We start from the raw sequence: 111083 nt of genomic DNA, 5'->3' as shown, positions 1-111083 counted from the left end.
GATCTCGCCCGCGAGACTGAGCTCGCCCACCGCCGCGACGGTGCGCGGCACCGATATCTGTTGGATGGAACCGGCCACGGCGATGGCGATCGCAAGGTCGGCTGCCGGTTCGGTGAAGCGCACGCCGCCGACCGTCGACACGTACACGTCGAGGCTGCCGGTGGGCACGCCTGCGCGCCGTTCGAGGATCGCCAGCACCATCGCCACCCGTGAGGAGTCGAGGCCGTGCACGATGCGGCGAGGATTCGGTGCGTTGCTGGGAACCGTCAGCGCCTGCACCTCGACAGGGAGCGCACGTCGTCCTTCGAGCGAGATCGCGACGCAGGTACCCGGCTCGGTGGCCCCTTGCGAGAGGAACAGCCCCGAGGGGTCGGGCACCTCGGCGATGCCGTCTCCGGTCATCTCGAAGCAGCCGACCTCGTCGGTGGGGCCGAAGCGGTTCTTGAGCGCGCGGATGAAGCGCAGCGAGGTCTGTCGGTCGCCCTCGAAGTGGCAGACGACGTCGACCAGGTGCTCGAGCACGCGGGGACCGGCGACCTGACCGTCTTTCGTGACGTGGCCGACGATGATGATCGGCAGATCGCGGTCCTTGGCGATGCGGATCAGGGTGGCCGCGACCTCGCGCACCTGGCTCGGCTGCCCGGCGGCACCGTCGATCAGCGACGACGAGACGGTCTGCACCGAGTCGACGATCACCAGCTGGGGCTTGACCTCGTCGATGTGGCCGAGGATCGTCGCCAGATCGGTCTCGCTGGCGAGGTAGAGCTCGTCGTGCAGGGCGCCGGTGCGTTCGGCGCGCAGGCGCACCTGGCCAGGGGACTCCTCGGCGCTCGCGTAGAGCACGCGCCGCCCGCCGCGCGCGGCCTGGGCGGCGACCTCGAGCAGCAGCGTCGACTTGCCGACGCCCGGCTCTCCGCTGAGCAGGATGGCGGCGCCGGGCACGATGCCGCCACCGAGCACACGGTCGAACTCGCCGACGCCGCTCGAGCGCCGCGGAGCATCCTGCGTCGTGATCTGCGTGATGGGCCGAGCGGCACGGTCGGCCGTCGGGGCGACGGGGCCGACGCGACGGAGGATGCCGGTCTGCGCCGCCTGTTCCTGCACCGTTCCCCACTGCTGACACTCGCCGCAGCGGCCGACCCACTTCGCGGTCGTCCACCCGCATTCCGTGCACACGTACGCGGGAGGAGCGGGTTTCCGGGTGGCCATGCCCCCAGGCTATCGCCGGCATCAGACATCCCTATCGGCCAGGTGTTTATTCACGGCCATACCTCTCGGCAAACTCGCAGCGTCGCGGGATACTGGGTTCATGGCCAACGGCGGGCCCGTGTGCGGGCCGATCTCGAGCTACTCCCGGGTGCAGATCCTGCACTTGCTCTTCGAAGCGGGAAGTTCGCAGACCCGAGGAGAGCTCTCGATCACCGAACTGTGCGACGCCACGGGGCTCCACGCCAACACGGTTCGCGAGCACCTGCAGCGCCTGATCGAGGGCGGCTACGTGATCCCCACGATCGAGCACCGCACCACGAGAGGGCGGCCGCGCACGCTGTACAGCGCCGCCACCGGGGCGCCCGGAGCTTCCAGTCCGGTGGCGCGGGACAAGGCCAAGGCCGCCGCCCGCCGTGGGGACCTGATGCGGAGCATGCTCCCGGATGCCGTGGCTTCCGGACTCGGCCGAGAAGCCACCTATCAGCTCGACGCGCTCGTGGAGCACCTCGAGGAGAGCGGATTCGAGCCCGTCCTCGACGACCGTCGGCTCACCGTCGACCTCAGCCCGTGCCCGCATGCCGCCGGACGATCGGAAGACCGCCCGATGCTGTGCCGCGTGCACCTCGAACTCATGCAAGGCGTCCTGAACGAGGCAGGCGGACCACTCGAAGCCGAGTGCGTACGCGATGCTGTCCTCCCGTCGGACTGCACCGTGCAGCTGCGCGACACCACCGCGCCGCTGGTCGAGGGAACGGAGCCGCCGCGTCACCGCACGACGCAGCGGCACCACAGAACAGGAGTCGTGCATGGAATGGCTTGATCCGCTCGCTCTGGCCCGATGGCAATTCGGGCTGACGACCGTCTACCACTACCTCTTCGTGCCGCTGACGATCGGCATGGCGCTGGTCGCCGCGATCTTCCAGACGGCGTGGGTGCGCACCGCGAAGGTGCAGTACCTGCACCTGACCCGCTTCTTCGGCAAGATCTTCCTGATCAACTTCGCCATGGGCGTGGTCACCGGCATCGTGCAGGAGTTCCAGTTCGGCATGAACTGGTCGGACTACTCCCGCTTCGTCGGCGACGTCTTCGGTGCTCCGCTCGCATTCGAGGGACTGCTGGCCTTCTTCTTCGAGGCGACCTTCATCGGGTTGTGGATCTTCGGCTGGGACAAGCTCCCGCAGAAACTGCACCTCGCCACGATCTGGTGCGTCTCGATCGGCAGCATCCTTTCGGCGTACTTCATCATCGCCGCCAACGCCTTCATGCAGAACCCGGTGGGCTACACGTTCAACGAGGCGACCAACCGCGCGGAGCTGACCGACTTCTGGGCGCTGCTGACCAACCCGGTCGCGCTCGCCGCGTTCCCGCACACGATCTTCGGCGCGTTCATGTTCGCCGCCGGTGTCGTCATCTCGGTCTCGGCCTGGCACCTGTCCCGCGGTCAGCACTTCGACACCATGCGCATCTCGCTGAAGTTCGGGCTGTGGGCCATGATCGTCTCCACCGCGGGCGTCGTGCTCACGGGCGACCAGCTCGGCCTCGCGATGTACGCCGCGCAGCCGATGAAGATGGCCGCCGCCGAGGCGACCTTCAACACCGTGTGCGGCCCGGACGCCTCCTTCAGCATCTTCACGCTCGGCACACCGGACGGCAGCTCCGAGCTGTTCTCGATCCGCGTGCCGTATCTGCTCTCGCTGCTGTCGACGCACACGCTCGACGCGTGCGTGCACGGCATCAACGACCTCAACGCCGAGTACGCACAGACGTACGCCTCCACCGGTCTGACCGACTTCGCCCCGATCCTGTGGATCACGTACTGGGCCTTCCGCTGGATGATCGGCCTGGGCATCGCCGCAGCGCTCGTCGCCGTCGCGGGCCTCTGGGTCACCCGCAAGGGCGCCAAGAAGCCGGTCGCACCGTGGATGTGGAAGGTCGCGATCTGGTCGTTCCCGCTCGCGCTGGCCGCCAACATCATGGGCTGGGTCTTCACCGAGATGGGAAGGCAACCCTGGATCGTGTTCGGGCTGATGACGACGCAGGACGGCGTCTCGCCGGGCGTCAGCGGCCTCGAGGTGCTGATATCGCTCATCGCGTTCACGGCGATCTACGCGGCGCTCGCCGTCGTCGAGATCCGCCTCATCATCCGGGCTGCCCAGAAGGGGCCCGACACCGAAGAGAAGCCGCATGACGAGACGGCCCAGCTGCCGTCGGTCGTCTACTGAGAGGGAGGAGCATCATGGATCTCGCAACACTCTGGTTCTTCATCGTCGCCTTCTTCTTCGTGGGCTACTTCGTGCTCGACGGCTTCGACTTCGGCGTCGGCATGTCCCTGCCATTCCTCGGCAAGAACGACGTCTCGCGCCGACAGGTCATCAACACGATCGGCCCGGTCTGGGATCTCAACGAGACCTGGGTCATCGTGGCCGGCGCCGTGCTGTTCGCGTCGTTCCCCGAGTGGTACGCCACGCTGTTCAGCGGCTTCTACCTGCCGCTGCTGCTGATCCTGCTTGCGCTGATCCTGCGCGGTGTCTCGTTCGAGTACCGACACCAGCGTGACAGCGCGAAGTGGAAGGCCGGCTTCGACCGGATGATCGTCATCGGCTCGGTCGTTCCCGCACTGCTGTGGGGCGTCGCGTTCGGCAACATCGTGCAGGGCGTGGCCATCGATGAGAACCACATCTACGTCGGCGGGTTCTTCGCCCTGCTGAACCCGTACGCACTGCTGGTCGGCGTCACCACGCTGCTGCTCTTCTTCCTGCACGGCGTGCTGTTCGTGGCGCTCAAGACCGACGGCCAGGTGCATGAAGACGCGCAGAAGCTGGCGAAGAAGGCCGCCATCCCGACGATCCTCGTCGCTGCCGCGACCGTGATCTGGACGGTCGCGATCGCGATGGGCCGTGAGGCTCCGCTGCTCTGGCTGGTCATCGGCGCCGGCGCGCTCGCGGCGGTCAGTCTGATCGCGGCTGTCGGGCTCTCCATGATCCGTCGCGACGGGTGGGCGTTCTTCTCCGGGATGCTCACGGTGCTGTTCGCCGTGGTCATGCTCTTCTCCGCGCTGTTCCCGTACGTGATGCCGTCGACGATCGACCCGGCGTACAGCCTCACGATCGCCAACGCGTCGAGCACCCCGTACACACTGCAGATCATGAGCTGGACGGCCTTGATCGCGATGCCGCTCGTGCTGGCGTACCAGGCGTGGACCTACTGGGTCTTCCGCAAGCGGGTCACCCGGAAGTCGATCGAGGGGGCTCCGGCACACGCGTGAAACCCGTCGATCCGAGACTGCTGAGATACGCGGGTGCCGCGAGGGGTTTCCTCGCGGCATCCGCGTTGATCGGCGTCGTCCAGACCGCGGTCACGATCGCCTTCGCGTGGCTGTTGACCGATGCGATCACGGGGGCGCTCGCGGGTCGGGACGTCACTTCGTCGCTGCTCTGGCTGCTGCTCACGGCTCTGCTGCGAGGCCTGCTCATCGCGGCCTCTGATGCGGCGGGGACACGGGCGGCCGCCAAGACGGGGATGCAGCTGCGCACGGCGCTCGTGGCTGCGGTCGGGAGACTCGGGCCAGGGTGGCTCGCGCAACGCAACCAGACCGCGCTCGCGGTGACCGCGGGCCACGGACTCGAAGCGCTCGACGCCTACTTCGCGCGTTACATCCCGCAGCTCGTGCTGACCGTGATCGCGACGCCGGTGCTCGTCGCGGTCATGTGGTGGCAGGACTGGCCGAGCGGACTCACCGCGGTGATCACGCTGCCGTTGATCCCGCTGTTCCTCATCCTGATCGGCATGGCGACCCGCACCGTCCAGACGCGGCAGTGGCAGACGCTGCAGCGCCTCGCGGCACGCTTCGCCGACACGGTGCAGGGGCTGTCGACGCTGCGACTGTTCGGGCGTGATCGTCGCGCTGCCGACCGCATCGAGGTCACCGCGGACGAGTACCGCCGCGAGACCATGAAGGTGCTGCGGTTCTCGTTCCTGTCCGGCTTCGCGATGGAGCTGCTGGCCTCGATCGCGGTGGCCCTGATCGCGGTGTCGGTCGGGTTCCGGCTGCTGTCGGGTGATCTGACTCTCGAGGTCGGGCTGTTCGTGCTGCTGCTCGCTCCCGAGGCGTTCCTGCCCATCCGGCAGGTGGGGGTGCAGTTCCACGCTGCTGCCGAAGGGGTTGCGGCGACGGAGGACGTGTTCGAGGTGCTGGATGCGGCAGGGGAGCGCGCGCGGATGCAGGAGCTTTCGACGGATGCCGGAGGAATCGCCGTCGAAGCCCCCGGCATCCGGGAATCGGTCATGCAGGTGGAACCGGCGAAGGGCGGAAACCTCGTGGTCGAGGGTCTGCGGGTGCGCGACCTGCCGTCGGTGTCGTTCGCAGCCGGGCCGGGGACCATCACGGTCATCGAAGGGCCGAGCGGGTCGGGGAAGTCATCGCTGCTGGCCGCGCTCCGGGGCGCGGTCGAGTTCGAGGGGACGGCGTCCTACGGCGGCGCGGACGTGAGGGGGATCGCGCCGTCGGTGTGGCTCGCCTGGGCGGGACAGGCACCAGGCCTCACGCGCGGGACCGTGGCGGCGAACGTCACCCTCGGTGATCCTGAGCCGGATGCCGACCGGGTGCGCGATGCGCTCGACGATGCCTGCGCCGAGGGGATCGACCCCGCGCTGGAACTCGGCGTGCAGGGAGCGGGGCTGTCGGGTGGGCAGGCGCAGCGGGTGGCTGTCGCTCGAGCCCTGTATCGCCAGGCATCGGCGTCCGGACGCGTGCTCGCACTCGATGAGCCGTCGAGTGCACTCGACCCCGAGACCGAGGACCGGCTGTGGCGATCGCTGCGCGAGAAGGCGGATGCCGGTGCGACGATCCTCCTCGTCTCCCACCGTCGGACCGCACGGGAGATCGCGGATCAGATCGTGGAGCTGGGGGTGAACGCATGACTGCACCCCGCACAACCGACACAGTGCATTCCCGCGGTCACCGGGTCGGCGCCATCCTGCGACTCGCGCAACCGCCGCTCGGCCGCTTCGTGCCGGGTCTGATCTGGGGTCTGCTCTCGGCCGCCGCCGCCGTGAGCCTGCTCGCCGTCAGCGGGTGGCTGATCGTGAGCGCATCGATCGTCGACTCGCTGGTGCCGCTGTCGATCGCCGTCGTCGGTGTGCGCTTCTTCGCCGTCTCGCGCGCGGTCACCCGCTATCTGGAGCGCCTGAGCGGACACGATGCCGCGCTGCGTCAACTCGCCTCGACCCGCGCCGACATGGTGCGCCGACTCATCCCGCTGTCGCCAGCGGGACTCGGCGCGACGGATCGCGGTCGGGTTCTCGCAGCTCTCGTCGACGACGTCGAGAACCTGCAGAACCTGCCGCTGCGGGTGGTGCAGCCGCTCGGGGTCGCCGCTCTGGTCGCTATCGGGGCCGTCGGGTTCATCGCGTTCGTATCGCCCGCCGCCGCGCTCACGCTGGCCGTGTGCCTGCTCGTCGCTGCGGCAGCCGCGATCGGTTTGGGGTGGGTGTTCGGCTCACGCGCCGAAGCGCAGGTCTCGGAACGTCGGGCCGAGCTCTCGGCGGCCCTCGTCGACTACTTCGGCAGCCTCGACGTGCTCATCGCCTATAGCGCGGAGGAGCAGGCCCGTGCACGGATCACCGCAGCGGATGCCGCGCTGCGACGCGTTGTCGACCGTGCCTCGCTCGCGCAGGCCGTAGCCGCCGGCGTGGTCTCCGCGGTCGCCGGAGTCGCTTCGGTCTGGGCGCTCGCCGCGGCGGCTCCCGGCCTCTCGGACGGCTCGATCGACGGGCCGTGGCTGGCCGTGGCCGTGCTCGTGCCGATGGTGGTGTTCGAGATCTTCGGCGCGGTGCCGATCGCCGCCGCATCGTGGCGGAGCGTGCGTTCCAGCGCGGAGCGCATCGTCGACGTGCTGCCCGAGCGGATGCCGGACGAGCTGCGCGTCGACGCGGGTGATGACGTCGAGTTCGAAGGCACCCCGGCTGTAAGCCTGCGCGACGCGCGTGCGACCTGGCCTGGCGGGACGCCCGCTCTGAGAGGCGTGGATCTCGACCTCCGACCCGGCGAACGGGTGCTGGTCGCGGGGCCGAGCGGGGCGGGCAAGAGTTCGCTCGCGGCGACCCTGGTCGGCTTCCTGCGCGTGGAGGGCGAGTATCTGGTCGGTGGTCGCGATGCCGCGGAGCTCTCGGGTCCGGCGCTGCGACGCGTGATCGGGCTGTGCGAGCAGAGTCCTCAGCTGTTCGACGAGGACATCCGCCAGAACCTGCTCTTCGCGCGGGACTCCGCCTCGGACGAAGACCTGCAGGCGGTGCTCGAGCGGGTCGGCCTCGGTGACTGGGTGCGGGAGCGTGGGGGCCTCGATGCGCGGGTCGGCGACCGCGGCGCGCTGGTGTCCGGTGGCCAGGCGCAGCGGATCGCGCTCGCCAGGGCGCTGCTGCGCGGCTTCCCCGTGCTGGTCCTCGACGAGCCGACGGCGGGGGTCGATCCGGAAGCATCGAATGCCCTGCTGCGTGATCTGCTGCAGGCCGCGGGGGAGCAGTCGGTGCTGCTGATCTCGCACGTGGCGCCTCCCGAGGGGACGGTCGACCGCGTGGTGCGGATCCACGACGGCCGCACGATCTGAGGGGCAGCGAGAAGGAGCCTGTGGGGAGACCCGCGGGCCGTCGCCTCAGACGTTCATGTCGACGGGCGGTTCCATCACGATGCCTTGAGCCTCGAACGCGCGACGGCGCTCCTCGATGCGGCGGTGCAGCTCGACCTGCGCATCGTCGACGAACTGCGGGTCGAGGTCGACGGTCTTCGGGTGCGGGTCGCCGTGGTTGGCGGCGATGTAGGCGTCGAGCTCGGGGCCGCTGGTCCATGACGTGATGAGCGCGTACCGCGGGGCGGTGCCGCGGTGCCAGACCGCGTGCCAGAAGCGCTGGGTGTCGACGATGATGCGCGAGCCGGCGCGCAGCGGCAGGCGGATCTCGGTCGCCGGATCGAAACGGTCGGCGCGCAGGATCAGCATCGACTCGGTGTCGTCGGAGAGGTTGAAGAACCCGCGGACGACCCAGCCGGTGCCCTCTTCGTTGAGGCGGTTGTTGTCGTCCTGGTGCAGGTTGTAGATCGCGTCGGCGTACTCGTTCGGCTGCAGCTCGATCACGCGGCAGCGGCCGATGCCGGCGCCCGGCTCCTGTGCCCGGCGTTGGAGCGTCGGGGCGACCGCGACCTGCGAGGCGACCCAGACGCCATCCTTGTCGGTGCGCGGCGGGGTGTGGTTCCAGAAGCCGTTGCAGTCGACGTCGCCGGCATAGCTGGTGAGCGGGGCGAAGCGCGTGATGCCGGAGGAGCGCCAGCCGACATACTCCAGGCCCAACCATTCGGCGGGATCCGTGGCGGAGGTGTGGTCGTCGAGGACCACGTAGCCGGTCTCGGACAGCGCCTCGGACGTGATGAAGCCCATGATGAATACCTTCCCGTCATCGCTGCCCCCACAGGCGGCGGGTTCTTAGGCCATCCTAACTCGAATGCCCACCGCAGCGTGGGGGTCTCGCCGGGGAAAAGGCCCGACGGGAGCGTCGATATCCTGAGGGGTATGACTCAGCCGCAGGGTGCCCTCCTCGTGGGCAGCGTGAATTACGACGATGCCGAGACCACGATCCGCACCGCTGCGAAACTACTCGGCACCCGGCTCCGTCGCATTCCGGACGGCGAGGTCGGCAAGCGGTTCCACTGGATCATGTTCCAGCCCGACGTGATCGGTGAGGCCGAGGGCATCGAGCGCACAGGCGACGAACCCATCCCGTTCCCCGCCGGCATCGACGCCCGCGGCCTGCGCATCGCCGAGGGAGTGGATGCTGCGAGCATCAAGATGCCGCCGCTGGGGTATGCCGCCGCCGCGATCGAGTCGTATGCGGTGTTCGAGCGACTACGGGCCGAGGGCGCGGTGCCCGCCGGCGTGCGGTTCCAGGTGTCGCTGCCGACGCCCCTCGCCGTGATCTCCTCGTTCTTCCACGGCGATGACCGCGCGGCCATCGAGCCCGTCTACACCGCCGCGATCCTGCGCGAGCTCGACGAGATCCTCGAGGCCATCCCGCACGAGGACCTCGCGGTGCAGTGGGACGTCGCGAGCGAGATGGGCATCATCGAGCGCGCCGCGGGCTACGGAGCGGTCATGGAGGCGTGGTGGCCTGGCGACCCGTTCGACGGTCTGGTCTCGCGCCTGGCCGCACTGGTCGACGCGGTGCCCGCCGACGTCGAGGTGGGTGTGCACCTCTGCTACGGCGACGCGGGGGAGAAGCACTTCTTCGAGCCGCGCGACGCCGCGAACCTGGTCCGGTACGCGAACGCCGTGGTGGCGGCATCCGCCCGTCCGCTCACGTGGCTGCACCTGCCGGTGCCGATCGACCACGACGACGAGGCCTACTTCGCCCCGCTCACAGGCCTCGCCCCGGTCGGCGAGCTCTACCTGGGCCTCGTGCACCGCGAGGACGGGGTGGAGGGCGCCGCCCGTCGCGTCGCCGCCGCGACTCCGTTCGCCACCGAGTTCGGGGTCGCGACCGAGTGCGGCATCGGGCGCGCGCCCGCGGGATCGACCGAGGGCATCCTGCGCACGCACGCCGAGGTCGCCGCCGCCTGGTGACGTGCGCGGCGGCGTGCGGGTCTCGATTCGCGTGCGGGCCCCGCGTCGCGTAAGCTATTCCGCGGTGACGTGTCCGAGCGGCCGAAGGTGCAACTCTCGAAAAGTTGTGTAGGGTAACCCCCTACCGTGGGTTCAAATCCCACCGTCACCGCCATGGAAGCCCCCTCCGAGTGAGGGGGTTTTTCCGTATCATCACGGGGCTCTCCGAGAGCGAGCGCTCTTGCCTGGAAGTTCGATGGCGCCGCACGCTCACATGTGTCTGACCTCAGGCCGCGACGTACTCCTGGCGGACTCGTCCCTCAGTCGCCATCTCTATGTACCCGAAATCCTGGTCCGAGTTCAGGATCACTGCGTCGTTGGCGACCGCGTATGCGGCGATGAGGCAGTCGAAGGCTGCGGCTGCTCTCATGAGCCCTGTGTCCCACAGCGCCTGCTGAAGGTCGAGGGCGTCACGCTCGTCGGGGTGTTCCCACGCGGGGAGCAGCCCCTCCATGTCCGCACGCAACTCTGCGTACTCCTTTGCATTGCGCGCGGAGTGGCAGTACTCGAGGACCTGCGGCGGGCACGTGATGATCAGGTGATTCGGCGACAGGGCCCGGAGCCTGTCGCCGATCGCCGTGCTCCTGCCTGCCTTCTGCCAGATGCTGTTGTCGACGAGGTAAGTGGTCACCGAACGGTGCTCTTCTCCCGGGGAGCGCCCGTGTCGGGATCCGGACTCGTGTCCGGAGCGATCGTCGGCGCGTCGATCTGGTCAGTGTCGAAGTGGCGAGCGATGATGCGCTCCACGGCGGCGGGCTGGCGGCGCACCGCGATGAGCGTGCGCAGCGCGAGATCCACCGTCTCGCGGTTGGAGGTCGTGCCGGCAAGCTTCTTGGCCTGCTGAAGCTCGTCGGGGTCGATGTCAATCGATGTGACGGCCATGGCTCCTCCTTCGCGGAAGTTCTGTATAAGCCATTGTATAAGAATCTTTGGCGGGGTGCACGATCTCTCGGTGCCCTGTGGAGGCGGAGCTCCTCTCCCCCCGGAGGCGTACCCCTCAGCCGAGCAACTCCACCCCGAACTCGGAGACCACCGTGCGCAGTTCGGCGAGGTAGCGCTGTGCCTGCTCGGTGAGGGGGATCGCCGCATGCCCGATCCAGCCGATCTCGATGTTCTCGTCGACGTCGAGCGGGATGGCGACGATCTCGGGGTCGAGGTCGTCGCTGATGATGCCCGTCGAGATGGTGTAGCCGTCGAGGCCGATCATCAGGTTGAAGATGGTCGCGCGGTCGGAGACGCGGATGTCCTGGGGGCTGGAGAGGGTGGAGAGGATCTCCTCGGCGAAGTAGAAGGAGTTGTTCGCCCCCTGGTCGAAGGTGAGCCTCGGCACGTCGGCGAGATCGTCGAGGGTCACGCGATCTCGGGTGGCAAGGGGGTTCTTGCGGGAGATGAAGATGTGCGGCTGTGCGACGAAGAGCGGGTGGAAGGCGAGCCCGGAGTCGCGGAGCAGCTTGTCGATCACGTTGCGGTTGAAGTCGTTCCGGTAGAGGATCCCCAGCTCGCTGCGGAGCGTGCGGACGTCTTCGATGATGTCCCACGTCCGCGTCTCCCGCAGCGAGAACTCGTACTCGGCAGCCGAGGTCGCCTTCACCATCCGCACCAACGCGTCGACGGCGAACGAGTAGTGCTGGGTCGACACTCCGAGCAGGCGTCGCGACGGCGGACGACCGAGGTAGCGCTGTTCGAGGAGCGCGACCTGCTCGACGACCTGCCGGGCGTATCCGAGGAACTCCACACCGTCGGTCGTGAGCGTCACGCCGCGGGCGGAGCGGAGGAGGAGCACGCGCCCCACCCTGCTCTCCAGATCCTTCATCGCCGCCGACATGGTGGGCTGGGCGACGTAGAGCAGGTCGGCGGCGGCGCTGATCGATCCTTCCGCAGCGACCTCGATGTAGTAGGTGAGCTGTTGCAGGGTGATGCCGCTCGAACGCTTGGCCATAGATTCAGCCTATGTCACGGCATAGTTCGCGCGCATTACCCGATGGGCGCCCGCACTCGTCATCATGGAGAAACCCCCGATCGAGGCCGAGCCCGGCCGATCATCCCACCGATTGGCCGCTCATGGCATCCGAATTCACGTTCCGCATCACGACGACCCGTTTCGACGAGGACTACTCGCCCTCCGACGACTCCCGCATCACCACGAACTTCGCCAATCTGGCGCGCGGCGAGCACCGTCAGCAGAACCTCCGCAATGCCCTGACGATGATCGACCGGCGGTTCAACGATCTGGCGCACTGGGACAACCCGAGCCGTGACCGCTACACCCTCGAACTCGAGATCGTCTCGGTCGCGATCCAGTTCGCCACGGAGGGGGAGGATCGGGAGTTCCCTCTTCTCGAGGTGCTGGAGGTGACCATCGTCGACCGGTCGACGGGCACGCGCACCCAGGGGATCGTGGGCAACAACTTCTCGTCGTACATCCGCGACTTCGACTTCAGTGTGCGGTTGCCGGCGGCCAGCGAGGCCGCGGGGGGTTTCACCGTCCCCGACGACTTCGGCGATCTGCACGGCAAGCTCTTCCAGCACTTCCTCGATTCCGAGGCCTACCGGGAGCGCTTCTCGCTGTCGCCCGTCATCTGCATCAGCGTCTCGACGAGCAAGACGTACCGCCGCACCGAGAACCACCACCCCATCCTCGGTGTCGAGTACGAGCAGAAGGACGGCTCGCTGACCGACGAGTACTTCGGCAAGATGGGCCTCTCGGTCCGGTACTTCATGCCGCGAGGCAGCGTGGCCCCGCTGGCCTTCTACTTCCGCGGGGACCTGCTGAGCGACTACACCAACCTCCAGCTCATCGGCACGATCAGCACGATGGAGACGTTCCAGAAGATCTACCGTCCGGAGATCTACAACGCGAACTCCGAGGCCGCGAGCATCTACCGGCCGACTCTGGAACAGCAGGACTACTCGGTGACCAAGATCGCCTACGACCGGGAGGAGCGCAGCCGGCTCGCGGCCGAGCAGGGGCAGTACGCCGATGCGCACCTCATGACCCCGCACGGTGAGCTGCTCGAGCAGTGGGCCGCCGGCACCTCCGCCGCATCCCTGGTGGCCGTCGGATGACGAACCAGAGATCGCCGATCGTGCGCGGGCTGCTCCCCACCTCGATCGTCGGCAGTCTGCCGAAGCCCTCCTGGCTGGCCGAGCCGGAGACGCTCTGGTCTCCGTGGAAACTGCAGGGCGACGCCTTGATCGAGGGTACGCAGGATGCTCTGCGCATCGCCGTCCAAGAGCAGCGCGAGGCCGGCATCGACATCATCAGCGACGGGGAGCAGACCCGACAGCACTTCGTCACCACGTTCATCGAGCACCTCTCCGGCGTCGACTTCGACCAGCGCGAGACCGTGCGGATCCGCGACCGATACGACGCCAGCGTGCCGACGGTGGTCGGGGCCGTGAGCCGCGAGAAGTCCGTGTTCGTGGAGGATGCGAAGTTCCTGCGTCAGCAGACGGATCAGCCGATCAAGTGGGCGCTGCCCGGCCCGATGACGATGATCGACACTCTCTACGATCGTCACTACAAGAGCCGCGAGAAGCTGGCGTGGGAGTTCGCGACCATCCTCAACCAGGAGGCGAAGGAGCTCGAAGCAGCCGGGGTCGACATCATCCAGTTCGACGAGCCGGCGTTCAACGTCTTCTTCGACGATGTGCAGGACTGGGGCGTGGCGGTGCTCGAGCGAGCGGCGGAAGGACTGCGCGCGGAGACCGTGGTGCACATCTGCTACGGATACGGGATCAAGGCGAACACCGACTGGAAGGCGACCCTCGGCGCGGAATGGCGGCAGTACGAGAAGTCCTTCCCGCTTCTGCAGCGCTCGATCATCGACACCGTCTCACTGGAGAGCCACCACTCGCACGTTCCTCTGGACCTCATCGAGCTCATTCGCGGAAAGAACGTCATGCTCGGGGCCATCGACGTGGCCAGCCCGACCATCGAGACCCCGGACGAGGTCGCCGACACCCTCCGCAACGCCCTCCGATTCGTCGACGCCGACAAGCTCATCCCGAGCACGAACTGCGGCATGGCTCCGGTGTCGCGTGACGTCGCGCGTGGCAAGCTCCGAGCACTCAGCGCGGGAGCCGCCATCCTTCGCGACGAGCTCGTGCCCGCAAGGGTCTGAGGCTCCGGCGAGGAGGCGGCTCCGGCCTGATCGGTCACCCCCCGGACGGGTTCTCGAGCGGCTTCCCGTTCTCGTCGGTCGTCTCCGCCTCGAGCACCTCTTCGGTGTCGGGCCCGTCGCCGGGAGCGCCGCCCGATGCGGTGTCAGCTTCTTCGTCGGGGCCCGGTGTGCCCTGCGTGTTCTTCGGGTCGCTCATCTCCGTCTCCTTCGTTCGGTCTCGCGAAGCTACTCCTGACGGAGGGGGAGCGTCAGGGGGTTGACCGCGGCGATGAATCGCTCTCGGATCGGTGAATCGTGATGGCGGACTCACCGTGTGAGTGCGATCGAGTTCCGGGATGAGGCGCGGTCGAACGCGTAGGGACGTCCACGAGCCCGTGGCACCGACGAGCGGGCGGTAAGCGTCGCCCCGTCAGAAGCTCGACGCGACCGCTTCTTCGCGGATGATGTCGACGCCGCGACGGTAGCTCGTGACCTCGAACTCCGGGAATCGCCCGACGAACTTCGATGAGTCGAACCTGTTGTCGTGCTCGTACCGCGGCAGGAGCTCTCTGATCTCACGCGCCTGGCGAGACGCGAGACCGGCCGCGCTCAGCGCCCACTTCGGGACGACGGTGTACCCGGACCCGGCTGGTCGACCGAAGGCGGACTCTGCCATGGCGACGAACTGCCGATAGGTGGGACGGTCGGAGTCTGTGGGGAGGTGCCACGTCTGGTGAAAGGTATCGGCGGCGTTGCCCAGCGTCGCGAGGGCACGACTCGCGTCCGGCGTCCAGATCAGAGTGCGCTGCCGGTCGTCGCGCACCGGTAGGAGCGGACGTTTGCCGCTCTTGATCCTGTCGATGACGAGCGCGTTCGTGAAGCTCTGCGTCCGCCCGGGGCCGTAGAACTCCGGCGCGCGGGCGATCAGCACGGGGATGTCGCCGCGCGCCATCTCGTCGAGCACCATCGACGCCATCGCTGCACGCACCCTGCCCTTCGGGCCGACCGGTTCGAAGGGCGTGTCCTCGGTCTGCAGCCGGTCATCCTGCGGGTACATGTAGGTGTTGTCGAAGTAGGCGAAACTCGCGCCGGCGGCGCGGGCCGCGTCGAGGGCGTTCCTCACCATCGTCGGGAACTGCCGTTCCCACAGCTCGGTGTCTGCGGGCAGGCCGGCGGTGAAGTAGACGACGTCGCTGCCGTCGACCGCGGCGGCGGTCTGTACGGCGTCGAGAAGATCGGCTCGTACGAGGGTGTCGGTGGCGTTGACCTTGCGGGGGTTGCGGCTGACGAGTCTGAGGTCGGACGTGTGGTTCCGGTTCAGCTCGCGTGCGAGTTCCACGGCGATCTGTCCGTTCGCGCCCAGTATGGTCTGCATTCCTCGACTCGACTTTCGATTGCGATATCCGACACGGTATGTTTACACTGCTTACATGATCGTACGAGGGGATGTTATCGGTGTCAACTTCTGAGAAGACCTACCATCACGGCGATCTCCGTGCAGCTCTTCTGGATGCGGCGATACAGGCTCTCGAGGCCGGGGAGCCGTTTTCGCTTCGCGCCGTCGCGCGTCGGGCGGGGGTCTCGCCGGCCGCCCCGTATCGGCACTTCGCCGACCGGGAGGCCTTGGACTCCGCCGTCGCGGTCGAAGGTTTCAAGGACCTGCAGGCCGACCTCGCCTCCGCTCTGGACCGAGTCCCCGCCGCCTCGCCGGCGCCCGCCGTCATCACGCAGCTCGGAATCGCCTATGTGACCTTCGCCTTGCGTCGTCCCGCGGTCTTCCGGCTGATGTTCGGCAACGAATGCGACGAATCCGACAGCGACCGTGTGCGGGCGTCCCACGGGTTGCACGCCGTGTTGAATGACGTGATCGAAGCGCTGTTCCCCGGGGCTGACGCACCGAGCCTGTCCACGGCTCTGTGGAGCATGGCCCACGGCCTCGCCTTCCTGCACCTCGACGGCAAGTTCCGTCCCGAACCCTCCGAAGCGGTGGCTGAGCGGGTGCGGTCGTCCGTTGCCGCGATCTTCGCGATCGCCACCCGTGCGGCACCGCCATCGGCGGTCGATTCGATCCCCGGGAGACTCGCATGACCAGACGCATTCTGCACGTCGTCACCAACGTCGGACACTACGACGACCCCGACCACGCCACCGGGCTCTGGTTGTCGGAGCTCAGCCATGCATGGGAGGTTTTCGAGGAGCGAGGTTTCGAGCAGCGGATCGTCAGTCCGGCTGGCGGGCCCTCGCCGCTGGAGCCCCGGTCGCTGAAGTTCCCCAACTACGACAAGACCGCGAAGGCATGGCGTGCCGACCCCGCACGCATGGCGTTGCTGGCGACCACTCTACGGCCCGCCCAAGTCGATTCCGCCGACTACGACGCGATCTTCTTCACCGGGGGTCACGCGGTGATGTACGACTTCCCGGAGAGTGAAGGCCTGCAGCGGATCACACGGGAGATCTGGGAGCGGGGAGGGATCGTGTCCTCGGTCTGCCATGGCTACTGCGGTCTGCTCAACACGCGACTCTCGGACGGCTCTCTCCTTGTCGACGGTCGCAAGGTCACCGGCTTCGCCTGGCAGGAGGAGGTGCTGGCCCGTGTGGACAAGCTCGTGCCGTACAACGCGGAGGAGGAGATGAAGAAGCGCGGCGCCCTGTACGAGAAGGCGCTGCTGCCGTTCGTCTCCTATGCCGTCGTCGATGGGAATCTCGTCACGGGCCAGAACCCCGGCTCCGCGAAGGAGACGGCAGAGAAGGTCGCGGCACTGCTCTGAACGCGTCGGCGAGCGAGAGGGCGGCGAGAGGGAAGACCGTACCGACGTCTCGCTAGTGTGACGGCATGACCGACGAAAACGGCCCCGCAGTGATCGCCGATCTCTGCCGCCTCCCGAATCCCGAAGCGATCGATCGCACGACCTTCGTCGAGCTCGGCGGCGTCGAGCAGTTCGTCGCGATTCGAGGGCGCGATACCCACAACCCTGTGCTCATCGTCTGCCATGGCGGCCCGGCCCTCCCTTCGCTGCCGTCATCGTGGATCTGGCAACGCGCGGTCGAGGACTACTTCACCGTCGTGAACTACGACCAGCGCGCCAGTGGGAGGTCTGCGGCGGGGGCGCACGACGGGATGGATCTGAGCGTCGAGCGGTACGTCGAAGACCTCGAGGAATTGATCGCCTGGCTCCGGCATGAACTTGGGGTGAGTACGGTCGGCGTGCTCGGGCACAGCTGGGGAACGATCATCGGCCTCGCCCTGGCGGAGCGGCGGCCGGACCTTCTCTGGGCCTACATCGGGGTCGGGCAGGTGATCTCCGGTCCGGAGAACGAGGCCGAGAGCTTCGGTTTCGCGATGCGCAGCGCACTCACGGACGGGAATGAGCAGGCCATCGCCGAACTGCAGTCGCTCGGCGAGTATCCCGGCACGCAGCCTCTCACGATCGAGCGCATCGTGACGTGCCGGAGATGGGCGCAGCACTACGGCGGACTCTCCGCCTACCGCTCAGACTTCGCCTACTTCACGGACGCGGCCGGGCTGTCGCCGTATTACACGGCTGATGAGCGGGCATTGATCGGCGTCGGACAACAGGTGACCATGCCCCACGTGCTTCCGGCGCTGCTGTCCTTCGACGCTCGTGCGAAGACCTCGTTCGCGGTGCCGATGCTGCAGTTCCTCGGACGCCATGACTGGACCACGCCGACGGCTCCGGTGGAACGCTGGATCGACGAAGTGTCGGCGCCGTCGGTGGACGTCGTCTGGTTCGAGAACTCCGCACACCTGTGCATGTTCGAGGAGCCTGGGAAGTTCGTCGTGAGCCTCGTGGATCTGGCACTGCCCCATGCGCCTTCCGCCTGAACGGGCGGCGGGGTTCACGCGTGACGTCGACTCACAGGTCGGGCGTCTGCACCTCGGGGCTGTCGATGCCGTCGAACGTCGGAAGCAGGTAGCGCTCCGCGTCCTCCCGGCTCATCGGGTGCAGCGACGGGATCAGAGCGGCGATGTCCTCCGCGGTCGCAGCGTTCGATCCGCCGACACGTTCGGCGTCGTACCCGCCGAACGCCATGATCCACATCGTGGTGCCGGTGCCCGCGTCGTAGCTGTAGACGGCAGTACCGTCTGACCGCGACCACTGGTCGCCTGTGCGCACGCACCACGAAGGCAGCTGGTCGGGACCCCGATCCCACTCCCGCCCGGGTCCGCCGATGAAGTTGCACGGCGCGAGGGGGTCGGGTTCGACCGCGTTCCACTGGATGATGATGCGTGCGACGGAGCCGGTGTCACTGCGCACCCAGGTGGCGGCATCGGTCCCGGTCGCTCTGACTTCGACGTTCGACCACCCGGCGAGGTCGGTCACGAGCGGGAACTTCCCCGACCTGATCCAGCTCGCCTTCACCTCGGCCGAACGGTCGGCCTCGGCATTCGCGCGATCGACGGCCGCGGTCTCGGTCGGTGTCGGGACGAGGGCCAGCACGGCCACCAGCGCCGCGGCGGACACCGCGCCCGCGACCTGCAGCGGCATCGGCCCGAGGAAGATTCCCAACGTGAGAGCCGCGAGAGCACACACCGCGACATGCAGCAGGGCATCGGTCTGAAGAGCCAGAGGACCGAGGATGCCGTGCACGAGGCCGAACGCCCCCGCGCACGTGAGCACCCCGGCAGCGACCACTCCACCGAGGATCGCCGGCCGTCCCGTGAACGCCGTGCTCAGGAGCGCGATACCGCCTGCGAGCACGGCGAACGCGATGAGGATCGCCGCGATCAGCACGAACGGCAGACCGCCGAAGAGGGCGACGACCGTTGCGTAGGACACCGCGTAGTCGATCAGAAGCATGAGCGGGATCGTCAGCCCGATCACCGCCAGCGAACGTCCGGCCGTGGTCCGCGGAGCAGACCGGGCTTCGACGACCGCGCTGTCGCTGGGGCTCACCATGCGTCGAGGCTACGACATCCGACATGGGCCCGCGGGGGATGGCTGATAATCTGCGGCGCATGCAGTTTTCCGACGACGGGCGCACCCACGACGAGGAGGTGGGGGTGGACACCGCGTCGATCAAGGAGCGGGTCTATGCCACGTTCACGGGGCTCGCCATCGTGCTCGTCCAGAACTCGAACGTCGCCCACACCGACGCCGGTCGCGCGACCATCACGCTCCTCGTCGGAATCGTCGCGATCGCCATCGCTGGATTCGTCGCGGAGCTGCTGGCGCACCTGGCCGTGCATGCGACCTTCCCTGACCGCCGCGAGTTCGGCCGACTCCTTCGTCTGACCGGGACGGCGATGGCTTCAGCGGCGGTGCCTCTCCTCGTCCTTCTCCTCGCTGTACTGGGGTGGATCGATCTGGGAACCGCTCTCACGATCGCATCGATCACCTACGTCGCGATCCTCGGACTGATCGGCTACGTGGCCGTACGCCGGACCGACGCTCCATGGTGGAAACAGGCCATCGCGCTCGGAATCCTCGTTGCGCTCGGCAGCGTTGTCGTTCTGATCCAACAGCTTGCGCACGGACACTGAGAGGCGGCTGCCTGGTGGTGGCCGTCCGGCCTCGATCACGCATCGACATCGGGCTCGGAGACGCGCAGAGGCGCGTATTCTCGGAGCATGGGAACTCTCGAGTACAACAGTTCACGCCCTCCGATCGTGATCGACGATGCGACGTTGGCGCACCTGAAGATCGTGATCGGCACGAAGCTCCGTCGACACGAGAGCTTCATGATGACGTGGCTGCCGGAGGAGAAGAACCCTGCCGGTCGGCTCACCATCTGGATGCACCCCGCGATTCCGCTGGCGCTCGCTTTCGACGGCTCCAAGATGCCCGAGATCGACACCAAGCGCATCGAGCGGATGATGGAGAACCTCAACGCCCGCGGAGAACTCGTCCTCGATCAGCTCGGCTAAAAGTGATCGGCGAACAGTCGGAGATCGTTCCCGTCCCCGCCGTCCGCCATTCACTTCTCCGAGCCCGGCACCCGTTTCTCTGAGCCCGAAGCCCGCGTCACCGTCCCTGGAGCGGGAGCATGCAACGGCGCTCCACTCCGGTCAGTCGCGTCGAGCATCCTCGGCGTGAACGCCCTCGGAGCCACCGCCCGTGGGCGGCACCGTGGGCGGAGTGCCCTTGCCCTTCTCCGCACCGAGGTTGTCGTTCTCGTCCTCGTTCTCGTCGTCGTCCTCGTCTGTCTCGGGGCCGTCGTCGGTCGAGGGCATGTCGGGATCGATGCCTTGGGCTTCGACTGCGGGTGTGTCGTCCGTGTGGTCCTGCGGGTCTGACATCATGTTCTCCGTTCGCCGAGGTGGATTGATCGCCCAGTCTTGCCTCTGTGAGGCGTGCACGTCTGCCCGTTGACAGGCGTGCGCGAGCGAGCGGAGAATCCCGCCTGCGTGAGCGTGATCGCCCGGTCAGGCGGTCGCGAGGGGCGGATGATGCGGGATCGGGATCGGTCGGCCGGCGCGGCGCGGCGCGGCGCATGGAACCGCTGGACGTCTTCCCACACGTCGGCGGCAGTCATGTACGAACTCGCGAGCGGGAGGTCTCGTAGCCAGACGACCTCCACCTCCGCGGCATCGACCTCATAGATGCACGCGACCGTGCGTCGCGAGTCATTCTGGGCATAGCGGTGATCGAGGATCAGCCACTCGGTATCGGTGATCTTCCTCAGCTCGAATCGGGGATCGGGCATTGTGAACAACTCAACACTCCCATCGGTGGACCGGTATCGGCTGCCGAGGAGCGCACCACCCCGCGCGGCGCGGGGCATGCGTCCGCGCGGTCAACGGGCGCTCTTCAGCCCGCCAGAATTCACTGGAATTGTAATCCGAACCGATATATTGCTCAACCCGCGGTGCTCGCGGTTCACCGAGTGCACGGCGTGCGCGCGAGTGCACGGTCTGTCGACGCGAACCCCCCGTGCATTCGGCGAGATCCCGTGCACTCGACGAGCAGCTAACACCGTGGGCGCCGATCAGCGGCGGACGCGGGCCCGCGTCTTCGCCACGCTCGCGAGCGTGGCACGCACCGGGGTGCCGAGATAGAGGCCGAGCGAGGCGCCGGAGGCCAGGCCGATGCCGATGACCGCCGCATCGATGAGCGATCCCCCCGCGAGCAGCATGCCCGTGGAGGTGCCGGCGGCGTGGACCATCTCGAGCAGCCCCTGGAACACCGCGACTCCGGGGACGAGCGGCACGATCGCGGCGGTGGTCACCGCGACCGAGGGCACGTGCAGGTTGCGTGCGATCAGCATCCCGAGGAAGCTCGCCAGCAGGGCACCGACCGCGCTCGCCGCCGCGGGGTGCAGGTTCAGCGCCACCGATGTCGAGTAGCCGGCGAGGGTGACAGCGCTGAGCAGCGCGCTGACGAGGATGATCCGTATGCCGGCACCGTTGAACACGGCTACGGCGACCGCGATGATGATCGCTCCGGCGAACTGGTTCACGAGCGGTCCGAACGGCGCGGGGTCGTCGGGGAGGTCCATGGTGAAGCCCAGGACGCCGCCGAGTTCCAGGCCGACGAGGATGCCGATCACCACGCCGAGGGTCTGCATGGTGAGATCGAGGATGCGTCCGCCGGCCGTGAGGGCGAAGCCGTCGATCGCGTCCTGCGCGGCGCCGACCACGGTCAGGCCGGCGAGCATCAGCACGATGCCGGAGGCGACGATGATCGACGGGCGGATGCCGACGAACGGTTCGATCCCGGCGGTACCGAGCGCGGAGACCACGACAGCCACGACCGTGGTCACGAATCCTCCGGCGATCTGGCTGAAGAACAGCGGCACCCGGAGTCGCGCGAGCCCCGCCTGTGTCAGTGCCGCGCACAGCGCCGCGACGAACGTGAGACCGACGATGATCGGGGCGGCGCCGAGCATGATGCTGACGCCGACGGCGAGCAGGGCGCGCGCGACGATCACGACCGGCTGCTGGTAGCGGAACGGCACCCGCCGGATGGCGCGGAACGTGGTGCGCGCGGATTCGAGGTCGAGGCCGCCGTCGATGTCGGCGACCAGGGCCTGCACGCGCTGCAGCTTCGCGTGATCGGGAGCGGTGACACGCACGACGCGCACGAGGGTCTCGGGCCAGACCTCGCCGCTCAGATGGAACGACACCGTGATCGAGTTGTAGGTGACGTCGACCTGCACGCCCCGCATCCCGTAGGCATCACACACACGGGTGATCGCGAGCGTGACCTCGTGTGCTGAGGCGCCGACGGCGAACATCGATTCACCGATGCGGGTCGCGAGATCGAGCACCCGGGGGACCGTGCGCTCGTCGATGACGGGCATCGCCTCGGTGTGCGCGACGGCCGAGGGATCGGTGTGCAGCAGACGGCGCACGGAGGAGAACAGCGGCCGGCGGGATCTCGCGGACATATGCTCCATTCTCCCGCCCGGGCGCGTGATCGGGGGAAGGCTGTCCGGTCGTGGGCGCACTCGCTCGCGGTTAGCGCGTCGGACGTGGTCCGCACAACCCCCTTGGGGCCTGCCCCGCGTGATGGCACCGTCGAAGACATGAAACTCGTATCGTACGCAGGCCAACAGGTGGTCACGACGGACGACGTCGCCGAGGCGCTCGTCGCTCTCGCCGCCGCCCTCGCGAGTGAAGGGGAGTCGGCGGCTCTGCGGCTTCCCATCGTGGTGGACGGGAAGAAGGACTCCGCTGACCTGATCGTCGGCGTCGGCAACGATCTGCTCGTCGGTCCGCAGACCTCCGACGGCGATGACCCCGACTTCTCCGAAGACGCCGCCCAGATCCGCATGCACCCCCTGTTCCCGCAGCGGACCCCCGGCGACGACGAGGACGACGGCGGATTCGGGATTCCCGCGGTCGACATCGACATCGAGCACGGTACCCGCGCTTAGCGCACCCGCGGGGCCGCTGTAAAGGGGAGCGCGGTGAGCGCGCCGCACGCATATTCTGCTGGGGTGCCGCACTCTGCCCCACCTGATCATGACGTCCTCTGGGCGTGCGTCGAGGAGGGCTTCCACGTCGGGAGCCGCCGCGGCGACTTCCTCGGATATGTCGACAGGCAGGCGGGCGGCGCGTATCGCGCGTTCGACGCCCGGTCCCGTATGCTCGGCGACTTCGCGACGCTGGCAGCAGCCACGAACGCGGTGGAGCAGCTGACGGGGGAGCCCTCGCCGACGGTCCACGACGGTGAGCAGGGGGTGGCGCTGTGAACGGCGGCACGGCACCCGGGTTGATCTCCTTGGTGTACACGAGCACCGCGTCTCAGCCGCTTCGCGCGACGGCTCTCGAGCATCTGCTGACCGTGTGTCGACGTCTCAATCTTCGACGGGGCATCACCGGGATGCTCCTTCACCGGGAGGGGCGGTTCATTCAGGTGCTGGAAGGGAATCCGGACACCGTGGCGCGCGTGCTCGAGAGCATCCGAGGGGATTCCCGACACCATGGTCTGCGGGTGCTCCTGGAGGAACCGATCCGCGAGCGTCGGTTCGCGGACTGGACCATGGGGTATCGGCCACTGCAGCGCCGCGCGAGTGCTCCCACCGGGTACCGGGACTCCTTCGCAGATCTGGATACGGGATCGGATGTCGGCACAGCGGTGAGAGCGTTGACCGAGCTCACGCTCTGGTTCCGTGTGCGCGCGGATGATCGGTCCTCATCGTCGGTGGAGACGGACCCGGATGAGGTCCTGGATGAGGACGGGGTGCCGCGGCACGACGACGCGATCGTCTGAGCGGTCACGCGTCCGGGTCGGGCGGGCCGGGAACAGTCCCTCGGCCCTGCTCCAGAGCCCCGCACTGCGCGCAGATCTCGGTGTCGCAGATCTCGGTGTCGCAGCTCTCGGTGTGGGACGCAGGGTTCAGTCCTGCGCGAAGACCTCGGGGTGCGCGGCGATGAGCTCGGCCTGCTCGGTCCATGAGAGGCCCACGATGCTCAGCACCACGCGGACGACGGTCGAATCGGCGTCGGTCGTGGTGAGCCGCAGTTCGCGCAGCGTTGCTCTGGCGGTCTCCTCGATGAGGAAGGCGAGCAGATCGGCCGGCATGTCTCCCCGGAACGCCCCCGAGTCCACTCCGACGCTGGTCAGATCGCGGATGCGGCGACGCAGCGGCGCCAGGGCGAGCACCGTATCGGCCAGATGCGCATCGTCGAGGGCGATGTTGGCCGAGGCGCGCACGGCGGAGGCCTCCCGCCACAGCCGCGTCGCCATCCGTGCCAGGGTCACCCGGGGGTCGGACTCGTCGGTCGTCTCGGCGATCGCGTTGAACCGCTGCGCACCGACCGCGATCACCTCGCGGAGCAGGCTGTCGCGGTCGGCGAAGTGTCCGTAGACGGCGCGGCGGGTGAGGCCTGCCGCCTGCGCGATGACATCGAGCGACGCCGTGGGGTTGGTCGCGAGCACCGACTGCGCCGCGCGCAGCAGGGCTTCCCGGTTGGCCAGGGCGTCGCGTCGACGCGGCGGGTTCGGTGCGGTCACTTCGGGTCCTTCGGGGGCGCGGGGATCAGGACATCAGCTTGGTCGACGCGAGCGCCTCGACCAGTTTGCGGTTGTAGGTCATCAACGGACGCCGCAGCACGAGTCCGAGGAGCAGCGCCGGAACGATGAACAGCGCGAGTGCGCCGAGCGCCCACCAGAAGTCGGCCTGGTAGACGCCGGCGATCGCCGATCTCACCATGTTCACGGCATAGGTCGCGGGGAGGAAGGGACTGACGCTCTGGAACCAGTCCGGAAGCAGCTGCAGGGGGTACGCACCGCCCGACCCGGAGATCTGGATCACGAGCAGCAGCACGGCGAGCGCCTTGCCCGCGTTGCCGAACGCGACCACCGCCGTGTACACGATGAGCGTGAACACGGTCGAGATCGCCCACCCGGCCAGGATCAGCAGAAGCGGATGCGCGGGTTCGATCTGGACGAAGAGGATCAGGCCGAGCGTCAGCAACGTGCTCTGCGCGAGACCGACCAGACCGAAGATGCCGTAGCGGCCGAGGTACTTCTGCGTCGGCGTGAGTTCGGGGCGGTCGGGGAGCGTCTCGGCGTTCAGATCGACGCGGATCGTCACCGTCATCAGAAGGGCACCGACCCACAGGGCGAGGATCATGTACAGCGGGGCCATGGCCGCACCGAACCCGGCCACGGGGAAGACCGCGGTGCGATCGAGGCGCACGGGCTCGGCGAGCGACGTGGCCAGCACACCCGGATCGGCGCCGATCAGCGCGCTGAGATCGCCGGTGTCCGCGGCCTTCGCGATCGACTGCTGCACGGTGTCGAACCTGTCGGCCAGGGCGTTCAACGATGCGGACAGCTGCGTCGTGGCCTCCTGCGCTCGCGACAGCGTCGACAGCACGGAGTCGGATGCTCCGGACAGCCCGGAGGTGATGCCGGACAGGTCGGAGCGGATCGCCGACACATCGGACCCGATCTGCGTGAGCGTGGACGACAGGGCGTTCAGCTGCGCCTTCAGCCCGTCGTCGTAGGTGCTCCGGGCGTCGGCGATCGCCTTCTTGGCCTCGGCGATCGCCGCCGTGATCTCCTGGTGCGAGCTCTGTGCCGAGTCGTTGCCGGCCGCGATCTCGGTCGCCGCAGTCTGCAGGCGCTGCTGCAGCGCCTGCTGCCGCGCGATCGCCTCGTCGAGTCGGCTGATCACGGCGTCGAAGTCGGGCTGGGCGGATTCGGGAAGGTTCGGTCCGACCTGCGTCACCAGCGTGTTCTTCACCGCGGCATACTGATCGATCTGCTGCTGCACGCGCTCCGCGAGCGTGGTGATCGCCTGCACCTGGCTGCCGCTGAGCGAGGCGGCACCTGCGTAGAGCTCGTCGATGCGCTGGCCCACCGCGTCGTAGCTGTTCGATGTGGCCGCGAGGGCGTCCGCCAGCGACTGCGCCGCCGTCTGCAGGGTCGATTTCAGCGTGCTCGCCGCATCCACTCCGCTGCCGAGAGCGCCCGAGGTGTCCGAGAACGCGTCGCCGGCCTCGTCGACCAGGGCCGACGCGCTGTCCAGCAGCGGTCGGCTCGTCTCGAGCAGGGCCGTGAACGTGTCGGCCGTGCGCGCGCCCGAGCGCAGCTGAGCGCCCACGCTTCCCAGTCGAGTCTCGATGCGCGTGAGCGTCGCCTGCGTGTCTTCATCGGTGAGGTAGTCCGACATCGACGAGACGAGGCCGAGCGCCACGTCGCCGAGTGTCTCGGCGAACGTGTCGCTGATCGCGGACGACACCCCCTCCGCGCCCTGGCCGGTGATCTTCGGCGCCAGGGCGTTCTTCTTCTCGTTCGTGTAGAGCGCGATGTGCGTGCGGTCGCCGCCGTCGGCGTAGAACGTCAGCATGTCGGCGCTGAACGTCTCGGGCAGCACGATGGCGGCGTAGTACTCGCCCGACTTGGTCCCATCGATCGCGTCGTGCTCATCGGTGATCACCCAGTCGAGCTGCTCGTTCCCGCGGAGCTGGGAGAGGACCTGCTCGCCGACGTTCACCCGGATCGGGACCAGGTCGCTCTCGTACCCGGCGTCGGTGCTGGCGACGGCGATCTTCAGGTCCTTGGTGTTCGCGAACGGGTCCCAGCTGGCGATGACGTTGAACCAGGTGAACAGGGAGGGGATGACGACCAGGCCGAACAGGACGATGCACGCCATCACGTTCTGGGTCGCGTGACGCATGTCGCGGGCCGTCAGGTGCAGGATGTCCTTCACGCGCGGTCCTCCCCTTCTGTGGGCTCGTCGTCGGCGGGCTCGTCGTCTGCGGTGGGTGCCTCTTCCTCCGGGGGGAGCGGGTCGTCTGCCGCCTCGGTGGCGGTCGCTTCCTCCGTCGGCTCGGAAGCCGCGGGGTCGGCCTCCGGTTCCGCTTCCGTGTCGCCGGTGGTCTCCGACTGTGCTTCCGGATCGAACCACTCCGTGAGCAGTGCGTCGGCCTCGGCGCCGGCGAGCGGCGCCTCGGAGGTGTCCCGGTCATCCGCCTCAGCGGGTGCGACCGGTGCGACCGGGGCGACCGGTACGTACGGGACGGTGGCGGACGACTCATCAGCCGTGGGTCGCAGAACCGCTGCAGGGCCGGCGGGGCCGGCGAGAGCGAGCTGGCGCAGTTCGGCGTCGTCGAGAGCAGCGACCTCTGCGCCGTGCTCGAAGCTGTGCTTGATGTACTCGATGGCCACGAGGAACCCGATCACGAGCAGTATCCAGAGGGTCCACAGTCCCAGCAGCAGCGCTTTCGATCCGGGGAGCGCCCAGGTGAGGACGCCGAGAACGACGAGCCCCGCGACACCCGTGAGCACTGTCGCCTTCAGCAGCGTCGGGTAGCGGCGTGTGAACGGCTCGGCCCGCCGAGCGAGGTCGTCGCGGTACTCGGCGCGGTTCGACAGCGCCCGGATGACGTCGGTGAGCCGGTATCCGCTGCCGACGACCTGCACCTTCTCGCCGATGAGGAGGTCGGTCGAGAGCACCTGCCGGTTGAAGAGCAGGGTGAAGTTCGCGAGGCGGCGACGCAGGACGAGTCCGAGGAGGAAGGCGAGGGCGACGAACACGGCGAGGGCGCCGAGGAAGCGCCAGTAGTGGCCGTCGTAGAAGCCCCCGATCGTCTCCCGCATGGCGTCGATGCCGTAGGAGAAGGGGAGGAGGGGATAGATCGCACGGAAGAATCCGGGCATCAGCTCGATCGGGTACAGGCCGGACGCACCGGGGATCTGCATGATCACCAGCAGGATGCACAGACCGCGGCCGACGTGCCCGAACGCGACGCAGAGGGCGTAGATGATGCTCACGTACGCGAGGGCGATGAGCACACCGGTGCCAACGAACGCGGCGGCGCTCACGGTCTGCACGCCGATGATGAGGTTTCCGATGCACACGATCAGCGCCTGGCCCACGGCGAGCGTCGCGAAGAGGAAGAAGCGGCCGAAGTAGGCCTCGCGCACCGTGACGCCCTCGACGCCCTCCGTGTCGACCTCGACGCGGAAGATCACCATCAGCACGAAGGAGCCGATCCACAGCGAGAGGTTCGTGAAGAGCGCGGCCATCGCCGACCCGTAGGTGTCGACCGGGAACACCAGGTGCTCGTCGACCTCGACCGGAGAGGAGATGAACTGGGCGATCTGCTCGGGTTCCAGATCGGTCAGGGTACCGAGCAGGCCCCATTCGGATGCAGCGTTGAGCGCGACGACGTCGGTGCGCGACGTCTGCAGACCCTGCTCGATGCCCGCGAGGTCGTTGTCGAAGCTCTCCAGTGCCGACGAGGTGGCGACGAGTTGCGAGTCCAACCCTGCCAGCAGTTGATCGGCCTGTGCGAGGACGCCCTTCTGCGCGTCCAGCGCCCCTGAGAACGATCCGACGCTCGCCGACAGCTGCGACATGGCGCTGTTCAGTGAGGGGACGGTGCGGGTGAGGATGTCGCGCATCGCCGATGAGGCGTCGCGGGTGTCCTGCATCGCCTGGTCGACCGCGTCGGCTGTCGCCTGAACGGAGCGCACCGTGTCGGAGGCGGCGGTCTTGAGGTCCTTGAGGTCGGCGAGCAGCTGCTGGTCGGTGGCGTTGCGCTGCTGCAGCGAGGCGATGACCTCGGTCAGGCGCTGCTTCGTGTCCTCGCTGAGGTCGGTGTCGTCCAGGAGCGCCTGCAGCCGGGCGACCGCCGCCTCGTTCGCCTTCAGCACGTTCGAGACGTCGTCGATCCCGGCGTCGATGCGCACCCCCGCCTGCTCGAGGCTCTGGGTGAGACGGGTGATCGAGACGTTCGCCTTCGATGAGACGTCGGCGAGCAGCGTCGTGCCCCGCAGGAACGCGGTGGTGGCACTGTCGCTGAACGCGATCACCTCCTTCTGCGTCTCCGCGATGATCGACTGCGTCTGGGCGAGCGACTTCTGCACATCGCCGAGCGTCTTGTCGACGTCGCCGAGCGTGTTCCGTGCGGACGAGAGCGTGCCGCGCGAGGAGGCGAGCCCGTCCTGGGTCTCGGCGAGGTTCTCGCGGGCCGAGGCGAGTGTCTGTGTCGCCTGGTCGAACGCATCGAGGGTGTTGTCCCTCGCGTTCAGCAGCCGCAGCTCGGTGGAGTCGCCGACGTCCTTGAGTGCGTTCGTCGCCGCGAGTGCCACCTGCTCCTTGAACGCGCTCGTGACCTGCTTGTCGAGCTCGGAGGCGCCGACGTCGGTGATCTTCGGCGCGATCGCCCCGGCCTTCTCGTTGACGTAATACTGCAGCGACGGCTGCGTGAAGTCGCCGCTGGTGATGCTGAGCAGGTCTTCGCTGAATGCGGCGGGGATGACGATGGCCGCATAGACGTCGCCCTTCTTCACGGCCTCCTGGGCCTCGTCTTCGCCCATGAAGGTCCAGCCGAGCTGGTCGTTGTCCTCGAGCTGCTCCGTCACCTGCGCGCCGATGTCGATGTGGCCGGTGAGGTCGGAGGTGGCGCCCTCGTCGAGGTCGACGACCGCCACGCGGATGTTCGCTGTGTGGGCGTAGGGGTCCCAGAACGCGTTGATGTTGAACCATGCGTACAGGGCAGGGGTGATGAGCACCCCGATGATGATGATCCACGCTTTGGGGACGCGGGAGAGTCTCTTGACGTCGCGCTTGTAGACCCGCCAGCTCTGTTTCACAGGACGAGTTTACACATTACGTGCACATCAACGTGCAAGTTAGCTGGAAGCGGGTGCATGCGTCAGTCCAGGGTCGTGACCGTCAGGGGATTCCGGACCGCGGGTCGTAGAGTCGCCTGATGAACGACATCGCACTGATCACCGGCACCTCGTCCGGAATGGGACTCCACGCCGCCGTCGAACTGGCACGACGAGGCCTGCACGTCGTCGCGACCATGCGCGACACCGGGAAGGCCGGGGCGTTGCGGGACGCTGCGGCCGAGGCGGGCGTCGAGGTCGACGTGCGCGCCCTCGACGTCGTGGATCATGCGGCCGCGGCCCGGCTGGTGGCCGAGATCGAGGCGGAGCTCGGCGGCATCCGCGTCCTGGTGAACAACGCCGGACAGGGGAACGTCGCCACCGCCGAGCAGCTGACGATGGAGCAGATCCAGGCGCAGCTCGACATCAACTACCTGGCGCCGGTCAACCTCGCCAAGCTCGTGCTGCCGGGGATGCGCGAGCGTGGCAACGGCCGCATCCTCACGGTGACGAGTGTCGGCGGGGCGGTCGGCCAGCCGTTCGCCGACGCCTACTGCGGGGCGAAGTTCGCCGTGGAGGGCTTCATGCAGTCGCTCGCGGTGGTCGCCGAGCGCTTCGGTGTCGGGATCAGCGTGATCGAGCCAGCCGCGGTCGCCAGCGCCTTCGTCGAGAACGCGATCCGGCCGGAGAGCGGTGGTCCCTACGGTTCGCTCCTGGATGCGTACATCGCGCGCAGCACCGGGGCCTTCGCGAACGCGCAGTCCGCCGAATCCGCGGGGGCGGCGATCGCGGCGGCAGTCCTCTCCGACGAATACCGCTTTCGCTGGCAGAGCTCGGAGGGGGCGACGCGGTTCGTCGGCGTCTCGCTCGCCGACACCGACGGCAGCGGCGTGCTCGGCTTCACGCGATCGTGGATCGCGGCGGGCTGAGCACTCCGCCCGCACGCGCTCGTCGATCGCGCGCGGTCGCCGGTCGGGCCTCGTCTTGACCGCAGCCCGGCGCCGGCACCTCCGACCCGGCCCCGCCGGTACTTCCGAAGGACCCGCGTTGGAGCAGCGGCGATCAGCGGTCGCTCTCCAGGGCGAACGTGTTGCCATCGGGGTCTGCGAACCACACGATCCGCCCTCCGCCGGCCCTCGCCGTGATGCCCCGAGCGTCGTGGCTCAGTCCGTCGTAGCGCAGGAAATCGACGCCGTTCGCCGCGAGTGCGTCGACGACCTGATCCAGGTCGTCGACGTACCAGGTCGCGACGGTCGCGTGCGAGGTGCCTGCGGTCGTCGACTGATAGACGTGCAATGCCTCGTCGCCGCCTGAGCGATAGACGCGACTGCCGCCCGAGATCCGCGCGCTCGGGCCCGACCGTGCCAGGGGGAGCCGCAGAGTGCCCTCATAGAAGGTGACGGCGCGGTCGATGTCCGACACGGCGACGGACGCGTGCAACGGGAAGTCGCTCAGGGGCCGCGGAACCGCGGTTCTCTCGGGGCGATCCGCGATGTCAACGGCTTCGGGAGCGGCGGGCCGCTCGTCGGTGCTCAAGACCGACATGAGGATCGAGTCGACCCACTCGCCGTCCCAGAACAGCGTGTCGCGTTGGCGGCCCTCGTACCGGAACCCTGCCTTTTCGTAGGAGCGCTGCGCGCGGGGGTTGAACGAGAAGACGTCGAGACTCACGCGGTGAAGCCCGATGCGGTCGAACGCGTGATCGAGAACGGCGCGGGTCGCCTCGGTGCCGAAGCCGCGCCCGAGCCGGCCGGGATTCAGCGCGATGCGGAAGTTCATCGACGCATCGTCCGGCTCCAGCTCGTTGAGGACGATCTCGCCGACGTACTCCTCGGAGCCGAGCTCGATGATCGCCCAGTCGGCGCGGTCGTCGCGGTCGGCGAGGGAATCGAGGTGTCGCACCACCGCCTCGCGGGTGAACACCTGACGCGTGCCCGTGAGCCGCATGCTCTCGTCGTCGAGCAACCCTTCCCACACGCCGTCGAGGTGGGCGACGCCCAGGGGTTCGAGGCGAAGTCGCGGGGTCGACAGCGTGGCGACGTCCGTGAGCGCCGAGACGTCGACGGCCGGCGGGTTCATGCCTACACCCCCTCGAAGACCGGACTGAGGAAGCGGCGCTCATAGCGGCGGATGCACCGCGTCCTGCGCGCGAAGTCGAACGCCTCGACGCACTCCGGGTCGGTCTTCGAGGCCGTCCGGTAGACCTCGTACTCCGCGAGGGACGGGAAGGTGAACAGGGCGAAGGCCTCGTCGCTGTCGCCTTCGCTCGGCAGGAAGTAGCCGTGGTGGGTGCCGCCGTGCTTCTCCACGAGCCGGATCCAGGTGCGCCCGTACTCGGTGAAGTCGTCCAGCTTGTCGGGGTCGATCTCGTAGCGCAGATGAACGGTGATCATGCGGATGATCTTTCCAGATCGGTCCGGATGTCGCAGAGCCCGGACACTACGCTGAGCACGTGACGAACGCGCGCGATATGGTCCACATCCCGGGCGGGACCTTCCTGATGGGGTCAGACGACTTCTATCCCGACGAGCGCCCGGCGCACCGGCGTGAGGTCGCTTCGTTCTTCATCGACCGCTACCAGGTGACGAACGCACAGTACGCCGAGTTCGTCGACGCCACCGGGTACGTCACCGTCGCCGAGCGCGAGCTCGATCCTGCCGCGTTCCCCGGCGCCGATCCCGCCGATCTCGTGCCGGGCGCGATGGTGTTCACACCGACCTCCGGGCCGACGAACCTGGGCGATTGGCGCAATTGGTGGCGCTGGCAGCCCGGCGCGTACTGGCGTCGTCCGTTCGGACCCGACTCGACGATCGACGATCGCCTGCAGCATCCGGTCGTGCATGTCGCGTTCGAAGACGCGGTCGCCTACGCCGACTGGGTGGGGATGCGGCTGCCCACCGAAGCCGAGCACGAGTACGCGGCACGCGGGGGAGTGGACGGCGCCCCCTTCGCCTGGGGCGACGAGGCCTACCCGGGCGGCATCGCCCAGGCGAACTCGTGGCTCGGACGTTTCCCCTACGACAACCAGGGCGTGGGAGGTACGGCGCCGGTCGGCTCGTACCCCCCGAACGGCTACGGCCTCTACGACATGATCGCGAACGTCTGGGAGTGGACGACCGACTTCTACACCCCTCGGCACATCCGCCTCTCCGACACCCCCGTCGACGCCGGCAAGCGCACCAACCTGCTCGCCGTCGCCAGCGCGCAGGAGGGTTTCCCCGACATCCCGCGCCGCGTGCTCAAGGGTGGGTCGCACCTCTGCTCACCGGACTACTGCCTGCGCTTCCGCCCGGCTGCGCGCTCGCCGCAGGCCGAGGACACCGGTATGTCGCACATCGGATTCCGTCTCACCCGCTCCGAGTGAGGCGCCCTGGGCGCAGCCGCGAGAAGGTGCTTGGCTTCGAGCGAGGGCGATCGCCCCGTCTCACGCGTCGAAGCAAGGAGTCGTCATGGCTGACAAGCCCAACATCCTCATCATCTGGGGCGATGACATCGGCATCAGCAACCTGAGCACGTACTCAGACGGCCTCATGGGCTATCGGACGCCGAACATCGACCGTATTGCCGACGAGGGTGTGAAATTCACCGACTACTACGGCGAGCAGAGCTGCACCGCGGGGCGCGCGGCCTTCATCACCGGCCAGAACCCGTATCGCACCGGACTCACCAAGGTCGGGATGCCGGGGGCGAAGCTGGGTCTGCAGCCCGAAGACCCCACGATCGCCGACGCGCTCAAGCACCACGGCTACGCCACCGGTCAGTTCGGCAAGAACCACCTCGGTGACCGTGACGAGCATCTGCCGACCGCGCACGGCTTCGACGAGTTCTTCGGCAACCTGTACCACCTCAATGCCGAGGAGGAGCCGGAGCACCCCGACTATCCGACCGACGAGGAATTCCCGGGCTTCAGTGAGAAGTTCCGCCCGCGGGGTGTGCTCCACTCGTGGGCGAACGAGGACGGCACCCAGCGGATCGAGGACACCGGTCCGTTGACGAAGAAGCGCATGGAGACCGTCGACGAGGAGTTCCGCGATGCGGCCGCCGACTTCATCCGCGCCCAGGCCGAGGATGATACGCCCTTCTTCGTCTGGTTCAACTCGACGCACATGCACTTCCGCACCCACACCAAGGAGGAGAGCAAGGGGCGGGCCGGGCGTTGGCAGTCCAACTATCACGACACGATGCTCGACCATGATGACGTCGTGGGGAGTCTGCTCGACCTGCTCGACGAGCTCGGGCTCGCCGAGAACACGATCGTCATGTACTCCACCGACAACGGCCCGCACATGAACAGCTGGCCGGATGCGGGTATGACCCCGTTCCGCAATGAGAAGAACTCCAACTGGGAGGGCGCGTACCGCGTGCCCGCGATGGTCCGCTGGCCCGGACACATTCCCGCCGGTACGACGCTCAACGGCATCGTGAGCCACAACGATTGGTTCGTCACGCTGTTGGCCGCCGTCGGAGACACCGATATCGCCGAGCGGCTGAAGGCGGGAACCGAGCTGCACGGCACGGACTTCACGGTGCACCTGGACGGGAACAACCAGCTGGACTACATAACGGGTGCCGTCGAGCACAGCCCACGTCGACACTTCTTCTACGTCTCGGACGACGGCGACCTCACGGCGCTGCGCTTCGAGAACTGGAAGCTCGTGTTCCTCGAGCAGCGTGCCGTGGGGACGCTGCAGGTGTGGCAGGAGCCCTACATCGAACTGCGCTTCCCGAAGCTGTTCAACCTCCGCACCGATCCATACGAGCGTGCCGACATCACATCGAACACCTATTGGGATTGGGTGCTCGACCACGTCTTCCTGTTCGTCCCGGCACAGGCGTACGTCGCGCGGATGCTGCAGACGCTCGTCGAGTTCCCGGCACGGCAGGAATCGGCGTCGTTCACGATCAACCAGGTAATGGCGAAGCTGGAGTCGACGGCCGGCAACTCCTGACCGTCTTCCGCCCGCGTCCCCCCTCGATAGCATTGCCGTTTCCCCCTTTCGTACGGCAATGAGGATGGTTCCGCGTGGCGGCTCGGCAATCAGGAACCGCGGACCCATCGGGCAGCCCCGTTTCCGCCTCGCGCTACATCCTCCGCTCGAGGTTGTTGCGCGGCGTGTTCGTCAGCCTCGTCATCTCCGGAATCGGGATCTCGGTCACGATCCCGCAGATCACCCTGTTCCTCGTGGGGGAACTCCATCTCTCGACGGCGCAGGCCGGTCTCTACTTCCTGACCAACCTCACCGCTCCGATCGCCGGGTATCTCGTGGGCTCGCTGTCGGACCGCGCCGGCTCGCGACTGCTGGTCTTCCGCCTGTCCGCGCTCGCCGGCTTCCTCGGTTGGGTCCTCATGGCCGTCGCGATGCAGGCGTGGATGCCGTTCGCCATCAACATGCTCCTGTTGAGCACGGCGGGTGCCGGTGCGGCGCAACTGCAGGCCGCGGTGAGAGACGAACTGAATCGGAGATCGACTCCGGCGGACAACGAGGTCGTCGCGGTGATGCGGATGGCCATGGCGTTCGGGTGGATCGTCGGCCCGGTCATCGGCGCCGTGCTCGGCGCGGTCATCGGCTTGCGTCCCCTGCTGCTGGTCACAGGACTCTGCGTGCTGCTCTCGCTGGTGCCGCTGATCGGGGTGAAGACCGACTCGGCGGCCGCGCGCAGGGCGCCGTCGACGCCCATCCGCGAGCCCGGTGGCGCCGCTCCGGTCTCGGTCGCGCCGCCCGTGCCGCATCCGCGTTCGATGCTCCCGCTGCTCGTCTTCACCGCGATCTACGTGCTCATCATGTGCGGTGAGACGGTCAAGCTCGCCTACCTGCCGCTGTACATGGACGGTGAGCTCGCCGTCGATGCCGGGGTGCGCGGTGCGATCATCGGCTTCCAGCCCCTCGTCGAGCTGCTCCTGATGCCGTTCGCCGCGAGACTCGCGACTCGGTACGGGACCACACGCGTCCTCTTCGTCGGCGCCCTGATGGCGGTCGCCGCCCACATCTCCTACGCGTCCGCCGGTCTGATCGCGCCGCACATCGTCCCTCTCATCGTCGGACAGGTGCTCATGGCCGGTGTGATCGCGACGTTCGGCGTGCTGGGCATCACGGTGGCTCAGCGACTGGTTCCGGCACGTGTGGGCATGGCGACCAGCGTCTTCATGAGCTCCTATGCGATCAACGCCGCGGTCGGCGGCTTCGTGGGGAGCATCGGCTCGCTGTGGCTGGGCTTGCCGCAGCTGTTCTGGATCCCCGCAGCGATCTCCGCGATCGGGGGAGTGGCGCTGATCATCCTCAACATGCGGGTGCCGCTGGATCCGCCTGACCGCACCCGCTGAGCCGCAGTCGCGACGCTATCCGGAGTACGGGCGCACGCAGGTGTCCTGCGCCGCACTCTGCCCGTCGATGTTCCCGGGCAGGTTCTCGGGCTGCGTCTCGGTGTCCGGCGGGGTCGTCGGCTCGTCGGGATCAGCGGACGGCGGGGCGCTCGGAGCCGACAGCTCGCTGCCACGGCCGGTGTGGTCGGCGCTGATGTTCACCGTCTCGCCGGCCTTCACCCGTTCCATCAGCACAGCGGCGGCCTGCTCGTCGGGGACCACGCGGTCGCCCGCGGGAAGGTGCGGGTACGACACGAATGCGATGTTCTCGAGGGGGAGGTCGCTGAAGACCTTCGCCATCGACGCGAGCGTTCCCAGGTCGGCGAGCGGCGTGGAGAGGGTCATGTTCCGCGTCGCGGCATCGGCGATCCCGTACAGCTTCACCGGGTCCGTCAGGGTCGACTGATCGCGCAGCGTGCGCACGAGGGACGACAGGAACACCTGCTGGGTCGAGATGCGGGCGAGATCACTCCCGTCGCCGACGCCGTATCGGGAGCGCAGGAGCGCCAGGGCCTGTTCTCCGCTGAGGTCGTAGGTCCCCGCTGCGGGGATCTCCAGCCCGGAATGCCGATCATGGATCGGGCCGGCGAAGCAGATGGGCACGCCGCCGACGGCGTTGGAGGCGTCGATGACCCCGGTGAAGGTGATCTCCGCGGCATAGGCGAGGTCGATCCCGGTCAGCGCCGTGACCGTGGAGGCGACGCACCCCAGTCCGCCGCGGGCGAGGGACTCGTTGAACTGCACCCGGTGACCGGCATCCCAGGTCTTCCCGGAGTCGGGGTCGGTGCATGCGGGCATGTCGACGAGCAGATCGCGCGGGAAGGAGATCACGGTGGCCGCGTCGTGCGACTCGTTCACGTGCAGCAGCAGCGTCACGTCGTTCCTGCTGCCTTCGACGTCGCCGCCCTCACCGTACTGTGCCCCCTGCCCTGCGCGACCGTCGGAACCGACGAGCAGCACGTCGAACTCGCCGTCGAAATCCGCGACGACGGGTGGCTCGTCCGTGCGTGCGGGGTGCAGGTCGACCGTGGTGACGTTCTGCGACAACCGGATCGCCGCGACCGCGACCGTTCCTCCGCCGATGACCAGGACGGCGATTGCGGTCAGGGTGAGGAAGCGCCGCAGGCGTCTCCGGCGCTGTCCGCTCGGAGACGCCTGTCTGCGCGGAGAAGGGGACGGGGGAAGACTCATGGGCACGACCTCTCGACATCGGCGAACGGCCAGTGTCGAGGAGGAATGTCACACGAGTGTCACACGCGGGGCATGGTCACACGGAACGTCGCCCCGGGAGACCGGACCAGGAGTGTGAGGTCTCCGCCGAGGAGCCGTGCGTTGTCGCGGGCGATCGCGAGACCGAGCCCCGTTCCCACCCCGTCGGGGCGCGAACGGTCGGTGGTGACGAAGCGGTCGAACACCCGCTCCGCGTCGGCCTCGGCGATGCCGGGGCCCTGGTCGCCGACGTCGATGTGCACCGCGTTCCCGTCTTCGTGCACCCGGACGGTGAGGGGTGGTCGCCCGTGCCTGGAGGCGTTCGTGAGCAGGTTCGCCACCACGGTGTGCAGCCGGGCGGGGTCGGTGTGGATGCGGAGATCGGGGGAGACCGACACCTCGACGTGATCGACCCCTGTCGCGTCGATCACGTCGTCCAGCAGATCGGGGAGAGAGACGGTCGTGCGGTGCACGCGCGCGACCCCGGCGTCGAGGCGGGAGAGTTCGAGCAGGTGCTCGATCAGCGAATGCAGGCGGCGGGTTCCGGTGCGTACGACCGCGGCGGCGACCGCCCGCTCCTCCGCCGTCGTCTGCTCGTCGTCGTCGTCGAGGAGTTCGTCGACCGCCATCATCGACGTGAGGGGCGTGCGCAGCTCATGGGCGACATCGCTGACGAGCCGTCGGGACTCCGCTTCCCGGCGCTGCAGCTGCGCGATGGTGGACCCCAACTGTTCGGAGGAGAGGCGAAGAGCGTCGGCCACCCGGTCGACGTCGTCGAACGACGGTTTCCACGCCGGTGGCCCCTCGCCGGACCCGACCGCCTGCGCGGTGTCGACCAGACGGCGGAGCGGGCGTGTCAACGCTCCGCCGAGCAGGCGTTCGAGCAGCACGACGAGCACCACCACGCCGCCGCTCAGGAGCGCCCCGGAGATGACGAGCTCCCGCACCTGCTCCCGCTGCGGCTCCATCGAGTACGCCGTGACCACGGCGAGTCGGGCGTTCGGGTCCTGGGGGAGATCGTCCCGCACCACGGAGACGAAGAAGACATCGCGTCCTTCGAGCGTGGTCATCAGCGACGTCAGGTCTCCGGAGCGACGGGTGTCGTCGATGGCGAGCGCATCCGGCACCTGGTCCGGCCGGAGCTCGCCCGCGCTCCGGCCGCTGTCGAGGTCGATGATGACCGTCTCGCCGGGAAGGATCTCGGCGTAGTACTTCCAGGTGTCCTCGGGGGACCCGGTGGAGATGGACGTGAACAGGGCGTCCGCGGTGGTCGAGAACTCGTCGAGCAGCCCCTGTTGCCGGGATTCGTAGACGATCCGTCCCGCGGTGAGCACCACGACCCCGGTGACGAGGACCGACACCGCGATCGTGCTGCCCACGAGGGCGAGCGCGATCGCCGCACGGAGGGTGGGGCGACGACGACGTGCGGTCATCGCAGCCGGTATCCGATCCCGCGGATGGTCTCCAGCTGCGGCGTCGAGACCTTCGCTGCGGTCAGTTTGGCACGCAGCCGCTGGATGGCGGTGTCCACGACCCGCGGGGTGTCGGGCGGCGACTGCGCCCAGACCGCATCGATCAGTCGGGAGCGGCTCAGAGCGTGTCCGTCATTCAGGGCCAGCTCATGGAGGAGCCGGAACTCGGTGGCGCTCAGCGGGAGGGGCTCGCCGTCGGCCAGCGCCTCGGCGGAGTCCTCGTGCAGTTCGAGCGACCCGACACGCAGGGGCTCCACGGTGAGGCGGGAGCTGCGACGCAGAACCGTCCGCAGGCGTGCTTCGAGCACGGTCACGCTGACGGGCTTGGCGATGTAGTCGTCGGCTCCGGCGTCGAGGCCGACGACGACGTCTGCATCCTCGTCTCGCGCGGTGAGCATCACGGTCGGGAAGCCCCATCGGGTGCGGATCTCTCGGCACAGCGAGAACCCGTCGCCGTCCGGGAGCATGACGTCGATGATCGCGACATCCGGGACGATGAGTGCGGCGAGCCGGCGGGCCGAGGCGACATCCTCGGCTGTATCGACGGTGTGGCCCCGGCGTCGCAGGGCGGTCGTGAAACCGAGGCGGATCTCCGCATCATCGTCCACGAGCATGACCTTCATCAGGCGCCCACCTCCTCGGCCATCGCGCGCTTGCGATGATAGACGGGGGCGCCCGTGCACATGCTCCATGCCCGCGGTCGCACGCGCCGCAGGAGATCGCACGCGGCGCAGGAGGCCGTCAGGCGGACCGGCTACCCTCGTGGCATGCGCCGAATCGTGGTCCTCCCCGTCGTTCTCGCTGCCGGACTCGCCGCCGGGCTGCTCGCCGGGTGCTCGCAGGTGACGCAGATGGCCGGCGACGCCGTGGGCATCGACGTCCAGGCGACCTGCACCACGATCGACGACGCCTACGGGCAGTACCAGACGCTGCTCGATCAGGGCGAGGTATCGGCGGAGCAGGCCGATGCCGCCCGCGATGAACTCGTCGCATCGCTCGAGGGGCTCGCGTCGAACGTCGACGGACAGCTGGGCGACCTGATCCGCTCGGGCGCGACCCAGATCGGCGGCATGACCGACCTGCAGGCTCCGGAGACGGTCGAGGCCATCGAGCAGCTCAAGAACTCGGCCTCGGCGTTCTGCGGCTGATCCTCCGGCCTGTGAGACGATGCCGGAGATGAGCACTGCGGCTGATGACGAGCTTCGCGCCCTCCGGGCCCGCGCCTATGGTCCGACGGCGGACATCGAGAACGATCCGGCCGCGCTCCATCGCCTCCAGCAGCTGGAGGCGATGAGGCAGCCGAAGCCCGCTGCCGACGATGCTGTCGCGGCTGTTCCGGAGGTCGTCCGGCAGCCCGAGCCGGTTCTGTCGGTGGCGTCCGGGCGGGGAGAGGCGCGGCTCGGGAGAGGCGCTCCGGAGGCGCGTGACGATGCGCTCGACGTGTTCGACGGCGCCGCCACCAGCAACGCCACCGGCATCGGCTCCGGCGCCGAACCGCCCGAGCAGGCCGCCCCGAAGGAGGAACCGGCCGAGCGTCTGGCGGCCTGGTTCTCAGTGCGGACCACCCGGATCCTGTGGGTGGTCGCGATCGTGGCTGCAGCCGCGGTGTCGGCGGCGATCACGTTCGCGCTCGTGAAGATCTCGCCCGTGGCCACCTCGTCGGGGGCTCCGCAGATCGCCACGCTCGAATCGACGTCGACCCTGGAGATTCCGGCCGGGTGGATGGGGGCAGGACCGAGTTCGGCGGTGTTCGACTTCTACGGGCTGGCTCTCGTGGAGAGCGCCGGTGGATACTACAACGGCTCTGTCGGGTCGAACTGTCTCACGGTCTTCCGTGCGGACCAGGTGCCCGCGAAGGACGAGTTCGACGTCTCCGAGGGCTGGAGCTACGACGGACCCATGTACACGGGGTGCGCCGTGGGCACGTTCCCCGTGACCGTCGAGGTGCCGTTCGACAGCAACGCTCCCAAGGAGCTGAGTGAACGCTTCCCTTCAGGGACGGCGCTGCAGTTCGTGTACGACGGTGAGCGCGTCGGGGTCTTCCTCGACAGCGAATAGGCGACGGCCTAGGCGACGACGGCGTCCCGGTCGTCGGGTGCGCTGGCGATCGTCGCGGCCCGCTGCTGTTCGGCGTACTGGGTGCCCCACCGTGTGAGCTCGAGGAGCAGCGGGGTGGCGCTCGTGCCGAGTGCGCTCAGGCGGTACTCGACCTTCGGCGGCACCTGCCGGTACACCGTGCGGGTGATGAGTCCGTCCTCCTCCAGCTCGCGCAGCTGGCGGGTGAGCACGCGCGCGGTGGGGTTCTCCAAGAGGCGCCCGAGTTCTCCGAACCGCAGCACCTCGTGCTCGCCGAGAAGCGTGAGGATGCTCGGCTTCCAGGCCCCGCCGAGGACCGCTATCGACACCTCGGCGTCGCATGACTCCGACCAGTCGCGCACGATCCGCTCGGTCTTCTCCCTCATCGCACCCTCCTCGTGCCGGTCGTCCATAGTATCCATAGTGTCAGTACGTGACAGGAATGACCGTACTTGCAGCTTCTGTCTGTACTTTACAGACTGAACACGTGCCTTCCACCCCCACCGTGACCGCTGCGCGTTCGACCCTTCGTCTCTGGTTCGCGATGGTGCCTCTGCTGCTCGGGATCCTGATCGGCGCGCTCACCATCAGCAGCGTCTCCACGGCGCTTCCGGCCATCCGCGGCGAGCTCGCCCTCAGCGACACCGAGGGTCTCTGGCTCGCCGACGTCTACGCGCTCTCGCTCGCAGCGACGCTCATCCTCGCGGCGCGGATCGGCGACGCCTTCGGGCGGAAGCGGATCGTGCTGATCGGCCTCGCCGGATTCGCGGTGCTCAACGCGGTCGGCGGATTCGCGCAGAGCGGACTGCTGCTCATCGCGGTCCGGGCGCTCCTCGGCGTCGCCGAGGCGTTCGTCGTCGCCGGCGTGGTCGCCACGATCGGTGCGAAGTACCACGCCAGGGAACGGGTGCTGGCGTATGGGCTGTGGACGGCGACGTTCGGAGTGGGCAGTGCGCTGGGACCGGTTCTGGGTGGGTTCCTCGCGGAGGGGCCGGGATGGCGCTGGCTGCTGCTGGGGAGTGTGCCCCTGGCAGTGCTCGCCGGCGTGCTCGCCCTCTGGCTGGTACCCGATTCCCGCAGCTCCCGGGCGCCGTCATGGGATCTTCCGAGCATCGCCACGTCGATCGTGGCTCTCGGCGCGCTCGCCTTCGCCCTGCACGAGGCGCTCGTCGCCCCCGTGCCGGCGGGGATCGCCGCAGTGGTCGCCGTCGGCAGCCTCGTGTTCTTCGTCCTTCGCCAGCGGAGGCTGTCCGAACCGCTCATCGACATGCGCCTGTTCGGGATCCCGGGATTCAGTCCCGCCATCACCCGCATCCTCGTCGCGAGCGGCGTCTCCTCGGCATCCGTGCTCCTGGTGAGCCTGCACCTGCAGGACACGAGAGGATGGAGCGCCGCCGAGGCCGGTCTCGCGATCCTCCCGCAGGCGGCAGCCATCGCGATCGGCGGAGTGATCGCCCCGATCGCGCTCCGCTGGGTGCGGGCCGAAGCGCTCACCGTCGGTGCGCTGCTGCTGCAGGCCGGCGGAATGGCGTGGCTCTTCACCGATCCCGAGGTCGTCGCCGCGCCGCTGGCTCTCGTCGGCTTCGGCTTCGGCATCGGGGCGACGCTCGCGGCCACCGCGCTCTTCGATGTCACCACCGAAGACGACGCCGGTCAGGTCGGCGCGATCCAGGAGGTCGGCTTCGCGCTGGGCGGCGGTCTCGGGATCGCGGTTCTGGGAACGATCGCCGCGGTGGTCGTCGGCGGCTTCACCACGGCGGTGCTCGTCGCCGCGATCGTCGTGGTCGCCGCTGCCGTGATGCCGCTCGTCCGTCGCCGGACCGTGGCTCCGCAGCGGTCGATCGGCTGACGGGGTCGGTCAGCGCCGGTCCTGCTCCAGAGCGGTGCGCGCCAGCTCTCGCGCCACCTGGAACGGCTCGGCGAAGGTCTCCATCCCGACCGTGACGATCGCACCTTCGTAGAGCAGCATCATGGCCTTCGACATCAGGGCGGGTTTCGAGAGGTGCGCTTCGCGGCACAGCTCGAAGAACAGCTCCAGCAGCCAGGCCTTCTGCCGCGACACCTCGGGAAAGACCGGGTGGCCGTCGTGGCCGTCGCCGATCTCCGCTCGGGCGTTGATGGCACTGCACCCTTTCGGGCTGTACTCGTCGGACCAGGTGATCGCCGCGTCGAACACGGCGAGGACCCGATCGATGCCGGGCTCGGGAGTGCGGTCGAGGTGCCGGGCGACGTGCGCGCGCCAGAGTGCGTCGCGGTGCTGGAGGTAGGAGACGACCAGGGCTTCCTTCGAGCCGAACCGATCGTAGAGCGTCTTCTTCGTGACCCCGGCCGCGTCGGCGATGGTGTCGACGCCGACCGCATGGATGCCGCGTTCATAGAAGAGTCGTGACGCCGCGTCGAGCACACGGGTGGCGCCGGGGGTGAGCGGGGCGAGTTCGGGAACCGGGACGGCCATGTCATTACTATACCGCTCTGACTACACCGACCTGTATAGTCATTGAGATGAGTAAACAGATCGGTGTACTTCGTCTCGTGGTGACGGTGCTGGCCTCCGCGGCGTTCGTCGTGACATGGAGCTCCGGCTTCCTCGTGCCCGCGATCGCCGTCGAGGCCGTGGCACCCCTGACCCTGCTCGTGTGGCGGTTCGTGCCGCTCGCGGTGATCCTGGTCGTCATCGTGGCGCTCACCGGGGCCTCCGAGGGCATCACTCGCGTCGATGTCGGGCGGCAGGCGCTCATCGGCCTCTTCGCGCAGTTCGGCTACTGCGCATCGGTCTATGCGGCGATCGCGGCGGGCGTCGCGACAGGGACGACCGCGCTGATCGACGCCGTGCAGCCGCTCATCGTCGCGGTCCTGGTCGGTCCGCTGCTGGGCCTGCGCGTCCGCGGAGTGCAGTGGGCCGGACTCCTCGTCGGGGCGGCGGGTGTGCTCCTGGTCGTGCGGTCGCAGCTCGACGATTCGGAGGCGCACCCGTCCAGCTATGTGTGGCCGGCGCTGGCAATGGCCTGCCTGATCGTCGGCACGTTCCTCCAGCGCCGCTCGGCGCCGCGGACCGGCACCCTCGTCACGCTGGCCATCCACGTGACCGTGACGGCCGTGGCACTCGTGCCCATCGCCGCGGTCTTCGGAGCGCTCGCGCCCCCGGCATCCGTCTCGTTCTGGCTCGCCGCAGGATTCGCCGCCGCCTTCCCGACTCTCGCCGCCTACGGGCTGTACTGGTGGCTGCTGCGCCGGGTGGGCATCACAGCATTGAACGCGCTGCTCTTCCTGGTCGCTCCGACGACCGCAGCCGCGGGAGCGCTGCTGCTCGGGGAGCCGCTCACCGTCATCACGCTCCTCGGATTCGTTCTGTGCGCCGCCGGCGTCGCGGCCGTGCTCGTGAGCGAAGCACGCGCCGGGGGAGAGGGTGAGCGCGATGTTACGATGGCGACGGCAGCTGCGAGGGAGTGACGACCCTCGGCCTTCGGGCAGGCGGCTCCCGCGCGTCCGGCGTATCGACGAGAGGCCGATGAGCGATCGGCGAAGGTGTGGTGGCACCGCGATCTAGCCCCCGCCCGCACCTCCAGGGCTTTCGCCACCTGGAGGAATCATGTCGCCATCCGACCCCGCTCGCACTCTCGCCGCCCGGCTTCCGTTCACGCCCCCTGGCGCGCGCATCACCCTCATGGGACACGTGCATCGGCGCAGGGAACTCGCCACCGTGTCGTTCCTTATCCTGCGCGACCGCACCGGACTCGCGCAGATCGTGTTCCGGCCCGAACAGCTGCCGGAGGGCGGCCTGCCGGGTGAGGAGACGGTCGTGCGCATCGAAGGTACGGCCACGGCGAACGCGCATGCCCCCGGCGGCATCGAGGTGACCGCTCCCGACATCACCCTGCTCTCGGAGCCCGCGCGCACCCCGGTCGTCGAGCTGTGGCGTCCCACACTCGACGCCGCGCTTCCGACCGTGCTCGACCATGCGGCGGTGACCTGGCGGCATCCTGCCCAGCGTGCCAAGTGGGAGCTGGCGGCGGCGAGCATGCGCGCATTCCGTCACACGCTCGACGCCGAGGGATTCACCGAGATCCAGACGCCCAAGCTCGTTGACTCCGTCACGGAGTCGGGGGCCAACGTGTTCCCCGTCGACTACTTCGGCACCACCGCCTACCTCGCGCAGAGTCCGCAGTTCTTCAAGCAGCAGCTGGTCGGCGTCTTCGAGCGCGTCTACGAGACGGGGCCTGTGTTCCGAGCCGAGCCGCACGACACGGTGAGGCACCTCGCCGAATACGTGTCGCTCGACGCCGAGCTGGGCTTCATCCGCGACCATCGCGATGTGCTCGCGCTGCTGCATCGGGTCCTGCTCGGCATGATCGACGGCATCCGCACCGAGAGCGCGGAGGCCGTCGAGCGCCTCGGTCTCGCTCTTCCGACGATCCCCGACGAGATCCCGGTGATCCACTTCCAGGACGCGCTGCGGCGGGTCGGCGCCCCGGACGACGAGCCCGACCTGGCTCCGGCGCACGAGCGCGCTCTCGGCGAATGGGCGAAGGAGCGGTACGGCAGCGACGTGCTCGCCGTGGAGGGGTATCCGATGCGCAAGCGGCCCTTCTACACGCACCCCCAACCGGACGACCCGCGGTGGAGCAACAGCTTCGACCTGATCTTCCGTGGCCTCGAGCTCGTGACCGGCGGGCAACGCCTGCACCGTCACTCCGAGTACGCCGCGGCCATCGAGGCGCGGGGTGAATCGCGCGACGCCTACTCCGCGTACCTCTCGGCCTTCGCCCACGGGATGCCGCCGCATGGCGGTTTCGCGATCGGCCTGGAGCGCTGGGTGTCGCGGCTCATCGAGGCGTCGAACATCCGGGAGGTGACGCTCTTCCCACGCGATCTGCACCGGCTCACCCCGTGAGCGGTCGGCGTCGGCATCCGTCGTGACTCCTTACGGAGGGAGGCGTATAGACTTCCGAATACGTTCCGAATATCATGAGGATATGACCCTGATCCATGATCCTCACATCACGTCTCGTCGTTCGTCCGACCTGAGTAAGCATTCGGCAGATGTGTTCGCAGAGGCCGAAGATCACACGGTTCGGATCACGCGTCGCGACGGCGAGCCGCTCGTGCTGATGTCGCAGCGCGCGGCGGATGCTCGCGCAATGCTGCTGCAGTTCGCTGCTGATCTCATCACGGTCACCCTCGATGACGAGGGCACTCTTGCCGCGCGCATGTCTGATCGATTCCCCTGGATGCTTGCCTTGTCGGAGGCTGATCGAGCCGCGTGCGCGCAGAACCTCGTCGATGCTGCTCGGGCATCATTTGCCACGGGGCAGCCCCACCTCGCTATCGCAGAGCTCACCTCCTGGCGGGAGACGGCGACGGCTATCGCGGCAGGGCTCTCTGCTCAGCCTGTCGAATGGCTGGATGACGACGAGCTGATCGAGCGTCCCTGAACGTGGCGAAGGACGACCTGGTCCCCAGACCCATGAAGAAGACCGAGTACACCGTCCGGTTTGCTACCTCGGGAGCACGGAAAGGCTGGCGAGACCTGGTCGCGACCATCCGGAACCCGATGGCGGATGCCTGGGACTTCCTCACTCGCACTCCCGCGGAGCGCACACCGACGAACTACCCGATGAGAGGTGAGCTGCAGTTCGTCCAGCGCGGCGCGGCGCGTCACGAGCGCTGGCAGCACAAGCCGACAGCACAGGGCGATGCGCGGATCTGGTTCTACATCGACGGTGACGCTGTGTTGATCGAGCAGGTGCACACGCATCACCCGAACGCGACCAAGTAGCTCCCTTCGACGTCGACGGCGACGGCGACGGCGCGCTCGCTAGGGGCGGCGCGCTTCGATGAGGTGACGGGTCGAGTGCGCGATGAACGGCCCGTCCTGCTGGATCAGGTCGTGGAGGTCGCGCAGTCGGTCGCGGCTGTTCTCCACGGTGAATCCCGGCACCCACCAGATCACCTTGCGCAGGAGATAGACAGCGGCGGCGACGTCGTGGATCTCGATGCGCAGGCGCGCGGTGCGCAGGTCGACGATCTCGAGCCCGGCAGCCTCCGCGGCGGCGACCTCATCATCCTGGTGGCGTCCGCGGCGTGCCTGAGGCTGCGGGCCCAGGAAGAACTCGATCAGCTCGAACGCGCTCGCCGGCCCCACGTGCTGCGCGAAATAGGTGCCGTCGTGCGCCAGCACCCGTGCGATCTCCGACCACCAGATCGTCGCGGGGTGTCTGCTGGTCACCAGGTCGAAGGCCTCGTCGGCGAAGGGCAGTGGAGGCTCGTCGGGGTCGGCGACGACCACCACTCCCCGAGGGTGCAGCAGCTGCGTCGCGCGACGCACGTTCGGCGGCCACGACTCGGTCGCCACGGCCGTTGGCGGGAAAGACGCCGCTTCGGCGAGCACCTCACCGCCCCCGGTCTGGATGTCGAGCGACGCCGAAGCGGTGCCGAGACGGTCGGACAGCAAGCGGGCATAGCCCCAGGGTGGCCTCTCCTCGGTCGCTCGGCCATCCAGCCAGGCGAAGTCCCACCCGGTGACGTCAGCGGTGTCGCCGGCCTCGATCAGCGCCTCGAAGGAATCCGTCATGGGTCGATTCTCCCAGCCCGGTCTACTACGGGTGAGATGCCCCGGCCCGCCTTCCGTTCCTCGCGCTCCTGCGGTCTACTGGACGCGAATCGACCGATGGGCGGGAAGGAAGATCGACATGTATCGGAGCAACGGAAACTACGAGGCCTTCGCGCGGCCCCGCAAACCCGAAGGGGCGGACAACAAGACCGTGTGGCTGGTCGGGGGCGGCCTCGCCGCGATGGCGGCGGCGATCTTCATGATCCGCGATGGCCAGATCGCCGGCGAGCGGATCACGATCCTCGAGGAGCTGGGTCTTCCCGGTGGAGCGCTCGACGGCATCAAGTATCCGGAGAAGGGATTCGTGATCCGCGGCGGGCGCGAGCTCGAGGACCACATGGAGTGTCTGTGGGATCTGTTCCGCTCGGTGCCGTCGCTCGAGATCGACGGCGCCAGCGTGCTCGACGAGTTCTACTGGCTGAACAAGGACGACCCGAACTCGTCCCTGTGCCGGGTGACGGAGAAGCAGGGGCAGGACGCCCACACCAACAAGCTGTTCACGCTCTCCGACAAGGCGCAGAAGGACATCATCGATGTGATCCTCGCCACGCGGGAGCAGATGGAGGGCAAGCGCATCGATGAGGTGTTCGGCGAGGAGTTCCTCGCGAGCAACTTCTGGCTCTATTGGCGCACGATGTTCGCCTTCGAGGAGTGGCACTCCGCCCTGGAGATGAAGCTGTACCTCCACCGTTTCATGCACCACATCGGCGGTCTCCCTGACTTGTCGGCGCTCAAGTTCACGAAGTACAACCAGTACGAATCGCTCGTGCTGCCGATGCGGAAGTACCTCGACGACCACGGGGTGCGGTTCCGCTTCCACCACACCGTCACCGACGTGCACTTCGACATCACGGACGGGCGCAAGCAGGCGACGCGCATCGACTGGATCGCCGACGGTGAGCCGGGAGGCGTCGACCTCGGACCGGACGATCTGTGCCTCATGACGATCGGGTCGCTGACGGAGAACTCCGACAACGGCGACCAACACACGGCGCCCCGGCTCCTCGACGGGCCGGCCCCCGCGTGGGACTTCTGGAAGAAGGTCGCAGCGAAGTCGCCGGAGTTCGGGCGTCCCGAGGTGTTCTGCAACGACATCGACAAGACGAAGTGGGAGTCGGCGACGGTCACCACGATCGACGAGCGCATCCCCGCGTACATCGAGAAGATCGCGCAGCGCGACCCCTTCTCGGGGAAGGTCGTCACCGGTGGCATCGTCACGGCGAAGGACTCGTCGTGGCTGATGAGTTGGACTGTGAACCGGCAGCCGCATTTCAAGGCGCAGAAGCCCAACGAGATCGTGGTGTGGGTGTACGGGCTGTTCGTCGAGACGCCGGGCGACTTCATCAAGAAGCCGATGCAGGACTGCACGGGCGAGGAGATCGCGCAGGAGTGGCTGTATCACCTCGGCGTTCCCGTCGCGGACATTCCCGAGCTCGCCGCATCCGCCGCGAAGACGGTGCCGGTGATGATGCCGTACGTCACGTCGTTCTTCCTGCCGCGCAAGGCCGGCGACCGTCCACAGGTGGTGCCGGAGGGCAGCGTGAACTTCGCCTTCCTCGGTCAGTTCGCCGAGACCACCCGCGACACCATCTTCACGACCGAGTATTCGGTGCGCACCGCGATGGAGGCGACCTATCAGCTGCTCGACATCGAGCGCGGCGTGCCGGAGGTGTTCAACTCCACCTACGACATCCGCTACCTGCTGAAGGCGACCGCGCGGTTGCGCGACGGCGAGGCCGTGCACATCCCCGGGCCGAACTTCGTGAAGGGCAAGCTTCTCGACAAGCTCGACAACACCCAGATGGGCGAGCTCCTCACCGACTTCGGTCTGATCCCGGCGCACGGAAGCACGACCAGGCGCGAGCGAGCGGACGACGCCATCGAGTGACCGGCGGCGGGGGAGTGGGACGCGACCTCACTTCCCCGCCGCGGAGTATCTTCTGCACGACGCAGTTTCGGGTGAGGGCGGGGCACACGGCCGAAACGGTCGGCTACGCGCACAATGGGGGGACGATGACGACCGCCTTCTCTCGTTCCGTGTCCGTGGTGATCCCGGTACGGAACGACGCCCGCCTGCTGGAGGTGTGTCTGCGGGCACTCGAGCATCAGACCCGGATCGCCGATGAGATCGTCATCGTCGACAACGGCAGCAGCGACGACACGGCCGCCGTCGCCGAGGGGTTCGGGGCACGGGTCGTCACCGAGCCGGTCCCGGGCATCCCGCGCGCATCGGCGGCCGGTTACGACGCAGCGACGAGCGACATCATCGCCCGGCTCGACGCCGATTCCCGCCCGGGGCCGGATTGGGTGGAGCGGATCGAGCGCACCTTCCGCGACCGCCCCGACGTCGACTTCGTCACCGGCGAACCGCGCTTCTACGGTTCGACACCTCTGGTGCATTGGATGGGGACGCATCTGTACATCGGCGGCATGTACGCCTCGATGGCTCCGGTCCTCGGGCACGCACCCCTCTATGGATCGAACATGGCCATGCGCGCCACCGTCTGGCGGATGCTGAGCGCCGAGGTGCACCGAGAGCAGACGAACATCCACGACGACTTCGACCTGTCGTTCCACATCCGCCCGGGGATGACCGTGCTGCGCGATCGGGGCCTCGTGGTCGCGGTGTCGGCGCGACCGTTCCAGGACTGGGCGTCTCTGCGACGGCGGTTGAGCTACGTGCTGCCCACGGTGCGGTTGCATCTGTCGCCGGAGCCTCTGCATCAGCGGCGCCGGGCTCGGCGCGAGGCCGATAGGTCCGCAGCCGGTCGGTGACGCCGGAAGCGGGTCAGTCGCGAGCCCGCGCGTAGAGATCGAGCAGGTCGGCGGTCAGCTGGTGCGGTGTGGTCTCGCTCGGGCTGTGTCCCGTCGGGTACGCCCGGAACTCCGCGCCGATCTCGCGTGCATACCGTTCGTGGGCGGCGAGCGGCCACAGGTCGTGCGATCCCGCGACGACGAGCTTGGGCATCGGCAATCCCCGCACGCGGCTGCGCAGATCGGGAGCGGCCATCATCAGGCCGACGATCTCATCGACGCTGCGTCTGCTCGTGAGCGCGAACCGCGAGCGGACGAACTCGAGCCGCCGTGGGGGCACCCGGTTCTTGTTCGTCACGATCCCCCAGATCATGAGGCCGGCGCCGCGACGAGGACTCGCGATCGGGGCGAGGGGTCCCAGCCACTTCATGCTCGCGAACACGTTGCCGGAACCGGGAGGAGTGGTCAGGAGCGTGAGGGAGAGCACGAGGTCGGGGCGACGGACGGCGACCAGCTGTGCGACGGTGCCGGCGAACGAGTACCCGAGCAGATGCGCCGGCGCGCCCGCGTCGAGGAATGCGACCAGGTCGGCGATGAACAGCTCGTACGTGTAGGCGGAGTCCGTGCCGGCCGCGTGCGACTCGTACTGCCCGGCGAGGTCGAACGACTGCACGAAGTACCCCGCCTCGGCCAGCAGCGGCAGCATCAGGGCGAAGTCCTCCTTGGAGCCGGTGGCCCCTGGCACCAGGACCACGCGCGGACGCTCGGGTGCGCCCAGCGAGATCACGGACAACTCGCCGCTGGGGGCACGGAACCACGATCTCGTCGATCCGGCGGGAGGCACGGTCCAGTCGACGTCCCCGATGGCCGCGTCGAGAGAGGCCGGGGCGCCGGGCGCCCGTCCGCTCCTGGAATCAGTCGACACGCTGACACGGTACCCCTCGGTTCCGCCGAGCAGAAGCGCGACGCGAGCACATACGCCTTTAGTTGCGCTTTAGCAACTAAAGGCGTATGGTTGACCTCGATCAACTTTCTACGCAGGAGCGTTACCCCGTGACACACACCCCATCCGCACCCCCCGAGACGACCCGGTCGGCTCGCGAGGTCTTCACCGCGATCTCCGGACTCGTCGTCGGCATGTTCGTCGCCGTGCTCTCGGGCACCGTGGTGTCGACCTCGATGCCGGTCATCATCGCCGACCTCGGCGGCACGCAGTCCCAGTACACCTGGGTCATCACCGCGAGCCTTCTGGCCACCGCCGTCTCGACCCCGATCTGGGGCAAGCTCGCCGACCTCGTCGACCGCAAGGTGCTCGTCCAGATCTCCCTCATCCTCTTCACGGTCGGCACCGTGATCGCCGGCTTCTCGACCGACACGAACATGCTCATCGCGGTCCGCGTCATCCAGGGCATCGGCGTCGGCGGCCTGATGTCGCTCGTCATGATCGCCGTGGCCCTCATCATCTCCCCGCGTGAGCGCGGCAAGTACATGGGCGTCGTCGGCGGCATCATGGCCCTCGGCACCATCGGCGGCCCGCTGCTCGGCGGACTCCTCACCGACGTGTGGGGCTGGCGCTCCAACTTCTTCGTCGGCGTGCCGTTCGCGATCCTCGCCCTGGTGCTCCTGCAGTTCACCCTGCACCTGCCGAAGCCCCAGCGCGACACCAAGGTCTCGATCGACTACTTCGGCATCGTGCTCCTCGCGGTCGGCGTCTCGACCCTCCTGATCTGGGTCTCGATGGGCGGCAACCAGTTCGACTGGGACTCCTCGACGAGCATCATGCTGATCGTCACCGCCGCGGTCGCGATCGCCGCGTTCATCACGGTCGAGTTCTTCGTCAAGGAACCGATCGTCCCGATGTCGCTGTTCCGCAACCGCACCTTCACCCTGTCGGTCATCGCCTCGATCGCGATCGGCGTCTCGATGTTCGCGACGTCGGTGTTCCTCGCGCAGTACTTCCAGCTCGCCCGTGGCGCCACGCCCACCGAGTCCGGCCTCATGACCATCCCGATGATCATCGGCCAGATGGGGGCGTCGATCATCATCGGCCAGCTCGTGAGCCGCTTCGGCAAGTGGAAGGGCTGGATGCTGACCGGGTCGGTCCTCGCGACCGTCGGCGTCAGCCTGATGGCCACGCTCCGCTACGACACCCCGTTCCCGCTCGTCGCCGTCTACATGTTCGTGCTCGGCGCCGGCCTCGGCATGGTCATGCAGAACCTCACGCTGATCGTGCAGAACGACACTGCTCCGCAGCAGCTGGGCGCCGCCTCGTCGAACGTGAACTTCTTCCGCACGATCGCCGGCACCATCGGCGTCACCGTGATGGGCTCGCTGCTGTCCACCAGCGTCGCGAACTACATCACCGATGCGCTCGACGGCTTCGTCCCGTCGACACCCGCCGAGATCGACGCGCTCAAGCACCTCGCCTCGGGTGACGTCCCCAAGGTCGGTCAGCTGCCCGACACGATCCGCACGATCGTCGAAGGAGCTTACGGTCACGGCATCGCCGATTCCTTCATCATCGCCATCCCGCTCGCGGTGATCGCGATCATCGCGATCGCGTTCATCAAGAACAAGCCGCTGTCGACCAAGAACGCCGCCGAGCAGATGCTCGAGCAGGCTGAGGAATCGGTGATCGAGGTCTCCGAGGCCGAGGTCGGAGCCTCGCTCTCCACCGGAACCATCCGGATCGAGGGTGCCGGCAGCGCCCCCGCGACCGGTGCGGTCCGCGTTCTCGAGCGCGACGATCGTGCCCGTGATGACGTTGCCCGCGAAGACCGGGACGGGGAGCGCTGAGGTCATGGCCTCGGCAGGGGTCGCGGCGTCGGATGTCGACAGTGCGCTCGGTGACCTCCAGGCGCATCTGAACCTCATCTTCGCGAGGACCCGGTCGCTGTGGAAGGAATCCGCAGCCCGGGTCCACCCGGAGCTGCAGGTGGCCGGCTACAAACTGCTGACCTTCATCGACAGGGCGGGAACGGCCAACGCGCACGAGATCGCCGAGCGGTTCGAGATGGACAAGTCGGTCATCAGCCGTCAGGTGCGGATGCTGGAAGAGCTCGGTCTCCTCGAGTCCCGCCCCGACGAGCGCGACGGTCGGCTGCGGGTGCTGAGCGTGACCGCCACGGCCTGTGATGCGCTCGCCGCGGTCCGCCGCGACTACGGCACCCGTCTCCAGGCCGTGATCGATGAGCTGACTCCCGAAGAGATCCGGGCGGCGTCCAAGGCCTTCCGGCTGCTGGCCGAGGTCTGACCCGAAGCCCCGCCGTCACGATCGACGGCGGGGCTTCGCCGTACACTGGCGAGCATGAGCGCCTCCTCCGACGCCCCTGCCGATGATGCCGCCGATGATGCCGCGGGGGCCCCTGGCGAGACCCGTGCATCCGCTGCCGCGACCGACCTGCTGGGCGACGCCGACCTCGACCAGGCCGTCACCAGGGTCGAGCAGGAACTGGGTCGACTCTTCGCGCGGATCCGCATCGGCTGGCGTGAGGCCGCAGCGACCGTGCATCCCGATCTGCAGCCCCTCGGCTATCAGGTGCTGACCTCCATAGCGACGGGAAAGGCGACTTCGGCCGGAGCGATCATCGAACGGCTGCAGACCGACAAGTCGGCGGTGAGCCGCCAGGTGCGACAGCTCGAACAGCTCGGACTCGTGGAGAGCGTGCCGGACCCGGAAGACCGCAGGGCCCGTGTGCTCGTGGCGACCGACCTGGCGCAGGAGCGGGTGGCGCTCGCCCGTTCGCGCTATGAGGGGCGCATCGGCGAGCGGCTGCGCAACTGGACCGCGGCCGATCTCGACCACTTCGCCGATCTGCTCGCCGGCCTCGGCGGCTGAGGGAGACGACCGACCTCGTCCGGCGGAGCGAAACGCCGACCGGGAATACGCTGATCCCCTCGCGCCTTACCTCCCACTGTGAATCTCTACGAGCCCGCCGTCTTCGGCGCCCTGCAGCTGTCCAACCGCGTCGTCATGGCGCCGCTCACCCGCACCCGTGCGGATGACGACGGTGTCCCGACCGCGACGATGGAGGAGTACTACCGGCAGCGTGCGGGGCAGGGGCTCATCATCTCCGAGGGCACATGGCCGGTCGCCGAAGGCAAGTCGTACCCCGGGCAGCCGGGCATCGTGACGCCCGGGCAGATCGAGGGGTGGAAGCCGATCACCGCAGCCGTCCATGACGCGGGGGGAACGATCGTCATGCAGCTCATGCACGGCGGCCGTGTGGGGCACCCCGCCATCTCAGGCGAGGTGCGGGTCGTCGGTCCGAGTGCGCTCGCCGCACCCGGACAGACGCGCACGCCCGAGGGCAAGGCCGATCTGCCGGTGGCTCATGCGCTCACCCTCGACGAGATCCCCGAGGTCGTCGAGCAGTTCGCGCAGGCCGCCCGCAACGCGATCGCCGCCGGCTTCGACGGCGTCGAGGTGCACGGCGCGAACGGGTATCTCGTGCACGAGTTCCTCTCGCCGGTGTCGAACGTCCGCGAGGACTCGTACGGCGGATCGCCCGAGAACCGCGCGCGCTTCGCGATCGAGGTCACCGCGGCCGTCGCCGCCGCGGTCGGAGCCGACCGCACCGGCATCCGCCTGTCGCCGCAGCACAACATCCAGGGTGTGCTGGAGGAGGACGATGCGGATGTCCGCGCGACGTACACGGCCCTCGCCGAGGGTCTCGCGCCGCTCGGCCTCGCGTTCATCGACGTGCTCAACGCCGACCCCGCCGGAGAGCTCGTGCAGCACATCCGTCGCACGGCGGGTGCGCCCCTGATCGTCAACACCGGCTTCGCGGCGGAGACGACCAAGGATGAGGCCGAGTCGCTCGTCGCCGACGGGCGGGCGGACGCCGTCGCCGCCGGCCGTCCCGTGATCGCGAATCCCGACCTGGTCGAGCGCTGGATCCAGGGAGCCGAGCTGAACGACCCGCGTCCCGAACTGTTCTACGGCCGGACCGCCGAGGGATACAGCGACTACCCGTCGCTGGAGTCGGTGCGCGCCGGGGTCTGAGGCGGCGTCGACAAGCGCGTGACGGCGAGGTCGACGAGGGCGAGAGCGTCCCGCGGGATCACCGCGGTGCACACGACGTGCTCGTCGACCCGGAAGCCGATGCTGTAGACGAACGGGTCGGTGTCGACGCACAGCGCGGGATGCTCCTCACCGTCGACCTCGACCGAGGCGTCCGATGCCGAGGCGGCCGTGGTCTTCCCGGTCCCGTCGGCGTCGGCACGGGGGTCGGTCGAGAGGCCGAGCTCGCCGCGGAAGCGGTTGCGCAGGATGTGGTCGGTGTGCGCGGCGAGCTGCTCGGCGAGAGAGGCCCCCTCCTGGCCGGGCGATGCATGCCAGGTCGTTCGCACCGCCTCCCACAGCATCGGGTACCGGAAGGCCTGCACCTGCGCGATCAGCCAGGCCGGACGACCCCAGGGCGGCTCTTCCGTGAGGGAGCGCCGTGTGGGTTCGTCCAGCTCGATCTCGTTGCGGGGATCGGCATGGTCGTCGGGGTGCCGCCACAGCGTGTAGCTGAACGATGCCGAAACCTCGTCGCGGCCCGCTGCGCCGGAGATCTCCATGAAGCCGGCCACGGGGAGTCGCGTGAGAGCGCGCTGCGGCTTCAGCTCGAACACCGGGAAGGGGAGGCTCTGCAATCGGGCATCGGACTCGATGCTCGGGTCGGGGGCATCGGTCGGGACCACTCCGCTGTACTCCATCGGTCCAGTGTGGCGCGATCGCTCCCGGATCACAGCACGATGTCGCCCGCGGTGTCGAGAGTCCGCCATCCGGACTCCCGCGCTCCCGGTCGCGGGAGCGTGTCCGCCTCGACCAGTGCTCCGAGGTCGATGCCGGTGAGTGCGGCGATGTCGGCGATCGGCACCTGGAACGTGCGGAAGGCGCCGAGCGGGGGGACGGCGAGCGTCTCATCCCGCATGTCGACGAGGTCGGACTGATCGAGCACGAAGCCCGCGGCGGCGAGGCCATCCGGTCCCTGCCACGCGGCGACCTTCCAGAAGCGGAGGGGCACGCGGATGCCTCGGTAGGGAGGATCGCTCTCGGCCAGTACCGGGGCGGTGAACACCGACAGGCGCTGATCGGTGCTCTCGGCATAAGCGAGCACGTGGTCTTCGAGGCCGAGCCACAGCTCCTTCGACTGGTTGAATCCCGCAGCCTGCGGCGCAGCGTTGGGATAGAAGAAGGTCGCCTCGCTGGCGGCGCGCGCGGTCTGCGTCGGTCCCCATCCCGGGTCTCGTCGCCGCACGAGGTGCCCGCGGTCGAGGTCGTTCCGCGTGTACACCTCGGGTCCCGTCTGCTCGTCGGCCGGGAGGCGGTCGTCGAGTCGCCAGTCGCCGGTGCGCGGCAGGTCCTGCAGTGTGGCGCCGTCGATGTTCACCGCCGTGACCGCCGCGAGACGCCGCTCGGGGTCGAGCAGCACCGTGAATCGCGGATACGGGAGCGAACGCATCTCGCGTTCGGGACAGGGGAGGGGGAGCCGGTTCCCGAGGAAGTCCGATTCGTAGCCGTCGGTCATGCACCCATCGTGCCCGGTGCCTCCGACGTGCGCACCCCGAAGCCGAAGCAGACCCTGCAGATCTTTTGACATAGGTCAAAAGATCGCCTACGGTCGAACCATGGCCCAGGCACCCGATCGCGAAGACCTCGAAGATGGCATCGTCGGGTCGACCGCGGCGGAGATCTCCGAGAGCGTGCGCGACCTCGTCGAGCGGGGTGCATACGCTCCGGGAGACCAGCTGCCGTCGGTCAGATCCCTCGCCGCTCGCCTCGGCGTGAACAGGAACACGGTGCTGGCGGCCTATCGTTCGCTGGTCACCGCGCGCATCGCCGCCACGGGTGGCCGCACCGGAACCACGGTGCTCGGGCCGGCGCAGAACCCCGACGAGGGATTCACCCCCGGCTCGGTGCTGCGTGATCTCGGCAGCGGCAATCCCGATCCCGCCCACCTTCCCGACCTCGCAGCCGCCTTCGCCGCTGTCACGCCCGGCCACGTGCTCTACGGCGAGTCCGTCATCGACGCCGACCTCGCCGAATGGGCGACCGAGTGGATCGCGGCCGACCATCCGCGTCCGTTCCGCCTGTCGATCACCGCCGGGGCGGTCGATGCCGTCGAGCGCCTCTTGGCCCAGACCCTGGTGCAGGGCGACCGCGTCGGGCTCGAAGACCCGTGCTTCCTCTCCAGCATCCACACCGCGCGTCTCGCCGGATACGTGCCGGTCGCCATCCCCGTCGATCGCGAAGGGATGACCGTCGCCGGCCTGCGTGCGGCCCTCGAGAGCGGCGCGCGCGCGATCGTCTGCACGCCGCGTGCCCACAACCCGACCGGTGTCGGCACCAGTCCTGCACGCGCACGAGAGCTCCGCGAGGTCCTCGCCGATCATCCGCACGTGCTCGTCATCGAAGACGACCATTTCTCGATGCTCGCACCCACGCCCTACGAGAGCATCATCGCCCCCACCCAGCAGCGGTGGGCGCTGGTCCGCTCGGTGTCGAAGTTCCTCGGGCCCGACATGCGCCTCGCGGTGACGGCATCCGATCGGGTGACCGCTCAGCGTCTGGCGCTGCGCCTGAGCCCCGGAACCATGTGGGTGAGCCATGTGATGCAGCGGCTCGCCGCCACGATGCTGCGCGATGACGAGACCCGGGAGCTCATCATCGAGGCGGGCGCGCACTATGCGGGGCGCAACCGCCTCTTCGTGTCGATGCTCGTCGAACAGGGGATGCACGCGCAGGCGGACAGCGGGCTCAACGTGTGGGTCGACGTCCGCGACGATGCGACGGAGATCAGCCGTCGCCTCGCTTCGCGCGGGTGGCTCGTGCGCCCCGGCTCCGAGTTCGCGCTCGATCCCGGCAGCTCGCAGGGCTCCACCCAGCTTCGCCTGACCGTGCACACGCTCGACGACGCGGAGATGCAGCGCCTCGTCGACGACCTCGTCGGGGTCGCCGGGGGCTCGAGCGCGGCGGGGGTGGAGGCATGACCCCGTCCCGGCCGGAGAGGGCCGATCATCGGATCGGACGCTCCTCGCGGTTGGAAGGCGTCCTGTACGACCTGCGCGGACCGGTTGCCGAGCGCGCGGCCGAATTGGAGAAGCGCGGAGAGTCCATCCTCCGTCTCAACATCGGCAACCCCGCCCCGTTCGGCTTCGACGCCCCGCCGGCCATCGTCGAGGCTCTCCGCTCGGCGTTGCCTCAGGCGCACGGCTACTCCGAGTCGGCCGGTCTTCCCGAGACCCGCGAAGCGATCGGAGCGCATTACGCGCTGCGCCCCGGCTTTCCCGCACTGGGGATCGACGACATCACCGTGGGGAACGGCGTCTCGGAGCTCGTGGGGCTGACGCTGCAGGCGCTGCTCGAGCCGGGCGACGAAGTGCTCATCCCGAGCCCCGACTACCCCTTGTGGACGGCGTCGACCGTGCTGGCCGGAGGGCGAGCGGTGCACTATCCGTGCCTCGAGGCCGAAGGATGGACGCCCGACCTCGCCGCGATGGAGGCGTCGATCGGTCCGCGAACCACGGCCATCGTGGTGATCAACCCGAACAATCCGACCGGTGCGGTCTACACGCGTGCGGTCCTCGAGCGGATCGCCGAGCTCGCGCGGCGCCACGGCCTCCTGCTGCTCTCGGACGAGATCTACGACCGGGTCGTCTTCCCGGGATACGCGCATGTGTCCATGGCGCAGGTCGCCCCCGACGTTCCGTGCGTCACGTTCGCCGGGCTGTCCAAGACCCACCGTGTCGCGGGCTACCGTGCGGCGTGGATGACGACGACGGGGTTCCACCGCGACGATCCCTTCCTCTCCGGGGTGCGTCTGCTCGCCTCGATGCGCATGTGCGCGTCGGTGCCGGCCCAGCACGCGATCACCGCGGCCCTGACCCACGACGACTCGCTCGACGCTCTGGTGGCGCCCTGCGGCCGGCTGACGCGGCAACGGGATGCGGCCCTCGAAGCGCTCGAGGCGATTCCCGGGGTCGATACGCAGCCGGCGGGTGGGGGGCTCTACCTCTTCCCGCGACTGGATCCCGAGGTGCACGGCATCGAAGACGACGAGCAGCTGGTGCTCGACTTCCTCGACGCCGAGCGGATCCTCCTCGTACACGGCAGGGCCTTCAACCTGCAGACGCCCGACCACCTCCGGATCGCGTTCCTTCCGGAGGCCGAAGCGCTCACCGACGCGCTCCGTCGGCTCGGAACGTTCCTGAACGGGTACTCGCCGCCGGGACGCTGAGCACATCCGACCCGGTGGAGTGACCGAGTGGCCAGGTCGCGGTCCGCAAGACCGTGCACGCAGGTTCGATTCCTGCCTCCACCTCAACCGGGCTCATGAGAGCCGCCGCCGACGAAGGGCTTCCACGATGGACAGCGCATTCATTCCCGCCGCCAAGCCGATCATCGGCGATGACGAGGTCGCCGCCGTCGAACGCGTGCTCCGCAGCGGCATGCTCGCCCAGGGGGCGGAAGTCGCAGCCTTCGAAGCCGAGTTCTCCGCGCAGTTCCTCGACGGACGGACGGCGGTCGCCGTCAACTCCGGCACGAGCGGTCAGCTGCTCGGACTCATCGCCGCAGGCGTGGGTCCGGGGGATGAGGTGATCGTCCCCTCCTTCACCTTCGCGGCCGTCGCCAACTCCGTCGTCCTCGCTGGGGCGACTCCGGTCTTCGCCGACATCGAGCCGGCGCACTTCACGCTCGACCCCGAACGGGTGCGGGCGGCGATCACCCCGAGGACGAAGGGGATCATGCCCGTGCACCTGTACGGGCACCCCTTCCTCGTCGATGGCATCGAAGCGCTGGCGGGAGAGCACGGACTCGCCATCTACGAGGATGCCGCGCAGGCGCACGGAGCCGCCTGGCGCGGACGTCCGGCGGGAACCATAGGTGCGTTCGGGATGTTCAGCCTGTACCCCACCAAGAACATGACCGCCATCGAGGGCGGCATCGTCTCGTGTGCTCGGGACGATCTCGCCAGGACCGTCCGCCTGCTGCGCAATCAGGGGATGGAGACGCAGTACGCGAACGAGATCGTCGGGTACAACAACCGCATGAGCGAGGTACATGCGGCAGTGGGGCGTGTGCAGTTGCGCAAGGTGGGAGAGTGGACGCGGCAGCGACAGCGGAACGCCGCCCTGCTGGATGCCGAGCTCGCCGGCCTCCCCGGTCTCACCGTGCCTCCGGTCGCTCCCGAAGCCGAGCACGTCTACCACCAGTACACCGTCCGCATCGCCGACGGCGAGCGGGATCGTGTGCGTGATGCCCTGCGGGACGAGCATGGGGTCGGCGCAGGCGTCTACTACCCGATCCCGAACCATCGGCTGCCGTCCCTGCAGAGGTTCGCCCCGGAAGCGGAGTTGCCGGAGACCGAGCGGGCAGCGCAGGAAGTGCTCTCCATCCCGGTTCATCCCTCACTCTCGTCCGCCGATCTCGAACGGGTGATCGATGGGCTCCGAGCGGTGCTCGCGGCCGGTCGCTGATCGGTTCCGTCACACGGACCTGTCACGGTCGATCATCACGCGGCGAGCGTCAGCCACGCTCGAGGCGAGTGCCCGATGCGCTGAGCGAACACCCGCGAGAACGCCGATGAGCTGGCGTAGCCCAGTTCCGCCGCCACGGTGCTCACGGACACGCCCGCGCGCAGTTGCTCCTGGGCGATCGTGAGCCGCCACTCCGTGAGATAGTCGCCGGGGGAGCGCCCGAGCACCTCTTTGAAGCGGGCGGCGAATGCGCTTCGCGACATCGTGGCGGTGCGGGCGAGGGCCTCCAGGCTCCAGGACTCTCCTGGGGCCTCGTGCATCGCGACCAGTGCGGGGGCGAGCCGCTCGTCGGCGAGGCCGGGTATCAAGCCTGGCGGGAGGTCGAGTCGTTCGGCGTGATCGAGCATCCACCGCAACAACTGGATGAGCACGACCTCGAACATGCGATCCGCCACGAGGGGGCGACCGCACCGCACGTTGTCGACCTCGGAGAACATCAGGTCGAGTGCGGGGCTGAGCGTCTCGACCTCGTCGAGCGGCAGGACGATCGACGACGGCAGAGTGCGCACCAGCGGGTGCGTGGCGCCGCCGTCGAAGTCGAGCGTCGCGCAGGCGAAGTCGGATTCATCGGTCGGTGCGTTGAGGAAGGAGTGGTCGATAGGGCGGGGGAAGAACAGCAGGCTCGGTCGGGTGATGACCTCGCGCTCTGAACTGCCGTCCGCACGGCGGTGCGTCACCTCCATCTCGCCGCGGCGCAGGACATGCAGGAAGCCGTGGCCGCCGCTCGCCGGAAAGACCGTCGTTCCGCAGAGGGGGCCGTTGTGGAACAGTCGGGTCCGCACGCGGAAGCGTTCGAGCAGAGGAGAGAGGCGGTCGACGGCGGGCATACCTTCAGTATCGTGGACGATATGTCATGAAAGCAAGACTCTTTGGTGCGTATCGTCCGAGACGTTTCGAAAGACTGGAGTGAGCCCGGATCCGGGCCCATCCCGTCATCGAAGGAGCATCCCGTGCCCAACGTCCCTCTCATCGACCGCGACAACGCCACCGGAAACGTCAAGGAGCAGCTCGACCAGATCGCCGGCGCCTTCGGAGCCGTGCCGGCCATGTTCCGCGCCGTCGCCAATTCTCCCGCTGCTCTCACGAGCATGTGGAGCGCATTCGGTGCCTTCGGCGGAGGATCCCTCGGCGCGGCGCTCGGCGAGCAGATCGCCGTCGCCGTCGCCGACCGGAACTCGTGCCAGTACTGCCTCGCAGCGCACACCGCCCTCGGCAAGAAGGCCGGTCTCAGCCGCGAGACGCTCACCGCCGCGCAGAGCGGCGAGTCCGACGACCCGCGCACGGCGGCACTGCTCGCCTTCGCGCTGAAGCTCGTCGAGGAACGCGGCCAGGTGTCCTCGGCGGACGTCGACGCCGTGCGCGCGCAGGGCTGGACCGACGAGCAGATCGTCGAGACGATCGCACAGGTCGCGCTGAATCTGTTCACGAACTACGTGAACATCGCTCTGGATGTCCCGATCGACTTCCCGAGCGTGGCGCTGCGTCGCGCGAGCTGAACGCCGCCACGCAGAAGGGGCCGGGTCCGTGTGGACCCGGCCCCTTCTGCGTGCACGGTCGGCTTCTGTGTGTGCTGCGCGCCTCGTAGGCGGCGGCGTCAGGCGGGGGAAGTCGGCTTCTCGACCGCATCCAACCAGGCGGCGATGGTGGAACGAGCCGCCTTTTCGAGCTTCGGTCCGTAGGCTCTGGCATCCTCGCGGATGATGCGCGGATCGATGCCGTTGTGGTGCAGCTCGTGCGCGTGGCCGATCAGCCAGCGACCGATCGTGCGGTGGTCGGCCTCGAGGTGGAACTGCAGGGCGAGCACGGCGTCCGTGCTGAAAGCCTGGTTCGGGAACTCGGGCGTAGAGGCGAGATGGCGGGCGTTCGGGGGAATCGTGAAGGCGTCGCCGTGCCAGTGCAGCACCGGCATGCCGTCGAGCGGACGCAACGGCGAATCGAGGCCCTCCGTGGTGAGGTCGAGCGGTGCATAGCCGATCTCGACCGCACCTGTCGGGCGCACCTCGGCACCCAGCGCCTCGGCGATCAGCTGCGCGCCGAGACAGATCCCCAGCAGAGGCCGCCCGGAGCGGAGTCGATGGGAGACGGCCTCCTTCGACGCATGCAGCATCGGATAGCCGTCGGCGTCGTGCACGCCGATCGGACCCCCCAAGACGACCAGGAGATCGGCGTCATCCACCCGCTCGATGTCGATGGCCTCGATCCCGAGGTCGACGTACTGCACGCGATACCCGCGTTCGCGCAGGAGCGGTTCGATGTTTCCCAGGTCTTCGAAGTGCACGTGCCGGAAGGCGAGCGCGGTGCGCTCCCACGGGGTGGCGTTCGTCATGCGGGCAGCCTTTCTGCGACGTATTCGGCGAGCTCGGTGAGACGGTGCGAGTACCCCCACTCGTCGTCGTACCAGGCGGAGATCTTCACCTGCGACCCGATCACCCGGATCAGCCCGGCATCGAGGATCGACGAATGCGGATCGATGACGGTGTCGGCGATGGCGATCTCGTCGTCGGCGCAGCGCAGGATGCCCTTCAGCGGGCCGTCGGCGGCGGTCTCATAAGCGGCTCTGACCTCGTCGACCGTGACCGGACGGGAAGCGGTGACGGTGAGATGCGTGATGGAACCGCTGATCGCCGGGACGCGCAGGGCGAAGCCGTCGAGACGGCCCTCGAGTTCGGGGATCACGCGTCCGATGGCCAGCGCCGCCCCGGTGTCGCCGGCGGAGATCTTCGTGCCCTTCCCTCCAGCGGATCGTGGATCGGAGTGCGGGATGTCCTGCAGGAGAAGGTCTGTCGAGTCGGCGTGGATCGTCGTCATGAGGCCGGCGTCGATGCCGAAAGCCTCATGGAAGACCTTCGCCACGGGGGCGAGGCAGTTCGTCGTGCAGGAGGCGCTGGAGATGACGTGGTGCCGGGTCGGGTCGTAGGTGTGCTCGTTGACCCCGCGCATGAACGTGCCGTCGTCGCCCGCGGTGGGAACGGTCATGATCACCTTCCTGGCCCCTGCGCTCAGATGCTTCCTCGCGTCGTCGGACCGGGTCTCGGCCCCCGTGGACTCGATCACGATGTCGATCCCCAGTGCCGCCCACGGAAGCCGCAGCGGATCGCGTTCCGTGAACATGCGGATCGCGTGGCCGTTGAGGAAGAGGTGCTTGTCGTCGAACCGCACGCCGCGGGTCGACGGACCGCTGTGACCGTCTCGCTGCAGCAGCTCGGCGAGAGCACGGGGCCCGCGCGGATCGTTCACCGCGACGAGCTCGAGCTCCGAGCGGCGGGCGAGCAGCAGGCGGAGCTGGTTGCGGCCGATCCGGCCGAGCCCGTTGACGGCGATCCTCGTTGGCATGGTGGTCCCCTCCGTGGCGCGGTCCCCCCGTGCCGATGATAGTTTTGGCCTATGCCAAAATTATCACATGTGCGAAGCGGAGATTCCTGGGAGTTCGAACGCGCCGGCGTGCTGTTCGACTGCGATGGCGTCCTGGTGGACTCGGTCGCGTCGGCGGCTCCCGCCTGGGAGGCCTGGGTGCGTCGGCACGCCCCGTCGTTCGACTTCCTCCGGGATGCGCCGCATGGCATGAGGCCGAGTGAAGTCGTCGCGGGTCTGGTGGGCCCGGATGCCGCGGCCGCCGCGACTGCAGAACTGGTCGCCCTCGAGATCGAGGCGGCCGTGCATACGAGAGCGATCCCCGGTGCCGCACGCCTCGTGGGGTCGTTGCCGCGTGATGTCTGGGCGGTCGTGACGAGCAGCAATCGCGCCGTGGCGCTGGCCCGGTTGCAGAGCTCCCACGTGCCACGGCCTCCGACCCTGGTTGCGGCGGAGGACGTGCCTCGCGGCAAGCCGGAACCCGACCCGTACCTCCTCGGCGCCTACCGGCTGGCGCGTGCTGCCGAGGACTGCATCGTGTTCGAGGACTCGGTCCCGGGGATCCGCTCGGCTCGCGCGGCGGGTGCCGGATTCGTCGTCGGCGTCGGAGCAGGATCGGCCGACGGCGATCCCGACGTGGTGGTCGCAGACCTCCGCGCGGTTCGGTGGCGGGACGGCGTCCTCGTGGTCGACACCGCCGGCGGGGTCGACTGACGTGCCGGTAGAGCGTCAGCCGAGCGTCGTCAGGGCGCGGTCGATCACGTCCATGGCGATGTCGATCTGATCGTCGGTGGTCGTGAGCGTCGGCAGGAATCGGATGACGTTCGAGTCGCTGCCCGCGGTCAGCAGCAGGATGCCGTGCTGGGCCGCGTAGGCCGCGATCGCCGACGCGGCCCCGGCTGCCGGCAGCGACGTGTCGGGGTCGCTCAGCTCGAACGCGTACATCGCGCCGATCCCGCGGACGTCTCCGATCAACGGGTGGCGGGAGGCCAGGGCGGCGAGATGGTCCTGGAGGCGTGCGCCGATGCGCAGAGCCTCCGCGAAGAAGTCGCCGCGGTCGAGCTCGTCGAAGACCGAGAGGGCGGCGGCGATGGAGACCGGGTTGCCGCCGAAGGTGCCCCCGAGCCCACCCGGGTCGGGCGCATCCATGATCTCGGCGCGACCGGTGACGCCGGCGAGCGGGAGTCCGGCCGCGATGCCCTTCGCCGTGAGCACGAGATCGGGGATCACGCCGAAGTGCTCGCTCGCGAACCAGGTGCCCGTGCGGCCGAGCCCCGTCTGGATCTCATCGGCGATGAACACCACGCCGTTGCGCGTGCACCATTCCTGCAAGGCGGGGAGATATCCGTCTGCAGGAACCACGAATCCGCCCTCGCCCTGGATGGGTTCGGCGATCAGAGCGGCGAGGTCGGCGGTGCCGATGCGCTGCTCGAGGTGGGCGATCGTCCGCTGCGCCGCCTGCGCGCCGGTGAGTCCATCGCGGTAGGGGTACGAGTTGGGCACGCGGTGGATGTCGGGGGCGAAGGGCCCGAACCCGGTGCCGTACGCGGCCTTGTGGTTCATCGCGAGTGTGAGGTTGGTGCGCCCGTGGAAGGCGTGGTCGAGGGCGGCGACCGCGCGGCGACCGGTGTATCGACGAGCGATCTTGACCGCGTTCTCGACGGCTTCCGCGCCGGAGTTCACGAACACCGAGCGCTTCTCATGGTCGCCCGGCGTCTTCTCGGCGAGGCGCTCCGCCAGTCGCACGTAGCCCTCATAGGGGGTCACCGTGAAGAGGGTGTGCGTCACCTGCTCGAGCTGTGCGGCGGCGGCGGCGATCGCGGCCGGATTGCCGTGTCCGATGGTGGTGACGCCGATGCCACTGCCCAGGTCGAGGAAGCGGTTGCCGTCGACATCGGTCACCCAGGGACCCTCGGCGTGCGCGATGTACACCGGCAGAATGCTCCCCACACCGCGCGCGACCGTTCTCGTGCGACGTTCGTGGATCGACCGGCTGCGCGGGCCGGGCACCTCGGTCAGGAGGGAAGGCGCGGCGGACGCGTCGGGGAGGACGAGAGACGAGGGCATGGCGGCTCCTTGGGTGAGCGGTGCCGAGCGAAGGGCCTCGCCCGGTCGAATCGGCCTAAGACTATGTTATAGTTTGACCTATGTCAAAAATGGAAGCACCGGTCGACTCCGACGACCGCTATCCCACGGCGTTCACCGTCGAGGACTTCCGGCGCAACCTCGCGGGCGTGGAAGCACGCATCGCCGCGGCGGCGCACCGAGCGGGCCGTGACCCGGACGAGGTGACGCTGCTGCCGGTGAGCAAGACCGTTCCGACCGATCGCGTCCGGGTCGCGATCCAGTCGGGTATGCGCCTGCTGGGCGAGAACAAGGTGCAGGAGGCGGTGCGCAAGAACGGCGAGACCGCCGACCTCGATGTGTCGTGGTCGATCATCGGACACCTGCAGACCAACAAGGCGAGAGACGTCGCCGCATTCGCTGCGGAGTTCCAGGCTCTCGACCGGCTGCGCGTCGCCGAGGCGCTCGATCGGCGTCTCCAGGCCGCGGGTCGCAGCCTCGACGTCTTCGTGCAGGTGAACACCTCGGCCGAGGACTCGAAGTTCGGGATGCCCCCCGAAGAGCTCCCGGCATTCCTGGAGGCGCTTCCCGCCTACGGGACGCTGCGGGTGCGGGGCCTGATGACGCTCGCCATCCTCACCCCCGACGACACCCGCGTACGTGAGTGCTTCTCCCTGCTGCGCACGCTGCGAGATCAGGCCAGAGAAGACGCCCCCGACCTGATCGGTGCGGGCGAGCTGTCGATGGGCATGTCGGGCGACTACGAGATCGCCGTCGAAGAGGGGGCGACCTGCGTGCGCGTGGGGCAGGCGATCTTCGGAGCCCGCGCGCTCCCGGACAGCTACTACTGGCCCGAGGGCTGAACGCGCGTGCTGCAGACCCTGCGCGCGTACGTCGAACTCACCAAGCCCCGCATCCTCGAGCTCCTCCTCGTCACCACGATCCCGGTCATGGTGTTCGCTGCCGATGGCCTGCCCGATCTGGGTCTGATGGCGGCGGTGCTCATCGGCGGGGCGCTGAGTGCCGGGTCCGCCGGTGCGTTCAACATGTACATCGAGCGGGAGAGCGACGCGCTGATGGAACGGACGGCTCAGCGTCCGCTGGTCACCGGCATCGTCTCACCGCGGGCTGGGCTGACCTTCGCGTGGGTGCTCGCCGCAGGCTCCGTCGTGTGGATGCTGACTCTGGTCGGTCCGTTGCCCGCTGCGCTCTCGACAGCGGGACTCGTGCTCTACGTGGCGTTCTACACGGTACTGCTGAAGCGTCGCACCGAGCAGAACGTGGTCTGGGGCGGTGTCGCGGGGTGCGTTCCCGTGCTCGTCGGCTGGAGCGCGGTGCGAGGCGGCATCGAATGGCCGGCCGTCGTGCTGTTCCTCGTGGTCTTCTTCTGGACTCCGGCGCACTACTGGCCGCTCTCGATCCGGTACCGGGACGACTACCGGCGTGCGGGCGTACCGATGCTCGGTGCGACGCGCGCCCCGGCCTATGTCGCCGTCAGGGTGATCGGGTTCGCCGTGGCGACGGTCGTGTGCTCGCTGGCCCTCCCGCTCGTCGCCGAAGTCAGCGGACTGTACGTGGTGACGGCACTCGCCGCAGGCGCGGGTTTCCTCTTCTCTGCGTACCGCATGCGCGTGCGCGACCGGCGCGGTGCGGACCTGCGCCCCATGCTCGTCTTCCGCGCGTCGATCGTCTATCTCGCGGTGCTGTTCCTGGCGGTGGGCATCGATCCGCTCTTGACGCGATGACGCGATGACGCGATGACGCGATGACGCCGCGCCGCGGAGGGAGCCTCAGTCGTCGGTGCGGAAGCCCGCCGCCTTGTGGGTGCCGTCGCAGAAGGGCTTGAGCGCCGAGAGGCCGCAGCGGCACAGTGCGACCGTGCGGCGGTGCGGTGCGATCCGCTCGCCGTCGGCCGTGCGCAGATCGATCTCACCCCGCACGAGCAGCGGGCCGTCGGGGTACGGCGTGATCGTCGCGCGATCCTCGCCGCTCACGACGGTGTCCGTTCGCGGAGGGATGAGGCACCCGCGGACCAGGACTCCAGGATGTGCGCCCCGCCCCACCCGTCCATCGTGAGGCCGGCGGCGGCACCGAACATGATGTCGGGCAGGAGGTCCGGGCGGTCCTCGGCGAGGCTGCCGGCGAGGTCTCGGGCGGCGATCTGCTCGTGCACCGCGTCGGCCTCGACGTGCTCGTCGAAGTACTCGGTGACATCGGGGGCGAACCCCAGCCGGCGCAGACCGTCGGCGTACAGGCGGCAGGGAATCGACGAGGTCATCTCGTAGGCGGCCAGGTGTCCGACGATCGAACCGACCAGGCGGCGATTGAGTCCGAACATCGACATCATGTTGAGTGACGCGAGCGTGACGGCGGGCAGATCGTCGATGTATGCGCCGTAGGTGTCATCGAGACCGGCCGCACGCATCGCTCGCGCGAAGAGGGTGGCATGCACGCGATGCGGGCGTCCGCCGCCGTACTCGTCGGACTGGATCTCGACGAGCGCCGCCTTGGCGCGTCCGTCCAATCGAGGAATCGCCCAGGAGTGCGGGTCCGCCTCGCGCAGTGTGTAGGCCGAACGCTGGATGAGCATCTCCTGCGCCTGCGCCTGCGCCTCGGTGGCCTTCTTCGCGAAGTACCGCGAGAGACTCGGTCCGGAATCGGCGCCCGCGAGCGCGAAGAGCGCTCGACCGACGGCATCGACCGTCGGCTCCGGGAGGTCAGGCATCGGCACCTTCCCGCGCAGCTCGCCCTCGAAGGCCGCTTCGAGCAGGCGCCGGGTCGCGAGGAGCGCGGGATCCCACTCCCGATCGGGATCGAGCTGCGGGAGCGATCCGTAGGCGGAGGCGTAGAGCACGAACAGGGCGAGCTGGACGTCGTCGTCGCGGACGACGTCGGCGCTCGCCGCGACGACCTCCTCGGCGAGGGTGGTGTGGTCGCCGGCGTCTTCCGCGCCGGTGAGATGCGCGATCACGGCGCGGCTCACAGGCCCTCTGTCGGAGAATTCCAGGGCTGGTGCGGATGCCGGGGCGGTTGCCGGGGCGGATGAGGTCATGTGTCGAGCTCCCAATCGATGCGGACACTCCGTATCCTGCGCGGAACGGTGGGATCCGGCCAGGGACTTGACGTGGGCTCTTCCGTGAGCCACGCGCGGGAGCTGCCGGAGCGGTGCGCGGTGTGGGCTGCGGGCGCGGCAGTAGGCTGACGTCGATGACGCCGACGGCCTCCTGGTCCCACTACGCCTCACCGCGCCATGCGATGCGACGATTCCTGATCTCGTGCCATGGAGCCGGGGAACAGGCGGGCCTGCAGCCGCCTTTCCGTCAGCGGGCACTCCCGACCCGCGGCCTCGTCTACATCTCCGAGGGGCGCGGCACCTACGAGGAGTACGAGCCGCGCGGCCTGCAGGTGCCGGTGGAGGGCCCGGCGGTGATCTGGCTCACGCCCGGAGTCCGTCACGGATACGGCTCCGACGCCCGGGGGTGGTCGGAGCACTGGGTGCTGTTCGAGGGCGAGCCCTTCGCGGCATTCGAGACGACCGGACTGGGAGGGCGCCACCGGCCGGTGCAGAAACTCCTCCGTCCGGTCGAAGACGCGGATGCGATCTTCCGTGAGCTCTGCGTGGCTGTCGCCGCGGTGGGGGCGCGGGCGGAGATCGCCGCATCGGTCGCGACGCAACGGCTCCTGCTCGCCATCCTCGATGCCGCGGATCCGGCGGAAGGGCCGGCGGCCGGTGCCACCATCGTCGACCTCGTCACTCGTGGCGCGACCCGGACCCTCTCGGTCGCCGAGCGGGCAGCCGCCGTCGGGCTCACCGCGCGCGAGCTGGGGGATGCCGTGCGTTCCGCGACCGGGCTCACAGTGAACGATCTCGTCATCGAGGTGCGCATCGCGCAGGCCCAGTCGCTCCTGGCGGAGACCAGGCTCGATGTGGGCCAGATCGCCGCGCAGGTCGGCTACGACGACGCGGCCTATTTCTCCCGACTCTTCCGGCGGCGCACGGGGGCCGCGCCATCGGCGTTCCGCCGGCAGCAGGCCCGATCGCGCTTCGACTGAATACTCCAAGTCGCGGTCGGTTCATCCCGGATAATCCATTGATCCGGCGGAAAAGTCCATGGACGGAAGTCCAAGTGTCGCCGACGCTGGAGTCATGCTCACCTCCAACGGATACACCCTCGACGATTCTCCGTCCCGCCTGGGCAGGATGGAGCCCGTGCCGGACGCCATCCGCAGCGACAAGGATGCGCTGTGGGATCGGTTGCGTCGCGACGGCTATCTCTATCTGCCGCAGCAGCTCGATCCGCAGCTGGTCGCCTCGTTCCGCGAGTACTACTTCACGGCGATGGCGGACACCGGGATCACGGAGCACGGTTCCGATCCCGCCGTCGGCATCGGCGCGCAGGGAGAGATCGACAGGGCGAAGATCCGCGCCGCCCTGTTCGACGAGATCGTTCCGGGGGAGCGATACGCGGCGCTGACCGGACACCCCGACATCCGCGGGTGGTTCGAATGGTTCCTCGGCGACGACGTGCACCTGCACCGGCGCAAGATCATCCGCCACATCCGTCCGGGCGAATCGGGCATCGGCACCGCCACACAGGCACACTACGACCTCGTCTATCTGCGCGAGGGAAGCGAGCGCGTGCTCTCGATGTGGATCCCCCTGGGGGACTGTCCCGTCGAGCAGGGCGGTCTCACCTATCTCGAAGGCAGCCACCACTGGGCCCTCGCCGCCGAGCGGGATCGCGGTGACAGGCCCCCGGCTGCGTCGATCACGGCCGACCTCCCCGCTCTCGCCGAGGCGCACGATGCGCGGTGGCTGCTCGCCGACTACCGGGCCGGCGACGTGATGGTCCATTCGTCGTACGTGGTGCACGCCAGCACCGACAACGTCGACCCGCAGGGGCGTATCCGTCTCTCCACCGACATCCGCTATCAGCGGGCATCCGAGCCGATCGACTGGCGCTGGCAGGAGCACTGGCACGAGGACGACGGTCTTTGAGCAGCCGGATCGCTCAGCCGCAGGTCTCGAACACGTAGGCGCCGTCGTCCGGGGTGACGAGGTCGCGGTCGCGGAGCACCATCGCGGCGGGAGAGGCGTCGTCGGCGCACATCTCGGCGAAGGACCGCGGGAGCTCGTCGGCGTACTCGATGTCGATGACGTGGTCGCCGTAGACCGACGTGTAGGCCTCGCACTCCTCGTACGCGGCGCATTCCTCGGTGACGGCGAAGTCGAAATCGGCCCGCGCGCGGAGCGGAGCCGCGTCCTCGGCGGCGTTCTTCTGCCCGGCGGCGAGCCCCGCGGTGTGGGCGGCATCGACGAGGAGCGAGGCCAGTGCCAGGTTGCCGTCGAACGAGAGGGAACCATCGGACCGTGAGTACGAGTCGAGGTTGTCGAATTCCACCGCGTCGAAGCCGGCATCCGCGCATTCGTCGATCCAGGGCTTCACCATCTCGGAGATCCTGTCTCGATGCTCCGCGGTCGAGGTGTCGAGCAGCGCCTCGTCCGGCCAGTCCGGATCGAACACGACCTCGCCCCCGCGCTGGAGCAGCAGATCGCGCGGCCAGTCTGCGAGTTCGCCCGGCTGCGTCTGGAAGCCGTTCACGTAGCAGATCGAGTACACGCCGGGTACGGGCTCGGCGCTCCGGTCCCGCCCGACGATGCCGACCTCGGGGTCCGGTGCGTAGGCTCCGCCCAGCTGGTAGTCGGGCACCGCGCCGGAGGGCGGAAGGGTGACGCCCGACGAAGGCGGATGCGCCGGCGCGGGGGAGCAGGCCGTCAGCGCGAGCGCTCCGACGACGATCAGACCGGCCCATCGGCCTCGCGCGAGTGCGGACACGGTCATCGACGCACGGGTCCGGTCGCGGCCGCGTCGGCCGGTGCCGGTTCGGCCGGATTGCGGCGGATGCCGATCCACGACACCACGCCGCCGATCACGAGCAGCGTCGCCGTGACCCATGCCGCGCTGTGGAACCCGTCGAGGTCGAGCGCACCGCCGACGATCGTCGACAGCATCGCCACCACGAGCAGCCCGGCGACACGCGAGACGGCGTTGTTGACGGCCGAGGCGATACCCGAGTGGTTCTCGTCGATCGCTCCGAGGATCGCGGCCGTGAGCGGAGCGACCGTGAGCGAGAGCCCGAGGCCCATCACGATCATCGCCGGCAGCACCTGCCACCAGTAGTCGAAGTCGACCGAGACGAGAAGCAGCATGAGGGCGCCGACGGCCATGAGCAGCGGTCCGACCGTCATGAAGATGCGCGGTCCCCACCGGCCGGCCCACTGGCCCGCGCGCGAGCTGACGAGGATCATCAGGATGGTCATGGGCAGGCTGGCCAATCCCGCGGCGGTCGCGCTGAGGCCCGCCCCCTGCTGCAGGTAGACGCCGACGACGAAGCCGTTGAGCGACAGGGCCGCATACACGAAGAAGGTGGCGAGGTTGCCCCAGCCGAAGTCGCGCACCCGGAACAGCCACAGGGGCATGAGGGGCGACGCCGAATGCTGCTGACGCCACAGGAACAGGGCGAACAGGGCGGCGCCGGCCACGGCCGGAATCCAGATCGCGGGCGACTGCCACCCCAGATTCGGCTGTTCGATGAGTGCGAAGACCACGGCGCCGAGTCCGACCGCGCACAGCGCCCCGCTCCACCAGTCGACCGTGATGCCACGGGGATGCTCGGGCAGACGAAGACGGGAGAGCAGGAGGAGAGTGATGCCGATCGGGATCACGTTGATGAGGAAGACGAAGCGCCAGGACAGGTAGTCGACGAACAATCCGCCCAGCAGTGGACCGACCAGCTGTGCTCCCGTGGTGAACGCCGTCCAGACGCCGATCGCCCTCGACTGCACGTCGGAGCGCATGGTCGCGGTGATCAGTGCGAGCGAGCTCGGCACCAGCAGCGCACCGGCGGCCCCCTGCGCGGCCCTGGCGATGATCAGGACGAGTGGATCGAATGCCGCGGCCACGGCGATGGATGCCACGCCGAACGCGATCAGCCCGATACGCATCACCAGCACCCGGCCGTAGGCGTCCGACACCGATCCGGCCAGCAGGATCAGGGCACTCAGAGTGATCAGATAGGCGTCGACGACCCACTGCTGGGTGGTGATGCCGCCTCCGAGTTCGCGACTGATCGCGGGCAGCGCCACGTTGACGACCGTGCCGTCGAGGAACGTCACGAACGACGCGAGCACCGCGATCGAGATCACGAGGCGCTGGAGCGGGGCGAAGGAGGCCACAGGCCGACCATACCGTCGTCGTCGGACGTCGGGGCCGGCGAAGATCGGGGCCGGTGAAGATCAGGCCGGCTGCTCTGCGGGGGCGGGAAGCGGTGCGGCTGTCCCTGCGCGGAGAAGATCGCCGAGGGCACGCGTCCCGCCCTCGGCGACGGCGCGGCGCTGGCGCTGCGCACCGGACCCGTCGGTGCGCAGCCGATCGATGCCATCGCGGACCCGATCCTCGTCGCCGAGTTCGCGGAGCGTGGGAGCGATCGCGGACAGCATGCGGTCGGCGAGCTTCCAGGCGTCTTCGGCCTCGCCGGTCGTCGGATCGAGCAGGCGTGCGTCCATCCCTCGACGGGCCGCCGTCCACAGAGAGGCGTCGATGCCGTCGACACCGATGTCGGCGAGCGGCAGATCGGTGGTGAGCACGAGTGCGCGGGAGAGGAGCGCGGCCGACACCGAGTCCTCGGCCGTCAGTTGGGCGTCGAAGACCCGGACCTCGACGGTCGGGTACCGCTCCGATATCCGGGCCGACCATGAAAGCGACGCCGCATCGGTGAGCGCGCCGACGTCGATGAGACGCTGCACACCCGAGCGATAGTCGTCGTAGTCGCGGAAGCATGGCGGGGCCCATGACGACGGCAGCCGACGGATCAGGATGCTGCGCCAACTGGCGAAGTCGGAATCCCGTCCGTTCACGAACGGGCTGTTCCCGGTGAGCGCCAGCAGCACGGGGAGCCAGCCGCGCACCCGGTTCAGGGCGCGGACCCGCTCCTCGTCGTCGGTGACCTCGACGTGCACGTGCAGCCCGTTGACCTCGTGGTCGCGCGTGAGATGTCCGAGCTGCGACGCGACGTCGTCGTAGTGCGGCGAGGGCGATACGGCGGAGGACCGGGTCGAGGCGAACGGGGTGCCGGTGCCGGCGGCGATGGCATGCTGATCCTGGGCGTGCCATCCGATGAGGCCGCGCAGATGGGCCAGCTGCGCTTCAGCGTCCGTCGCGGTCGTGACCGGCTCGGTGAGGCACTCGATCTGCGAGGTCAGGTACTCTCTCGTTACTTCTCCGCCCGTCCTGAGGCGCGTGATGCGCTCGCGAGTGCCGGCGGTGAGCGTCACGGGCACCAGCGAGTGCGCATCCAGGAAGAGGAACTCCTCCTCGATGCCGAAGCGCGCCATCCGCGGCCTCAGTGATTCCTGAGCGCGGAGATCAACTCGGATTTCCGCTTGCCGCTGTAGCCGGTCAGACCGAGTTCCTTCGCACGCGCGCGCAGCTCCGGCACGGTCCAATCCTCGTAGTCTCCGTGTTCGCCACCGCGGCGCCCCACGGCACTGCGCCCCTCTTTCGCCGCGGCGTTCGAGATGCGCGCGGCCTTCTCCTTCGAGGCGCCGTCTTTCCTCAGCTCTTCGTACAGCTCGGGATCCTTCAGCGAGTTGTCGCGTCTTCCTGGCATGTGCTCGTCTCCTTCGCGCACTCGGAGGGGGTAAGTCAACCCCCTCGGGCATAACGCTTCCCACGGCTAGCGTGGAGGCACCACAGTCGGGCGTTCGCGCCTGCCGAAAGAAGGGAAAGACCGATGAACATCCTCCTGATCATCGTCATCGTCGTCGCAGTGATCCTTGCGATCACCGGAGGACTGGTGCAGTCGCTCCAGTTCCTCCTGTGGGTCGGGCTCGTCCTCCTCGCGATCGCTGTGATCGCCTGGTTGATCCGAGCGATCAGCGGCAGCCGCAAGGTCTGACGACTCCACACGTCTGACCCATCGAGGTGAGGCCCGCCGTTCGGCGGGCCTCACCTCTTCGGTGTGTGGGGCGTCTTACTTCTCGAACGCGTCCCGGACGCTGTCGCCGGCCTTGCCCGCGGCGTCCTTCACGTTCTCGCCGGCCTGCTTGGCGGAGGCCTTGACCTGATCCGCCTTGCCCTCGGCTTCGAGCTTCTCGTTGTCGGTGAGCTTTCCGACGCCTTCCTTGACCTTTCCGGCGGCCTTCTCGGCGGCGTTCTTGATGTCGTCTGCGGCACTCATGTGCGGCTCCTCTCGTAGGCGGATCGATTGCTTCCGACACTCTCACTCCTGCGGAGAAGCGGCCACGGGATTGACAATCGGCTCGCACCATGACAACGTTCGGCGCCCATCGACTCATGCACCGGGAAGGACTAGCCTGGCGCCAGGCGGGTGGTCCTGCCCGCGGACCTCGACCAAGGAAGCGGTGTGCGATGGACTCGATGATGATGGGCGCCATGTCGAAGAACATGGAGTCGATGCCCGACATGCAGATGATGGACATGGCCGTCATGCAGGCGTGCATGGATGCGTGCGCTGCCTGCGAGCAGGCCTGCACGGTGTGCTCGACGCAGATGATGGACTGCTCACCGGCGTGCATGAACTGCGCCGACATGTGCAACACCATGATGCGGTCGATGATGCGGATGCAGGGCATGACCCCGGCGTCGATGATGGCGATGCTGAACGCCTGCATCGCGATGTGCAGGACGTGCATGGACGCGTGCGGGCGGCATGCCGACGAGAGCGACGTCTGCCGGATGTGCGCTCAGGCGTGCCAGGCCTGCATGGATGCCTGCACCGCCATGAAGGACATGCTGATGGCGAGCGCCTGAACCGGAACGCCTGAACCTGAGCGCCCTGGACCGGGGGCGGGCTCAGGGCGCGATCAGACGGCTGCGACGTTGAACTGCGTGCCGCCGACGGCCAGCACGCCGTAGCGCGCGTGGAGTGCGACGGGGGTGCCCGGAGCGGCTTCGAGCGCGGCGCCGGAGCCGTTCCACAGATCGTGCGCTTCGCCGTCGAGTGTGCGCACCACGAGGTCTCCCGATACCGCGTCGGCAGACTCGACCAGGGCGTCGACCCACTCCGTGGGCGTCGCCGAGGCGATGCGTGCCTGGATGAGGTGCAGAGCATGGCCGGGGGCGAAGGAGGAGCACCGGCCGCCGTGGCTGCACATGCACGCCGCACGCTCACGCACCGGGAGGGGCGAAAGGCGGTTCAGCGGCGTGGACACGGTGGTCTCCTTCTGGTCGGACGTTCCGGAAAGACTAAGACGCCCTTCGCGCTGCGCCCAGGCGGGCCGACACGGAGTGAAACAAACGGGTGTAAGCTCGCCGGGTGCTGTCGTCGATGAGCGCCCACGGGGCGCAGAACGGAGCTGCAGGCGCCTTCCGCGCCGCAGACAGAGGCTGAGGACCCACCGGAGGCGGAACCCCCGTCCCCGGTGTCGTGACGTACCCGGCATCCGCGTCCGGGACCTTCCTCCCATCGACTCGCCCTCGCGGCGACCACCCCGAAAGCACTCATTCTCATGCGTCCCATCGACGAGCGCGGCATCCGCGCCTCCTTCCTCAACGCCTCCCGCAAGGAGGTCTCCGACCTGACCCTGCCGCACGGCTTCGCCGAGATCGACTTCGATCGCCTCGACTTCCTCGGCTGGGCTGACCCGAGGATGCCCCGCCGGGCCTACGTCGTCAGCTGGGTCGACGACGCCCCGGTCGGCGTCTTCCTGCAGCGCGCCGAACAGCGCGTGATCGCGCGGGCGCAATGCTCATGGTGCGAAGACGTCACGCTCCGCAACGACGTGCAGCTGTACGTCGCGCGCAAGGCCGGGCCGGCCGGACGCAAGGGCGACAGCGTGGGCGTGCTCACCTGCGCCGAGTTCGGCTGCAACCACAATGTCCGCATCCTGCCGCCCCTGGCCTACCAGGGGTTCGACCGCGAGTTCGCGCGCGACCTGCGCATCCTGCGACTGCAGGAGCACGTGGCCGGCTTCCTCGCCGAGGTCGCGGGCTGATCCCGGCTTCGGATTGCTCCGGTCGCACTTCCTGTCGCCCGCGAGGCGCGCAGGCGACGGAAAGTGCGACCGGAACGGCGGGGTGGATGACGGAACTAGGTGATCCGGGCGCGCACATGCGCCCAGGCGGGTGCGGCCAGCTCCGCCGACCGACGGGCGAACTCGTCGAAGCTGCGACGACCGGGCCAATCGGTCGGCAGCATCGAGGGGGGAAGCCCCGGGTCGGTGTACGGCAGCACCCGCCAACGGTCGATCAGCTGCACGTACGCGGCGAACGGCTCGGCGGGCAGCGTCGCGAGCGCGCCCTGGAAAGAGAGATGCTCGCCGCGCAGCGCCTCCAGGTCCCACCACTGCGCCGCGGCCTCGATCAGCGTGCCGGCGGGGACGGGCACGGATGTCGGGAACAGCGTCGCCCAGCCGCGCACGTCGAGTTCCTGGAGGATCTGCTCCACCTCCGCCTGAAGGTGGCCGGGACAGATCCACAGCGCCGGCGATACGACACCCGCGCCGATCCACTGCAGCCGTCGACGCAACTGGTGGCGTACGCTCCGTGCGCTCTCTGGGATTGAGAACGACACCAGGCACCAGGTGTCGGCATCCGTCATCTCCCGCATCTCGAAGATGCGTCGATCCCCACGTTCCAGCATCCCGGTGGCTGCGGGATTGAGGCGATAGCCGATCTGCTCTTCGCGCGAGGCGAGCAGCAGGCCCTTCTGCTTGAGGCGGGCGACACCCGTGCGTGCCTGTGCCGCTTCGATGCCCAGGTCGCCGGCGAAGGCGACCAGGTCGGCCGTCGAGATCCATCCGCCGAGCGGGCGCAGGAAGACGCCGATGAACGTCCGCAGCAGCGAGGCGGTGCTGCCGGGGCGCGCATCGATGTCGTCGAGCACGGGTGCGACGGCGGGGTCAGAGATCACCGGACTCCAACGCGTCGCGCACCGCGAGAACGCCGGTCACCGTCTCGACGTGCGAAGTGCTGAGCGGGGAGAGGCCGAGGCGGATGCCATCCGGGAACCGGAAGTCGGGGATGATGCCGTCCGCCCACAGGCGCCGCGTGACCTCACGGAAGTCGGGGTGGCCGATCGTCACATGACCGCCGCGCCCCCCGGCGTCGCGGGGGCTGAGCAGTCGCACGCCGAGAGGGGCGAGCAGCTCGTCGTAGGCCTGCACCGCAAGATCGGTCAGCGACTGCGACTTCGCCCGCACTCCCTCGACCGTGGACTGCTCGATGAGGTCGAGCATGCCTTGCATCGCGAGCATCGAGGTCACCGGCGGCGTGCCGCTGAGCAGTTGGCGGATGTCGCCCGATGGTACGTACTCCGGCCCCATCGCGAAGATGTCGGCCGCGCTCCACCAGCCCTGGATCGGCTGGCGCAGCACCCCCTGCAGTCCGTGGCGGAGGTAGGCGAAGGCGGGGGAGCCCGGTCCGCCGTTCAAGTACTTGTAGGTGCAGCCGACGGCCATGTCGACACCCCACTCGTCGAGCTGCATCGGGACCACGCCGGCGGAGTGGCACAGATCCCACATCATCAGTGCTCCGGCCTCATGCGCGGCAGCCGTGATGCCCGGCATGTCGGCCAGGGCGCCCGAGCGGTAGTCGACATGGCTCAGCGACACCAGCGCGGTGCGTGCGGAGACGACGGCCTCGACGTCGGCGACGGTCACCCCGTGCACCGGGTCGGGTTCGAGCCAGCGCAGAGTCATCCCGGTCTCGACGGCCACCCCCTCGGCGAGGAACCGGTCGGTGGGGAAGTTGCCGGCCTCGATCACGAGTTCGGTGCGGGTGGGATCGGCGCTCGCGGCGGCGCGCATGAGCTTGTAGATGAGCACGCTGGTCGAATCGGCGACGACCGTCTGCCCGGCAGCGGCACCGAGCGCCACCCGCCCGATGCGGTCACCGAGCTCCATCGGCAGCGCCATCCACTGCTCGTCCCAGGAGCGGATCAGCCGTGTTCCCCAGTCGTCGCGCACGAACGCGGCGAGCTTGTCGGGCATGTCGCGCAGCGGTCGGCCGAGGGAGTTGCCGTCGAGGTAGGCCGTGACGCCCGGGGCTTCGGCGAACGCGTCGAGGTGGGCGCGCAGCGGATCGGCGGCGTCGAGAGCGCGGGCGTGCGCGAGGAGCGAGGGGGCGGATGTCGTGGTCATGTCACACCTTCAGGTCTGCGGGGGTGAGGGGGCGGGCGTCGAGCGGATCGGCGCTCGACGGGGTTCCGCCCGGGATGAGGAGGAGCACGGAGGTGGGGTCGAACGGATCCCCGGGCGCGAGTGCGCGCAGGAGGGCGGCGTCGTCGAGCCCGGCTTCGCGGAGGGCGGCGATCTCGCGCGGGTTCAGGTCGACCGGCATCGGCCCGTTGCCCAGATCGGTGCCGTAGAGCACGGTCCCGCCTGCGGCGTGGAAGCGACGCACGTTGTCGATCGCGATCGCGCGCTCGGGGTCTTCGTGGATCGCGAGCGTCGAGATCCACGAGGCCGAGGCCGCCTGGCGCACGATCTCCGCGTCGTCGAGGCGCTCCGTGAACGGGGCATGGGCCAGGTGGGAGGCGCCGAGACGCACGACGCGCTGCGCTTCGCCCGCCCCTTCGGCATGCGCGACGACCGCAAGGCCGTGCTCGTCGGCCGCCCGCACGATCGCGCGGAAGAGGTCGTCGGAGAGCACCGGTCCTGCGGCGCTGTTGCTGGTGACCTTGAGGCGGGTGGCTCCGGCCGCCGCCATCCCGGCGACCGCGGCGGCGGCGGAATCCGCGTCGGTGATCTCGCGGACGGAGCCCTCCGGTGCCCAGTCGCGGTCGGAGGGGTAACCGCCCGGAGCGGTCAGGAAAGCGCCGGCATAGTCGATCGCGACCGCCTGCACGGCGAGCCGGCTCAGCACCTGGGGGTTGCCGCCGAGGTCGATCACGCGGCCGAGGCGCGACCCTGCCAGCAGGCCGTGCGCGACGAGCTGCAGGTGCACGTGGTGGTCGGTGAATCCGCCGGTGATGGCGCCGGGGATGCGGGGGAGGTCGGGGGTGGGGCGCTCATCGCGCAGCCGCACGCGCCCGTCGGCGAGCTCGACGACGCCCTCGCGCCATGCGGTCCCGTCGAAGAACGTCGCGGCCTTCATCAGCTGCCGATCTCGGTGCGCACGGTGTAGAGCTCGGGGAAGAACGTCAGGTCCAGCGCGCGCTGCAGGAATCCGACCCCGCTGGAGCCACCGGTGCCGACCTTCATTCCGATGGTCCGGGCGACGGTCTTGAGGTGCCGGAAGCGCCAGAACTGGAAGTTGTCCTCGAGGTCGACCAGGTCTTCGCACGCCTCGTACAGGTCCCAGTACCGGCTCGGGTCCTGGTAGATCTCGCGGATCGCCGGCACCAGCTCAGGGATCTCCCGGTAGGGCTCGCGCACGTCGCGCTGGAGGATCGAGCTCGGGATCGGCAGCCCACGGCGGGCGGCGAAACGCAGGAATTCGTCGTACAGGGTCGGCTTCTCCCATTCGGCGGTGAGCAGAGCGAGATTGGCGGGGTGGTCGGCGAAGACGCTCAGCATCTTCGCGTTCTTGTTGCCGAGGGCGAACTCCACCGCCCGGTACTGCACGGACTGGAAGCCCGACGAGTTGCCCAGTGCCCCGCGGAACTGTGCGTACTCAGTGGGGGTGAGCGTGGCGAGCACCGACCACTGCTGCGTCATCACGTCTTGGATGCGCTTGACCCTGGCGATGCGCTTCAGGGCCTCGCGCAGGTCGTCGCGGGCGAGCAGCTCGCGAGCGGAGGACAGCTCATGCAGCAGCTGCTTGAGCCACAGCTCGGTGGTCTGGTGCTGGATGATGAACAGCATCTCGTCGTGGTGCTGCGGTGCGCTCACCGGATGCTGCGCGGTGAGCAGCTGGTCGAGCGCCAGGTACGAGCCGTAGGTCATCCGCCCCGAGAGGTCGGTGACGATACCGGATTCGAGGGCGCGTTCGTTCTCGGTGTGCATGCGCCGAACATATCACTATCGTGGCGAGCGTCACAGGAGTGTTATGTCACGCTGGCGGCTCTTTCAGAGCGCGGGGGTGCGCGTCGGCGGCGTGCGACGCGTGCCAGGGCCGCCTGCCGCTTCGAATGCCGAGGCGAAACGCAGCAGTCGCGTGTCGTCGTACGCCCGTCCCGCGAATGTCAGCCCGATCGGCATGTCGATGTCGCTCATCAGTCCCATCGGCACGGTGACGGTCGGGATGCCGAGGTGACGTATCGCGAGGTTGCCGTTCGCGATCCACACGCCGTTGCGCCAGCCGAGGTCGGCGGATTCCGGGTTCACGTCCATGTCGGCCGGCCCCACGTCGGCGACCGCGGGGAAGACCACGGCGTCGAGCCGCAGCACATCCATCCACACCTCGAGGTCACGGCGGCGGGTCTCCTCCAGACCGCGCAGCCCGTCTTCGAGCTCGGGCATGTCCCTGTACGAGACGTCGGGATGGTGGCGCACCCAGTCCGGATACTCGGCGATATCGTCGTCGAACCCGGTGTAACGGTCGGGAAGCGCGCCCTCCGGATGCGGGAAGATCCTGGCGCCGTCGACCTCGGCGAGCGAGCGCAGGCCCGGGTCGCCGTTCGCCTGCAGGAAGTCCTCCCACGCCCACGCCGAGAGGTCGACGATCTCGCGGTGCAGGTACTCGGGAGACACCAGGCCGCGAGTCGCGATGGTGTGCGCCCCCGGACGGTCTCTCTCGTAGTTCGACACCACGGGGAAGTCGACCTCGATCACGGTCGCTCCGGCAGCGGTGAGGTCGCGGCGGGCGGCCTCCCAGCGCGCGATGATGCTCGCCCGTGTGTCGATGCGCCGGCCGGTGGGGCCGCCGATGCCCGGGCTCTCGGTGCTGCCGGCATCCGGGTCCGCATTGATGTACATGCGGGGGATGCCGATGCGTGCACCGACGAGCGTGCGCGCCGTGTCCGCGGCGAGGGCGCGATACGACTCCGGGCGGACGGCGGATGCGGCGGGCAGCTCGACCCACGGCTGCGCCCGCCAGAAGTCGCCGCGGGTCTCGGCGTCGTCGGCGACGATCACGTCGAGCACCTCGAGCAGATCGGCCATCGAGCGGGTGTGCGGCACCACGACGTCCATGGTCGGCACGAGAGGCCAGTTCCCGCGGGTCGAGATCACGCCGCGTGAGGGGGTGTAGGCGCACAGCGCGTTGTTGGTCGCGGGGCCCCGGCCGCTCGACCAGGTCTCCTCGCCGAGGCCGAAAGCGGCGAAACTCGCCGCCGTCGCCGTGCCGGAGCCGTTCGACGAGCCGGAGGCGAAGGGCGCTGTGAGGAAGGCCGCGTTGTACGGACTCTCCGCGCGACCGTAGGCACCACGCTGCATGCCGCCGTTCGCCATCGGAGGCATGTTCGTGAGCCCGAGGCAGATGGCTCCGCCCGCACGCAGCCGCTCGATCGTGAAGGCATCGCGCTGGGCCACGAGCTCCGCGAAAGCGGGACTTCCCGCGGCGGCGGTGAGGCCGCGCACGAGGTAGCTGTCCTTCGCTGTGTAGGGGATGCCGTCGAGGGGCCCGAGGGCCTCGCCGCGGGCGCGACGAGCATCCGATGCCGCCGCCTCGGCACGGGCCTCCGGGTTGGCGACGACGACGGCGTTCAGCGCCGTAGCCGTGCCGGGGGCGTCGAAGGCGGCGATGCGCGCGAGGTAGGCGTCGATGAGTTCGACCGCGGTCGTCTCGCCGGTCTCGAGGGCGCGCCGCAGCTCGGCGATGGATGCCTCCACCACGTCGAACATCAGTGGCTTCCGTCGAGGGCGGGCTGCTGCTGAGTGATGCAGTGGATCCCTCCGCCGCGGTCGAACAGCGGGCGCGCATCCACCGTGACGACCCGGCGTCCGGGGTAGGCGTCGGCGAGGATCTCGCGCGCCGCGGCATCCGCCTTCTCGTCGCCGAAGCCGCACGCCACCACGCCGTCGTTCGTGACCAGGTGGTTGACGTAGCTCCAGTCGACGGGCCCCTCCTGGTCCGTCAGCGTGGAGGGTGCGGGCAGGTCGATCACCTCGAAGCGGCGTCCGGCGGCATCGGTCTGCTCCGAGAGCAGGGCGCGCAGCTCACGGGTGACGGCGTGGTCGGGGTGCTCGGGGTTCTGCTGATCGTGCAGCAGCAGCCGCCCGGGCGAGACGATGGTGGCGACGATGTCGACGTGGCCGTTCGTGCCGAAGTCGTCGTAGTCGCGAGTGAGCCCACGGGGCAGCCACACGGCCTTGGTCGCGCCGATAGTGCGGGCCATCTCGGCCTCGATCCGCTGCTTGTCGGCGAAGGGGTTGCGCCGAGGGTCGAGCTGCACGGTCTCGGTGAGCAGCACGGTGCCCTCGCCGTCGACGTGGATGCCGCCGCCCTCGTTCACGAGTGTGGAGCTCACGAGCTCCGCCCCGACGGCGCCGGCGACGATGCGCGCGTGCTGCGCGGCCTTGCGCCACTCGGCCCATTCCGGCGCACCCCAGCCGTTGAAGATCCAGTCGACCGCACCGAGCACTCCCGGCCGGTCGTCGTCGACCACGAACGTCGGCCCGGAATCGCGCATCCAGAACTCGTCGACCGGCGCTTCGACGATCTCGATGCTGCTGCTGAGCATGCGCCGGGCCCTGTCGACCTCGCTCGGGTCGACCAGCATCGACACGGGCTCGAATTCTGCGACCGCATGGGCGACGGCGGTCCAGGTGGCGTAGCCCTCTTCGCGCGCCGTGTCGGTGTCGCCGAGGGTCTCGCCCTCTGCAGGGAACGCCATCCAGGTGCGCTCGTGACGTGCGGTCTCGGTGGGCATGCGCCAGCTCATCGTGATCTCCTCGCTGCTGCCGGTTCTTCTATTGAACATGCGATCAACAGGTGTTACGGTAACCCCTGATGAAGACCACGTCAACAGGTGCGGGCGCTCGCCGGATGTCGCCGGAGGAGCGCGATCACTCGATCCTCGACGGCGCGATCGGCCTTGCGCGCGAGAGTGGTCTCGAGAGCCTCACCGTGCGGGCGGTCGCCGCTCGCGTCGGGGTGACTCCGGCGCTCGTGGCGCACTACCGGCCGGGGATGGACGCGTTCGTCGCCGATGTGTTCGGGCTGATCGTGGCGGCTGAGCGCGACGAGGTGATCGCCGCGTTCGATGGCGCCGACGGCCCCGCCGCGCTGCGGGCCGGTCTGCTGCGCCTGATCGAGACACTCCTCGACGCCGACCGCGACGACGTCACCCTGATCTGGGTGCAGGCGTGGGCGCTCGGTGCTCGCAACGAGGCGCTCGCCGCCCGCGTGCGGCAGGAGATGGACGCGTGGCAGAGCGCGCTGGAGCAGATCTTCGCCCGGGCCGCGGCGACCGGTGCGATCGCGGCCGGCCGCGCCGACATGGCCGCGTGGCTGCTGCTCGCGATGGTCGACGGAATGAACGCGCACTCCCTCGTGAAGTGGGCGCCCCGCGACCGCGCCGACCTGGCCAGGCGTGCACTGTCGGCCGTGCTCGACACCGCACCGCTCGACATCGCACCGCTCGACACCGCACCCGCCGACTCTCTATCTGCCGACTCCCGATCTGATGACAAGTAAAGGAACGCCCATGGATGCTGTGCGCATGCACGCGGCCTCGCCCGAATCGACGGCGATCGTCGACGCCGTGCTCGACTACTCGCGTCGTCGCATGCTCGCCGCCGACGTGCCGCTCGACAAGCCCCAGTCCGAGGCCGAGCTGAACCGCCTCGTCGGGCCCACGATCACCGATGCGGGACTCGGGGCCGCGCGTGCCCTCAGCGTGTTCGAGCACGTCCTCGCCCCGGCGTGCCTGACCACGAGTCACCCGTTGTATCTGTCGTTCATCCCGACAGCGCCGACCATGGCGGCGATCGCGTTCGACCTCGTCGTGTCGGCATCCGGACTCTACGGCGGCAGCTGGCTCGAGGGCGCGGGGGCCGTGCACGCCGAGAACGAGGTGCTGTCGTGGCTCGCGAGCGAGTTCGGGCTGCCCGAGACCGCGGGCGGAGTGTTCGTGCAGGGCGGCACGATCGGCAACCTCTCGGCACTGGTCGCCGCGCGCGAGGCGGCGAAGGCGCGGCTGATCGCGGCCGGCAAGGAGCTGCCGAGCCGATGGAAGATCCTGTGCAGCGTCGAGGCGCACTCCTCGAACAAGTCGGCCGCGAAGGTGATGGATGCCGACGTGCTGCTGGTTCCTGCGGGCGACGACGGCGTGCTGCGTGCGGAGGGCGTGCGCGAAGCCCTCCTCGCGCACGGTGACGAGATCTGTGCGGTCGTCGCGACCGGCGGCTCGACCAACTTCGGCATCGTCGACGACATCGAGGGGATCGCGGCGCTCAAGGACGAGTTCGATTTCTGGCTGCATATCGACGGTGCCTACGGTCTCACCGCGATGCTGGCGCCGGAAGCGCGGCACATCTTCGCCGGCGTCGAGCGCGCCGACTCGGTCATCGTCGATCCGCACAAATGGCTGTTCGCACCGTTCGACTGCTGCGCGCTGATCTACCGCGACCCCGACAGCGGGCGCCGGGCGCACACGCAGCATGCCGAATACCTCGACATCCTCACCGACGTCGACGAGTTCAGCCCCTCGGACTACTCCATCCAGTTGACGCGTCGCCCGCGCGGCCTGCCCATGTGGTTCTCGGTCGCGACCTATGGGGTCACGGCCTACCGTGAGGCGGTGAGTGCCGGACTCGCGCTGACGCGACGGATCGCCGCGGAGATCGCCCGACGTCCGGAGCTGCGTCTGGTGCGAGACCCGCAGCTGTCGATCGTGGTGTTCGAGCGCGACGGCTGGGAGCGTGCCGACTACGACCGATGGTCGGCGGCCCTGCTCGACTCGCAGCGGGCGTTCGTGGTCCCCAGCTCCCATGCCGGGCGTCCGAACACACGCTTCGCCATCCTGAATCCCCTCACCACGTTCGAAGACCTCGTCGGCATCCTCGACACGATGAAGTAGCCCGGCGGCCCGCGGTGCGCGACTCCGGATGCGGATGCCGGTGCGCGACAGTGATCGAACCCGTGGCGGTTCAGCCGGCCATCCCGGCGATGAGTCGACGCAGGCCGTACTCGAAAGCGCGGTCGACGTCGCCGCCGAGTCGGAACGCTCCGGACAGCTCCATCTGCAGGAAGCCGGTCGCCCAGGCGGTGAACAGACGGGCGGCGTCGAGCGCGTCGTCGTCACCGACCAGGGAGGCGGCGGCGCGCATGAGGGGTGCCGCCGAACGTTCCAGCGCGTCATGCGGAGCCGCGATCGTGAACATGATCCGGAAGCCCTCTGGATGCGCGTGCGCGAAGTCGCGGTAGGCATGAGCGAGCGCACCGATGTCGTCGCCCGCGGCTTCGAGCCGCGCCGTGAGCGCATCGATCGACGCGGTGGCGACGGCGGCGTGCAGAGCATGCCGGTCCCGCACCCGCTTGTAGAGCGAGGGGGCGCGGACGCCCACCCTGTTCGCGACCGCCTGCATCGTGAGGCCCGAAGGTCCCGCGACCTCGAGGATCTCCCGGCCGGCCGCGACGATCTCGTCGGTGGACGTGCGTTCCGGTGTCGGCATCGGATCCTCCCTGGATGGCTATTGACAATAGCCATGATAGCTACGTAACGTAGCCATCGCAATCATCCCGAGAGGATCCGCCATGAAGCTCGCACCGCACCTGCACCGCCTCGGCAACGACATCGTCGCCTCGTACCTGATCGACCTGCCCGAGGGCATCACCCTGATCGACGCGGGGCTGCCAGGGCACTGGCACGATCTGCAGCGCGAACTCGCCGCGCTCGGTCGCCCGCTGTCCGACATCCGCGGACTCGTCCTCACCCACGGCGACGGCGATCACATCGGCTTCGCCGAGCGGCTGCGCACAGAGGCGGGAGTGCCGGTGTTCATCCATGCGGCCGACGGCCATCGTGTGCGCACCGGGGAGAAGCCGAAGACCGCGATGGGACCGGCGAAGATCGGGCCCACGCTCGGCTTCTTCGCCTACGGCCTGCGCAAGAACGCCCTGCGCACACATCACGTGTCGGTCGTCACGGAAGTCGGCGACGGCGACGTGCTGGATCTGCCCGGTGCTCCGGTCGTCATCGGGATGCCCGGCCACTCGCCGGGGAGCATCGCGGTGCACGTGCCGGCCGTCGACGCGGTGTTCGTCGGCGACGCGCTGGCCACTCGGCACGTGCTCACGGGACGGACCGGGGCGCAGCCCGCGCCCTTCACGGACGAGCCCGACGAGGCGCTCGCCTCGCTCGACCGCCTGGCCGCGGTCTCGGCCTCCTGGGTGCTGCCGGGTCACGGCGCGCCCTGGCACGGCTCCCCGACCGACATCGCCGCCGCCGTGCGAGCCTCGGCCTGAGGCCCACGTCCACCGTCAGCGGTTGCCGAGCACGGTGGCGGTGTCGCTCACGGTGATCTGCGGGGGATACAGTCCCATGACGTGCAGCGCGGTCGCGTGGTTCTCCGCAGTCGAGCCGGCGCAGGCATCCGCGGCGATCGTGACGTGCGCACCCGCGTCGGCCGCGGCCAGAGCCGTCGAGATTACGCAGCAGTCCGTCGAGACCCCGGCGAGCACCAGGCGCCCTCCGCGACCGACCACCGCTTCGAGCTCGGGGCCCCACTTGCCGAACGTCGGCAGGTCGAGGCTCGGATGCGGGGAGAGGTCGATCGCTTCGGGCACCAGGGCGAACAGCGGGTCGCCCGGCGGCTGGTCGGCGAACGGCCAGGCTGCGAAGTAGTCGCCCCAGGAGGTGGACCGATCGGCGGTCGGCACCCAGCGCGTCACGAGCACGCGGTCGCCGAACGCCTCCGCCAGGGCGCGGATGCTCGGCATCGCCTCGGCGAAGAAAGGTGAACCCCACGCAGACTCCGGCGAGGCGAAGATCGCCTGCGGATCGATCACCACGAGCCAGGTGTCCCCGGCCGCCGGAGCTTTCACACGGCCTCCTGGCGCCGGATCTTCGCGGCCCTGGCGACGTAGGTCACGAGGAACGACAGCACCAGCGCGAAGAACACCCCGAGGTTCGCGTATGCCCACTCGCCGTCCCTGCCGCCGATGAGGAACAGCAGGTAGCCCTGCCAGTTGTTCCACGCGGCATCCTCGGCGAAGTTGTTCACGACCAGGCCCCAACCGATCACGCTCGTGACGACCAGGGTGCCGATCGATGTCCAGTCCCACGCGCCGTAACGACCGTTCTGATCGAACAGGGCCTCTTCGTCATAGTCCTTCCGGCGGCGCAGGATGTCGGCGATCAGGATGCCGGCCCACGAGGCGAGCGGCACACCGAGCGTGATCAGGAAGCTCTGGAACGGCCCCAGGAAGTCGGTCGCGAAGAACACCACGAAGATCGTGCCGAGCGTCAGGATCACGCCGTCGATCGCGGCCGCCGACGGGCGCGGGATGCGGATGCCGAGGCTGAGCAGGGTGAGCCCGGAGGAGTAGATGCCCAGCACCGCGCCCGAGACGAGCGCGAGCACGGCCGTCAGCAGGAACGGCACAAGTACCCAGGGAGGAAGGATCGAGGCGAGCGCGCCGATCGGGTCGGCGGCGATCGCGTTCATGAGGTCTTCGTCGGAGCCGCCGAGCAGCAGGCCGAACACCACGAGGATCACGGGTGCCACGGAGCCGCCGATCGTGTTCCAGGCGACGATCGCCCCGTCGGACGCCGTGCGCTTCTGGTACCTCGACCAGTCGGCGGCGATGTTGATCCAGCCGAGCCCGAATCCGGTCATCACCATCACGAGCGCGCCGATCACCTGACCGATACCGCCGTCGGGGCGGGCCAGCACGGCGGAGAAGTCGATCGCCGGCGCCGCGAGGACGATGTAGACCACGGTGACCACGCCGGTGATCCAGGTGAGCACCGACTGCAGCTTCATGATCGTGTGATAGCCGAGCACGGAGGCGGTCACGATCAGCGCTGCGACGATGACGGTCGCGACGATGCGCAGCCAGATGCTGTCGCCGTCACCGCCGAGTTGCGTGATGACGGTCGCGGTGGCGAGTACCGCCATGATCGCGAGGAACGTCTCCCAGCCGATCGAGGTCAGCCACGAGACGATCCCCGGAACCTTCTGGCCCTGCACGCCGAACGCCGCGCGGGAGAGCACCATGGTGGGCGCCGAGCCGCGCTTGCCGGCGATCGCGATGAGCCCGCACAGCAGGAACGACACCACGATGCCGATGATCGAGACGAGCGTCGCCTGCCAGAACGAGATGCCGAAGCCCAACACGAACGAGCCGTACGACATGCCGAACACCGAGACGTTCGCCGCGAACCACGGCCAGAACAGGTCACGAGGCTTCGCGGTGCGCTCGGATTCGGGGATGATCTCGATGCCCGCACGCTCGATGAGGGCCGGCTTGATGTCCGTCATGCTCACATCCTGGCACTGCGGGGGCGCGGCCGGGCGGACTTCGCGTGGGCCGGAACCGCCCGCGTGCTCAGCCGGCGAAGAACGACTGCGCGGTGCGGGCCAGATCGTGCAGGTCGGAGACCCCGGCGAGCTCTCGTGCGGAGTGCATCGAGAGGATGGGGATGCCCACGTCGACCGTGCGGATGCCGAGGCGGGTCGCCGTGATCGGGCCGATCGTCGAGCCGCACGGCACGCTGTTGTTCGACACGAACTCCTGCGTCGCGACGCCTGCGCGCTCGCACCAGCTCCGCCATGACGCCGTGCCGATCGCATCCGTCGCATAGCGCTGGTTGGCGTTGATCTTCAGGATCGGTCCCGAGCCGAGCACCGGCTGCACCACGGGGTCGTGCTTGGCGGCGTAGTTCGGGTGCACCGAGTGTCCGACGTCGCTCGACAGGCACCACGACGAGGCATACGCCTGACGGCGCGCGGATCCATCGGCGCCCAGCCTCGAATACACGCGCTCGAGCACGTCTTCGAGGAAGGGGCCGGCGGCCCCGGAACGGGACTCCGAGCCGAGCTCCTCGTGGTCGAACGCGGCGAGCACCGCGATCGGTGCGCCCGCGGACGGTTCGTGCGTCGCGAGTGCGACCACGCCGGCGTGCACCGAGGCGAGGTCGTCGAGACGGCCGGAGGCGAAGAACGCGTCGTCCTTGCCGAACACCGCGCCGCGTGCGGAGTCGGCGACGACCACGTCGTATCCCCGGATCTCGGACGCTGCCACGTCGGCCGCTGCGGCGAGTTCGGCGAGGATGTCGGCCTCGGTCGGGTCGCCCAGCCCCCACACGGGCTGCGTCTCGGTCTGCTTGTCGAGGGCCAACCCGTTGTTGACGCCGCGATCGAGGTGGATCGCGAGCTGCGGCAGGCGCAGCAGGGCGCCGGTGTCCGCCAGCACGACACGGCCGTCGGCCAGCGCCAGTCGCCCGGCGAGGCGCAGCTCGCGGTCGAGCCAGGAGTTCAACAGCGGTCCGCCGTACACCTCGACTGCAGCCTGCAGCCAGCCCCGCGAACCGGTGGTCGGCTGCGGCTTGAGCTTGAACCCGGGGGAGTCGGTGTGCGCGCCGAAGATCTGCACCGGCGTGGTGGTCGCGGCGTCCGACGGCACGACCCAGGCGATCGCCGCGCCGTCGCGCACGACCACGAAGCGCCCACCGGGCTGAAGAGGCCATTCGTCTTCCTCCTGCAGCCGCGTGAACCCCGATTCCTCCAGTCGTCGAGCGACCTCGGCCGCCGCGTGGTAGCTCGAGGGCGAGGCGGCGACGAAGTCGGCGAGGTCCTCGGCGTGGGCGAGGGCTGCGGGGGTGACGGGCATGTCGTGACCTTCCTGGAGAACGCGGTGCTTCGAGCGTAGTCGGGGACTTCGTCCGAAGGCGGGTCTACCACTTTCGGCTACACCCGGGTTAGCCTTCCAGCGGGGGAGATGCCGGTTCGGGCTCTTCCGTGAACCGGGGAGAACTTCACATGCGTGCACACCCACGTCTGTCCATTCGTCGCGCCATCGCGGGGGCGACTTCGGTACTGCTGCTGGCTGCTGGCCTCACCGTCGTCACCGAAGCGGTCGCTCCGACATCGGCATCGGCGGCGCAGACCCCGACCAGCTGTCAGGGAACGGTCGCCCTCGTCAACGGCGGGTTCGAGGCGCCGGTGATCCCGAACGCCTCGGTGTCGCTCCCCGACGAGAACCAGGTCCCCGGGTGGTTCACGAACGACAGCCTGAACCAGATCGAGCTGTGGAGCAGCGGATTCAACGGCGTCACCGCCGCCGCGGGGCGGCAGTTCGCCGAGCTCAACGCGAACAGCCCCAGCCGGCTCTATCAGGACGTGGCGACGACGCCGGGCCAGACGCTGTCGTGGTCGCTCAAGCACCGCGGGCGCACCGGGACCGACGTCATGCGCGTCGTGATCGGCACCCCGACCGGAGCCCTCGTGCAGAGCGGCCCCAACCTCTCCGACGGGAACACGGCCTGGGGCGCGCACACCGGCACGTACACCGTTCCCGCGGGTCAGACGGTGACGCGCTTCGGCTTCGAGGCGGTCAGCTCGGCTGGTGGCAGCGCTTCCGTCGGCAACTTCCTCGACGACATCACCTTCGGAACCGGCCCCTGTCTCATCACGAACAAGTCGGTGACCAATCTGACGCGCGGAGGCACGACCGCTGAGGTGGGCGACACGCTGCGCTACACGGTCACCACGAACAACGGCGGCGGGAACCCGGCGCTGCAGTCGGTGTCGTCCGACGTGCTCGCCGCAGGGATCGACTTCGTCCCGGGCTCGCTCAAGATCATCAGCGGAGCGGGCACGGGTGCCCTCACCGACGCCGCCGGCGATGACCGCGGCTCGTACACCTCGGGGAGCCGCACGGTGCAGGTGCGCCTCGGTGACGGGGGTACGGCCACTGCAGGCGGGTCCATCGGCGTGGGAGCGAGCACGAGCTACACCTTCGACGCCAAGGTCAATGTCTCGGCCGCGGCGACCACGATCGTCAATGAGGCACGGGTCGCCTTCCGCGACAACGTCGTCGGCCAGGACCGCACCTCGGTCAGCCAGGAGACCCAGACCCCTGTGAACGCCGCCGCCGACCTGGCGATCACCAAGAGCATCGACACGGATCCGCTGGTCGCCGGCCAGCCGGTGACGTTCACGATCGGTGTGACGAACAACGGCCCGCAGACTGCGACAGGGGTGACGGTCACCGACCCCATCCCTGCAGGCATCACGAACGTCACGGTCGACTCGGGTGACGTGACGTGCACCGTCACCGCGACGGTGAACTGCGCCGTACCGGACATGGCGGTCGGGCAGAGCACCGAGATCAAGATCACCGGAACGCTCTCCCCGTCGGGCGACCCCGGGGCCTCGTTGTCGAACACCGCCACGGTCTCGGGCACCCGCACCGATCCGAATCTCGCGAACAACACCGCGAGCGTCGTCAGCACGATGTCCGCCCAGACCGACGTGTCGATCGTCAAGACGTTCTCCCCGTCCACGCCGGTCGCCGGCGAGCAGGTGACCTACACCCTCTCGGTCTTCAACGCCGGGCCGTCCGAGGCGCGCAACGTCGTGGTCACCGACCCGCTGGACCCGGACACGACCTTCATCAGCGCCGATCCCGGCCAGGGCACGTGCACGGCTCAGGGGTCGATGCTCACCTGCCAGGTGGGTACGCTCGCCCCCGGCGCGAGCTCCGTCGAAACCTTCGTCGTGGTGGAGATCAACCCCGGCGCCACCGCTGTGCTGCAGAACACCGCGACGGTGACGACCAGCACGACCGACACGAACCCGGCGAACAACGTCTCGTCGACCAGCTTCCAGCCCGATGTGATCGCCGACATGGCCGTCGTGAAGACGGCCTCCGCCGCGCAGGTCTCGGCCGGCGACACGATCGACTTCACTCTCGCTGTACGCAACCTCGGTGCGTCGGACGCCGTGAACGTGGCGCTCGTCGACACCGTGCCCGAAGGGTTCTCGGTGACGGGTGTCGACGCCCCGCCCGGCGCGACGTGCACATCCACCGCGAGTTCGATCATGTGCACCTGGGCGTCGTTCCTCGTCGGGGGACCGTCGAACGTGGTCGTGCACGCTCTGGTCGACGCCGATGCACCCGTCGGCACCGTGACGAACACCGCGTCCGTCGCGGCCCCCGCGGCCGACCGGGACACCACGAACAACTCCAGCTCGGTCGACGTCGAGGTCGTCCAGAGCGCTGACCTGAGCATCGTCAAGACGGCGCCGACGACGGGCGAGCCGGGGAGCTCTTTCACGTACACGCTCCGGGTTGCGAACGCGGGGCCCTCCGTCGCCCGCGGCGCCTCGGTCTCGGACACGCTCCCGGCGAGATTCCTCGACGTCGTCGTCAACGGACCGGGCTGCTCGATCGTCGGAGGGACGGTCGGGTGCGAGCTCGGCGACATCGCTCCCGGGGGATCGGTGGCGATCGAGGTCACGGGCACGTGGAGCACGACCGCGACGGGCGTGGTGTCGAACACCGCGACGACCACCTCCGGGACTCCGGATCCGAACACCGACAACAACACCTCGACGGTCGACGTCACGCTCGCGCCGAACGCCGACGTGAGCGTCGTCAAGACGACCTCGACCCCGACGGTTCCGCTCGGCGGGACCGCGACGTTCGAGGTCACGGTCACCAACGAAGGTCCGTCGGCGGCCGCCGGCGTGGTGCTCGACGAGCTGCTCCCCGTCGGGTTCATGCTCACCGGAGCCACGCCGTCGACAGGCACGTGGTCGATGGAGGACGCGCGCTGGACGGTGGGCACCCTGCTGCCGGGCGACTCCGAGACGATCACCGTCACCGCGACCGTCAACGCGGAAGGACAGCTGACCAACACCGCGATGGCGAGTTCGCGTACGCCGGATCCTGACACGTCGAACAACACCGGCACCGCGTCGGTGACCGTCACGCCCTCCGCCGACCTCGCGATCGTCAAGACGATCTCGGCGAACCCGGCTCCTCTCAACGGCGCCGTGACCTACACGCTCGTCGTGACCAACAACGGGCCGAGCATCGCTTCCGCCGTCGCGGTCTCCGATGCCCTTCCCGCTGGCCTGCTGAATCCGTCGACCGCCACCCCCGGGTGCACGGTCACCGGATCGCAGCTCGCGTGCACGCAGCCGACCCTCGCGGTCGGCGCCACCTTCACCGCGACGGTGAGCGGCACGGTCGACCCGTCGATCGCGGGTGCGACGCTGTCGAACACGGCGACGGTGACCTCGAGCACTCCTGACCCCGACCCGAGCGACAACACGTCGACGGTGACCGTTCCGGTCTCGGGAACGCCGCAGGTCGAACTCGTCAAGAGCGTCAGCGCTCCGACCGACACCGACGGTGACGGACGCATCGGTGCGGGTGACACGGTCGCCTACACCTTCACGGTCCGCAACACCGGCGACGTCACGCTCACCAGCGCCGCGATCACCGACCCGCTGCTCGGCGGTGCGGTGGCGTGCGCGGCCTTCGCCGCACCTTTGGCGCCGGGCGGCGCGGTGACCTGCGCGCCGGTCTCGTACACGCTCACGCAGGCGGATGTGGATGCCGGAACGGTGCGCAACACCGCCGCGGTGACGGCCGAGTCGGCCCAGGGCCCCGCGACCGACGATGCCGAGGCGAACGTCACGATCGCGGCGACCAACGGCATCAGTCTCGCCAAGAACCCGTCGACCGTGGTCGACGTGGACGGCGACTCCGCCGTCGGAGCCGGTGACACGATCGACTACACGTTCACCGTCACGAACAACGGCACGACGACGCTGCGCGACGCGGTGATCACCGACCCGATGCTCGGCGGAACCGTGGCGTGCCCCGAGCTCGATGGAATCGCGCTCGCACCGGGGCAGTCGGTCTCCTGCACACCGATCACCTACACGCTCACCCAGGCCGACATCGACGGCGGGCTCGTGCACAACGAGGCCGCGGTCACGGCGAACGCACCGATCGGCACGGTGACCGACACCGCGCAGGCGGACGTGGACATCACCGGTACCGCGGCGATCGAACTGCTCAAGAACGTCGGGCGCGTGCTCGACGCCGACGGCGACGGCTTCATCGGTGCCGGTGACACGGTCGACTACACCTTCTCGGTGCGCAACCTCGGCACCACCACCCTCACGGGTGTGGTGATCACCGACCCGATGCTCGGTGCGGGAACCCTCTGCGCAGTCGGTGCTCTCGCGCCGGGCGGCACCTCGGACTGTGGCTCGTTCACGTACACGCTGACCCAGGCCGACATCGAGGCCGAGATCGTCCGCAACACCGCCACGACGACCGGCACCAGCCCGCTCGGTCCAGTCAGCGACGACGCATCGGCCGACGTCGTGATCACCGGCACGAGCGCGATCGAGCTGACCAAGACCCCGGGAGCGATCGCGCTCGGGGAAGACGGTCGGGCAGGAGCCGGTGACACGGTCGGCTACACGTTCACGATCCGCAACAGCGGCACGACGGTGCTGCGCGACATCGTCCTCGACGACCCACTGCTGGGTGGCAGGGTCGACTGCGCCGCTCTCGACGGTCTCGAGCTGAGTCCGGGTGACGAGGTCACCTGCGGGCCGGTCGACTACGTGCTCACGCAGCAGAACGTCGACGACGGGACCGTGCACAACGTGGCCACCGTCGAGGGGCAGTCGCGCAACGGCAGCGCCGACGCCCAGGACGAGGCCGACGTGCGCGTCGCGGGCACCGACGACATCACGCTGCTGAAGTCCGCGGCAGCCGTGGTCGATGCCAACGGCAACGGACGCACGGATGCCGGTGACACCATCGCGTACACGTTCACCGTGACGAACGCGGGCACGACGACCCTCACAGGCGTCACGGTCAGCGACCCGCGCCTCGGGGCGGCGGTCACGTGCGATGCGACCGAGCTCGCCCCGGGTGAGTCGACCGTCTGCGCGGCCGGCGCCCCTGCCGTGCTCACGCAGGCCGAGATCGATGCGGGCGAGATCGAGAACACGGCCACCGCCACGGGAACCGGCACCTCGGAGATCCCGCCGGTCGCGACCGACACCGTGGTGACCCCGCTCGTGGCACAGCCGGCCATCGCCCTGACGAAGACCGGCGGCGACTACGTCGATGCCGACCGCAACGGGAAGATGAACGCGGGCGACACCATCGCCTTCCGGTTCACCGTCACCAACACGGGAGCGGTGACGCTGACGAACGTGAAGATCGACGACCCGAAGCTGGGTGGCGTCGTCGACTGCGCGATCCCCGCCCTCGCTCCCGGCGCCACGGCGAGCTGCGGTCCGGTGACCTACGCCCTCACCACGGCGGACATCGCGGCGAGCACAGTCGTCAACGTGGCCACGGCGAGTGGCGTCGGCGGGGCCGTGACGGTCACGGCTGCCGCCACCGCGACGGTCGACCTGAACGGGCTCGCCGCCACGGGTGGCGTGATCACCGGAATCGGCTGGGCGCTCGCGTTGCTCGCGGTCGGGGCCGTGGTGCTGCTGATCGCCCGCGTGCGTCGCCGCGACGTCGAGGTCTGACGCCGCTCCATCCGCACGACGCGCCCCGCCCGATGATCGAGCGGGGCGCGTCGTCGTTTCCCCGCCGTTCATCCGATCGCGTTAGGCTCGTCCCGATAGCGCCTAGGGTTCCGGGGTTCGCGCCCGTCTGGTCCGAGCGGCGCCACGGCCCTCCTCCACAGGAGAGCCGTCATCTGACAGGACAAAAGCCCGGAGGACCCTGTTCGTCGCGCCGCGCGTCGGACGGAAGGGTCTCGTCGTGTCTCCACTCGCCTTCGTCCTGGTCTTCGGCGCCGCCATAGCCCACGCGGCGTGGAACATCATCGCGCACGGCATCAGCCGGGCCGGAGCGCCGTTCCTGTGGTGGGGATCGGTCGGCAGCACCGTCGTGTGGATCGGCGCGGTGCCGTTCACCGGCGGTCTCGGGGCCGACGACCTGGGATCGTTCGCCCTCGGCGTCGCCGTCTCGTCGGTGCTGCACGTCGGTTACATGGCGGTGCTCCAGCGCGGGTACCGGGAGGGCAACCTCTCCACCGTCTACGCGACGGCGCGGGGCACGGGCCCCTTCCTCTCGGTGATCGTGGCCGTGCTGCTGCTCGGCGAGCGTCCTTCGGCGGTCGCGCTCGTGGGCGTCGCCGCCGTGATCGTCGGCGTCGTCGCCATCGGACTCGTCGACCGGGGGAGAGGGGCGGGTTCTCGGCGGCTCGATCCCGGCATCGTCTTCGGGCTCCTCACCGGTGTCGCGATAGCCGTCTACACGATCTGGGACGCGCACGCGGTACGCACCTGGGGCCTCTCGCCGGTCGCGTTCATGGTCGGAACCACGCTGCTGCAGGTGCCGTTCTACTCGATCGCGGTGCGTCGGCGCTGGGGTGCGGTATGGGCGCTCGGGCGCACGCAATGGCGCCGCATCCTGGCCTTCGGCATCCTGTCGCCGCTGTCGTACATCCTGGTGCTGACCGCGATCCAGATCGCACCGGTCGCGCTGGTGGCCCCCCTGCGCGAGGTCAGCGTGGTGCTGGTGAGCCTGTTCGGGGTGTTCGTGCTGCGGGAGTCGCGTCCCGCCTGGCGGATCGCGGCGTCGCTCGTCGTCGTCGCGGGGATCGTCCTGCTCGCGTGGTGATCAGCGGAAGCTGACGAGACCAGCGTGCGCGGCCGTCACGAGGATCTGCACGCGGTCGCGCAGGTGCCACTTGGACATCATGCGGCCGAGATGCGCCTTCACCGTACCCTCGGAGACGATCAGCGCCTTGGCGATCTCTGCGTTCGACATGCCCTGGGCGAGGCAGTGGAGCACCTCGACCTCGCGCTCGGTGAGCGGCTCGAGGGCGTCGGCGTCGGCCGCCACGGGCGTAGATTCGCGGACGTGCTTGATCAGCATCGAGGCGATCCGGGGAGAGAGGGAGCTGGCGCCGCTGTGCACTTCGCGGACGCCCGTGACGATGTCGTCGGCGCTGGAGTCCTTGAGCAGGTAGCCGGAGGCGCCGGCGCTGAGCATCGGAAGCACCGTGTCGCTGCCGTCGAGCGTCGTCACCGCGAGGACGCGGACGTGAGGCCAGCGCTCGGCGATCACGCCGGTGGCCTCGATGCCGTCCATCTCGGGCATCTGCACGTCCATCATCACCACATCGGGCTGCTCGCGTTCCACCGTGGCGATCGCCTCGAGGCCGTCCTCCGCCTGCGCGATCACGGTGATCTCCGGGTCACGCGACACGAAGTGCGACAGCGCCGAACGGACCAGTGGATCATCGTCGACGATCACGACACGGATTTCCTGCATAGGGGGAAGCCTAACGGCGGGAGCGCTTCGATGACGTCATGTAGACCTTTGGCCAAAAACCTCTAGACGTGAGACAGATGTGCGCCGCGTTGTTCGCCGAGAAGATGAATACAGACATCGACGAACGACTACATAATGGAGGTGAACGTAATGACTTTCTGGCAGCAGGTTGGCAAGTTTTTTGGTCTCGTCCGCTAGCGTACCTGGCGAATAGGAGATAGTGAACCATGGCCTTCGACCAGTCCACCCGACGATCTGCGGATTCGTTCCGGTTGGGTCGGGGCGAGAAGCTCAGCGCGATCGAGCGGATCGTCGTCCTGGTCATCGTCTCCATCACCATCGCCACGGACGTCATAGGTTTTTTCACCACGCCGGGTGTGAACCCGGTCGCACTTTTGGTGAGCGTCGCATGTACCGCAGCGTTCGCCCTCTATCTCTGGAATCCACTCATCGCGACATGCGCCCTCGGCGTCGTGTTCGCGACATCATTCCTCGTGGGAACCGAGTCCCAGGTTCTGACCGCAGCCGCTGTCGCGGCCGGGCTGGTCATGAGGCTGGGATGGACCTCCCTGATCCTGTCGTACACCGGTGCGTTCCTCATCGCTGCAGCACTCGTCGCCAACGGCGATGCCGACACCGATGTGAACGTCGGTCTGTTCCTCATCTTCGCCACGGTGGCCGGAGCTGTCGGGTTCGCCCTGCGGCTCGCCTTCGCTCGGGGCAGTCGCCTCGAGCGCGAACTCGAGGAGCGCGCGGAACAAGAACGTCAAGCAGTGCTCGCCGAGCGACGATGGATCGCCGGTGAGCTGCACGACAGCATTGCGCACCACCTCACGGTGGTGGCGCTGCACGTGCAGATGCTCGAAGACCCCGAGACCAGCACCGATTCGCAGGAAGCGATCCGTGTCGCCGCTCGCAAGGCGATGACCGATCTTCGCTTCGTGATCGAATTGGCGGACGACGGTCCGCAGTCGTCCAGTGTGCAGACGGGCGACCTCGCAGCGGCGATCGACGAGGCGCAGAGCGAGTTCGAATCCGCGGGTCACTCCGTGGCCCGCGACGGAGACCCCCGCGACGAGCGCATCCCGCGTGCCGTCGAGATCGTCCTCGCGCGCATCGTGCGCGAGTCCGCCACGAACATCCTCAAATACGCAGGACCCGGTGAGGTGCAGATCGACCTCGCCGTGGACGACGACGTCGCCCACCTCACGCTGCGCAGCCCGCTCCCGACGACGCCGCGCCGCGAGCTCTCCTCCAGTCGCACCGGCCTGGGAAGGATGGCGGAGCGCGTCATGGGCGCGAGCGGCGAGTTCAGCGCCGGCGAAGTCGAGGGATTCTGGGTCGTGTCGGCCCGACTTCCGGTCGTCTGATGCTCTAGAGTGTGTGAGCACGCCTTCCACGATCCGCGAGAACCTAGACGAAAGTCTAGAGAAGTCTCGACGTTCGACCCTGTGGAACGCGTTGCAGCCTCCCGTAATCTGAAGGCTCCCCAGATAAAGCGTCCCCAGCGCTGCGATCGCGGGCGCGGTCTTTCTGGCTTCTGAAACACCTTGCGCGCTCGCGATCGCCTTCTGCGTTAACGGCCGATTCTCCGGCCTCCCGACCGGTGCTCATGCACGTCCTGCTAGGCGCCGACGGCACGCATGAAATGGCCGTCGGTGGAGATCCCCGACGCGGCGACCGTGAAGCGCACGACCTCGCTCAGGTAGCGGTCCTCCGAGGCCTCGAAGATCCGCCCCTCCGCATCGCGCGACGTGCGTGTGAGGCGCAGGATGGGCGTGCCACGGGGCACGCGCAGCAGTGCCGCATCCTGGTCGTCGGCGGCCACCGCATCGATGACGTGCTGCAGCGTGACGATCGGGTGTCCGACCGAGCCCAGGTACTCCGTGATCGAGACCTCGTCGAGGTTCACCTCGAACAATCGTCGTCCCGCGACCTCCGTGTAGTGGAGGCGCTCCAGCATGGTCGGCCGGCCGTCGAGCAGACGCAGCCTGACCACGCTCACGATGGTGTCGCTCGCGTCGACGCCGAGTGCTGCTCCCAGATCGCCGGCGCGCCGCAGGCTCAGCTCCTGCGTCTGCGCCCCCGGGGTGACGCCCAGCTCCCGAGCCCAGCGCGTGAACGGCACCGACACGTCGACGGCCTGATTAGCCTTGCGGGCGACCACGCGCGCCGGCCGCCCGCGGCTCGTCTCGATCAGACCTTCGCCGCGCAGAGCGGCCAGGGCGTTGCGGATCGGACCGCGAGATGTGCGCCACTTCTCGGCGAGGTCCGCCTCGGTCGGGACGTCGTCGCCTGGGCGCAGGGTGCCCGCCGCGATCTGCGCGCGAAGGTCGTCGGCGATCTGGGTGTACACAGCTTCGGCCACATAGGTACATTACTTCGCCATCTCGGTGAGCGCGATCACGTTCGAGGAGTGTTCATCCAGGCGAATGCTCGGTAAACGAGCCCTGAACTCTTCCGAGTTAGGTACATATCTCGGCGTGGCACCTGAGAGAGTCTTCCGTGGATCACCCCTCACACCCTGAAAGGTCCTCATGAAGCTTCGCGCTCTTCCCGCCCTCGCCGGCGTCGCGCTCCTCGCCCTCGGCCTCGCCGCCTGTTCCGGCTCGGCCGACGCAGCCGGCACACCCGGTGCCGACGAGTCGTCCTCCGCCAGCGGATTCGCGGTCGACGAGAACACGCTCGTCTTCGGCGTCGTGCCCGACTCGGTCGACACCGAGACGAACTACCAGCCGCTCATGGACTACATCGCCGAGATCACCGGCAAGACGGTCGAGTACCACGAGTCGACCGACTACGCCGCACTCATCGAGGCCGCGGTCGCCGGCAAGGTCGACGTCGCGTCCTTCTCCGGATTCACCTACGTCACCGCCACCAACAACGGCGCCAAGCTCACCCCGATCTCCTCGATCGTGACCGAGGAGGGCCAGGAGCCGGGCTACTTCTCGCAGGCGATCGTCCCGGTCGGCAGCGACATCACGAGCATCGACGACTTCAAGGGCAAGAAGGTCTGCTTCGTGGACCCGTCGTCGACCTCGGGCTACCTGTTCCCGTCGTACAACCTGCTCAAGGCCGGCATCGACCCCAAGAACGACATCACTCCGGTGTTCGCAGGCAAGCACGATGTCAGCGTCACCAAGGTCGGCGAGGGCGTGGAGTGCGAGGCGGGCTTCGCCGAGGACTCCGAGGTCGAGAAGTCGGACAAGGTGAAGGTCGTCGACGAGACGATGGTGCCCGGTGCGCCGCTGGTCTACTCCTCCACGCTCCCGGACGACGTCTCGAAGAAGCTCATCGACGGCCTCGCCGAGATCACGATCGACGACATCATCGCCGCGGGCATCGACGGTGCCGACACCGACGCCTTCCGCAGCGTGTTCTACGCCACGAAGCCGGTCGACGACGCGTACTACGACCTGATCCGCGACATCTGCAAGGAGACCGAAGCGGAGCAGTGCAAGGCCTGAGCCCGGCCTGACCGCTTCCCCTCACCCGGCGCCCTCCGTCCCTTCCGTCGCGCACGGACGGGGACGGAGGGCACCACCGCACGACTCACGACACCACAGGAGCTACGACATGACCGCCTCGGCATCCGACGCCCTCATCCGCCTCGACGGCGTGACGAAGACCTTCGGGACGACCACCGCACTGAAGGATGCCTCGCTCGAGGTGTCCCGCGGCGAGATCGTCGTGCTCCTCGGCCTCTCCGGCTCGGGGAAGTCGACCCTGCTGCGCCACCTCGACGGTCTCGAGACCCCCACCGCGGGCTCGGTCGAGGTGCTGGGCTCCCAGGTGCCGGCGCTGAAGGGCAGGGCGCTGCGCGACCTCCGCAGCCGCGTGGGCTTCATCTTCCAGCAGTTCGAGCTGGTGCCCTCGCTCACCGTGCTCGAGAACGTGCTCACCGGATCGCTGTCCGGCGTGCGCGGGCCGCGCCTCGGCCTCTGGGGATACTCGCGTGCCGCCAAGCTCACCGCACTCGAGCACCTCGACCGCGTCGGTCTGCTCGACCGCGCCTACCAGCGCAGCGACACCCTCTCGGGTGGACAGCAGCAGCGCGTGGCCATCGCCAGGGCCCTGATGCAGAAGCCCGACATCCTGCTCGCCGACGAGCCGGTCGCCTCGCTCGACCCGGAGTCGAGCGAGCAGGTCATGGCGCTGATCCGGGAGATCGCCGCCGACGAGGGACTCACCGTCGTCTGCAGCCTGCACCAGGTCGACCTCGCGATCGCGTGGGCCGACCGCATCGTCGGTCTGCGTCACGGCGAAGTGGTGCTGGACACCCCGACCGACGATCTCACCAAGGCCGAGGTCATGGAGATCTACGGCCGCGTCGCCACCACGACCGCCGAGATCCGTGCCGTGGCCGAAGAGCTGGTCGAGGCGGCTGCGCAGGTGGCCGCATCATGACGGCCCTCGATTCCGCGACGGATGCCGCCACACGCGGCGGAGGCCCCGTGGCTCAGGGCGGCGGGCGCAGCGTCGCCGAGCGTGCCCCGAGGCGTCCGATCTCGCCGGAGCGGATCGCGGCATCCCTCACCCTGGTCGCCCTCGTGGTGCTCGGCATCCTCGCCGTCCGCGATGTCGACATCTCCCTCCCGGCGATGGTGCAGAGCTGGGGCAATGCCGAGAACTTCATGGCGCGCGTCGGCGGTCTCACCTTCCCCGCCCCTGGCGACCTCGCCTGGCTGATCGCCCTCACCGTGGGACTCGTGCTCGTGGGCACGCTGCTCGCCGCCGTGCTGTCGGTGCCGATCGCCTACCTCGCCGCCGCCAACACCACGCCGGGGAACGGATGGCGCGCAGCCGCGCGGTTCATCGGCGTGCTCACCCGTGCGCTTCCCGACGTGGTGCTCGCGATGGCGTTCGTGCTGATGTTCTCGCTCGGCACCCTTCCCGGGATCCTCGCCATCGGCATCCACTCGATCGGCATGATCTCGAAGATGTTCGCCGATGCGATCGAGCAGATCGATGAAGGCCCCCGCCTCGCCATCCGTGCGGCGGGCGGCTCGAAGATGCAGGAGTTCACGTCGGGCATCCTGCCGCAGGTGCTGCCCAGCTGGGTGGCCACCGTGCTGCACCGCAACGACATCAACCTGCGCGGCAGCGTGGTTCTCGGCTACGTCGGCGTCGCCGGTCTGGGCCTGGAGATGTCGTATGCGTTCAAGTCGCTCAACTACGGCAAGGGCCTCGGCATCGCCCTCGTGATCTTCATCCTGTGCGTCGCGATGGAGATCGTCTCGAGCATGGTCCGCGGCGCGATGCTCGGCGAGCAGAAGCACACCCGATCGTGGATCGACAGGATCCTGCATCCGCGTCTCGGCGCGAACGCCGCATCGGCACCCGACGCTCGCCCCGCCTGGGCGGCCAGCCCGGAGACCGCGGTGCGGCGGCCCTGGACCGCGCAGCGCGTGCGCCACACGATCGCCGGCGTCGTCGCGGTGCTCGTGGTGATCGGCAGCGTCGTGGTCAGCCAGATCAACTGGATGGACCTCATCACGTTCTGGGCCAAGCTGCCAGAGGTGGCGGCGAAGTTCTGGCCGCCGTCGTTCGGCAACTACGACGCGAGCGCGATGTTTCAGGCGATGCGCGAGACCGTCGCGATCGCCCTCGCGGCCACCGTGCTCACCCTGCTCCCGTCGTTGCTGCTGGGTTCGCTCGCGGCACGCAACGTCGCCCCGAGCTCCGGTGCCCGTGGCACGGCACGTCTGCTGCTCGTCGGCATCCGGGGCATCCCGGAGCTGATCCTCGCGATCGTGCTCGTGGTCATCACCGGACTCGGCGCGCAGGCCGGCGTCATCGCTCTCGCCATCGGCGGCATCGGACTGCTCGGCAAGCTCATCGCCGACTCCTTCGAAGAAGTGGACCGCGGACCGGAACGCGCACTTCGCGCGGTGGGCGCGACGCGTCTGCAGACCTATACCTCGGCGACAGTGCCGCAGGGCATGCAGGCGCTCATCGGCCACAGCTTCTACATGCTCGACACGAACATCCGCGCGGCGACGATCCTCGGGATCGTCGGCGGCGGCGGCGTCGGCTATTACCTGCTCAACGCCAGCCAGGGCTCTCGCTACGAGACCGTGACGGCGATCGTGCTGATGATCCTCGCCACTGTGCTGGTGGTCGAAGGGCTCGCGATGTGGATGCGGAAGGTGTTCCGATGAATCGTCCTCTCGACACGGCCGACGTGGTCGTCGTCGGCTCCGGGATCGTCGGTCTGGGTGCGGCGTACGCGGCGGTCCGGCGCGGTCTGCGCGTGATCGTGGTCGACCGCACCGACGCACCGGTCGGCGCCACGATCCGCAACTTCGGGCATCTCTGCATCGGGGCTCAGGGCGGGGAGGCCCGGCGGTACGCCGACATCTCGCGCGACCTGTGGCTGCGCCTCTCCCACGATGCGGGCTTCTGGCTGCGCGAGTCGGGCACGCTGGTCGCCGCCCGGCACGACGATGAGCTCGCCGTGCTGGAGGCCGCCTCCCGCGAGGGCGGGATCCGGATGCTGGATTCCACGGAGCTCCTGCGTCTCGCCCCGCTCCGTGCCGAGGGACTCATCGGCGGCGCGCACATCGAGACCGACCTGCAGACGGATCCGCGCACCGCGGCGGATGCCATCGTGCGTCACCTGGCTCGTCTGGGTGTCGAGTTCCGCTTCCGTACCGCCGTCACCGCGGTCGGAGACGGACGTGTCGAGACCACCCGCGGTCCGATCGCCTGCGGGAGCGTCGTCGTCGCCGTGAACCACGACATCGATCAGCTGCTCCCCGAGGTCGCCGAACGGCACGGGGTGGTCCGCTGCGCCCTGGACATGATGCGGGCGGCCGTGTCGTTCCGGCATCCGCTGGCGGCGCCGCTGCTCACCGGCTGGTCGCTCGTCCGCTACGGTCGGTTCTCCGACGGACCCGAGGCCGCCGTGCTGCGGGAGCGCCTGCACATCGAGCGGCCCGACCTCGCCGCGATCGACCTCAACCAGATGTACACGCAGCTCCCCGACGGCACGCTCATCATCGGCGACTCGCACGCGACGGCCGTGGCCCCTGTGCCGTTCCAGCCCGAGGCCGCCTTCACCGCCTTCCTCAGCGAGGCGGAAACGCTGTTCGATGCGCCGGCGCCCCGCGTGATCGAGCGGTGGCAGGGCGTATACGCGAAGGGGCGGCAGGAGTTCCTGATCGACCGGACCGACGACGGTGTGCTGGTGCTCGCCGCCACGACCGGCATCGGGATGACCACAGGGCTGGGGCTCGCCGAAGAGAATCTCACCGCCGCCTTCGGGTGGGCGGCAGCAATGGAAGGAACATCATGACCACTCCTCTCGAACTCGTCGTCCTCGACATGGCGGGAACCACGGTGCTCGACGACGGCGTCGTGGAACAGGCGTTCCAGCGCGCCGCCGAGCGTACGGGCGTCGCGGACCGGATGCCGTGGGACGAGGCGCTCGACTACGTGCGTGTGACGATGGGGCAGTCGAAGATCGATGTCTTCACGCACCTCTCCGGTGGCGACGCCGAGTCGGCCGCACGGGCGACCGCCGCGTTCGAGGGCGCGTACGCCGAGATCGTCTCCGAGCAGGGAGTCTCCGAGGTGCCTGGCGCCGCCGACGCGATCCAGGGGCTGAAGGATGCCGGGTTGACGGTCGTGCTCACCACCGGCTTCGCCCCGGTGACCCGCGACGCCCTGATCGACGGTCTGGGGTGGGGCGATCTCGTCGACCTCGTCCTGTCGCCGATCGATGCCGGACGCGGGCGTCCCGCCCCGGACCTGGTGCTCACCGCGCTGCTGCGCACGCAGACCGCCTCTGTCCAGGCCGTCGCTGTCGCCGGCGACACCGTCAGCGACGTCGAGTCGGGCCGCCGAGCCGGTGCCGGATTCGTCGCGGGCGTGCTGACCGGTGCACACGATCGTCCGGCGCTGAGCGCCGCAGGGGCGGATGCCGTGCTGAGTGATGTGACCGCCTTGCGCGGTGTGCTCGTCCAGCGCGAACTGCTCCCGCTCGTCGCCACCTCCTGAGAGGCCCGACATGGGAACGCTGCTGATCCGTCCTCCCGGACACCGGAGAGACGTCGCTCTGCGCCCGGCGGCGACCGCGATGGTCTGGATCGGCGAGGGCCATCCGCACGAGACGATCGCCGTGCCCGGGGTCGCGCTCGCCGACGGCGATGTGCTCGTGGCGGTCGAGATGTCGACGATCTGCGGCTCGGATGTGCACACCGTGCAGGGCCGTCGATCCGCGCCGACGCCGCTCGTGCTCGGACACGAGAGCGTCGGGCGGGTGATCGCGACCGGCGACGCCGGAGCGCTCACCGTCGACGGCACTCCGCTGCGGATCGGCGACCGGGTGGTCTGGTCGGTCACGGTGTCGTGTGCGCGCTGCGACCGCTGCCTGCAGGGCATGCCGCAGAAATGCCGCGACCTGGGGAAGTACGGGCATGACCGGGTCGGGGCGCACGGCGATCTCACCGGAGCCTTCGCGAGTCATGTGCAGCTGCGGGAGGGGACGGCCATCGTGCGGGTGCCGGAGGCGCTCCCCGCCTCGGTGCTCGCCCCCGCTTCGTGCGCCACGGCGACCGCCTGGGCGGCGGTGGCGAGGGCCGCCAAGGACCGCGACCTCGACGGGGCCGCCGTGCGGATTCACGGGGCCGGACTGGTCGGGCTGTCGGCTGCGGCCATCGCGGCCGAGCAGGGCGCGACCGTCGAGGTGCTCGACCCCAATCCGGATCGACGCGCGCTCGCCGCACGCTTCGGCGCAACGGGTCTCGCCCGTGAACCCGACGTGGTGATCGAGGCCTCGGGGCATGCCGTGGCCGAGGCACTCGCGGGCGTCGCGGTCGGGGGAACGGTCGTGCTCGTCGGGAGCGTGTTCCCCGCCGACCCGGTGCCGTTCGACGCCGAGAGCATCGTGCGACGGCTGGTCACGGTCGCCGGTGTCCACAACTACACCGGTGCCGAGCTGGCCGATGCCGTGGCCTTCCTCGCCGGACGGGGGCGGGCCTACCCGTTCGCGGATGCGGTCGGCGCGGTGCGCGGGCTGTTCGAGATCGACGCGGCTCTGGCGGCAGCCGCTAGCCCGTGCGCGCCCCTGCGGATCGGGCTCATCCCGGGGCAGTGACGCCCGTATCGCCGACGCTACTCGTCGGCGTCCTGACCGCGCAGGGGCCCGAGCGGGCGGAGCCCCTCGGAATGGAAGGCGAGCAGGCGGACGGCGGCGGCGACGGTCGCGGCCAGGACCTCTTCCGGGTCGCCGACCAGAGCGAGCCTCCGATGACCCGTATCGTCAGCGGTGGCCCAGCCCAGGTAGACGGTCCCCGCGGGGTGACCCCCCTGCGGCTCGGGGCCTCCGACGCCCGTGGTCGACACGGCGATGTCGGCGTCGAAGAGGTGCCGTGCCCCCGCGGCGAGCTGTTCTGCGCACGAGGAGGAGCAGGGATCGGTCCCCGGCGTCAGCCCGAGCACTCGCTCCTTGACGTCCGTCCGGTAGGCGACGACGCCGCCGGCGAACCAGTCCGAGGCCGCGTCGCCGGAGCCGATGGTGTGCGCGAGCAGGCCGGCCGTGAGCGACTCCGCCACCCCGACCCGCAACGGTCGCTCGGCGGCGAGTTCACTCAGTCGCGCGATGTGGCTGCGTATGCCGGGGTCGCCGCTCGTGCCGTCCGCCTCGGTGTCGTCCGCGTCGTCCGTCTCGGTGTCCGGATCGGCTGTGGGGTCGTCGTGCAGGGTCACCGTGAGATGCTCTCCACTGTCTTGCCGGTCGTCGCCGCGGAGAGCGAACGGGCGATGTCCGCCTGACTGACGATCCCGACCAGTCGCCGATCGGCGATCACCGGCAGGCGTCGCACCTGGTTCTCCTGCATCCGATCGAGGGCCACACGGATGTCGTCGTCGGCGTCGACCGTGACCGGCCTGCCCTTCGCGAGAGCGGACGCCGGCGTCGTCTCCGGGTCCATCCCGAGGGCGATCGCTCCGACGACGATGTCGCGGTCGGTGAGCATGCCCTTCAGCTTGCTGTCCTCGCCGCAGATCGGCAGGGCGCCGACATCCAGATCCGCCATGACGGACGCGGCGATGCGCAGCGAATCGTTCACCCCGATGCACCGCGGACTCGGCGTCATCAGATCGCGGGTGGTGGTCATCGCTCTTCGCTCTCGTCATAGTCGGGGCGAGGAGGTTGGAGCGGCTGGTCGGAGTATTCGCCGCCCGCGCGGCCTCCGTACGGGCGACCGTGATCGGCGAACTCATCCCGCGCGAACACGAGAGTCCACGGACCGGCCGTGAAGTGCGCTCCCGTGCGCAGTGTCTCGGAGTCCTCATCGACATGGGTCGCGTCCACACCCAGGCTCGCGTTCGTCTCGCCCTCGCCGTGCATGGTCAACACATACTCGTCGCGGTCGTCGTGCGTGATCGTGGCATGCACGGGGTCGGTGTCGGCGAGGCGCAGCTCGTTGCCGTCGGCCGAGCCGATGCGCACCACGTCGTCTTCCAGGGCGAATTCGGTGCGTTCGTCGTCCCGCGTGATGCGCAGCCGCGGGTTTCCCGCGCCCCACTGGGCGTGGGTGGTCGTCGGCGTGTAGCCCTCGTCGGGACGGTCGTCGATGTGTCGGTCGTTCATGGCATTGCCCTTCTCGAGTTCGAGTGACCCCGAGGCTAGGCTCCGGTCGATGTCTCGCCGAGGGGGTTGACTTCGGTGTATCGAGTCGGCATCGGGCACACCTGCCGGTGAGGGCGGCATCCGGCGGAGGAGTGCGCGACAATGGATCGAAGCCGTCGTCTCGGCCAGGCAGCGACCAAGGAGCACCACCAATGGGAAAGTTCGTCTACGAAGGCGGCGTGAAGACCGAGATCGAGGACCGCGCCCTCACCCACCTGCAACTCGTCATCACCGCGAAGCTGCGGCGCGGCGAGCCGTTCCCGTTCAGCTGGCGCGAAGATGCGAGCGTGGGCGGCGGGCGCACCACCGTGTGGATCCAGCCCGGGAGCTCGCTCGTCTTCAAGTACTTCGGCAGCCGTCAGCCTTCGATCAACCGCGCGTGGATCGAGGCGCTGGCGTTCACGGCGAACGCTCCGAGCGGTCTGTACCTGGTGCCAGAACCCGCCGAGGCCGGCGACGAGCCCGGTGCCGGAGAGGTTCCGGTCACGCCCCCGCTCTGACCTCCGGGGCTCTCCTCGAGCCCACGCACCTCATCGAGACCCACCGGCGCGGAGCATCCGTCGGTGGGTCTCGGCGTTGCGCCCCGGACATCGACGGCACCCCGGCGAACGGCGAGATCTGTCAACCCCCTGACGAAGGACGGGACGATCGGGGAGGGTTGCTCCGACGACGACACGTCCGACGAGACGAGGAGGATCGGCCATGACCGACGACACCACCGACCCACGGCACGCGCACCGCGAGGAGGGTTTCCCCGCACAGCACCAGGACCAGCCGGGACTGACCGAGGAGACCAGGCCCGAACCGGACCACGGTGAGCGGACCTACGTCGGCCACGGTCGCCTGGACGGACGCCGCGCCCTCATCACCGGCGGAGACTCGGGCATCGGGCGGGCCGTGGCGATCGCCTTCGCACGCGAGGGCGCGGACATCGCGATCGCGCACATGCCCGAGGAGCAGGACGACGCGGAGGACACCCTCGCCCTGGTCCGCGAGGCGGGACGCACCGGAGTGGGCTTCGCCGGTGACCTGCGGGACGAGGCGTTCGCGACCGAGATCGTGGCGGGGACGCGGAGTGCGCTCGGCGGACTCGATGTGCTCGTGCTCAATGCCGGCTACCAGCACGACATCGACGGCTTCGAGAACCTGGAGACGGAGCGGATGCGCCGGGTGTTCGACACCAACCTCGCGGGAATGCTGTTCTCGGCACGGGCGGCCTACCGTCAGCTCGAGCCTGGAGCGAGCATCATCGTGACCGCGTCCGTGCAGGCGTACAACCCTTCGCCGGGACTGATCGACTACGCCATGACGAAGGCGGCGCAGGTGGCGTTCGTGAAGGCGCTCGCGGAGGAGGCAGGGCCCAGGGGCATCCGGGTCAACGCCGTCGCGCCCGGGCCGATCTGGACGCCGCTGATCCCGGCGACCGGGTGGGACGCCGAGCGGCTGGCGACCTTCGGAGACGACACCCCGTTGGGTCGGGCGGGACAGCCGGCAGAACTGGCCGGGGCGTACGTGTACCTGGCATCGTCCGAGTCGTCGTACACCTCCGGATCGGTCATCGCGGTCACGGGCGGCAAGGCTCTCTGATCTGCGTCGAGGCGGCGGTCCGGCCGGGGGCCGCCGCCTAAGCTTGTCTGGTGCAGAAGCCCGCCGCGTCCAGTCCCCTCGTGGGGGTCGCGCTCGTCATCGGCTCCTGCCTCTCGCTCCCTTTCGGGGCCGCGGTCGCGGCCCAGCTCTTCCCCGTGCTCGGGCCGTGGGGCGTGACCTCGCTGCGCGTCGCGATCGCCGCGATCCTGCTCGTCGTCATCGTGCGCCCGCGACCGCGGAAGTGGACCCGCCCGCAGTGGCTCGCCGCGGTGCTCTTCGGTGTCTCACTCGCCGCGATGAACGGCTTCTTCTACGCCGCGATCGATCGCATCCCGCTGGGCCCCGCCGTCGCGATCGAGTTCCTCGGTCCGCTCGTGCTCGCCGCCGTGCTCACCCGCAAGCTCGCGGACTTCGCCTGGGTCGGGGTCGCCCTGCTCGGCATGGTCGTCCTGGGCATCGACGGCATGATCGGCGCCGAGCCGCTCGATCCGCTCGGGGTCGTGTTCATCCTCATCGCCGCCGGCTTCTGGGTGATGTACATCCGGATGAGCGCCCGTGTCGGCGCGCTGATCCCCGGGAGCAGCGGACTGGCGATGGGCCTCGTGGTCGCGGCCGTGCTCCTCATCCCGGTCGGTATCCCCGCCGCATCGACGGTCGCGATGGACCCGCAGCTCCTGCTGCTCGCGGCGATCACCGCGGTGCTGTCGTCGGTGATCCCCTACAGCTTCGAACTCGCGGCGTTGCGCCGTCTGCCGCAGCGGGTGTTCGGGGTGCTGCTGAGCCTCGAACCCGCGTTCGCGACCCTCGCCGG

At 68.8% G+C, this 111083-nt stretch carries 111 protein-coding genes and 2 tRNA genes (2 of these 113 cut by a window edge); 62 read left to right on the top strand and 51 right to left on the bottom strand.

Annotated elements, in window-relative coordinates; all coding sequences use genetic code 11:
* Nucleotides 1-1209 carry the 5' portion of a DNA repair protein RadA gene (gene radA / locus L687_RS39170; RefSeq protein ID WP_021201310.1) on the bottom strand. The gene continues 159 nt to the left of window position 1, outside the view, so only the first 1209 of its 1368 coding nucleotides appear in the window; it begins with the start codon at nucleotides 1207-1209; its stop codon lies off the left edge, out of view.
* Nucleotides 1210-1309: 100 nt separating this feature from the next.
* On the opposite strand from radA, the gene L687_RS39165 reads away from it, so the two are divergent.
* Genes L687_RS39165 through cydC form a run of 5 tightly spaced genes read left to right on the top strand, consistent with a single transcriptional unit; the run spans nucleotide 1310 to nucleotide 7814 of the window.
* Nucleotides 1310-2029 carry a helix-turn-helix transcriptional regulator gene (locus L687_RS39165; RefSeq protein ID WP_021201309.1) on the top strand — a complete coding sequence of 240 codons (720 nt, stop codon included), beginning with the start codon at nucleotides 1310-1312 and terminating at the stop codon, nucleotides 2027-2029.
* Entirely contained in the window at nucleotides 2016-3431 is a 1416-nt protein-coding gene (locus L687_RS39160; RefSeq protein WP_021201308.1) for a cytochrome ubiquinol oxidase subunit I, read from the top strand. Before L687_RS39165 ends, L687_RS39160 begins: the two co-directional genes overlap by 14 nt.
* 14 nt (nucleotides 3432-3445) lie before the next feature.
* The gene (gene cydB, locus L687_RS39155) at nucleotides 3446-4474 is read left to right on the top strand and encodes a cytochrome d ubiquinol oxidase subunit II (protein WP_021201307.1); all 1029 of its coding nucleotides are present in this window, start codon (nucleotides 3446-3448) and stop codon (nucleotides 4472-4474) included.
* A complete protein-coding gene (gene cydD / locus L687_RS39150) occupies nucleotides 4471-6129 on the top strand; it encodes a thiol reductant ABC exporter subunit CydD (protein WP_021201306.1) in 1659 nt (552 codons plus the stop codon). Before cydB ends, cydD begins: the two co-directional genes overlap by 4 nt.
* A complete protein-coding gene (gene cydC, locus L687_RS39145) occupies nucleotides 6126-7814 on the top strand; it encodes a thiol reductant ABC exporter subunit CydC (protein ID WP_021201305.1) in 1689 nt (562 codons plus the stop codon). The genes cydD and cydC overlap by 4 nt, the downstream gene beginning before the upstream one ends.
* A gap of 45 nt (nucleotides 7815-7859) precedes the next feature.
* Here cydC and L687_RS39140 read toward each other — a convergent pair whose 3' ends face one another.
* Nucleotides 7860-8636 carry a hypothetical protein gene (locus tag L687_RS39140; protein ID WP_021201304.1) on the bottom strand — a complete coding sequence of 259 codons (777 nt, stop codon included), beginning with the start codon at nucleotides 8634-8636 and terminating at the stop codon, nucleotides 7860-7862.
* 132 nt (nucleotides 8637-8768) lie between these two features.
* Here L687_RS39140 and L687_RS39135 point away from each other — a divergent pair, with 132 nt between their 5' ends.
* Nucleotides 8769-9815, top strand: coding sequence for a hypothetical protein (locus L687_RS39135; RefSeq protein WP_021201303.1), 1047 nt, complete (start codon nucleotides 8769-8771; stop codon nucleotides 9813-9815).
* Nucleotides 9816-9878: 63 nt separating this feature from the next.
* Nucleotides 9879-9969 (top strand) — tRNA-Ser (locus L687_RS39130).
* A 111-nt stretch (nucleotides 9970-10080) separates the two neighbouring features.
* Here the strand turns inward: L687_RS39130 and L687_RS39125 are convergent.
* The 3 genes from L687_RS39125 to L687_RS39115 all read right to left on the bottom strand — a co-directional run bounded on the left by L687_RS39125 (nucleotide 10081) and on the right by L687_RS39115 (nucleotide 11793).
* The gene (locus L687_RS39125; RefSeq protein WP_021201302.1) at nucleotides 10081-10485 is read right to left on the bottom strand and encodes a PIN domain-containing protein; all 405 of its coding nucleotides are present in this window, start codon (nucleotides 10483-10485) and stop codon (nucleotides 10081-10083) included.
* A complete protein-coding gene (locus L687_RS42920) occupies nucleotides 10482-10736 on the bottom strand; it encodes a type II toxin-antitoxin system VapB family antitoxin (RefSeq protein ID WP_021201301.1) in 255 nt (84 codons plus the stop codon). Before L687_RS42920 ends, L687_RS39125 begins: the two co-directional genes overlap by 4 nt.
* A gap of 115 nt (nucleotides 10737-10851) precedes the next feature.
* A complete protein-coding gene (locus L687_RS39115; protein ID WP_021201300.1) occupies nucleotides 10852-11793 on the bottom strand; it encodes a LysR family transcriptional regulator in 942 nt (313 codons plus the stop codon).
* A gap of 122 nt (nucleotides 11794-11915) precedes the next feature.
* Between L687_RS39115 and L687_RS39110 the strand changes: the two genes are divergently transcribed.
* Both L687_RS39110 and L687_RS39105 read left to right on the top strand, forming a co-directional pair.
* Complete coding sequence (locus tag L687_RS39110; protein WP_021201299.1) at nucleotides 11916-12920, top strand: DUF1852 domain-containing protein; 1005 nt, start codon at nucleotides 11916-11918, stop codon at nucleotides 12918-12920.
* A gap of 20 nt (nucleotides 12921-12940) precedes the next feature.
* Nucleotides 12941-13978, top strand: coding sequence for a methionine synthase (locus tag L687_RS39105; RefSeq protein WP_200861075.1), 1038 nt, complete (start codon nucleotides 12941-12943; stop codon nucleotides 13976-13978).
* 34 nt (nucleotides 13979-14012) lie between these two features.
* On the opposite strand, the gene L687_RS42915 is transcribed toward L687_RS39105, so the two are convergent.
* Both L687_RS42915 and L687_RS39100 read right to left on the bottom strand, forming a co-directional pair.
* A complete protein-coding gene (locus L687_RS42915) occupies nucleotides 14013-14174 on the bottom strand; it encodes a hypothetical protein (RefSeq protein ID WP_021201297.1) in 162 nt (53 codons plus the stop codon).
* Between the two features lie 213 nt (nucleotides 14175-14387).
* On the bottom strand, nucleotides 14388-15332 hold the full coding sequence (locus L687_RS39100; RefSeq protein WP_021201296.1) for an NAD-dependent epimerase/dehydratase family protein: 945 nt from the start codon (nucleotides 15330-15332) through the stop codon (nucleotides 14388-14390).
* Nucleotides 15333-15412: 80 nt separating this feature from the next.
* Here L687_RS39100 and L687_RS39095 point away from each other — a divergent pair, with 80 nt between their 5' ends.
* The 3 genes from L687_RS39095 (at nucleotide 15413) to L687_RS39085 (ending at nucleotide 17801) form a co-directional block, all read left to right on the top strand.
* Complete coding sequence (locus L687_RS39095; RefSeq protein WP_021201295.1) at nucleotides 15413-16045, top strand: TetR/AcrR family transcriptional regulator; 633 nt, start codon at nucleotides 15413-15415, stop codon at nucleotides 16043-16045.
* The gene (locus L687_RS39090) at nucleotides 16042-16725 is read left to right on the top strand and encodes a type 1 glutamine amidotransferase domain-containing protein (protein WP_021201294.1); all 684 of its coding nucleotides are present in this window, start codon (nucleotides 16042-16044) and stop codon (nucleotides 16723-16725) included. The genes L687_RS39095 and L687_RS39090 overlap by 4 nt, the downstream gene beginning before the upstream one ends.
* Before the next feature lie 65 nt (nucleotides 16726-16790).
* Nucleotides 16791-17801 carry an alpha/beta fold hydrolase gene (locus tag L687_RS39085; protein WP_021201293.1) on the top strand — a complete coding sequence of 337 codons (1011 nt, stop codon included), beginning with the start codon at nucleotides 16791-16793 and terminating at the stop codon, nucleotides 17799-17801.
* A gap of 31 nt (nucleotides 17802-17832) precedes the next feature.
* Here the strand turns inward: L687_RS39085 and L687_RS39080 are convergent, their stop codons facing one another.
* Nucleotides 17833-18876 (bottom strand): hypothetical protein, encoded by a 1044-nt coding sequence (locus tag L687_RS39080; RefSeq protein ID WP_021201292.1) that lies wholly within the window; start codon nucleotides 18874-18876, stop codon nucleotides 17833-17835.
* Nucleotides 18877-18935: 59 nt separating this feature from the next.
* Here L687_RS39080 and L687_RS39075 point away from each other — a divergent pair, with 59 nt between their 5' ends.
* Together L687_RS39075 and L687_RS39070 are read left to right on the top strand one after the other, a co-directional pair.
* The gene (locus L687_RS39075; RefSeq protein ID WP_021201291.1) at nucleotides 18936-19460 is read left to right on the top strand and encodes a hypothetical protein; all 525 of its coding nucleotides are present in this window, start codon (nucleotides 18936-18938) and stop codon (nucleotides 19458-19460) included.
* A gap of 87 nt (nucleotides 19461-19547) precedes the next feature.
* Nucleotides 19548-19844, top strand: coding sequence for a DUF7882 family protein (locus tag L687_RS39070; protein ID WP_021201290.1), 297 nt, complete (start codon nucleotides 19548-19550; stop codon nucleotides 19842-19844).
* 141 nt (nucleotides 19845-19985) lie between these two features.
* Here the strand turns inward: L687_RS39070 and L687_RS39065 are convergent, their stop codons facing one another.
* Both L687_RS39065 and L687_RS39055 read right to left on the bottom strand, forming a co-directional pair.
* Nucleotides 19986-20216, bottom strand: a complete 231-nt coding sequence (locus L687_RS39065; RefSeq protein ID WP_021201289.1) for a hypothetical protein — start codon at nucleotides 20214-20216, stop codon at nucleotides 19986-19988.
* A 689-nt stretch (nucleotides 20217-20905) separates the two neighbouring features.
* Nucleotides 20906-22306, bottom strand: a complete 1401-nt coding sequence (locus tag L687_RS39055; protein WP_021201287.1) for a threonine/serine exporter family protein — start codon at nucleotides 22304-22306, stop codon at nucleotides 20906-20908.
* A 138-nt stretch (nucleotides 22307-22444) separates the two neighbouring features.
* Here L687_RS39055 and L687_RS0122085 point away from each other — a divergent pair, with 138 nt between their 5' ends.
* The 3 genes from L687_RS0122085 (at nucleotide 22445) to L687_RS0122080 (ending at nucleotide 23634) form a co-directional block, all read left to right on the top strand.
* On the top strand, nucleotides 22445-22795 hold the full coding sequence (locus tag L687_RS0122085) for a hypothetical protein (RefSeq protein WP_021201286.1): 351 nt from the start codon (nucleotides 22445-22447) through the stop codon (nucleotides 22793-22795).
* A 63-nt stretch (nucleotides 22796-22858) separates the two neighbouring features.
* Nucleotides 22859-23113, top strand: coding sequence for a hypothetical protein (locus L687_RS39050; protein ID WP_021201285.1), 255 nt, complete (start codon nucleotides 22859-22861; stop codon nucleotides 23111-23113).
* Complete coding sequence (locus L687_RS0122080; protein WP_323131868.1) at nucleotides 23110-23634, top strand: BLUF domain-containing protein; 525 nt, start codon at nucleotides 23110-23112, stop codon at nucleotides 23632-23634. Before L687_RS39050 ends, L687_RS0122080 begins: the two co-directional genes overlap by 4 nt.
* 126 nt (nucleotides 23635-23760) lie before the next feature.
* Here L687_RS0122080 and L687_RS39045 read toward each other — a convergent pair whose 3' ends face one another.
* The 3 genes from L687_RS39045 to L687_RS39035 are packed head-to-tail and all read right to left on the bottom strand — an operon-like array spanning nucleotide 23761 to nucleotide 29475.
* A complete protein-coding gene (locus L687_RS39045; RefSeq protein ID WP_021201283.1) occupies nucleotides 23761-24378 on the bottom strand; it encodes a TetR/AcrR family transcriptional regulator in 618 nt (205 codons plus the stop codon).
* 25 nt (nucleotides 24379-24403) lie between these two features.
* Nucleotides 24404-26584, bottom strand: a complete 2181-nt coding sequence (locus L687_RS39040; protein WP_021201282.1) for a YhgE/Pip domain-containing protein — start codon at nucleotides 26582-26584, stop codon at nucleotides 24404-24406.
* Entirely contained in the window at nucleotides 26581-29475 is a 2895-nt protein-coding gene (locus tag L687_RS39035; RefSeq protein ID WP_021201281.1) for a YhgE/Pip domain-containing protein, read from the bottom strand. Before L687_RS39035 ends, L687_RS39040 begins: the two co-directional genes overlap by 4 nt.
* A 119-nt stretch (nucleotides 29476-29594) precedes the next feature.
* On the opposite strand from L687_RS39035, the gene L687_RS39030 reads away from it, so the two are divergent.
* Entirely contained in the window at nucleotides 29595-30422 is an 828-nt protein-coding gene (locus L687_RS39030) for an SDR family NAD(P)-dependent oxidoreductase (RefSeq protein ID WP_021201280.1), read from the top strand.
* 133 nt (nucleotides 30423-30555) lie between these two features.
* Here L687_RS39030 and L687_RS43185 read toward each other — a convergent pair whose 3' ends face one another.
* Entirely contained in the window at nucleotides 30556-31572 is a 1017-nt protein-coding gene (locus L687_RS43185; RefSeq protein ID WP_021201279.1) for a GNAT family N-acetyltransferase, read from the bottom strand.
* A 2-nt stretch (nucleotides 31573-31574) separates the two neighbouring features.
* On the bottom strand, nucleotides 31575-31886 hold the full coding sequence (locus L687_RS39025) for an NIPSNAP family protein (protein ID WP_021201278.1): 312 nt from the start codon (nucleotides 31884-31886) through the stop codon (nucleotides 31575-31577).
* A 77-nt stretch (nucleotides 31887-31963) separates the two neighbouring features.
* Between L687_RS39025 and L687_RS39020 the strand changes: the two genes are divergently transcribed.
* The 3 genes from L687_RS39020 (at nucleotide 31964) to L687_RS39010 (ending at nucleotide 35815) form a co-directional block, all read left to right on the top strand.
* Complete coding sequence (locus tag L687_RS39020) at nucleotides 31964-32857, top strand: formylglycine-generating enzyme family protein (RefSeq protein WP_021201277.1); 894 nt, start codon at nucleotides 31964-31966, stop codon at nucleotides 32855-32857.
* An 85-nt stretch (nucleotides 32858-32942) separates the two neighbouring features.
* Entirely contained in the window at nucleotides 32943-34442 is a 1500-nt protein-coding gene (locus L687_RS39015) for an arylsulfatase (RefSeq protein WP_021201276.1), read from the top strand.
* A gap of 164 nt (nucleotides 34443-34606) precedes the next feature.
* Nucleotides 34607-35815: an MFS transporter gene (locus L687_RS39010; RefSeq protein ID WP_167540720.1), complete on the top strand. Its 1209-nt coding sequence runs from the start codon at nucleotides 34607-34609 to the stop codon at nucleotides 35813-35815.
* 15 nt (nucleotides 35816-35830) lie between these two features.
* On the opposite strand, the gene L687_RS39005 is transcribed toward L687_RS39010, so the two are convergent.
* The 3 genes from L687_RS39005 to L687_RS39000 are packed head-to-tail and all read right to left on the bottom strand — an operon-like array spanning nucleotide 35831 to nucleotide 39158.
* Nucleotides 35831-37045 (bottom strand): LCP family protein, encoded by a 1215-nt coding sequence (locus L687_RS39005; RefSeq protein WP_021201274.1) that lies wholly within the window; start codon nucleotides 37043-37045, stop codon nucleotides 35831-35833.
* A gap of 59 nt (nucleotides 37046-37104) precedes the next feature.
* A complete protein-coding gene (locus tag L687_RS41995) occupies nucleotides 37105-38496 on the bottom strand; it encodes a sensor histidine kinase (protein ID WP_021201273.1) in 1392 nt (463 codons plus the stop codon).
* The gene (locus L687_RS39000; RefSeq protein WP_021201272.1) at nucleotides 38493-39158 is read right to left on the bottom strand and encodes a response regulator transcription factor; all 666 of its coding nucleotides are present in this window, start codon (nucleotides 39156-39158) and stop codon (nucleotides 38493-38495) included. Before L687_RS39000 ends, L687_RS41995 begins: the two co-directional genes overlap by 4 nt.
* A gap of 144 nt (nucleotides 39159-39302) precedes the next feature.
* Between L687_RS39000 and L687_RS38995 the strand changes: the two genes are divergently transcribed.
* Both L687_RS38995 and L687_RS38990 read left to right on the top strand, forming a co-directional pair.
* A complete protein-coding gene (locus L687_RS38995) occupies nucleotides 39303-39683 on the top strand; it encodes a hypothetical protein (RefSeq protein WP_021201271.1) in 381 nt (126 codons plus the stop codon).
* Nucleotides 39684-39711: 28 nt separating this feature from the next.
* The gene (locus L687_RS38990; protein ID WP_021201270.1) at nucleotides 39712-40593 is read left to right on the top strand and encodes a hypothetical protein; all 882 of its coding nucleotides are present in this window, start codon (nucleotides 39712-39714) and stop codon (nucleotides 40591-40593) included.
* An 8-nt stretch (nucleotides 40594-40601) separates the two neighbouring features.
* Here L687_RS38990 and L687_RS38985 read toward each other — a convergent pair whose 3' ends face one another.
* Nucleotides 40602-40997 carry a winged helix-turn-helix transcriptional regulator gene (locus L687_RS38985; RefSeq protein WP_031208053.1) on the bottom strand — a complete coding sequence of 132 codons (396 nt, stop codon included), beginning with the start codon at nucleotides 40995-40997 and terminating at the stop codon, nucleotides 40602-40604.
* Between the two features lie 101 nt (nucleotides 40998-41098).
* Between L687_RS38985 and L687_RS38980 the strand changes: the two genes are divergently transcribed.
* Nucleotides 41099-42460 carry an MFS transporter gene (locus L687_RS38980; protein ID WP_167540719.1) on the top strand — a complete coding sequence of 454 codons (1362 nt, stop codon included), beginning with the start codon at nucleotides 41099-41101 and terminating at the stop codon, nucleotides 42458-42460.
* A gap of 9 nt (nucleotides 42461-42469) precedes the next feature.
* Here L687_RS38980 and L687_RS38975 read toward each other — a convergent pair whose 3' ends face one another.
* Complete coding sequence (locus L687_RS38975) at nucleotides 42470-43066, bottom strand: TetR/AcrR family transcriptional regulator (RefSeq protein WP_021201267.1); 597 nt, start codon at nucleotides 43064-43066, stop codon at nucleotides 42470-42472.
* A 47-nt stretch (nucleotides 43067-43113) separates the two neighbouring features.
* Between L687_RS38975 and L687_RS38970 the strand changes: the two genes are divergently transcribed.
* The 4 genes from L687_RS38970 (at nucleotide 43114) to L687_RS38955 (ending at nucleotide 46387) form a co-directional block, all read left to right on the top strand.
* Nucleotides 43114-44061: a DMT family transporter gene (locus tag L687_RS38970; protein WP_208323798.1), complete on the top strand. Its 948-nt coding sequence runs from the start codon at nucleotides 43114-43116 to the stop codon at nucleotides 44059-44061.
* A gap of 139 nt (nucleotides 44062-44200) precedes the next feature.
* On the top strand, nucleotides 44201-45502 hold the full coding sequence (gene aspS, locus L687_RS38965) for an aspartate--tRNA(Asn) ligase (protein ID WP_021201265.1): 1302 nt from the start codon (nucleotides 44201-44203) through the stop codon (nucleotides 45500-45502).
* 82 nt (nucleotides 45503-45584) lie between these two features.
* Nucleotides 45585-46043: a hypothetical protein gene (locus tag L687_RS38960; protein WP_021201264.1), complete on the top strand. Its 459-nt coding sequence runs from the start codon at nucleotides 45585-45587 to the stop codon at nucleotides 46041-46043.
* Nucleotides 46044-46045: 2 nt separating this feature from the next.
* Nucleotides 46046-46387, top strand: a complete 342-nt coding sequence (locus L687_RS38955; protein ID WP_031208045.1) for a hypothetical protein — start codon at nucleotides 46046-46048, stop codon at nucleotides 46385-46387.
* A 39-nt stretch (nucleotides 46388-46426) separates the two neighbouring features.
* On the opposite strand, the gene L687_RS38950 is transcribed toward L687_RS38955, so the two are convergent.
* Entirely contained in the window at nucleotides 46427-47182 is a 756-nt protein-coding gene (locus L687_RS38950; RefSeq protein WP_021201262.1) for a class I SAM-dependent methyltransferase, read from the bottom strand.
* 118 nt (nucleotides 47183-47300) lie between these two features.
* Here L687_RS38950 and L687_RS38945 point away from each other — a divergent pair, with 118 nt between their 5' ends.
* Nucleotides 47301-49109: an oleate hydratase gene (locus L687_RS38945; RefSeq protein ID WP_021201261.1), complete on the top strand. Its 1809-nt coding sequence runs from the start codon at nucleotides 47301-47303 to the stop codon at nucleotides 49107-49109.
* 125 nt (nucleotides 49110-49234) lie between these two features.
* Complete coding sequence (locus L687_RS38940; RefSeq protein ID WP_021201260.1) at nucleotides 49235-49996, top strand: glycosyltransferase family 2 protein; 762 nt, start codon at nucleotides 49235-49237, stop codon at nucleotides 49994-49996.
* A 13-nt stretch (nucleotides 49997-50009) separates the two neighbouring features.
* On the opposite strand, the gene L687_RS38935 is transcribed toward L687_RS38940, so the two are convergent.
* On the bottom strand, nucleotides 50010-50900 hold the full coding sequence (locus L687_RS38935; RefSeq protein WP_021201259.1) for an alpha/beta fold hydrolase: 891 nt from the start codon (nucleotides 50898-50900) through the stop codon (nucleotides 50010-50012).
* Nucleotides 50901-51028: 128 nt separating this feature from the next.
* On the opposite strand from L687_RS38935, the gene L687_RS38930 reads away from it, so the two are divergent.
* From L687_RS38930 to L687_RS38915, 4 genes are all read left to right on the top strand, one after another.
* On the top strand, nucleotides 51029-52771 hold the full coding sequence (locus L687_RS38930; protein WP_021201258.1) for an MDR family MFS transporter: 1743 nt from the start codon (nucleotides 51029-51031) through the stop codon (nucleotides 52769-52771).
* Entirely contained in the window at nucleotides 52734-53228 is a 495-nt protein-coding gene (locus tag L687_RS38925; RefSeq protein WP_021201257.1) for a MarR family winged helix-turn-helix transcriptional regulator, read from the top strand. Before L687_RS38930 ends, L687_RS38925 begins: the two co-directional genes overlap by 38 nt.
* Nucleotides 53229-53282: 54 nt before the next feature.
* On the top strand, nucleotides 53283-53813 hold the full coding sequence (locus tag L687_RS38920) for a MarR family winged helix-turn-helix transcriptional regulator (RefSeq protein ID WP_021201256.1): 531 nt from the start codon (nucleotides 53283-53285) through the stop codon (nucleotides 53811-53813).
* Nucleotides 53814-53891: 78 nt separating this feature from the next.
* Nucleotides 53892-54980 (top strand): alkene reductase, encoded by a 1089-nt coding sequence (locus tag L687_RS38915; RefSeq protein WP_021201255.1) that lies wholly within the window; start codon nucleotides 53892-53894, stop codon nucleotides 54978-54980.
* Here L687_RS38915 and L687_RS38910 read toward each other — a convergent pair.
* Both L687_RS38910 and L687_RS38905 read right to left on the bottom strand, forming a co-directional pair.
* The gene (locus L687_RS38910) at nucleotides 54944-55678 is read right to left on the bottom strand and encodes a hypothetical protein (RefSeq protein WP_021201254.1); all 735 of its coding nucleotides are present in this window, start codon (nucleotides 55676-55678) and stop codon (nucleotides 54944-54946) included. The genes L687_RS38915 and L687_RS38910 overlap by 37 nt on opposite strands.
* Before the next feature lie 29 nt (nucleotides 55679-55707).
* A complete protein-coding gene (locus L687_RS38905) occupies nucleotides 55708-56493 on the bottom strand; it encodes a DNA/RNA non-specific endonuclease (protein WP_021201253.1) in 786 nt (261 codons plus the stop codon).
* 100 nt (nucleotides 56494-56593) lie between these two features.
* Here L687_RS38905 and L687_RS38900 point away from each other — a divergent pair, with 100 nt between their 5' ends.
* The 4 genes from L687_RS38900 to L687_RS38885 all read left to right on the top strand — a co-directional run bounded on the left by L687_RS38900 (nucleotide 56594) and on the right by L687_RS38885 (nucleotide 60442).
* Nucleotides 56594-57955: an aminotransferase class I/II-fold pyridoxal phosphate-dependent enzyme gene (locus tag L687_RS38900; protein WP_021201252.1), complete on the top strand. Its 1362-nt coding sequence runs from the start codon at nucleotides 56594-56596 to the stop codon at nucleotides 57953-57955.
* Nucleotides 57952-59202 (top strand): pyridoxal phosphate-dependent aminotransferase, encoded by a 1251-nt coding sequence (locus tag L687_RS38895; RefSeq protein WP_021201251.1) that lies wholly within the window; start codon nucleotides 57952-57954, stop codon nucleotides 59200-59202. The genes L687_RS38900 and L687_RS38895 overlap by 4 nt, the downstream gene beginning before the upstream one ends.
* 13 nt (nucleotides 59203-59215) lie before the next feature.
* A tRNA-Cys gene (locus L687_RS38890) sits at nucleotides 59216-59286 on the top strand.
* A 43-nt stretch (nucleotides 59287-59329) separates the two neighbouring features.
* A complete protein-coding gene (locus L687_RS38885; RefSeq protein ID WP_021201250.1) occupies nucleotides 59330-60442 on the top strand; it encodes a DegT/DnrJ/EryC1/StrS family aminotransferase in 1113 nt (370 codons plus the stop codon).
* 35 nt (nucleotides 60443-60477) lie between these two features.
* On the opposite strand, the gene L687_RS38880 is transcribed toward L687_RS38885, so the two are convergent.
* The gene (locus L687_RS38880) at nucleotides 60478-61329 is read right to left on the bottom strand and encodes an AraC family transcriptional regulator (RefSeq protein WP_021201249.1); all 852 of its coding nucleotides are present in this window, start codon (nucleotides 61327-61329) and stop codon (nucleotides 60478-60480) included.
* A gap of 123 nt (nucleotides 61330-61452) precedes the next feature.
* Here L687_RS38880 and L687_RS38875 point away from each other — a divergent pair, with 123 nt between their 5' ends.
* Complete coding sequence (locus L687_RS38875) at nucleotides 61453-61998, top strand: carboxymuconolactone decarboxylase family protein (protein WP_021201248.1); 546 nt, start codon at nucleotides 61453-61455, stop codon at nucleotides 61996-61998.
* Nucleotides 61999-62096: 98 nt separating this feature from the next.
* Here the strand turns inward: L687_RS38875 and L687_RS38870 are convergent, their stop codons facing one another.
* Nucleotides 62097-62828 (bottom strand): glutamine amidotransferase, encoded by a 732-nt coding sequence (locus tag L687_RS38870; RefSeq protein ID WP_021201247.1) that lies wholly within the window; start codon nucleotides 62826-62828, stop codon nucleotides 62097-62099.
* Nucleotides 62825-63835, bottom strand: a complete 1011-nt coding sequence (locus tag L687_RS38865) for a type I glyceraldehyde-3-phosphate dehydrogenase (RefSeq protein ID WP_021201246.1) — start codon at nucleotides 63833-63835, stop codon at nucleotides 62825-62827. The genes L687_RS38870 and L687_RS38865 overlap by 4 nt, the downstream gene beginning before the upstream one ends.
* Before the next feature lie 51 nt (nucleotides 63836-63886).
* On the opposite strand from L687_RS38865, the gene L687_RS38860 reads away from it, so the two are divergent.
* Complete coding sequence (locus L687_RS38860; protein WP_046399017.1) at nucleotides 63887-64567, top strand: HAD-IA family hydrolase; 681 nt, start codon at nucleotides 63887-63889, stop codon at nucleotides 64565-64567.
* A gap of 15 nt (nucleotides 64568-64582) precedes the next feature.
* Here the strand turns inward: L687_RS38860 and gabT are convergent, their stop codons facing one another.
* Nucleotides 64583-65920 (bottom strand): 4-aminobutyrate--2-oxoglutarate transaminase, encoded by a 1338-nt coding sequence (gene gabT / locus L687_RS38855; RefSeq protein WP_021201244.1) that lies wholly within the window; start codon nucleotides 65918-65920, stop codon nucleotides 64583-64585.
* 80 nt (nucleotides 65921-66000) lie between these two features.
* On the opposite strand from gabT, the gene L687_RS38850 reads away from it, so the two are divergent.
* Together L687_RS38850 and L687_RS38845 are read left to right on the top strand one after the other, a co-directional pair.
* A complete protein-coding gene (locus L687_RS38850) occupies nucleotides 66001-66780 on the top strand; it encodes a YggS family pyridoxal phosphate-dependent enzyme (RefSeq protein WP_152525974.1) in 780 nt (259 codons plus the stop codon).
* Nucleotides 66781-66786: 6 nt separating this feature from the next.
* Complete coding sequence (locus tag L687_RS38845; RefSeq protein WP_021201242.1) at nucleotides 66787-67662, top strand: heme o synthase; 876 nt, start codon at nucleotides 66787-66789, stop codon at nucleotides 67660-67662.
* Between the two features lie 45 nt (nucleotides 67663-67707).
* Here the strand turns inward: L687_RS38845 and L687_RS38840 are convergent, their stop codons facing one another.
* Both L687_RS38840 and L687_RS38835 read right to left on the bottom strand, forming a co-directional pair.
* Nucleotides 67708-67911 carry a CDGSH iron-sulfur domain-containing protein gene (locus tag L687_RS38840; protein WP_021201241.1) on the bottom strand — a complete coding sequence of 68 codons (204 nt, stop codon included), beginning with the start codon at nucleotides 67909-67911 and terminating at the stop codon, nucleotides 67708-67710.
* Entirely contained in the window at nucleotides 67908-68969 is a 1062-nt protein-coding gene (locus tag L687_RS38835; RefSeq protein ID WP_152525973.1) for an iron-containing redox enzyme family protein, read from the bottom strand. Before L687_RS38835 ends, L687_RS38840 begins: the two co-directional genes overlap by 4 nt.
* Before the next feature lie 155 nt (nucleotides 68970-69124).
* On the opposite strand from L687_RS38835, the gene L687_RS38830 reads away from it, so the two are divergent.
* Both L687_RS38830 and L687_RS38825 read left to right on the top strand, forming a co-directional pair.
* Nucleotides 69125-69970 (top strand): helix-turn-helix domain-containing protein, encoded by an 846-nt coding sequence (locus L687_RS38830; protein ID WP_021201239.1) that lies wholly within the window; start codon nucleotides 69125-69127, stop codon nucleotides 69968-69970.
* Between the two features lie 94 nt (nucleotides 69971-70064).
* The gene (locus L687_RS38825; RefSeq protein ID WP_021201238.1) at nucleotides 70065-70916 is read left to right on the top strand and encodes a phytanoyl-CoA dioxygenase family protein; all 852 of its coding nucleotides are present in this window, start codon (nucleotides 70065-70067) and stop codon (nucleotides 70914-70916) included.
* Between the two features lie 13 nt (nucleotides 70917-70929).
* Here L687_RS38825 and L687_RS38820 read toward each other — a convergent pair whose 3' ends face one another.
* The 4 genes from L687_RS38820 to L687_RS38805 are packed head-to-tail and all read right to left on the bottom strand — an operon-like array spanning nucleotide 70930 to nucleotide 74587.
* On the bottom strand, nucleotides 70930-71760 hold the full coding sequence (locus L687_RS38820; RefSeq protein ID WP_021201237.1) for an endo alpha-1,4 polygalactosaminidase: 831 nt from the start codon (nucleotides 71758-71760) through the stop codon (nucleotides 70930-70932).
* Nucleotides 71757-73154, bottom strand: a complete 1398-nt coding sequence (locus tag L687_RS38815; protein WP_021201236.1) for an MFS transporter — start codon at nucleotides 73152-73154, stop codon at nucleotides 71757-71759. The genes L687_RS38820 and L687_RS38815 overlap by 4 nt, the downstream gene beginning before the upstream one ends.
* Nucleotides 73155-73214: 60 nt before the next feature.
* Nucleotides 73215-74312, bottom strand: coding sequence for a carboxylate-amine ligase (locus L687_RS38810; RefSeq protein WP_021201235.1), 1098 nt, complete (start codon nucleotides 74310-74312; stop codon nucleotides 73215-73217).
* 8 nt (nucleotides 74313-74320) lie between these two features.
* On the bottom strand, nucleotides 74321-74587 hold the full coding sequence (locus L687_RS38805; protein ID WP_021201234.1) for a DUF7218 family protein: 267 nt from the start codon (nucleotides 74585-74587) through the stop codon (nucleotides 74321-74323).
* Nucleotides 74588-74710: 123 nt separating this feature from the next.
* Here L687_RS38805 and L687_RS42910 point away from each other — a divergent pair, with 123 nt between their 5' ends.
* Nucleotides 74711-74875 carry a hypothetical protein gene (locus L687_RS42910; RefSeq protein ID WP_017201713.1) on the top strand — a complete coding sequence of 55 codons (165 nt, stop codon included), beginning with the start codon at nucleotides 74711-74713 and terminating at the stop codon, nucleotides 74873-74875.
* Between the two features lie 75 nt (nucleotides 74876-74950).
* On the opposite strand, the gene L687_RS38800 is transcribed toward L687_RS42910, so the two are convergent.
* On the bottom strand, nucleotides 74951-75157 hold the full coding sequence (locus L687_RS38800) for a CsbD family protein (RefSeq protein WP_017829324.1): 207 nt from the start codon (nucleotides 75155-75157) through the stop codon (nucleotides 74951-74953).
* 191 nt (nucleotides 75158-75348) lie between these two features.
* Between L687_RS38800 and L687_RS38795 the strand changes: the two genes are divergently transcribed.
* The gene (locus tag L687_RS38795; protein ID WP_021201233.1) at nucleotides 75349-75750 is read left to right on the top strand and encodes a hypothetical protein; all 402 of its coding nucleotides are present in this window, start codon (nucleotides 75349-75351) and stop codon (nucleotides 75748-75750) included.
* Nucleotides 75751-75803: 53 nt separating this feature from the next.
* On the opposite strand, the gene L687_RS38790 is transcribed toward L687_RS38795, so the two are convergent.
* A complete protein-coding gene (locus tag L687_RS38790) occupies nucleotides 75804-76151 on the bottom strand; it encodes a hypothetical protein (protein ID WP_021201232.1) in 348 nt (115 codons plus the stop codon).
* A 297-nt stretch (nucleotides 76152-76448) separates the two neighbouring features.
* On the opposite strand from L687_RS38790, the gene L687_RS38785 reads away from it, so the two are divergent.
* Entirely contained in the window at nucleotides 76449-76934 is a 486-nt protein-coding gene (locus L687_RS38785; protein ID WP_021201231.1) for an FBP domain-containing protein, read from the top strand.
* A 95-nt stretch (nucleotides 76935-77029) separates the two neighbouring features.
* Here the strand turns inward: L687_RS38785 and L687_RS38780 are convergent, their stop codons facing one another.
* The 6 genes from L687_RS38780 to L687_RS38755 all read right to left on the bottom strand — a co-directional run bounded on the left by L687_RS38780 (nucleotide 77030) and on the right by L687_RS38755 (nucleotide 83704).
* Entirely contained in the window at nucleotides 77030-77851 is an 822-nt protein-coding gene (locus L687_RS38780; protein ID WP_021201230.1) for a PaaX family transcriptional regulator, read from the bottom strand.
* Nucleotides 77841-79079 carry a kynureninase gene (locus L687_RS38775; RefSeq protein WP_021201229.1) on the bottom strand — a complete coding sequence of 413 codons (1239 nt, stop codon included), beginning with the start codon at nucleotides 79077-79079 and terminating at the stop codon, nucleotides 77841-77843. Before L687_RS38775 ends, L687_RS38780 begins: the two co-directional genes overlap by 11 nt.
* A 1-nt stretch (nucleotide 79080) precedes the next feature.
* Complete coding sequence (locus L687_RS41670; RefSeq protein ID WP_021201228.1) at nucleotides 79081-80034, bottom strand: hypothetical protein; 954 nt, start codon at nucleotides 80032-80034, stop codon at nucleotides 79081-79083.
* A complete protein-coding gene (locus tag L687_RS38765; RefSeq protein ID WP_021201227.1) occupies nucleotides 80034-80885 on the bottom strand; it encodes a tryptophan 2,3-dioxygenase in 852 nt (283 codons plus the stop codon). The genes L687_RS41670 and L687_RS38765 overlap by 1 nt, the downstream gene beginning before the upstream one ends.
* Before the next feature lie 63 nt (nucleotides 80886-80948).
* Entirely contained in the window at nucleotides 80949-82664 is a 1716-nt protein-coding gene (locus L687_RS38760; RefSeq protein ID WP_021201226.1) for an amidase, read from the bottom strand.
* Nucleotides 82664-83704, bottom strand: a complete 1041-nt coding sequence (locus tag L687_RS38755) for an agmatine deiminase family protein (protein WP_021201225.1) — start codon at nucleotides 83702-83704, stop codon at nucleotides 82664-82666. Before L687_RS38755 ends, L687_RS38760 begins: the two co-directional genes overlap by 1 nt.
* A 68-nt stretch (nucleotides 83705-83772) precedes the next feature.
* On the opposite strand from L687_RS38755, the gene L687_RS38750 reads away from it, so the two are divergent.
* The gene (locus L687_RS38750; protein WP_046399016.1) at nucleotides 83773-84459 is read left to right on the top strand and encodes a TetR/AcrR family transcriptional regulator; all 687 of its coding nucleotides are present in this window, start codon (nucleotides 83773-83775) and stop codon (nucleotides 84457-84459) included.
* A 10-nt stretch (nucleotides 84460-84469) separates the two neighbouring features.
* Nucleotides 84470-85843 carry a pyridoxal phosphate-dependent decarboxylase family protein gene (locus tag L687_RS38745; protein ID WP_021201223.1) on the top strand — a complete coding sequence of 458 codons (1374 nt, stop codon included), beginning with the start codon at nucleotides 84470-84472 and terminating at the stop codon, nucleotides 85841-85843.
* 70 nt (nucleotides 85844-85913) lie between these two features.
* Here L687_RS38745 and L687_RS38740 read toward each other — a convergent pair whose 3' ends face one another.
* Nucleotides 85914-86438: a TetR/AcrR family transcriptional regulator gene (locus L687_RS38740; protein WP_021201222.1), complete on the bottom strand. Its 525-nt coding sequence runs from the start codon at nucleotides 86436-86438 to the stop codon at nucleotides 85914-85916.
* Between the two features lie 82 nt (nucleotides 86439-86520).
* Between L687_RS38740 and L687_RS38735 the strand changes: the two genes are divergently transcribed.
* Nucleotides 86521-87231, top strand: a complete 711-nt coding sequence (locus L687_RS38735) for an MBL fold metallo-hydrolase (RefSeq protein WP_021201221.1) — start codon at nucleotides 86521-86523, stop codon at nucleotides 87229-87231.
* A gap of 15 nt (nucleotides 87232-87246) precedes the next feature.
* Here the strand turns inward: L687_RS38735 and L687_RS38730 are convergent, their stop codons facing one another.
* The 3 genes from L687_RS38730 to L687_RS38720 form a co-directional block, all read right to left on the bottom strand.
* A complete protein-coding gene (locus L687_RS38730) occupies nucleotides 87247-87810 on the bottom strand; it encodes a cysteine hydrolase family protein (RefSeq protein WP_021201220.1) in 564 nt (187 codons plus the stop codon).
* A complete protein-coding gene (locus L687_RS38725) occupies nucleotides 87807-89249 on the bottom strand; it encodes a purine-cytosine permease family protein (RefSeq protein WP_021201219.1) in 1443 nt (480 codons plus the stop codon). Before L687_RS38725 ends, L687_RS38730 begins: the two co-directional genes overlap by 4 nt.
* A 67-nt stretch (nucleotides 89250-89316) precedes the next feature.
* On the bottom strand, nucleotides 89317-90600 hold the full coding sequence (locus tag L687_RS38720; RefSeq protein ID WP_021201218.1) for a M18 family aminopeptidase: 1284 nt from the start codon (nucleotides 90598-90600) through the stop codon (nucleotides 89317-89319).
* Between the two features lie 149 nt (nucleotides 90601-90749).
* Here L687_RS38720 and L687_RS38715 point away from each other — a divergent pair, with 149 nt between their 5' ends.
* Both L687_RS38715 and L687_RS38710 read left to right on the top strand, forming a co-directional pair.
* On the top strand, nucleotides 90750-96290 hold the full coding sequence (locus L687_RS38715) for a COG1361 S-layer family protein (RefSeq protein WP_021201217.1): 5541 nt from the start codon (nucleotides 90750-90752) through the stop codon (nucleotides 96288-96290).
* Between the two features lie 238 nt (nucleotides 96291-96528).
* Complete coding sequence (locus tag L687_RS38710; RefSeq protein WP_021201216.1) at nucleotides 96529-97392, top strand: EamA family transporter; 864 nt, start codon at nucleotides 96529-96531, stop codon at nucleotides 97390-97392.
* Here the strand turns inward: L687_RS38710 and L687_RS38705 are convergent, their stop codons facing one another.
* On the bottom strand, nucleotides 97393-98049 hold the full coding sequence (locus L687_RS38705; protein ID WP_021201215.1) for a response regulator: 657 nt from the start codon (nucleotides 98047-98049) through the stop codon (nucleotides 97393-97395).
* Nucleotides 98050-98276: 227 nt separating this feature from the next.
* Between L687_RS38705 and L687_RS38700 the strand changes: the two genes are divergently transcribed.
* On the top strand, nucleotides 98277-99419 hold the full coding sequence (locus L687_RS38700; protein WP_021201214.1) for a sensor histidine kinase: 1143 nt from the start codon (nucleotides 98277-98279) through the stop codon (nucleotides 99417-99419).
* A 254-nt stretch (nucleotides 99420-99673) separates the two neighbouring features.
* On the opposite strand, the gene L687_RS38695 is transcribed toward L687_RS38700, so the two are convergent.
* A complete protein-coding gene (locus tag L687_RS38695; RefSeq protein WP_029259976.1) occupies nucleotides 99674-100417 on the bottom strand; it encodes a GntR family transcriptional regulator in 744 nt (247 codons plus the stop codon).
* A gap of 169 nt (nucleotides 100418-100586) precedes the next feature.
* Here L687_RS38695 and L687_RS38690 point away from each other — a divergent pair, with 169 nt between their 5' ends.
* The 6 genes from L687_RS38690 (at nucleotide 100587) to L687_RS38665 (ending at nucleotide 107149) form a co-directional block, all read left to right on the top strand.
* On the top strand, nucleotides 100587-101516 hold the full coding sequence (locus L687_RS38690; RefSeq protein WP_021201212.1) for a phosphate/phosphite/phosphonate ABC transporter substrate-binding protein: 930 nt from the start codon (nucleotides 100587-100589) through the stop codon (nucleotides 101514-101516).
* 109 nt (nucleotides 101517-101625) lie between these two features.
* Nucleotides 101626-102456, top strand: a complete 831-nt coding sequence (gene phnC, locus L687_RS38685; protein WP_021201211.1) for a phosphonate ABC transporter ATP-binding protein — start codon at nucleotides 101626-101628, stop codon at nucleotides 102454-102456.
* Nucleotides 102453-104210 carry a phosphonate ABC transporter, permease protein PhnE gene (gene phnE / locus L687_RS38680; protein ID WP_021201210.1) on the top strand — a complete coding sequence of 586 codons (1758 nt, stop codon included), beginning with the start codon at nucleotides 102453-102455 and terminating at the stop codon, nucleotides 104208-104210. Before phnC ends, phnE begins: the two co-directional genes overlap by 4 nt.
* Nucleotides 104207-105346, top strand: coding sequence for a TIGR03364 family FAD-dependent oxidoreductase (locus L687_RS38675; RefSeq protein ID WP_021201209.1), 1140 nt, complete (start codon nucleotides 104207-104209; stop codon nucleotides 105344-105346). Before phnE ends, L687_RS38675 begins: the two co-directional genes overlap by 4 nt.
* A complete protein-coding gene (locus L687_RS38670; RefSeq protein WP_021201208.1) occupies nucleotides 105343-106050 on the top strand; it encodes a phosphonatase-like hydrolase in 708 nt (235 codons plus the stop codon). The genes L687_RS38675 and L687_RS38670 overlap by 4 nt, the downstream gene beginning before the upstream one ends.
* A 10-nt stretch (nucleotides 106051-106060) precedes the next feature.
* The gene (locus L687_RS38665) at nucleotides 106061-107149 is read left to right on the top strand and encodes an alcohol dehydrogenase catalytic domain-containing protein (protein ID WP_021201207.1); all 1089 of its coding nucleotides are present in this window, start codon (nucleotides 106061-106063) and stop codon (nucleotides 107147-107149) included.
* A gap of 17 nt (nucleotides 107150-107166) precedes the next feature.
* Here the strand turns inward: L687_RS38665 and L687_RS38660 are convergent, their stop codons facing one another.
* From L687_RS38660 to L687_RS38650, 3 genes are read right to left on the bottom strand one after another with little or no spacing between them, the layout of a single operon-like run.
* Nucleotides 107167-107760 (bottom strand): CinA family protein, encoded by a 594-nt coding sequence (locus tag L687_RS38660; RefSeq protein ID WP_021201206.1) that lies wholly within the window; start codon nucleotides 107758-107760, stop codon nucleotides 107167-107169.
* Entirely contained in the window at nucleotides 107757-108170 is a 414-nt protein-coding gene (locus L687_RS38655; protein WP_021201205.1) for a CBS domain-containing protein, read from the bottom strand. The genes L687_RS38660 and L687_RS38655 overlap by 4 nt, the downstream gene beginning before the upstream one ends.
* Entirely contained in the window at nucleotides 108167-108646 is a 480-nt protein-coding gene (locus L687_RS38650) for a hypothetical protein (protein ID WP_021201204.1), read from the bottom strand. The genes L687_RS38655 and L687_RS38650 overlap by 4 nt, the downstream gene beginning before the upstream one ends.
* A 191-nt stretch (nucleotides 108647-108837) precedes the next feature.
* Between L687_RS38650 and L687_RS38645 the strand changes: the two genes are divergently transcribed.
* From L687_RS38645 to L687_RS38635, 3 genes are all read left to right on the top strand, one after another.
* Nucleotides 108838-109185, top strand: coding sequence for a DUF7882 family protein (locus tag L687_RS38645; RefSeq protein ID WP_021201203.1), 348 nt, complete (start codon nucleotides 108838-108840; stop codon nucleotides 109183-109185).
* 202 nt (nucleotides 109186-109387) lie between these two features.
* Nucleotides 109388-110272, top strand: a complete 885-nt coding sequence (locus L687_RS38640) for an SDR family oxidoreductase (RefSeq protein ID WP_021201202.1) — start codon at nucleotides 109388-109390, stop codon at nucleotides 110270-110272.
* A 50-nt stretch (nucleotides 110273-110322) separates the two neighbouring features.
* Nucleotides 110323-111083 carry the 5' portion of an EamA family transporter gene (locus L687_RS38635; RefSeq protein WP_029259985.1) on the top strand. It continues 157 nt past the right edge of the window, so the window shows 761 of its 918 coding nt (coding positions 1-761); the start codon lies at nucleotides 110323-110325; the stop codon falls past the right edge of the window.

The organism is Microbacterium maritypicum MF109 (assembly GCF_000455825.1).
In the GTDB taxonomy this organism is placed as follows: domain Bacteria; phylum Actinomycetota; class Actinomycetes; order Actinomycetales; family Microbacteriaceae; genus Microbacterium; species Microbacterium maritypicum_A.
This window is presented reverse-complemented; position numbering and strand designations above follow the sequence as displayed.

Coding starts and splice junctions, on each gene's coding strand:
- L687_RS38975 (WP_021201267.1), bottom strand. CDS start 43,066: ATGGCCGTCCCGGTTCCCGAACTCGCCCCGCTCACCCCCGGCGCCACC.
- L687_RS39005 (WP_021201274.1), bottom strand. CDS start 37,045: ATGAGTCTTCCCCCGTCCCCTTCTCCGCGCAGACAGGCGTCTCCGAGC.
- L687_RS39020 (WP_021201277.1), top strand. CDS start 31,964: ATGGTCCACATCCCGGGCGGGACCTTCCTGATGGGGTCAGACGACTTC.
- L687_RS38920 (WP_021201256.1), top strand. CDS start 53,283: ATGAGCGCCTCCTCCGACGCCCCTGCCGATGATGCCGCCGATGATGCC.
- L687_RS39055 (WP_021201287.1), bottom strand. CDS start 22,306: ATGTCCGCGAGATCCCGCCGGCCGCTGTTCTCCTCCGTGCGCCGTCTG.
- L687_RS38760 (WP_021201226.1), bottom strand. CDS start 82,664: ATGTTCGACGTGGTGGAGGCATCCATCGCCGAGCTGCGGCGCGCCCTC.
- L687_RS38765 (WP_021201227.1), bottom strand. CDS start 80,885: ATGCACACCGAGAACGAACGCGCCCTCGAATCCGGTATCGTCACCGAC.
- L687_RS43185 (WP_021201279.1), bottom strand. CDS start 31,572: ATGAACCCGCCGGCCGTCGACGTCTCGGCGCTCACGGACGTCGCCACG.
- L687_RS38795 (WP_021201233.1), top strand. CDS start 75,349: ATGGACTCGATGATGATGGGCGCCATGTCGAAGAACATGGAGTCGATG.
- L687_RS42920 (WP_021201301.1), bottom strand. CDS start 10,736: ATGGCCGTCACATCGATTGACATCGACCCCGACGAGCTTCAGCAGGCC.
- L687_RS39025 (WP_021201278.1), bottom strand. CDS start 31,886: ATGATCACCGTTCATCTGCGCTACGAGATCGACCCCGACAAGCTGGAC.
- L687_RS38905 (WP_021201253.1), bottom strand. CDS start 56,493: ATGACCGACGGCTACGAATCGGACTTCCTCGGGAACCGGCTCCCCCTC.
- L687_RS38950 (WP_021201262.1), bottom strand. CDS start 47,182: ATGACGGATTCCTTCGAGGCGCTGATCGAGGCCGGCGACACCGCTGAC.
- L687_RS38650 (WP_021201204.1), bottom strand. CDS start 108,646: ATGAACGACCGACACATCGACGACCGTCCCGACGAGGGCTACACGCCG.
- L687_RS39065 (WP_021201289.1), bottom strand. CDS start 20,216: ATGTCAGACCCGCAGGACCACACGGACGACACACCCGCAGTCGAAGCC.
- gabT (WP_021201244.1), bottom strand. CDS start 65,920: ATGCCCTCGTCTCTCGTCCTCCCCGACGCGTCCGCCGCGCCTTCCCTC.
- L687_RS42915 (WP_021201297.1), bottom strand. CDS start 14,174: ATGAGCGACCCGAAGAACACGCAGGGCACACCGGGCCCCGACGAAGAA.
- L687_RS38785 (WP_021201231.1), top strand. CDS start 76,449: ATGCGTCCCATCGACGAGCGCGGCATCCGCGCCTCCTTCCTCAACGCC.
- L687_RS42910 (WP_017201713.1), top strand. CDS start 74,711: ATGAACATCCTCCTGATCATCGTCATCGTCGTCGCAGTGATCCTTGCG.
- L687_RS38870 (WP_021201247.1), bottom strand. CDS start 62,828: ATGACGAACGCCACCCCGTGGGAGCGCACCGCGCTCGCCTTCCGGCAC.
- L687_RS38670 (WP_021201208.1), top strand. CDS start 105,343: ATGACCACTCCTCTCGAACTCGTCGTCCTCGACATGGCGGGAACCACG.
- L687_RS39085 (WP_021201293.1), top strand. CDS start 16,791: ATGACCGACGAAAACGGCCCCGCAGTGATCGCCGATCTCTGCCGCCTC.
- L687_RS38665 (WP_021201207.1), top strand. CDS start 106,061: ATGGGAACGCTGCTGATCCGTCCTCCCGGACACCGGAGAGACGTCGCT.
- L687_RS39100 (WP_021201296.1), bottom strand. CDS start 15,332: ATGCAGACCATACTGGGCGCGAACGGACAGATCGCCGTGGAACTCGCA.
- L687_RS41995 (WP_021201273.1), bottom strand. CDS start 38,496: ATGACCGCACGTCGTCGTCGCCCCACCCTCCGTGCGGCGATCGCGCTC.
- L687_RS41670 (WP_021201228.1), bottom strand. CDS start 80,034: ATGAAGGCCGCGACGTTCTTCGACGGGACCGCATGGCGCGAGGGCGTC.
- L687_RS38860 (WP_046399017.1), top strand. CDS start 63,887: ATGCCAAAATTATCACATGTGCGAAGCGGAGATTCCTGGGAGTTCGAA.
- L687_RS38745 (WP_021201223.1), top strand. CDS start 84,470: ATGGATGCTGTGCGCATGCACGCGGCCTCGCCCGAATCGACGGCGATC.
- L687_RS38985 (WP_031208053.1), bottom strand. CDS start 40,997: ATGAGGGAGAAGACCGAGCGGATCGTGCGCGACTGGTCGGAGTCATGC.
- L687_RS38735 (WP_021201221.1), top strand. CDS start 86,521: ATGAAGCTCGCACCGCACCTGCACCGCCTCGGCAACGACATCGTCGCC.
- L687_RS38725 (WP_021201219.1), bottom strand. CDS start 89,249: ATGACGGACATCAAGCCGGCCCTCATCGAGCGTGCGGGCATCGAGATC.
- L687_RS38675 (WP_021201209.1), top strand. CDS start 104,207: ATGAATCGTCCTCTCGACACGGCCGACGTGGTCGTCGTCGGCTCCGGG.
- L687_RS38945 (WP_021201261.1), top strand. CDS start 47,301: ATGTATCGGAGCAACGGAAACTACGAGGCCTTCGCGCGGCCCCGCAAA.
- L687_RS38775 (WP_021201229.1), bottom strand. CDS start 79,079: ATGACCACGACATCCGCCCCCTCGCTCCTCGCGCACGCCCGCGCTCTC.
- L687_RS38895 (WP_021201251.1), top strand. CDS start 57,952: ATGACCCCGTCCCGGCCGGAGAGGGCCGATCATCGGATCGGACGCTCC.
- L687_RS38910 (WP_021201254.1), bottom strand. CDS start 55,678: ATGGAGTACAGCGGAGTGGTCCCGACCGATGCCCCCGACCCGAGCATC.
- L687_RS38645 (WP_021201203.1), top strand. CDS start 108,838: ATGGGAAAGTTCGTCTACGAAGGCGGCGTGAAGACCGAGATCGAGGAC.
- phnC (WP_021201211.1), top strand. CDS start 101,626: ATGACCGCCTCGGCATCCGACGCCCTCATCCGCCTCGACGGCGTGACG.
- L687_RS38740 (WP_021201222.1), bottom strand. CDS start 86,438: ATGCCGACACCGGAACGCACGTCCACCGACGAGATCGTCGCGGCCGGC.
- L687_RS39015 (WP_021201276.1), top strand. CDS start 32,943: ATGGCTGACAAGCCCAACATCCTCATCATCTGGGGCGATGACATCGGC.
- L687_RS38865 (WP_021201246.1), bottom strand. CDS start 63,835: ATGCCAACGAGGATCGCCGTCAACGGGCTCGGCCGGATCGGCCGCAAC.
- L687_RS38800 (WP_017829324.1), bottom strand. CDS start 75,157: ATGAGTGCCGCAGACGACATCAAGAACGCCGCCGAGAAGGCCGCCGGA.
- L687_RS39090 (WP_021201294.1), top strand. CDS start 16,042: ATGACCAGACGCATTCTGCACGTCGTCACCAACGTCGGACACTACGAC.
- L687_RS38810 (WP_021201235.1), bottom strand. CDS start 74,312: ATGGCGCGCTTCGGCATCGAGGAGGAGTTCCTCTTCCTGGATGCGCAC.
- L687_RS39110 (WP_021201299.1), top strand. CDS start 11,916: ATGGCATCCGAATTCACGTTCCGCATCACGACGACCCGTTTCGACGAG.
- L687_RS38820 (WP_021201237.1), bottom strand. CDS start 71,760: ATGACCGTGTCCGCACTCGCGCGAGGCCGATGGGCCGGTCTGATCGTC.
- L687_RS39115 (WP_021201300.1), bottom strand. CDS start 11,793: ATGGCCAAGCGTTCGAGCGGCATCACCCTGCAACAGCTCACCTACTAC.
- L687_RS38850 (WP_152525974.1), top strand. CDS start 66,001: ATGTCAAAAATGGAAGCACCGGTCGACTCCGACGACCGCTATCCCACG.
- L687_RS38830 (WP_021201239.1), top strand. CDS start 69,125: ATGACGCCGACGGCCTCCTGGTCCCACTACGCCTCACCGCGCCATGCG.
- phnE (WP_021201210.1), top strand. CDS start 102,453: ATGACGGCCCTCGATTCCGCGACGGATGCCGCCACACGCGGCGGAGGC.
- L687_RS0122085 (WP_021201286.1), top strand. CDS start 22,445: ATGAAACTCGTATCGTACGCAGGCCAACAGGTGGTCACGACGGACGAC.
- L687_RS38750 (WP_046399016.1), top strand. CDS start 83,773: ATGAAGACCACGTCAACAGGTGCGGGCGCTCGCCGGATGTCGCCGGAG.
- L687_RS39075 (WP_021201291.1), top strand. CDS start 18,936: ATGCAGTTTTCCGACGACGGGCGCACCCACGACGAGGAGGTGGGGGTG.
- L687_RS39070 (WP_021201290.1), top strand. CDS start 19,548: ATGGGAACTCTCGAGTACAACAGTTCACGCCCTCCGATCGTGATCGAC.
- L687_RS38715 (WP_021201217.1), top strand. CDS start 90,750: ATGCGTGCACACCCACGTCTGTCCATTCGTCGCGCCATCGCGGGGGCG.
- L687_RS39080 (WP_021201292.1), bottom strand. CDS start 18,876: ATGGTGAGCCCCAGCGACAGCGCGGTCGTCGAAGCCCGGTCTGCTCCG.
- L687_RS38900 (WP_021201252.1), top strand. CDS start 56,594: ATGGCCCAGGCACCCGATCGCGAAGACCTCGAAGATGGCATCGTCGGG.
- L687_RS39030 (WP_021201280.1), top strand. CDS start 29,595: ATGAACGACATCGCACTGATCACCGGCACCTCGTCCGGAATGGGACTC.
- L687_RS39135 (WP_021201303.1), top strand. CDS start 8,769: ATGACTCAGCCGCAGGGTGCCCTCCTCGTGGGCAGCGTGAATTACGAC.
- L687_RS38690 (WP_021201212.1), top strand. CDS start 100,587: ATGAAGCTTCGCGCTCTTCCCGCCCTCGCCGGCGTCGCGCTCCTCGCC.
- L687_RS38940 (WP_021201260.1), top strand. CDS start 49,235: ATGACGACCGCCTTCTCTCGTTCCGTGTCCGTGGTGATCCCGGTACGG.
- L687_RS39165 (WP_021201309.1), top strand. CDS start 1,310: ATGGCCAACGGCGGGCCCGTGTGCGGGCCGATCTCGAGCTACTCCCGG.
- L687_RS38925 (WP_021201257.1), top strand. CDS start 52,734: ATGACGTTGCCCGCGAAGACCGGGACGGGGAGCGCTGAGGTCATGGCC.
- aspS (WP_021201265.1), top strand. CDS start 44,201: ATGTCGCCATCCGACCCCGCTCGCACTCTCGCCGCCCGGCTTCCGTTC.
- L687_RS38700 (WP_021201214.1), top strand. CDS start 98,277: ATGGCCTTCGACCAGTCCACCCGACGATCTGCGGATTCGTTCCGGTTG.
- L687_RS38970 (WP_208323798.1), top strand. CDS start 43,114: ATGAGTAAACAGATCGGTGTACTTCGTCTCGTGGTGACGGTGCTGGCC.
- L687_RS38960 (WP_021201264.1), top strand. CDS start 45,585: ATGACCCTGATCCATGATCCTCACATCACGTCTCGTCGTTCGTCCGAC.
- L687_RS38640 (WP_021201202.1), top strand. CDS start 109,388: ATGACCGACGACACCACCGACCCACGGCACGCGCACCGCGAGGAGGGT.
- L687_RS38995 (WP_021201271.1), top strand. CDS start 39,303: ATGCGCCGAATCGTGGTCCTCCCCGTCGTTCTCGCTGCCGGACTCGCC.
- L687_RS38880 (WP_021201249.1), bottom strand. CDS start 61,329: ATGCCCGCCGTCGACCGCCTCTCTCCTCTGCTCGAACGCTTCCGCGTG.
- L687_RS38825 (WP_021201238.1), top strand. CDS start 70,065: ATGCTCACCTCCAACGGATACACCCTCGACGATTCTCCGTCCCGCCTG.
- L687_RS39140 (WP_021201304.1), bottom strand. CDS start 8,636: ATGGGCTTCATCACGTCCGAGGCGCTGTCCGAGACCGGCTACGTGGTC.
- L687_RS39160 (WP_021201308.1), top strand. CDS start 2,016: ATGGAATGGCTTGATCCGCTCGCTCTGGCCCGATGGCAATTCGGGCTG.
- L687_RS38720 (WP_021201218.1), bottom strand. CDS start 90,600: ATGCCCGTCACCCCCGCAGCCCTCGCCCACGCCGAGGACCTCGCCGAC.
- L687_RS38885 (WP_021201250.1), top strand. CDS start 59,330: ATGGACAGCGCATTCATTCCCGCCGCCAAGCCGATCATCGGCGATGAC.
- L687_RS38805 (WP_021201234.1), bottom strand. CDS start 74,587: ATGCCAGGAAGACGCGACAACTCGCTGAAGGATCCCGAGCTGTACGAA.
- cydB (WP_021201307.1), top strand. CDS start 3,446: ATGGATCTCGCAACACTCTGGTTCTTCATCGTCGCCTTCTTCTTCGTG.
- L687_RS39000 (WP_021201272.1), bottom strand. CDS start 39,158: ATGAAGGTCATGCTCGTGGACGATGATGCGGAGATCCGCCTCGGTTTC.
- L687_RS38755 (WP_021201225.1), bottom strand. CDS start 83,704: ATGAGCTGGCGCATGCCCACCGAGACCGCACGTCACGAGCGCACCTGG.
- L687_RS38990 (WP_021201270.1), top strand. CDS start 39,712: ATGAGCACTGCGGCTGATGACGAGCTTCGCGCCCTCCGGGCCCGCGCC.
- L687_RS38835 (WP_152525973.1), bottom strand. CDS start 68,969: ATGACCTCATCCGCCCCGGCAACCGCCCCGGCATCCGCACCAGCCCTG.
- cydC (WP_021201305.1), top strand. CDS start 6,126: ATGACTGCACCCCGCACAACCGACACAGTGCATTCCCGCGGTCACCGG.
- L687_RS38655 (WP_021201205.1), bottom strand. CDS start 108,170: ATGACCACCACCCGCGATCTGATGACGCCGAGTCCGCGGTGCATCGGG.
- L687_RS38705 (WP_021201215.1), bottom strand. CDS start 98,049: ATGCAGGAAATCCGTGTCGTGATCGTCGACGATGATCCACTGGTCCGT.